The organism is Mycobacterium sp. 852002-51971_SCH5477799-a (genome assembly GCF_001667145.1).
In the GTDB taxonomy this organism is placed as follows: Bacteria; Actinomycetota; Actinomycetes; order Mycobacteriales; family Mycobacteriaceae; genus Mycobacterium.
On record NZ_LZIF01000096.1, the window covers coordinates 1 to 105,084 of the forward strand.

96 protein-coding genes, 2 tRNA genes and 3 pseudogenes are annotated in these 105,084 nt (G+C 67.4%); 44 read left to right on the forward strand and 57 right to left on the reverse strand.

Annotation, left to right across the window (positions count from 1 at the left end; all coding sequences use genetic code 11):
* Positions 1-795, forward strand: a 795-nt coding sequence (locus A5753_RS13680; protein ID WP_156656099.1) for a hypothetical protein, incomplete at its 5' end; no start/stop codon positions are given.
* 22 nt (positions 796-817) lie between these two features.
* Here the strand turns inward: A5753_RS13680 and A5753_RS13685 are convergent.
* The 5 genes from A5753_RS13685 to glyA form a co-directional block, all read right to left on the reverse strand.
* A complete protein-coding gene (locus tag A5753_RS13685) occupies positions 818-2,251 on the reverse strand; it encodes an adenylate/guanylate cyclase domain-containing protein (RefSeq protein ID WP_067128874.1) in 1,434 nt (477 codons plus the stop codon).
* Between the two features lie 153 nt (positions 2,252-2,404).
* On the reverse strand, positions 2,405-3,280 hold the full coding sequence (locus A5753_RS13690) for a polysaccharide deacetylase family protein (protein WP_067128628.1): 876 nt from the start codon (positions 3,278-3,280) through the stop codon (positions 2,405-2,407).
* Positions 3,281-3,336: 56 nt separating this feature from the next.
* Positions 3,337-4,638: a PhoH family protein gene (locus A5753_RS13695; RefSeq protein ID WP_067128631.1), complete on the reverse strand. Its 1,302-nt coding sequence runs from the start codon at positions 4,636-4,638 to the stop codon at positions 3,337-3,339.
* A gap of 252 nt (positions 4,639-4,890) precedes the next feature.
* The gene (locus tag A5753_RS13700; protein WP_067128876.1) at positions 4,891-5,718 is read right to left on the reverse strand and encodes an acyl-ACP desaturase; all 828 of its coding nucleotides are present in this window, start codon (positions 5,716-5,718) and stop codon (positions 4,891-4,893) included.
* 97 nt (positions 5,719-5,815) lie between these two features.
* Positions 5,816-7,096, reverse strand: a complete 1,281-nt coding sequence (gene glyA / locus A5753_RS13705; protein ID WP_067128634.1) for a serine hydroxymethyltransferase — start codon at positions 7,094-7,096, stop codon at positions 5,816-5,818.
* Between the two features lie 116 nt (positions 7,097-7,212).
* Between glyA and coaA the strand changes: the two genes are divergently transcribed.
* Positions 7,213-8,151 (forward strand): type I pantothenate kinase, encoded by a 939-nt coding sequence (gene coaA / locus A5753_RS13710; protein ID WP_067128637.1) that lies wholly within the window; start codon positions 7,213-7,215, stop codon positions 8,149-8,151.
* Between the two features lie 25 nt (positions 8,152-8,176).
* Here coaA and A5753_RS13715 read toward each other — a convergent pair whose 3' ends face one another.
* The 3 genes from A5753_RS13715 to A5753_RS13725 form a co-directional block, all read right to left on the reverse strand.
* Positions 8,177-8,599, reverse strand: coding sequence for a hypothetical protein (locus A5753_RS13715; protein ID WP_067128640.1), 423 nt, complete (start codon positions 8,597-8,599; stop codon positions 8,177-8,179).
* A gap of 222 nt (positions 8,600-8,821) precedes the next feature.
* Positions 8,822-10,201, reverse strand: coding sequence for a hypothetical protein (locus A5753_RS13720; RefSeq protein WP_067128643.1), 1,380 nt, complete (start codon positions 10,199-10,201; stop codon positions 8,822-8,824).
* Between the two features lie 48 nt (positions 10,202-10,249).
* A complete protein-coding gene (locus A5753_RS13725; RefSeq protein ID WP_067128646.1) occupies positions 10,250-11,038 on the reverse strand; it encodes a (2Z,6E)-farnesyl diphosphate synthase in 789 nt (262 codons plus the stop codon).
* A gap of 170 nt (positions 11,039-11,208) precedes the next feature.
* Between A5753_RS13725 and A5753_RS13730 the strand changes: the two genes are divergently transcribed.
* Positions 11,209-11,982: a hemolysin III family protein gene (locus A5753_RS13730; protein WP_067128649.1), complete on the forward strand. Its 774-nt coding sequence runs from the start codon at positions 11,209-11,211 to the stop codon at positions 11,980-11,982.
* A 19-nt stretch (positions 11,983-12,001) separates the two neighbouring features.
* Here the strand turns inward: A5753_RS13730 and A5753_RS13735 are convergent, their stop codons facing one another.
* The 4 genes from A5753_RS13735 to mca form a co-directional block, all read right to left on the reverse strand.
* Positions 12,002-12,385, reverse strand: coding sequence for a nuclear transport factor 2 family protein (locus tag A5753_RS13735; RefSeq protein ID WP_067128652.1), 384 nt, complete (start codon positions 12,383-12,385; stop codon positions 12,002-12,004).
* A gap of 77 nt (positions 12,386-12,462) precedes the next feature.
* A complete protein-coding gene (locus A5753_RS13740) occupies positions 12,463-14,502 on the reverse strand; it encodes a thioredoxin domain-containing protein (protein WP_067128655.1) in 2,040 nt (679 codons plus the stop codon).
* A complete protein-coding gene (locus A5753_RS13745) occupies positions 14,489-14,791 on the reverse strand; it encodes a hypothetical protein (RefSeq protein WP_067128658.1) in 303 nt (100 codons plus the stop codon). Before A5753_RS13745 ends, A5753_RS13740 begins: the two co-directional genes overlap by 14 nt.
* Positions 14,788-15,660, reverse strand: a complete 873-nt coding sequence (gene mca, locus A5753_RS13750) for a mycothiol conjugate amidase Mca (protein WP_067128661.1) — start codon at positions 15,658-15,660, stop codon at positions 14,788-14,790. The genes A5753_RS13745 and mca overlap by 4 nt, the downstream gene beginning before the upstream one ends.
* Positions 15,661-15,772: 112 nt before the next feature.
* Between mca and A5753_RS13755 the strand changes: the two genes are divergently transcribed.
* Complete coding sequence (locus A5753_RS13755; RefSeq protein WP_067128663.1) at positions 15,773-16,207, forward strand: DUF4307 domain-containing protein; 435 nt, start codon at positions 15,773-15,775, stop codon at positions 16,205-16,207.
* A gap of 221 nt (positions 16,208-16,428) precedes the next feature.
* Positions 16,429-16,923 (forward strand): transcription elongation factor GreA, encoded by a 495-nt coding sequence (greA, locus tag A5753_RS13760; RefSeq protein ID WP_067128665.1) that lies wholly within the window; start codon positions 16,429-16,431, stop codon positions 16,921-16,923.
* 109 nt (positions 16,924-17,032) lie between these two features.
* On the opposite strand, the gene A5753_RS13765 is transcribed toward greA, so the two are convergent.
* The 4 genes from A5753_RS13765 to A5753_RS13780 form a co-directional block, all read right to left on the reverse strand.
* Complete coding sequence (locus A5753_RS13765; protein ID WP_067128668.1) at positions 17,033-18,199, reverse strand: cystathionine gamma-synthase; 1,167 nt, start codon at positions 18,197-18,199, stop codon at positions 17,033-17,035.
* Between the two features lie 11 nt (positions 18,200-18,210).
* Positions 18,211-18,945, reverse strand: a complete 735-nt coding sequence (locus tag A5753_RS13770; protein WP_067128671.1) for an RDD family protein — start codon at positions 18,943-18,945, stop codon at positions 18,211-18,213.
* 87 nt (positions 18,946-19,032) lie between these two features.
* Positions 19,033-20,439 (reverse strand): cystathionine beta-synthase, encoded by a 1,407-nt coding sequence (locus tag A5753_RS13775; RefSeq protein WP_067128674.1) that lies wholly within the window; start codon positions 20,437-20,439, stop codon positions 19,033-19,035.
* A gap of 64 nt (positions 20,440-20,503) precedes the next feature.
* The gene (locus A5753_RS13780; RefSeq protein WP_067128677.1) at positions 20,504-21,571 is read right to left on the reverse strand and encodes an alpha/beta hydrolase; all 1,068 of its coding nucleotides are present in this window, start codon (positions 21,569-21,571) and stop codon (positions 20,504-20,506) included.
* A 243-nt stretch (positions 21,572-21,814) separates the two neighbouring features.
* Here A5753_RS13780 and A5753_RS13785 point away from each other — a divergent pair, with 243 nt between their 5' ends.
* Positions 21,815-22,777, forward strand: a complete 963-nt coding sequence (locus A5753_RS13785) for an SGNH/GDSL hydrolase family protein (RefSeq protein ID WP_156656101.1) — start codon at positions 21,815-21,817, stop codon at positions 22,775-22,777.
* A 93-nt stretch (positions 22,778-22,870) separates the two neighbouring features.
* A complete protein-coding gene (locus A5753_RS13790) occupies positions 22,871-24,088 on the forward strand; it encodes an acetyl-CoA C-acetyltransferase (RefSeq protein ID WP_067128683.1) in 1,218 nt (405 codons plus the stop codon).
* 137 nt (positions 24,089-24,225) lie between these two features.
* Here A5753_RS13790 and A5753_RS13795 read toward each other — a convergent pair whose 3' ends face one another.
* On the reverse strand, positions 24,226-25,083 hold the full coding sequence (locus A5753_RS13795; RefSeq protein ID WP_067128686.1) for a Bax inhibitor-1/YccA family protein: 858 nt from the start codon (positions 25,081-25,083) through the stop codon (positions 24,226-24,228).
* A 226-nt stretch (positions 25,084-25,309) separates the two neighbouring features.
* On the opposite strand from A5753_RS13795, the gene A5753_RS13800 reads away from it, so the two are divergent.
* The 3 genes from A5753_RS13800 to A5753_RS13810 are packed head-to-tail and all read left to right on the forward strand — an operon-like array spanning position 25,310 to position 28,935.
* On the forward strand, positions 25,310-26,347 hold the full coding sequence (locus A5753_RS13800; protein ID WP_067128689.1) for an enoyl-CoA hydratase/isomerase family protein: 1,038 nt from the start codon (positions 25,310-25,312) through the stop codon (positions 26,345-26,347).
* A 14-nt stretch (positions 26,348-26,361) separates the two neighbouring features.
* Positions 26,362-27,144, forward strand: a complete 783-nt coding sequence (locus tag A5753_RS13805; RefSeq protein WP_067128692.1) for an enoyl-CoA hydratase — start codon at positions 26,362-26,364, stop codon at positions 27,142-27,144.
* Between the two features lie 9 nt (positions 27,145-27,153).
* The gene (locus A5753_RS13810) at positions 27,154-28,935 is read left to right on the forward strand and encodes an alpha/beta-hydrolase family protein (RefSeq protein WP_067128695.1); all 1,782 of its coding nucleotides are present in this window, start codon (positions 27,154-27,156) and stop codon (positions 28,933-28,935) included.
* Here the strand turns inward: A5753_RS13810 and A5753_RS13815 are convergent.
* Both A5753_RS13815 and A5753_RS13820 read right to left on the reverse strand, forming a co-directional pair.
* Entirely contained in the window at positions 28,932-29,369 is a 438-nt protein-coding gene (locus A5753_RS13815; protein WP_067128698.1) for a rhodanese-like domain-containing protein, read from the reverse strand. The two genes, A5753_RS13810 and A5753_RS13815, sit on opposite strands and share 4 nt — an antisense overlap.
* A complete protein-coding gene (locus A5753_RS13820; protein ID WP_369829318.1) occupies positions 29,366-29,932 on the reverse strand; it encodes a cysteine dioxygenase family protein in 567 nt (188 codons plus the stop codon). The genes A5753_RS13815 and A5753_RS13820 overlap by 4 nt, the downstream gene beginning before the upstream one ends.
* 178 nt (positions 29,933-30,110) lie before the next feature.
* Between A5753_RS13820 and A5753_RS13825 the strand changes: the two genes are divergently transcribed.
* Both A5753_RS13825 and A5753_RS13830 read left to right on the forward strand, forming a co-directional pair.
* The gene (locus A5753_RS13825) at positions 30,111-30,554 is read left to right on the forward strand and encodes a lipoprotein LpqV (RefSeq protein WP_369829316.1); all 444 of its coding nucleotides are present in this window, start codon (positions 30,111-30,113) and stop codon (positions 30,552-30,554) included.
* Between the two features lie 102 nt (positions 30,555-30,656).
* Positions 30,657-31,727 carry a patatin-like phospholipase family protein gene (locus tag A5753_RS13830; protein WP_197694689.1) on the forward strand — a complete coding sequence of 357 codons (1,071 nt, stop codon included), beginning with the start codon at positions 30,657-30,659 and terminating at the stop codon, positions 31,725-31,727.
* A gap of 33 nt (positions 31,728-31,760) precedes the next feature.
* Here A5753_RS13830 and A5753_RS13835 read toward each other — a convergent pair whose 3' ends face one another.
* From A5753_RS13835 to A5753_RS13880, 11 genes and pseudogenes are all read right to left on the reverse strand, one after another.
* Entirely contained in the window at positions 31,761-32,630 is an 870-nt protein-coding gene (locus A5753_RS13835; RefSeq protein WP_067128883.1) for a patatin-like phospholipase family protein, read from the reverse strand.
* 24 nt (positions 32,631-32,654) lie between these two features.
* Positions 32,655-33,545, reverse strand: coding sequence for a class II glutamine amidotransferase (locus A5753_RS13840; protein WP_067128707.1), 891 nt, complete (start codon positions 33,543-33,545; stop codon positions 32,655-32,657).
* 25 nt (positions 33,546-33,570) lie between these two features.
* Positions 33,571-34,044, reverse strand: coding sequence for an SRPBCC family protein (locus A5753_RS13845; protein WP_067128710.1), 474 nt, complete (start codon positions 34,042-34,044; stop codon positions 33,571-33,573).
* 19 nt (positions 34,045-34,063) lie between these two features.
* The gene (locus A5753_RS13850) at positions 34,064-35,689 is read right to left on the reverse strand and encodes a long-chain fatty acid--CoA ligase (RefSeq protein WP_067128713.1); all 1,626 of its coding nucleotides are present in this window, start codon (positions 35,687-35,689) and stop codon (positions 34,064-34,066) included.
* Between the two features lie 156 nt (positions 35,690-35,845).
* Positions 35,846-36,964, reverse strand: coding sequence for a YncE family protein (locus tag A5753_RS13855; protein WP_067128717.1), 1,119 nt, complete (start codon positions 36,962-36,964; stop codon positions 35,846-35,848).
* A 391-nt stretch (positions 36,965-37,355) separates the two neighbouring features.
* The gene (locus A5753_RS13860; protein WP_067128720.1) at positions 37,356-38,138 is read right to left on the reverse strand and encodes a DUF427 domain-containing protein; all 783 of its coding nucleotides are present in this window, start codon (positions 38,136-38,138) and stop codon (positions 37,356-37,358) included.
* An 8-nt stretch (positions 38,139-38,146) separates the two neighbouring features.
* A complete protein-coding gene (locus A5753_RS13865) occupies positions 38,147-38,419 on the reverse strand; it encodes a DUF6295 family protein (RefSeq protein ID WP_067128723.1) in 273 nt (90 codons plus the stop codon).
* A 10-nt stretch (positions 38,420-38,429) separates the two neighbouring features.
* Entirely contained in the window at positions 38,430-38,693 is a 264-nt protein-coding gene (locus tag A5753_RS25075) for a dienelactone hydrolase family protein (protein ID WP_255361363.1), read from the reverse strand.
* A 46-nt stretch (positions 38,694-38,739) separates the two neighbouring features.
* Positions 38,740-39,228 (reverse strand): annotated as a pseudogene (locus A5753_RS25200) (dienelactone hydrolase family protein); the annotation flags it as partial.
* Between the two features lie 72 nt (positions 39,229-39,300).
* Positions 39,301-40,107 (reverse strand): hypothetical protein, encoded by an 807-nt coding sequence (locus A5753_RS13875; protein WP_067128725.1) that lies wholly within the window; start codon positions 40,105-40,107, stop codon positions 39,301-39,303.
* 140 nt (positions 40,108-40,247) lie between these two features.
* Positions 40,248-41,465, reverse strand: coding sequence for a class I SAM-dependent methyltransferase (locus A5753_RS13880; RefSeq protein WP_369829317.1), 1,218 nt, complete (start codon positions 41,463-41,465; stop codon positions 40,248-40,250).
* Positions 41,466-41,630: 165 nt separating this feature from the next.
* On the opposite strand from A5753_RS13880, the gene A5753_RS13885 reads away from it, so the two are divergent.
* On the forward strand, positions 41,631-41,960 hold the full coding sequence (locus tag A5753_RS13885; protein WP_067128732.1) for a DUF732 domain-containing protein: 330 nt from the start codon (positions 41,631-41,633) through the stop codon (positions 41,958-41,960).
* Positions 41,961-42,229: 269 nt separating this feature from the next.
* On the forward strand, positions 42,230-43,411 hold the full coding sequence (locus A5753_RS13890) for a serine/threonine-protein kinase (RefSeq protein WP_067128735.1): 1,182 nt from the start codon (positions 42,230-42,232) through the stop codon (positions 43,409-43,411).
* Between the two features lie 426 nt (positions 43,412-43,837).
* Here the strand turns inward: A5753_RS13890 and A5753_RS13895 are convergent, their stop codons facing one another.
* From A5753_RS13895 to A5753_RS13900, 3 genes are all read right to left on the reverse strand, one after another.
* Positions 43,838-44,272 (reverse strand): FHA domain-containing protein, encoded by a 435-nt coding sequence (locus A5753_RS13895; RefSeq protein ID WP_067128738.1) that lies wholly within the window; start codon positions 44,270-44,272, stop codon positions 43,838-43,840.
* Between the two features lie 146 nt (positions 44,273-44,418).
* The gene (locus A5753_RS23860; protein WP_082971307.1) at positions 44,419-44,571 is read right to left on the reverse strand and encodes a YegP family protein; all 153 of its coding nucleotides are present in this window, start codon (positions 44,569-44,571) and stop codon (positions 44,419-44,421) included.
* A 16-nt stretch (positions 44,572-44,587) separates the two neighbouring features.
* Positions 44,588-44,661 (reverse strand) — tRNA-Leu (locus A5753_RS13900).
* A gap of 355 nt (positions 44,662-45,016) precedes the next feature.
* Here A5753_RS13900 and A5753_RS13905 point away from each other — a divergent pair.
* From A5753_RS13905 to A5753_RS13965, 13 genes are all read left to right on the forward strand, one after another.
* The gene (locus tag A5753_RS13905; RefSeq protein WP_067128741.1) at positions 45,017-45,919 is read left to right on the forward strand and encodes a PE domain-containing protein; all 903 of its coding nucleotides are present in this window, start codon (positions 45,017-45,019) and stop codon (positions 45,917-45,919) included.
* Between the two features lie 68 nt (positions 45,920-45,987).
* Positions 45,988-47,175: a PPE family protein gene (locus A5753_RS13910; RefSeq protein ID WP_067128744.1), complete on the forward strand. Its 1,188-nt coding sequence runs from the start codon at positions 45,988-45,990 to the stop codon at positions 47,173-47,175.
* A 159-nt stretch (positions 47,176-47,334) separates the two neighbouring features.
* Positions 47,335-47,631: a WXG100 family type VII secretion target gene (locus A5753_RS13915; RefSeq protein WP_007771418.1), complete on the forward strand. Its 297-nt coding sequence runs from the start codon at positions 47,335-47,337 to the stop codon at positions 47,629-47,631.
* Positions 47,632-47,675: 44 nt separating this feature from the next.
* Positions 47,676-47,960, forward strand: coding sequence for a WXG100 family type VII secretion target (locus A5753_RS13920; RefSeq protein ID WP_067128747.1), 285 nt, complete (start codon positions 47,676-47,678; stop codon positions 47,958-47,960).
* A 214-nt stretch (positions 47,961-48,174) separates the two neighbouring features.
* The gene (locus A5753_RS13925) at positions 48,175-48,948 is read left to right on the forward strand and encodes a response regulator transcription factor (protein ID WP_067128750.1); all 774 of its coding nucleotides are present in this window, start codon (positions 48,175-48,177) and stop codon (positions 48,946-48,948) included.
* Positions 48,945-50,480: a cell wall metabolism sensor histidine kinase WalK gene (locus tag A5753_RS13930; RefSeq protein ID WP_067128753.1), complete on the forward strand. Its 1,536-nt coding sequence runs from the start codon at positions 48,945-48,947 to the stop codon at positions 50,478-50,480. The genes A5753_RS13925 and A5753_RS13930 overlap by 4 nt, the downstream gene beginning before the upstream one ends.
* Positions 50,481-50,772: 292 nt before the next feature.
* On the forward strand, positions 50,773-50,856 hold the full coding sequence (locus A5753_RS24860) for a potassium ABC transporter ATPase (RefSeq protein ID WP_067128756.1): 84 nt from the start codon (positions 50,773-50,775) through the stop codon (positions 50,854-50,856).
* Complete coding sequence (locus A5753_RS24865) at positions 50,853-50,942, forward strand: K+-transporting ATPase subunit F (protein WP_067128760.1); 90 nt, start codon at positions 50,853-50,855, stop codon at positions 50,940-50,942. The genes A5753_RS24860 and A5753_RS24865 overlap by 4 nt, the downstream gene beginning before the upstream one ends.
* A complete protein-coding gene (kdpA, locus tag A5753_RS13945) occupies positions 50,943-52,613 on the forward strand; it encodes a potassium-transporting ATPase subunit KdpA (protein ID WP_067128763.1) in 1,671 nt (556 codons plus the stop codon). It abuts the gene before it with no gap.
* Positions 52,613-54,763: a potassium-transporting ATPase subunit KdpB gene (gene kdpB, locus A5753_RS13950; RefSeq protein ID WP_067128766.1), complete on the forward strand. Its 2,151-nt coding sequence runs from the start codon at positions 52,613-52,615 to the stop codon at positions 54,761-54,763. The genes kdpA and kdpB overlap by 1 nt, the downstream gene beginning before the upstream one ends.
* 1 nt (position 54,764) lies before the next feature.
* Positions 54,765-55,688, forward strand: coding sequence for a potassium-transporting ATPase subunit C (locus A5753_RS13955; protein WP_067128769.1), 924 nt, complete (start codon positions 54,765-54,767; stop codon positions 55,686-55,688).
* Positions 55,689-55,700: 12 nt separating this feature from the next.
* A complete protein-coding gene (locus A5753_RS13960) occupies positions 55,701-58,277 on the forward strand; it encodes a sensor histidine kinase KdpD (protein WP_067128772.1) in 2,577 nt (858 codons plus the stop codon).
* Positions 58,274-58,954 (forward strand): response regulator, encoded by a 681-nt coding sequence (locus A5753_RS13965; RefSeq protein WP_067128775.1) that lies wholly within the window; start codon positions 58,274-58,276, stop codon positions 58,952-58,954. Before A5753_RS13960 ends, A5753_RS13965 begins: the two co-directional genes overlap by 4 nt.
* 139 nt (positions 58,955-59,093) lie before the next feature.
* Here A5753_RS13965 and A5753_RS13970 read toward each other — a convergent pair whose 3' ends face one another.
* The 8 genes from A5753_RS13970 to A5753_RS14005 all read right to left on the reverse strand — a co-directional run bounded on the left by A5753_RS13970 (position 59,094) and on the right by A5753_RS14005 (position 69,077).
* Positions 59,094-60,050: a Ppx/GppA phosphatase family protein gene (locus A5753_RS13970; protein WP_067128778.1), complete on the reverse strand. Its 957-nt coding sequence runs from the start codon at positions 60,048-60,050 to the stop codon at positions 59,094-59,096.
* On the reverse strand, positions 60,044-60,532 hold the full coding sequence (locus tag A5753_RS13975; RefSeq protein WP_067128781.1) for a DUF501 domain-containing protein: 489 nt from the start codon (positions 60,530-60,532) through the stop codon (positions 60,044-60,046). The genes A5753_RS13970 and A5753_RS13975 overlap by 7 nt, the downstream gene beginning before the upstream one ends.
* Positions 60,525-61,232 (reverse strand): septum formation initiator family protein, encoded by a 708-nt coding sequence (locus A5753_RS13980; protein WP_067128784.1) that lies wholly within the window; start codon positions 61,230-61,232, stop codon positions 60,525-60,527. The genes A5753_RS13975 and A5753_RS13980 overlap by 8 nt, the downstream gene beginning before the upstream one ends.
* Positions 61,233-61,252: 20 nt before the next feature.
* Positions 61,253-62,542, reverse strand: coding sequence for a phosphopyruvate hydratase (gene eno, locus A5753_RS13985; protein ID WP_067128786.1), 1,290 nt, complete (start codon positions 62,540-62,542; stop codon positions 61,253-61,255).
* 57 nt (positions 62,543-62,599) lie between these two features.
* Positions 62,600-63,328 carry a lytic transglycosylase domain-containing protein gene (locus tag A5753_RS13990; RefSeq protein WP_156656102.1) on the reverse strand — a complete coding sequence of 243 codons (729 nt, stop codon included), beginning with the start codon at positions 63,326-63,328 and terminating at the stop codon, positions 62,600-62,602.
* 319 nt (positions 63,329-63,647) lie between these two features.
* Complete coding sequence (locus A5753_RS13995; protein ID WP_067128793.1) at positions 63,648-64,685, reverse strand: nucleoside triphosphate pyrophosphohydrolase; 1,038 nt, start codon at positions 64,683-64,685, stop codon at positions 63,648-63,650.
* Entirely contained in the window at positions 64,682-68,338 is a 3,657-nt protein-coding gene (gene mfd / locus A5753_RS14000; RefSeq protein WP_197694690.1) for a transcription-repair coupling factor, read from the reverse strand. The genes A5753_RS13995 and mfd overlap by 4 nt, the downstream gene beginning before the upstream one ends.
* A gap of 145 nt (positions 68,339-68,483) precedes the next feature.
* Complete coding sequence (locus A5753_RS14005) at positions 68,484-69,077, reverse strand: TetR/AcrR family transcriptional regulator (RefSeq protein ID WP_156656103.1); 594 nt, start codon at positions 69,075-69,077, stop codon at positions 68,484-68,486.
* Positions 69,078-69,238: 161 nt separating this feature from the next.
* On the opposite strand from A5753_RS14005, the gene A5753_RS14010 reads away from it, so the two are divergent.
* The 8 genes from A5753_RS14010 (at position 69,239) to pth (ending at position 75,423) form a co-directional block, all read left to right on the forward strand.
* Positions 69,239-69,310: transfer RNA gene (locus tag A5753_RS14010), tRNA-Gln, on the forward strand.
* Between the two features lie 123 nt (positions 69,311-69,433).
* Positions 69,434-70,939, forward strand: a complete 1,506-nt coding sequence (gene glmU, locus A5753_RS14015; RefSeq protein WP_067128799.1) for a bifunctional UDP-N-acetylglucosamine diphosphorylase/glucosamine-1-phosphate N-acetyltransferase GlmU — start codon at positions 69,434-69,436, stop codon at positions 70,937-70,939.
* A gap of 94 nt (positions 70,940-71,033) precedes the next feature.
* Positions 71,034-72,014 carry a ribose-phosphate diphosphokinase gene (locus tag A5753_RS14020; protein WP_064878996.1) on the forward strand — a complete coding sequence of 327 codons (981 nt, stop codon included), beginning with the start codon at positions 71,034-71,036 and terminating at the stop codon, positions 72,012-72,014.
* A complete protein-coding gene (gene arsC / locus A5753_RS14025; RefSeq protein WP_067128802.1) occupies positions 72,015-72,359 on the forward strand; it encodes an arsenate reductase (glutaredoxin) in 345 nt (114 codons plus the stop codon). It abuts the gene before it with no gap.
* Between the two features lie 17 nt (positions 72,360-72,376).
* Entirely contained in the window at positions 72,377-73,015 is a 639-nt protein-coding gene (locus A5753_RS14030) for an LpqN/LpqT family lipoprotein (RefSeq protein ID WP_067128890.1), read from the forward strand.
* A gap of 51 nt (positions 73,016-73,066) precedes the next feature.
* The gene (locus tag A5753_RS14035; protein ID WP_067128805.1) at positions 73,067-73,936 is read left to right on the forward strand and encodes an oxidoreductase; all 870 of its coding nucleotides are present in this window, start codon (positions 73,067-73,069) and stop codon (positions 73,934-73,936) included.
* A gap of 233 nt (positions 73,937-74,169) precedes the next feature.
* Entirely contained in the window at positions 74,170-74,835 is a 666-nt protein-coding gene (locus A5753_RS14040) for a 50S ribosomal protein L25/general stress protein Ctc (protein WP_067128808.1), read from the forward strand.
* 12 nt (positions 74,836-74,847) lie between these two features.
* Positions 74,848-75,423, forward strand: coding sequence for an aminoacyl-tRNA hydrolase (gene pth / locus A5753_RS14045; protein ID WP_067128811.1), 576 nt, complete (start codon positions 74,848-74,850; stop codon positions 75,421-75,423).
* 16 nt (positions 75,424-75,439) lie between these two features.
* Here the strand turns inward: pth and A5753_RS14050 are convergent, their stop codons facing one another.
* The 5 genes from A5753_RS14050 to A5753_RS14070 form a co-directional block, all read right to left on the reverse strand.
* Positions 75,440-77,074 (reverse strand): fatty acyl-AMP ligase, encoded by a 1,635-nt coding sequence (locus tag A5753_RS14050; RefSeq protein ID WP_067128814.1) that lies wholly within the window; start codon positions 77,072-77,074, stop codon positions 75,440-75,442.
* A gap of 337 nt (positions 77,075-77,411) precedes the next feature.
* Positions 77,412-78,368, reverse strand: coding sequence for a 4-(cytidine 5'-diphospho)-2-C-methyl-D-erythritol kinase (locus A5753_RS14055; RefSeq protein ID WP_067128817.1), 957 nt, complete (start codon positions 78,366-78,368; stop codon positions 77,412-77,414).
* A 60-nt stretch (positions 78,369-78,428) separates the two neighbouring features.
* Positions 78,429-79,379 carry a 16S rRNA (adenine(1518)-N(6)/adenine(1519)-N(6))-dimethyltransferase RsmA gene (gene rsmA, locus A5753_RS14060; RefSeq protein WP_067128892.1) on the reverse strand — a complete coding sequence of 317 codons (951 nt, stop codon included), beginning with the start codon at positions 79,377-79,379 and terminating at the stop codon, positions 78,429-78,431.
* Complete coding sequence (locus A5753_RS14065; protein ID WP_197694691.1) at positions 79,343-80,470, reverse strand: resuscitation-promoting factor; 1,128 nt, start codon at positions 80,468-80,470, stop codon at positions 79,343-79,345. The genes rsmA and A5753_RS14065 overlap by 37 nt, the downstream gene beginning before the upstream one ends.
* A gap of 158 nt (positions 80,471-80,628) precedes the next feature.
* The gene (locus A5753_RS14070; protein WP_067128823.1) at positions 80,629-81,471 is read right to left on the reverse strand and encodes a TatD family hydrolase; all 843 of its coding nucleotides are present in this window, start codon (positions 81,469-81,471) and stop codon (positions 80,629-80,631) included.
* 33 nt (positions 81,472-81,504) lie between these two features.
* On the opposite strand from A5753_RS14070, the gene metG reads away from it, so the two are divergent.
* The gene (metG, locus tag A5753_RS14075) at positions 81,505-83,061 is read left to right on the forward strand and encodes a methionine--tRNA ligase (RefSeq protein WP_067128826.1); all 1,557 of its coding nucleotides are present in this window, start codon (positions 81,505-81,507) and stop codon (positions 83,059-83,061) included.
* Positions 83,062-83,176: 115 nt separating this feature from the next.
* Here the strand turns inward: metG and A5753_RS14080 are convergent, their stop codons facing one another.
* Positions 83,177-84,844, reverse strand: a complete 1,668-nt coding sequence (locus tag A5753_RS14080) for a hypothetical protein (RefSeq protein WP_067128895.1) — start codon at positions 84,842-84,844, stop codon at positions 83,177-83,179.
* A 393-nt stretch (positions 84,845-85,237) separates the two neighbouring features.
* On the opposite strand from A5753_RS14080, the gene A5753_RS14085 reads away from it, so the two are divergent.
* Genes A5753_RS14085 through A5753_RS14095 form a run of 3 tightly spaced genes read left to right on the forward strand, consistent with a single transcriptional unit; the run spans position 85,238 to position 88,629 of the window.
* Complete coding sequence (locus A5753_RS14085) at positions 85,238-86,425, forward strand: NAD(P)/FAD-dependent oxidoreductase (protein ID WP_067128829.1); 1,188 nt, start codon at positions 85,238-85,240, stop codon at positions 86,423-86,425.
* Positions 86,422-87,333, forward strand: a complete 912-nt coding sequence (locus tag A5753_RS14090; protein WP_067128832.1) for an RNA polymerase sigma-70 factor — start codon at positions 86,422-86,424, stop codon at positions 87,331-87,333. Before A5753_RS14085 ends, A5753_RS14090 begins: the two co-directional genes overlap by 4 nt.
* Positions 87,334-87,384: 51 nt before the next feature.
* On the forward strand, positions 87,385-88,629 hold the full coding sequence (locus A5753_RS14095) for an aminodeoxychorismate synthase component I (protein ID WP_067128835.1): 1,245 nt from the start codon (positions 87,385-87,387) through the stop codon (positions 88,627-88,629).
* On the opposite strand, the gene rsmI is transcribed toward A5753_RS14095, so the two are convergent.
* Positions 88,626-89,462, reverse strand: a complete 837-nt coding sequence (gene rsmI, locus A5753_RS14100) for a 16S rRNA (cytidine(1402)-2'-O)-methyltransferase (protein WP_067128838.1) — start codon at positions 89,460-89,462, stop codon at positions 88,626-88,628. The genes A5753_RS14095 and rsmI overlap by 4 nt on opposite strands.
* A gap of 24 nt (positions 89,463-89,486) precedes the next feature.
* Here rsmI and A5753_RS14105 point away from each other — a divergent pair, with 24 nt between their 5' ends.
* Positions 89,487-91,082: a dolichyl-phosphate-mannose--protein mannosyltransferase gene (locus tag A5753_RS14105; RefSeq protein WP_067128841.1), complete on the forward strand. Its 1,596-nt coding sequence runs from the start codon at positions 89,487-89,489 to the stop codon at positions 91,080-91,082.
* 4 nt (positions 91,083-91,086) lie between these two features.
* Here A5753_RS14105 and arcA read toward each other — a convergent pair whose 3' ends face one another.
* Positions 91,087-92,301, reverse strand: a complete 1,215-nt coding sequence (gene arcA / locus A5753_RS14110) for an arginine deiminase (RefSeq protein WP_067128844.1) — start codon at positions 92,299-92,301, stop codon at positions 91,087-91,089.
* Between the two features lie 93 nt (positions 92,302-92,394).
* Here arcA and A5753_RS14115 point away from each other — a divergent pair, with 93 nt between their 5' ends.
* Positions 92,395-92,991: an alpha-ketoglutarate-dependent dioxygenase AlkB gene (locus tag A5753_RS14115; protein WP_197694692.1), complete on the forward strand. Its 597-nt coding sequence runs from the start codon at positions 92,395-92,397 to the stop codon at positions 92,989-92,991.
* On the opposite strand, the gene A5753_RS14120 is transcribed toward A5753_RS14115, so the two are convergent.
* The 5 genes from A5753_RS14120 to A5753_RS14140 all read right to left on the reverse strand — a co-directional run bounded on the left by A5753_RS14120 (position 92,988) and on the right by A5753_RS14140 (position 98,073).
* Positions 92,988-93,644 (reverse strand): DUF5642 family protein, encoded by a 657-nt coding sequence (locus tag A5753_RS14120; protein WP_067128850.1) that lies wholly within the window; start codon positions 93,642-93,644, stop codon positions 92,988-92,990. The genes A5753_RS14115 and A5753_RS14120 overlap by 4 nt on opposite strands.
* 27 nt (positions 93,645-93,671) lie before the next feature.
* Positions 93,672-94,361 (reverse strand): DUF5642 family protein, encoded by a 690-nt coding sequence (locus tag A5753_RS14125; protein WP_067128852.1) that lies wholly within the window; start codon positions 94,359-94,361, stop codon positions 93,672-93,674.
* A gap of 107 nt (positions 94,362-94,468) precedes the next feature.
* The gene (locus A5753_RS14130) at positions 94,469-95,413 is read right to left on the reverse strand and encodes a GNAT family N-acetyltransferase (RefSeq protein WP_156656105.1); all 945 of its coding nucleotides are present in this window, start codon (positions 95,411-95,413) and stop codon (positions 94,469-94,471) included.
* A 280-nt stretch (positions 95,414-95,693) separates the two neighbouring features.
* Positions 95,694-96,827, reverse strand: a complete 1,134-nt coding sequence (locus tag A5753_RS14135; protein ID WP_067128858.1) for a M42 family metallopeptidase — start codon at positions 96,825-96,827, stop codon at positions 95,694-95,696.
* A 76-nt stretch (positions 96,828-96,903) separates the two neighbouring features.
* Entirely contained in the window at positions 96,904-98,073 is a 1,170-nt protein-coding gene (locus A5753_RS14140; RefSeq protein WP_067128861.1) for an aromatic ring-hydroxylating dioxygenase subunit alpha, read from the reverse strand.
* A 90-nt stretch (positions 98,074-98,163) separates the two neighbouring features.
* Here A5753_RS14140 and A5753_RS14145 point away from each other — a divergent pair, with 90 nt between their 5' ends.
* Positions 98,164-98,772, forward strand: coding sequence for a TetR/AcrR family transcriptional regulator (locus A5753_RS14145; RefSeq protein WP_067128865.1), 609 nt, complete (start codon positions 98,164-98,166; stop codon positions 98,770-98,772).
* Between the two features lie 113 nt (positions 98,773-98,885).
* Here the strand turns inward: A5753_RS14145 and A5753_RS14150 are convergent, their stop codons facing one another.
* The gene (locus tag A5753_RS14150; protein WP_067128898.1) at positions 98,886-100,679 is read right to left on the reverse strand and encodes a CocE/NonD family hydrolase; all 1,794 of its coding nucleotides are present in this window, start codon (positions 100,677-100,679) and stop codon (positions 98,886-98,888) included.
* A 1,093-nt stretch (positions 100,680-101,772) separates the two neighbouring features.
* Here A5753_RS14150 and A5753_RS14155 point away from each other — a divergent pair.
* Positions 101,773-103,146, forward strand: a complete 1,374-nt coding sequence (locus A5753_RS14155; RefSeq protein WP_067128868.1) for a PPE family protein — start codon at positions 101,773-101,775, stop codon at positions 103,144-103,146.
* 514 nt (positions 103,147-103,660) lie between these two features.
* Here the strand turns inward: A5753_RS14155 and A5753_RS24575 are convergent.
* A pseudogene (locus A5753_RS24575) lies at positions 103,661-103,918 on the reverse strand (sigma factor); the annotation flags it as partial.
* Positions 103,919-103,940: 22 nt separating this feature from the next.
* Here A5753_RS24575 and A5753_RS23880 point away from each other — a divergent pair.
* Positions 103,941-104,036: pseudogene (locus tag A5753_RS23880) on the forward strand (cell surface protein); the annotation flags it as partial.
* A 67-nt stretch (positions 104,037-104,103) separates the two neighbouring features.
* On the opposite strand, the gene A5753_RS14165 reads toward A5753_RS23880, so the two are convergent.
* A complete protein-coding gene (locus tag A5753_RS14165; protein ID WP_067128901.1) occupies positions 104,104-105,039 on the reverse strand; it encodes an anti-sigma factor RsbA family regulatory protein in 936 nt (311 codons plus the stop codon).
* Between the last annotated feature and the right edge of the window lie 45 nt (positions 105,040-105,084).

A 105,084-nucleotide genomic window follows, 5' to 3' on the forward strand; every position in this document is an offset into this window, starting at 1 on the left:
CCCTACCAGCAGTATCCCCAACCCGGACAACAGTTTCCGCCGGCCGGCCCTGGCGGGCCCTACCCCCCGGGACCGCCACCGGGTGGTCGCGGCTCGAAGCTGCCGTGGCTGATCGTCGCCGGTCTGGTCGTGCTGGCGGTCATCGCGCTGGTGGCAACACTGCTGGTGATGCGAGGCGGCCATGACAACAAGCCCGCCACCGCGCCCTCGACAACGAGCACCTCGGTCTCACAGCCGAAGAACTCCGCACAGAACGCGACCGATTGCACCCCGAACGTGTCCGGCGGTGAGATGCCCCGGACCGACTCGCTTGCCGCGGGCAAGCTTTCGTTCCCCGCCAGCGCGGCGCCGGGCGGGTGGACGGTGTTCTCCGACGACCAGGGCCCGAACCTGATCGGCGGACTGGGTGTCGCCCAGGACGTGCCCGGGGCCAATCAGTGGATGATGACGGCCGAGGTCGCCGTCACCAATTTCGTTCCCAGCATGGACCTTTCGGCCCAGGCCACGAAATTGATGCAATGCATCGTCGCAGGGCCCGGTTACGCGAACGCGCAGCCCACGCTCGGACCGACGAAGTCTTCGTCGATCACCGTCGACGGCACGAAGGCCGCCCGGGTCGACGCCGACGTGACGATCGCCGACCCCACCCGCAACGTCAAGGGTGACTCCGTCACCATCATCGCCGTCGACACCAAGCCGGTGACCGTCTTCATCGGCAGCACACCCATCGGCGACGCCGCTTCGGCGGACCTCGTCGGCAAAATCATTGCCGCGCTGAAGGTTTCCAAGTCCTGACGCGGAGCGGCCCGCTAGCCGCTTAGCCCGTCGGCGCCGAGACGTGGGTGGCCTCGGATCGCCCGCGCAGTACCGTGGAATAGCATTCGGCCCACTGCGCGCGCTCGTCCTCGCCCGCGGCATCGATGGCCCCCGCCGAACACAGGATCCGCCGGTCGGAGGTTTTGGCGAGGTCGGCCAGCCGCGCGGCTTCATTGACGGCGTCTCCGATCACGGTGTACTCATACCGGTTTTCGGCGCCGACGTTGCCGGCGAAGACCCGCCCCGCTGAGACGCCGATCCCGAAATCGACCGGCAGGCTTCGCAGTTGGGAACCGAGCACACGAGCGGTCGCCAACGCCGACGATGCCGGTTCGCTCGTCGGCAACGGCACCCCGAAGACGGCCAGTGCGGCATCGCCGGCGAATTTGTTGATCAGCCCGTGGTGTTCGTCGACGGCGTGCACGACGATGCGGAAGAAGTCGTTGAGCACCTCGGCGACCTGTTGCGGGGGCCGACTTTCGGCGAGCTGGGTGGATCCCACCAGGTCGATGAAAAGCACTGCCGCTTCGACCACGTCGCCCGACAGGGATGCCCCCTCGTCGAGCGCGCGCTGTGCGACGTCGGCCCCGACATGGCGTCCGAACAAATCACGCAGCCGATCTCGCTCGGCGAGTCCGCTTACCATCCGGTTGAATCCTGTTTGCAGACGGCCGATTTGGGAGCGCTCGTAGGCCCCGACGTATGTCTCCATGCGGCCGTGCTCGACCTCTGCCATCGCATCGACGACCTCGCCGATCGGATCCGAGATGGACCGCGAGGTCAACATCATCGTCGGCAATCCCAGCACCAACGCTGCCAGCGACACCACCAGAATCGGCACATCCAATGACGCCGACTTCTCGATCAACCACCCGTACGAACGGAGGACCACCAGCGTCGCGATCACGGCGATCGGGAATGCACTGCACAGGAACCACAACAGAACCAGTCGCGCGTACACGCTGGGTACCGTCAGTCGTGGCTCGGCGCCCAGGGTGGCGGCGCGCATGATGGGCCGCAGGGTGCGTTGCGCGAGCAGCATCCCGGTGGCAGCAGCGGCCGATCCGCCGAGCAGCACACCGAGCACAATGGGCAGCAGGAGTCGGGCGCCGCCAGCCAGGTTCAACAGGATGAAGATTCCGCCACTGAACGCCCAGGCCGTCACCAGGATCGCCGACTGGCGGCCGGCCAGCTTCATCACGGCTTCGCATTGTTCCGGGGTGGGATCATCACCCGCGACATACCAGCGCAGGATGGGAGCCAGGCTCACCGCGCCGGCCACCGTGACGCCGATGATGCTCAGCACGACGAGCAGCACCACCGGTGCCGTGTTCTGCCGCGCGAAGTCCGAGCTGTCACCGACGGAAGTGTGTCCCCGCAGGGGAATCAGGATGGCGGCCGCTTCGACGACGGCCAGGACGTAGGACAGGCTCAGGTCGAACCCGTACTGGATCAACCACCGCCGAACAGACTTTCGTTGTCCCGTGGCGCGCTGCCGCGCCTGGCCACGCCATGACGGCGGGAGCCGATCCCGAAGCCGGCCCACGGTGATCATGAAGAGGTAGTCGCGTGTAGTCCGAAATCAGCTCTACGCACCATTATTCGGCCCGCCGGAGTTCTGCCCTGGGATGTCGGTGATCGGGAAGTTGGGCATCGGTTTCGGCGAGGGCGTGTTGGGCAGCGTGGGGATGTCGCCGGGCGGGATGTCGCGCAGCCCGTTGACGGGCGGACCGTTCTCCCGGCTGCCGTAACTGCTGCCGGGTGCCCGTGGTCCAAGCAGATCGCTGACCGTCACAAGCCGGTAGCCGTTGGCCTTGAGCACCGGGATGAACTGATACACCAGATCCACCGTGCTCGAGTAGGTGTTATGGAACAACACCACCGAGCCCGGCTTGATGTAGGTCATCAGCATGTAGCGCGTCGCCGCCGTATTAGAGTCGTTCGCCCAATCGAAAGGGATGACATCCCAAAGTATTTCAGCCAGCCCGAATTGGCCGGCGGTCTGGCGCACCACCGGGTCGGACAATCCACCCGCGGGTCGATACAGGTTCGGGGTGCGTCCGGTCGCGGCGGTGATCGCGTCGTTGGCCTTCGAGAACTGGGCGGCGATGTCTTCGCGCGGGATCGTGGTCATGTTGGGGTGTTCCCAGGTGTGGCTGCCGATTTCCATCCCCGCGTCGGCGATGCGCTTGGCCCCTGCCGGGTTGGCGGCCACCTTGTTGCCGATCAGGAAGAAGGTGGCCTTGGCGTCGTTCTCCTTCAGGATGTGCAGCAGCCGCTCGTCGAAAGGGCCCGGCCCGTCGTCGAAGGTCAGCGCCACGCACTTGATGACCGAGCAGCTCAGGTCGTCGGCACGTGTCACATGACCCGTGAGCCCGCCGATTACCAGCACCGCGACGGCCGCCGCCACGCCGACAACCGTGCGCCAGTAGCGCCAGGCTTGGGTGTCGGGTCGTTTCGCCACCGTCGAAGTTTATCGAAGAGGGCTTTACCCGGGATCGAGCGCGCTGGTCAGGCGCCTCACTGCGGGCCTGCGATCTCCTCGAGCATCTCGGTGACCAGGGCGGCGATCGGCGATCGCTCGCTGCGCAACAGGGTGATGTGGGCGAACAGCGGGTGGCCCTTGAGCTTCTCGATCACGGCCGCGACCCCGTCGTGGCGGCCCACCCGCAGGTTGTCGCGCTGCGCGATGTCGTGCGTGAGCACCACCCGCGATCCGGTGCCCAACCTGGACAGCACGGTCAGCAGGACGTTGCGCTCCAGCGACTGCGCCTCGTCGACGATGACGAAAGAGTCGTGCAGCGACCGGCCGCGGATGTGGGTCAGCGGAAGCACTTCGAGCATGCCGCGGGACAGCACTTCCTCCAGCACCGCCGGGCTGGCCAGACCCTCGAGGGTGTCGAAGACGGCCTGGGCCCACGGGCCCATCTTTTCGCTTTCGCTGCCGGGCAGATACCCCAGCTCCTGGCCGCCGACGGCGTAGAGCGGGCGGAAGACGACCACCTTGCGTTGGGTGCGTCGCTCCAGCACCGCCTCCAGACCGGCGCACAACGCGAGCGCCGACTTGCCGGTGCCCGCCTTGCCGCCCAGCGACACGATGCCCACCGACTCGTCGAGCAGCAGGTCGAGCGCAACCCGCTGTTCGGCCGAGCGTCCGCGTAGCCCGAACGCCTCGCGGTCGCCGCGCACCAGCTGGACGCGTTTGTCCGCGTTGACCCGGCCTAGCGCATGAGAGCTACCGCCGAGCAGCCGAACACCGGTGTGGCAGGGCAGGTCTCGCGCTTCCACCAGATCAATCTCGCCATCGGTGAACAGGGCGTCGATGTCTTCGGTGGCGGTCTCGATCTCGCGCATTCCCGACCACCCGGAGGCGACCACGTCCTGCGCGTGGTATTCGTCGGCGGCCAGCCCTACCGCGGCGGCCTTGACCCGAAGCGGAATGTCCTTGCTGACCAACGTAACTCGCTTGCCTTCGGCCGCGAGGTTGGCGGCGCAACTCAGGATCCGGGAGTCGTTGCTGTCGCTGCGGAAACCGGCCGGCAGCACCGAAGGGTCTGTGTGGTTGAGCTCGACGTGCAGCGAACCACCCTGCGCCCCAACGGGAATGGGCTGATCCAGCCGTCCGTGCAGGAGCCGAAGGTCATCGAACAGCCGCAACGCCTGGCGGGCGAACCATCCCAGCTCGTGGTGGTGGCGTTTGGCCTCCAGCTCGCTGATCACCACCAACGGAACAACCACCTCGTGTTCGGCGAACCGGCTGCACGCCCAAGGGTCGGACAGCAGCACGGAAGTGTCGATCACGTAGGTCCGGATATCGGTCACGTAGCGCTCCTCGAGCGGGATGAGCCCGCGCGGACCCGCACAGGCATGTCGACGGGAACCGCAGCACCAGGACCGGGGCCGGTCCTTCCCTTGTGATGACGGGAGGTGCCGCCCTGGCAGCAGAGCATGACGCTGACCATCGGGAACGACGCTACTCCCGTGGCCGCGTGCCCGCTGTGCAGGCGCGCCGACGTGGCGTGCCGCGACCACCTTCATCCGGTGGCCGGTGTCAAGAGATGCGTGCGGGCCGACTCAGCCGACGACGAGTTGGCGCAGTTGGGGCTCGTCCGCGAGCCCCCATGCGGTGATGCGGTCCGAGATCGCTTGGCGCAGTTGCTCGGGGCCGAAAATGCCTGCCTTTTCGACGTTCTGCACCTTGTCCAGGTACGCGTCGATGTCGGCGCCGGGCACCTGCAGATCGGCCGCCCGGGCCGCGATCGCTGCGATGGTCTCGTCGCGGGTGTACTCGAGGCAGTGCGCGACGAGGTTCGAGAAGAAGAGTTCGTGGCGCCGCTCATCGCGGGCGATCCGATCGATGAGACCGGCCAGGATGGGCTCCTCGAGCTTTGCGGCCAGGTTTTCGCAGAACACCGCGTGGGTGCGTTCGACGAGGGCCATGTGCACCAGCGTTTCCACCTGCGAGTAGGTGTCGGCGCGGTAGCCCTTCATGACGTACTGGACGCGGGCCTCTTCGTTGGCGGTGGGGTCGACCTCGCGGGTCACCACCAGGTACTCACGCAGCGCGATCGCGTGCAGGTGCTCCTCGGCGGTCCACCGGCCCAGCCAGCGGCCCCAGTAGTCCTCCAGGATGAAGTGCTCGACCAGCTCGCGGTGGTGCGCGGCGAGATTGTCCTTGAGCAGCAGCATGATTTCGCAGGCGTCGGTCAACGGCCTCGGCAGCGTCATCGATGACGGGTCCCAGTCGCGTCCACCCAGGAAGGCGAAGTTCTCGCCCCGGTCGAACGGCACGTAGTCGTGCGCGAACCAGATTTCTTCGGTGGACAGGTGGCGGTCGATGTTCGCTTCGACGACCGGCTCGAGTTCCAGGGTCAGCGCATTAGCGACAGGTCTTTCGGCCATGAGATAACCGTAACCTGCGTACACAGGTTCATGAAATCGGCCGGGCCGTGTCGCGGCAACTGGTGACTTTTCGTCCCGAAACGCGCCGCCGGCCGGGTCAGCGGCCGACCAGCGCCCAGTCTTCGAGGCCGTCGTACAGGGGAAACTCCTGCGCCAGCCGGGTCACACGCTGCCGTAGCCCCGCGACGTCGGCCGAACTGCCGGCCGCCAACGCGGCGGCGATGACGTCGGCAACCTCACTGAACTCGCTGTCGCCGAAGCCGCGGGTGGCCAGCGCGGGCGTTCCGATCCGCAGCCCGGAGGTGACCATCGGCGGGCGCGGGTCGTTGGGCACGGCGTTGCGGTTGACGGTGATGCCGACCTCGTGCAGCAGGTCCTCGGCGGCCTGCCCGTCGAGCGGGGAGTTGCGCAGGTCCACCAGGACCAGGTGCACGTCGGTGCCGCCGCTGACCACCGACACGCCGGCCTTCGCGACATCGGCGGCCAACAGCCGCTCGGCGAGGATGCGCGCACCGGAGAGCGTGCGCTGCTGCCGCTCGACGAATTCGGGGGTGCTCGCGATCTTCAGCGCCACGGCCTTGCCGGCGATGACGTGCATGAGGGGGCCGCCCTGCTGGCCCGGGAACACCGCCGAATTGACGGCCTTGGCGTACTCCTGCCTGCCCAGGATCATGCCCGAGCGGCCGCCGCCGAGCGTCTTGTGCACCGTGGTCGAGACGATGTCGGCGTGCGGCACCGGAGAGGGGTGCAGTCCGGCCGCGACGAGGCCGGCGAAGTGCGCCATGTCCACCCAGAGCTTGGCGCCGACTTCGTCGGCGACCGACCGGAACGCCGCGAAGTCCAAAATCCGCGGGTAGGCCGACCAGCCCGCGATGATCACCTTGGGGCGGAATTCCAGCGCACGGGCGCGTACCGCGTCCATGTCGACCAGATGCGTCGTCGGGTCGACGCCGTAGAAACCGTTCTCGTACAGCTTGCCCGAGAAGTTCAGCTTCATGCCGTGCGTCAGGTGACCACCGTTGGCCAGGTCCAGACCCAGCAGCCGCTCCCCCGGCGACATCAGCGCGTGCAGTACGGCGGCGTTGGCCTGGGCACCCGAATGCGGCTGCACGTTGGCGAAGTCGGCTCCGAAGAGCGCCTTGGCCCGGTCACGGGCGATGTTCTCCACCACGTCGACGTACTCGCAGCCGCCGTAGTAGCGGCGACCCGGCAACCCCTCGGCGTACTTGTTGGTCAGCACGCTGCCCTGCGCCTGCAGCACCGCACGCGGCACGAAGTTCTCCGACGCGATCATCTCGAGCGTGTCGCGTTGCCGGGCGAGCTCTTTGCCGAGCAGCTCGGCGATATCCGGGTCGACGTCGGCCAGCGGGGCGGACATCACGGACGTCGAGGGGCGGGCGTCAGGTGCAGCAGTCACGGCCGCCAGTCTATCCAGCGCCGACTTTTCGCCAGCCCAGCCGTTCGGCATTTCGACGCTGCTGTAACACTTGCACTATGCCGCGGCTTAGCGAGCCGAGCCCTTATGTGGAGTTCGACCGAAAGCAATGGCGTGCGCTTCGTATGTCGACGCCGCTGGCCCTCACCGAGGAAGAACTCGTCGGCCTGCGGGGCCTGGGCGAACAAATCGACTTGCTCGAAGTCGAAGAGGTCTATTTGCCGCTGGCGCGGCTCATACACCTGCAGGTCGCCGCGCGCCAGCGGCTGTTCGCCGCCACCGCGGAATTCCTTGGCGAACCTCAGCAGAACCCGAACCGGCCGGTGCCGTTCATCATCGGGGTGGCCGGCAGCGTGGCCGTCGGAAAGTCGACGACCGCGCGTGTGCTGCAGGCGCTCCTGGCGCGCTGGGACCATCACCCCCGGGTGGACCTGGTCACCACCGACGGCTTCCTGTACCCGAATGCCGAGCTGGACCGGCGGAACCTGATGCACCGCAAGGGGTTTCCGGAAAGCTATAACCGCCGGGCTCTGATGCGGTTCGTGACCTCGGTCAAATCCGGTTCGGACTACGCGTGCGCGCCCGTCTATTCGCACCTCAAATACGACATCATCCCCGGGGCCAAGCACGTGGTCCGCCACCCCGACATCCTGATCCTGGAGGGCCTCAACGTTTTGCAGACCGGTCCGACCCTGATGGTGTCGGACCTGTTCGACTTCGGCGTCTACGTCGACGCCCGAATCGAAGACATCGAACAGTGGTACATATCGCGGTTCTTGGCCATGCGCGGCACCGCCTTTGCGGATCCCGAATCGCACTTCCACCACTACTCGGCGTTGAACGACACGAAGGCGGTCGCCGCCGCCCGCGAGATCTGGCGCTCCATCAACCGACCCAATCTGGTCGAGAACATCCTTCCGACCCGGCCGCGCGCCACCCTGGTGCTGCGCAAAGACGCCGACCACTCCATCAACCGGCTGCGGTTGCGCAAGCTTTAACGCCGCACGCTGAACGCACTGCAGGTCATGCCTCGAGGCGGCGCACACCCAGGTATTGCAACCCCGCGAACGCCGCGGTGTACGCGCCGCTGGCCAGCGTCAACGCGACGCCGGTCAGCGTCAGCGGCAGCGCCTCCGCGCCGACGATCGCGGCCAGCGTGAACGCGACGTTGACTACCATGACGCTGTTGCCGACACGCCGCAGATCCGGCAGCGCACCGAGGCTGAACACCAGCAGCCCGGCGAGCACGAAAACGACGCCCACGCCGTATTCCTGGAACGACGTCAGGCCGGTCAGCGACGAAATCGGGTCGGCGAGGAAGGCGACGGCCAAACCGAACATGCCGGTCAGGGTCGCGTCGGCACGTACGGCAAAACGCAACAGCGAATCCGTTGAGTCGTAGAGGGGCCGGGTCGGGATGGTTGATACGCCGGTAATAGAGCTCATCTGCTTACTCCTCGCGATGGCGGGTTGGGTCGAACAGCTTTGAGGGTGCCGCCAGTGCACTGCCATATCGACTCGTGGCGCTGCCAACTAATGCCACGGGTACAACGACGAGGTGGTTCACCCGACTATTCCCGTCGGCGGGTAAATATTTGACACGCGCCAGTCGTAACGCCTCATCGGCCCCAGAAGTCACAGGGGTGCGGGCATCGCCGCGGTGACTCGCTACCCGTTCGAGTCGCTGGGAACCGGGATCCGGCCACGAAGATCGGCGGCGATCAGGCGGGCCGCGGCGTTCTGCCAGTTGTGCAACGAACGCTGGGGCACCTCGGTGACGAACCACTGCCAGGCCTGGCGCGCGGTCGGATCCAGGCCCGAGGCGGTGGCGTTCTGCGCGTAGGCGCGCACCCCGACAACGTAGGGAAAGTACAGCGAGTTGTAGTACCGCCACTCTTCGCTGGTCCCGAAGTCGCCGCCGTCGCGGGGTTTGAGCCGCGCTATGCCGTCGGCCAGCACGGCCTTGAGTTCGTTGGCCCGCTCGATCGGTTGATCGGGGGCTCCCCGGGCCGCCAGCCGCTCGTCGATCACCGGTAACGCGGTCAGCGGACTCGCGACCAGCTTGGTCAGGTCGCCGTAGTGGCCCAGTGCCCGCCGGGTGAGTCTGGCGAAGGTGACGTCGTCGAGGTCGGCGAGCGGGTGCTCCTGCCGCAGCGGCAGTGCCGCACCGGTGTGCCGCAGCGCGGCCCGATCCGCCCGCAGCGCAGGCGATTTCGAGAATGCCAGCCGGTCGAGCACGCCGGCCAGCGGATCCGCGAGCACCTGCACGGTGATCGCGATCGCCAGGCTGGTGAACAAGAGCACGGAAAGCGCGGTCTGGGCGCCGGGATCGTCGCGGGTCACCGCCAACCCCATCAGCGCCTGGCCGCCGAACAGCACCGCCACCGCCACCGAACCGGCGAACGAGCGGAGCATGTCGGCGCGCAGCGCGTGACCCTCGTCGAACGCGTCCCACAGGGCGACGGCGACTCCGAGCCCCAAGACGTCGCAACTCGTCGACGCCAGCGCGACCCAGCTGGGCACCAGGCCCAGCGGAATGATCAGGATCGCGTTGCTCAGCGCGAAGAACAGCGTGGCGGTAATGGCGAGGCCCACCGCCGGCTTCGGCCGTCGCGGCCGGCGCAACACGACGGCCATCGCGGCGAGCGTCGACACCGAGATCACCGCGAACATCAGCCAGTGCCCCGGCCGCAGCGGCCCGTCGACGCTGCCGGCCAACGTCGCCCCGCACAAGGTCAGCGCGGCAACCCCGGCCACGAGCAACAACTCGCGGGTGCGCCCCCGGGAGACGTCGCTGGGCCGGGACAACTCGACGAGCACCGCGAACCACGCCAGTCCGGGAATGGTCGCCAGATAGATCTCCACACTGCTCAACGCCTGGGCGTACACGGGACTGGCGGTCCGGACCGCGTCCAGCCCCACGACGAGCGCGAACCCACAGAGTCCGATCGCCGCCAAAGCGAGAACGGGTTTGCGCGGATCGCGAGCCGCCAGATAGAGACCCAGCCAGGCGCTCAGCGTGAACACCACCGCCGACAGCGCAGCCATGCACTCAGTGTGGCACGCAGGCAAGCGGGCCCTTAAGGGCTTCGAGAGTTACTTTCCGTGCCGGCGATCCCGCCGGCTGTAGTCGCGCAGCGCGCGCAAGAAGTCGACGCGGCGGAAGGCAGGCCAATGCGTCTCGCAGAACCACATCTCCGAATAGGCGCTCTGCCACAGCAGAAATCCGGACAGCCGTTGCTCACCCGACGTGCGGATCACCAGGTCGGGGTCGGGCTGCCCGGACGTGTAGAGGTTCTCGGAGATGGCGTCGACCGTTACCGCGTCGACGAGTTCCTCGGCGGTGGCGCCGTTAGCGAGTTCCTTGTTGAGCAACGCACGCACCGCGCCGACGATCTCCTGCCGGCCTCCGTAGCCGACCGCCACGTTGACGTGGAACGGCGCGACGCTCGGTGTGGACTCGACGGCCCCGCGCAACCGGCGGGCCGGCTCGTCGCCGAGCAGTTCCAAGTCCCCCACCGTGCGCACGCTCCAGCGATTGGCCGGTGCGCAGATCTCCTCGACGACGTCGGTGATGACTTCGATCAGCCCCGCCAACTCGTCGGGATCGCGTTGCAGATTTTCCGTGGACAGCAGGTACACCGTCGTCATTTCGACGCCTGCTTCCTGGCACCAGCGGAGCATCTCGGCGATCTTGGACGCGCCCATTCGGTAGCCGTAGCTGACGTCCTCGTATCCCGCGTCGCGCGCCCACCGCCGGTTACCGTCGCACAGCACGGCGATGTGCCGCGGCAGCTGGGACTTCGAGGCGGCCAGGCCCTGCCGCAGCCGCAACTCGTAGACGCGATACAGCGGCTCTTTGAGCCGCGGCGGAATAATTTCCACGAACAATCACCCTACTGCCAGCGGTGATTTATTCACCGGTCTCGTTTCGGCCCGGTCGGCGCCAAAGTCGAGACTGCGCCGTAACCATCCCTGGCTACTGTGGGTCTTGAACAGCCTTGGCCGACCTTCCCACTGGTATCCCTAGTTGCGAGAACATGACACAGAAGACAATGAGCAGTCAGACCAGTACCGCCCCCAACCCGGAGCCCGAACCCGACGCGATCGTTCCGGGCAACACCGTCGAACAGTTCGTCGAGGGCGCCGCCCAGATCCTGGGCAAGCCCCGGATGCGCGGCTGGATCCACTTCGTCTCCGCGTGGCTGGCCATCATCACCGGCGCCACGCTGGTGTCGGTGTCGTGGGCGGTCTCCTCGCCCCGCGCCGGCCATTCGACGCTGGTCTACGCCGCCGCGACGGTGGCGATGTTCGCGGTCAGCGCCACCTATCACCGCGTGCAGTGGAAGTCAGACGTCGCGCGCAGCCGAATGAAGCGGCTCGACCATTCGATGATCTTCGTCTTCATCGCCGGTAGCTACACGCCGTTCGCGCGGCTGGTCATGCCGCAGGACACCGGGGTGTTGGTGCAGTGCATCGTGTGGGGCGGCGCGGCCGCGGGCATCGCGTTGAAGATGTGCTGGCCGACGGCGCCGCGCTGGGTCGGCGTGCCGCTCTATCTGCTGCTGGGATGGGTGGCCGTCTGGTTCGCCCCCACGATCGTGCACCAGGCCGGCGTGGCCGCGATGGTGCTGCTGGCGGTGGGCGGCGTGTTCTACAGCGTGGGGGGCATCTTCTACGGGCTGCGCTGGCCCGACCCGTGGCCCAAGACGTTCGGCTATCACGAGTTCTTCCACGCCTTCACCGCGATCGCGGCGATCCTGCACTACATCGCCATGTGGTTCGCCGTCTTCTACACAAGCGACCACGCCTGGCTGGCGGGCGGATAGGGCTGCCTCGTCACCCCGCTCAGGCCGGGGTGACGTCGTCCTCCGGGGACCAGTAGGCCTTCATCGAGGCGATCTTGCCTCGGCTGTCGAACACCATGACGTCGATCGGCTCGATCACCATGCGGTGCTCGCCCGCGGTCACGGTCAGCCGGAACTGGAACGCCGCCTCGTTGCCTGCGACGCGCAGCGTCACCAGTTCGCATTCGCGCTGCACTTCGTTGACCGCGGAATAGAAGCCGTGGATCGCCTGCCGGCCGATGTGCACCTCGCCGCCGACCGGATCTTCGACGGTGGCATCGTCGGCGTACAACTCGACCAAGTCATCGGCGCTGCCCTTGGCGACCAGTTCGATGTAGCGGTTGACCGTATTCCTGATCGCTTCGGTCCTCGCGGCATTCGGCATGGGACGCAGGGTAACCCCGCGCTAGTGGTGATCGCCAGCGCGGCGCAGCCGGGCGCTGCGGGTCGCCACCATCGGCTTCAGTGACCCGCAACACCCAGGGCGGCGGCCAGTTCGGTTGCGCCGGTCACCGGCAGGTCGCAGACCTGGCCGCGGCACACGTAGGCGGCGTCGGCGCCGCCCACCCGGGGCCGGCCGGCCAGCAGCGCCGACGAATCCGCCTCCCCGCCCACCACGATCGCCCCGCCGGGTGCCAGCCGTCGCGCGTCGGCCAACAGCGTCGAGGCCGACGGGTCGCACGCGACCGCGATCTGCAGCGGTCCGCGCACCGCCGCTTCCGCGACGGCCAGCCAATGCCCGGCCGACCGCGGCGCGCGTTCCAGCAGCACCGAGTGCGCGCCAAGCGATTCGGTGACCGCCCGCAGATACCGCTGGGCACGGTCACCGTCGACCAGGTGCGCGGCGGTCAGCAGCGCCTCGGTGATCGACGAGGCTCCCGACGGAGTCGCGCCGTCCAGCGGGTCGGCCGGCCGAAGCATTAACCGCTCGGCGTCGTCGGCGGTGTCGAACCAGCGGCCGGGTTGCGCCCGATCGGCGAAGCGCGCCAACGCGGTGTCCAGCAGATCGGTTGCCGCCGTCAGCCAGATCGCCTCGGCGGTCAGCTGATACAGCGCGAGCAGACCGGTGGCCAGCATCGCGTGGTCCTCGAGGATGGCAACGCTGTCGCCGACCACGCCGTCCAGGCTGGCGCGTCGCAACCGGCCATCGACCACATGCAGATCCAGCAGCGCCCGCGCGCAGCGCCGCGCGGCTTCAACCAGTTCGGGCTCGTCCAGCGCCACGCTGGCCTCAGCCAACGCGGTGATCGCCAGGCCATTCCACGAGGTGACGACCTTGTCGTCACGCCCGGGCTGGACCCGGGCGCGGCGGGCCGTCAGCAGCGCGGCACGCACGCGTTCCAGCCGCTGCGGATCCTCCGCGTCGACGGGTTGGGGGCCCCTCCCGCTCGCGGGGGCCTGCAGCACCGAGGTGCCGTGCTCGAACGTACCGCTCTCGGTGACCGCGAAAACGCTTGCCGCCCAGGGGCCGTCGTCGGGTCCGAGCACCTCGGTCAGTTGCGCCGGCGTCCACACATAGGTCGAACCCTCGCGGCCGTCGGCGTCGGCGTCCAGCGACGAGGTGAACATGGCACCGTCGGCCAACTCGACGAGCAGGAACCGGGCGGTCGCCGCGGTGACCCGGCGCGCCAGCGGGTCCGCGGTGCGCCGGGCCCAGTGCGCGTAGGCGCGCAGCAACAGTGCGTTGTCGTACAGCATCTTCTCGAAATGCGGTACCACCCAGGCGTTGTCGACGCTGTAGCGGGCGAAGCCGCCGCCCAGCTGGTCGTAGATGCCGCCGCGGGCCATCGCGTTGCCGGTGTGTGCCACCGCCGTAAGCGCATCCGGAGAGCCGGTGCGCTCGAAGTGGCGCAGCAGCGCCTCGAGCAACGCCGACGGCGGGAACTTGGGCGCACCGCCGAACCCGCCGTGCACCGCGTCGCGGTCCTCGAGCAGCGTGGCGACGGCGTGGTCGCACAGCTCCGGCGCTATCGGAGGACCACCGCCCGGCAGACCGGACGAGAGCCTGCGCAACTCGCCGGCGATATGGTCGGAGGCCTCCTCGACCTCGCCACGACGCTCCCGCCAGGTCGCGGATACAGCCGAAAGAAGTTGCAGGAAACCTTCTTTCGGATAGTAGGTGCCACAGAAGAAGGGACGCCCGTCCGGAGTGAGGAAACACGTCATCGGCCAGCCGCCGTGCCCGGTGAGGGCGACTGTGGCGTTCATGTAGACCGCGTCGATGTCCGGGCGTTCCTCACGGTCGACCTTGATGCAGACGAATCCGGCGTTCATCGCGGCGGCCACTTCGCCGTCGTCAAATGATTCGTGGGCCATGACGTGACACCAGTGGCACGCGGCGTAGCCGACGGACAGCAGAATGGGCACGTCGCGTTCGGCGGCAACGGCCAGCGCCTCGGGGGTCCACTGCTGCCAATGCACCGGATTGTCGGCGTGCTGGCGCAGATACGGGCTGGTCGCCAGCCCAAGGGTATTCGTGGAAGCGGGGTCAGCCGGGCTCATCGTCGGACCCCGGGGCTCGCGGCGAGCCGTCCGCCTCATCGCCGTTGTCCCGGTCGACCGCGTCAGTGCCTTCGTCGGCGGCCTGGTCCGGTTCGGGGTGCTTGGGATCAAACGTTTCCGGCACCTTCTTCAACTGCCGGTTCATCGAACGCAACAGAAACAGCGTGCTGATCAACAGCAGCACGATGATCAGCAGACCGATCGGGCTGGCCTTGCCGAAATCGGGGCCGGTGTGGCGCGGCGGGCCGTCGGCTTGCCAGCCGGCGGCGACGAGAAACAGGTGATTCACTCGTCGCTCTCGATTCCGGCGAACAGGTCGTCCTCGGGTAGCCGGACCGGAACCCGCGACCGCGCCAACTCGAATTCTTCAGTGGGCCAGAGCCGTTGCTGCCATTCGATGGGAGCGGCAAAGAAGTCGTGGTCGGGGTCGATCTGCGTGGTGTGCGCCCGCAGCGCGTCGTCGCGCTGGCTGAAGTACGCCGAGCACTCGACGCGCGTGGTCACCCGGGACTCGAACGGATCGTGCTTGGCGTCCCAGTGCTCGAGCCACTTCTTGAACGGGGGTTCTTGGCCGTGCTTGACGGCTTCGTCGTGCAACAACTGCATTCGCGCGCGCAGGAAGCCGTGGTTGTAGTACAGCTTGGACACCGTCCACGGCTCGCCGGCGTCGGCGAAGCGCCGATAATCGCCGGCCGCCTCGAACGCGCCGACCGAAACCTGATGACAGCGAATGTGATCGGGGTGGGGATAACCGCCGTTTTCGTCGTAGGTGGTCATCACGTGCGGGCGGAATTCACGGACCACGCGCACCAGCGCCTCGACCGACTCCTCCAGCGGCACCAGCGCGAAACAGCCCTCGGGCAACGGCGGCAGCGGGTCGCCCTGGGGTAATCCGGAGTCGACGAAACCCAGCCAGGTGTGTTCCACGCCGAGTATCTCGGCGGCCTTGGCCATCTCGTCGCGGCGGATTTCGGCGATGTGTCCGTGCACCTCGGGCAGGTCCATCGCCGGGTTGAGGATGTCGCCGCGCTCACCGCCGGTCAACGTCACCACCAGCACCCGATGACCCTCGTCGGCGTAACGGGCCAGCGTGGCCGCGCCCTTGCTGGACTCGTCGTCGGGGTGGGCGTGCACCGCCATCAACCGCAATTCGCTCACGTGCCCCCTTGTCAGTCTGGTGGTCGCCCGGTCTGACCCTATAATTCCAGTTTCGAGTTCGTTGCATGCTGTCGGCCGGTGCCGGGCAGCCGACAACCAGGCACAACCAGCTATGACCGACACCCCGATCGCGCGTCCCGAGGCCCGCTATGGGCGCTCCCGGCTGTCTCGTATCCCCCGGCGGTGGGTGATCGTCACGCTGGGCGTGCTGGTAGTCATGGCCGGGCTCGTCGTCGCTCTCATCGGTTATCACCGGTTCGGCACCAGTGACGTCAAAGGGACGATGGCCGGCTACCGGGTGATCGACGACCAGACGGCGTCGATAACGATCAGCGTGACGCGATCGGATCCGTCGCGGCCGGTGGACTGCATCGTGCGGGTCCGCTCGCAGGACGGCAGCGAGACGGGCCGACGAGAGCTGCTGGTACCGCCGTCGGACGCGCCCACCGTGCAGGTGACGACGACGGTGAAATCTTTCGAACCGCCGGTGGTGGCCGACATCTATGGCTGCGGCACCGATGTGCCCGCGTACCTGCGCCCTGCGTGACCCCTTAATCCGCGATCGAACTGCGAATATGGGGTCATCAATTGTTTGCACGGTGGTAACATGGATTAATACACGGTTCCGGCTGGGACCGTGTTGCTGCATTAGCGGCCTGAGCAAAACGGAGCGGCAGCACACGGGGCGGGACGCGCATACGTCGGGAGCGGCGGAGCCGACAGGACTCAACGCGAACTCGCGCAACAACATACGAGGAGCACGACGAGATGACGGACACCTCCGTTACCTGGCTTACCCAGGAGTCACACGACCGACTCAAGGCCGAGCTCGATCACTTGATTGCGAATCGTCCGGTCATCGCCGCGGAGATCAACGACCGCCGCGAGGAAGGCGACCTGCGCGAGAACGGTGGCTACCACGCCGCCCGCGAAGAGCAGGGTCAGCAGGAAGCGCGCATCCGCCAGCTGCAGGACCTGTTGAACAACGCGAAGGTCGGCGAGGCGCCTAAGCAGTCCGGCGTCGCGCTGCCGGGCTCGGTGGTGAAGGTCTGCTACAACGACGACGAGTCCGACACGGAAACCTTCCTGATCGCCACCCGCCAGGAGGGCGTCAACGACGGCAAGCTCGAGGTGTACTCGCCGAACTCACCGCTGGGCGGCGCCCTGATCGACGCCAAGGTGGGCGAGACCCGCAGCTACACCGTGCCCAACGGCAACACGGTGAAGGTGAAGCTGCTCAGCGCGGAGCCCTACCACTCGTAACCGACCTCGTTTCGGCGAGCGCCCGGCTGGCCGGGCGCGTCAGCACGTGTGCCCCGCTAACCGGGCATCCGCGTCGCGAGGCGACTAGCCCCCGAGGGTGGCGGCCCGCTTAGCCCAGCGCCCGATCGAGATCAGCCAGTAGGTCGGCGATGTCCTCGATGCCGACCGACAGGCGCACCAGATCGTCGGGGACTTCCAATTGCGACCCGGCAGTCGAGGCATGCGTCATGGCGCTGGGATGCTCGATCAGCGACTCGACCCCGCCCAGCGATTCCGCCAGGATGAACACCTTGGTCTTGGCGCACAGATCGCGGGCGGCGTCGCGGCCGCCGCGCATGCGCACCGACACCATCCCGCCGAAGCCGCGCATCTGCCGCGCGGCGATTTCATGTCCGGGGTGTGATCGCAGTCCGGGGTATAGCACCGTGCTCACCGCGCGATGGCCGGCGAGGAAATCGGCTACGGCCGAGGCGTTTTCGCTGTGCCGCTGCATGCGCAGCACCAACGTCTTCAGGCCGCGCATGGTCAGGTAGGCGTCGAACGGGCCCGGCACCGCGCCGGTCCCGTTCTGCAGGAAGGCGAACGCCTCGTCCAGCTCCTGGTCGTCGGTGACCAACGCACCGCCCACGACATCGGAGTGCCCGCCGATGTATTTGGTGGTGGAGTGCAGCACGATGTCGGCGCCCAGTGTCAACGGCTGCTGCAGCGCGGGCGAGGCAAAAGTATTGTCCACCAACACTTTCGCCGAATTCTGCTTGCCCAGTTCGGCCAGGGCGGCGATGTCGGCGATGGACAGCAGCGGATTGGTCGGGGTTTCCGCCCAGATCAACCGGGTCCGCGGCGTGATCGCGGCGGCGACGGCGTCCAACTCATGCAGCGCCACCGGTGTGTATTCGACGTTCCACTGGGTGAAGACCTTGTCGATCAATCGAAAGGTGCCACCATAGGCATCGTTCGGGATCACCACGTGGTCGCCGGGCCGCAGCACCGCCCGCAACGCGCAGTCGGTGGCGGCCATGCCCGAACCGAAGGCTCGCGCATAGGCGCCGTCTTCGACGGCGGCCAGCGCCGCTTCCAGTGCGGCCCGGGTCGGGTTGCCGGTGCGCGCGTATTCGTACCCGCCGCGCAGCGAGCCCACGCCGTCCTGGGCGAAGGTGCTGCTGGCGTAGATCGGGGCGTTCACCGCGCCGGTCGCCGGGTCCGGCCGATAGCCGGCGTGAATCGCTTTGGTGGCCAGTCCGGTGAACTCGGGATGTCTGCTGGGGTCGTCGCTCATCGACGATCAGCCTAGGTGACGGCGGGCCTCTCGGCCCCGTCGATCGGCAAGCACACCGTCGTCATGATCTTGTCCGCCAGCGTTTGACGCTTCGAATCCCACAGCGGGAAAAGGAAACCGATGAAGCAGATGATCGCGTCGACGAAGTGCGCCAGCGAGCGCAGCACCGACATTCCGAAGCCGATGGGCCGGCCGGTGACCTCGCTGAGCACCTGAAACTTGAGCACCGATTTGCCGATGCTCGAGCCGGTCGTGCCCTGGCGGTAGCCGAAATTCCAGATCAGATAGAACAGCCCGATTATCGAAGCCAGCCACTGCGCCACCATGCCGGTGGTCGAGTTCTGCGTCGCGCAGTACTGGTTGACGGAGTATTGCGTGACGTCGGTGATGCAGGCGGTTTGTTGGGTGGCGACCAGGATCGCGGTGCCGATGCCGTGCACGACGACGTACGGGAGGATGTCGATGACGAAGGCCAGCGCGCGGGTGAGCCAAGGCGTGTAGTCCTGGGTCGGCAGGGTGCGGATCGCCGGTCCCGGTGGCGGCGGCGCGTATCCCCCGGCCGACGGTGGGGGCGGCGGGTAAGACCCGCAGGGCGGTGGCGGAGGCGGCGGCGGATAGGACCCGCCGGTGACCGTCTGCGGAGGCGGGGTCTCCTGCCCGCCCGAGGGCGGCTGCTGACCACCCGAGGGCCCGGGCGCCGCGGGAGGTGACGGCTCAGCGCCGCCGGGCGGCGGTTGATCGGTCATGGGCAACCTTCCACTCACGTCCAGCCGAACTAGGCCGAAACAGTACCCGAGCGCGTCGCGGCCGGGCGAGATGCGCGGCGCCGCGGACTACCGGCGCCCGGACAGCCCCCGAGGGCCGTCGGAGAGGAAACCCAGCAAGTCATAGCGGGTGATCACCCCGACCGGTTTGCCTTCCTCGACCACCATCAATGCGTCCCAATCGCGCAGCGCCTTGCCGGCCGCGCTGACGGACTCTCCTGCACCGATCATCGGCAACGGCGGGCTCATGTGCTGAGCGACGGCGTCGGCCAATTTCGCTCGGCCCTCGAAGACTGCGGACAGCAGTTCGCGTTCGGAGACGCTGCCGGCGACCTCCCCCGCCATCACCGGGGGCTCGGCGCCAACCACCGGCATCTGGGACACGCCGTACTCGCGCAGGATGCCGATCGCGTCGCGCACCGTTTCGGACGGGTGGGTGTGCACCAGGTCGGGCAGCTCGCCGGACTTGCGGCGCAGCACGTCGCCGACCCTGGACTGGTCGGTCGAGCCGTCGAGGCGGCTGCGCAGGAACCCGTACGACGACATCCAGGCGTCGTTGAAGATCTTGGACATGTAGCCGCGCCCGCCGTCGGGCAGCAGCACCACCACGATCGAGTCGGGCCCGGCCTGCTCGGCGACCTTGAGCGCGGCGACCACCGCCATCCCGCACGACCCGCCGACCAGCATCGCCTCCTCGCGGGCCAGCCGCCGGGTCATGTCGAAGGAGTCGGAATCGGAAACGGCGATGACCTCGTCGGGCACTCCTGCGTCGTATGCCCGCGGCCAGAAGTCCTCGCCGACGCCCTCCACGAGGTAGGGCCGGCCGGTGCCGCCGGAATACACCGATCCCTCGGGGTCTGCGCCGATGATGCGCACCGCGCCGCCGGATACCTCTTTGAGGTAGCGGCCCGCGCCGGTGATCGTTCCGCCGGTGCCGATGCCGGCGACGAAGTGGGTGACCTTGCCGTCGGTGTCGGCCCAGATCTCCGGGCCGGTGGTGGCGTAGTGGCTGGCCGGGCCTTCCGGGTTGGCGTACTGGTCGGGCTTCCACGCGCCGTCGATCTCGGTGACCAGCCGGTCGGAGACGCTGTAATAGCTGTCCGGATGGTCGGGCGGCACGGCGGTCGGGCAGACGACGACCTCGGCGCCGTAGGCGATCAGCACGTTGCGCTTGTCCTCGCTGACCTTGTCGGGGCAGACGAACACGCACTTGTAGCCGCGGTGCTGGGCGACGAGGGCCAGCCCGACGCCGGTGTTGCCCGACGTGGGTTCGACGATGGTGCCGCCGGGCCGCAGCTGCCCGCCGGCTTCGGCGGCGTCGATCATCTTCACCGCGATCCGGTCCTTCGAGCTGCCGCCGGGATTGAGGTATTCGACCTTGGCCGCCACGATGCCGGCGCCGTCGGGGACGACGGAGTTCAGACGCACCAGCGGTGTACCGCCGATGAGGTCACTGATGTGCTGCGCGATCCGCATGCGTTCATCGTCTCAGGCGGTTTCGCGCGGCGCACGGCCACTCTCCGCGGAGCTTTGCGCGCGCCTACTCCGCGGCCTCGCGGATGTAGTCGCCGATCTGGCGCAACGAGCGCATGGCCTCGGGCACCATCGGCGCGGCCAGTTGGAAGTGGTGGACCTGTCCGGGCCATACCCGTACCTCGGCCGGCACGCCCACCGCGGCCAGCTTGCTCGCCGCCAGCCGTGCGTCGTGCAACAGGACCTCGGAGCCCGACACATGGATCAGCGTGCGCGGCAGGCCCGGCTTGATGTGCTCCAGCGGCTCGTAGATCTCTTCGGGCTTCCCGTCGACGATGTTCTTCGCGGCCGCGGCGGCCACCAGCTCGCCGAGCGCATCGAACGCCCCGGCCGTGAACATCGCATCCGTCTCGATGTTGGGGTGGGCCTGCTTGGGTTCCTTGGCAAGCTGCAGCAGCGGCGAGATCGCGACCAGCGCGGCGGGATCCTCGCCCTCCTGCTGCAGCCGCTGGGCCAGCGTGAGCGCCAGGTAGCCGCCCGCGGAGTCGCCGGCCAGCACGATCTGGTCCGGTTCGTATCCGCGCCGCCGCACCCACCGGTATGCGTCATGGCAGTCGTCGATCGCCATCCCCACCGAATTCTTCGGCAGCAGACGGTAATTGACCACCAGGATGGGCGAGTCGGCGAACTTGGAGAGGGCTTCGACCAGCCGGCCATGCGAATTCGCCCCGCAGGTCAGGAACGCACCGCCGTGCAGATAGACGATCACGCGGCGGCTACCGTCGGCGGGCAGCACCCCGGGCGCGCGCACCAGCTGCGCCGACGCGTGGGGCAGCTTCACCGTCTCGCGGACGGTGGCCGACGCCGGGATCAGCACCCGGGCCGTGAGATCGATGAGACCCCAGGGCCATGGCAGGTTGGGAACGTGGCTGCCGACGGACAGGATCGGCCGGATGGTCAGCCGCGAGGTGAGGTTCGCCAGTCGCGCGGCCACGCTGGGTCCCGACTCCAGGACCTCGACCGGGGCGCCGTCGCTGATGGCGAATTTGCGCGCCTGGGCTCGACGCGCTCTGAGGACGTCATGGGGCCAAACGGTATTTGCCGATAACCCCGATTCCTTACTAGGTGCGGTCATGCTCAACACTTCCTACGCCGTTGTAGTGCGATACAGCATGTGACGAGGAGCCCAAGCGTCTGGTTCAGCCGTTTGCCAGAGCGCTCAGCCAATCCCTTGTCCTCAGCTTGGCAGGCGTTGCTTAGTACAACGTATGAAATAGCTGATTTGATACCAGTTTTCCTTCGCACCGTGATCAGTTCGTTTTCCAGCGGGGCACGCAAACCTCGAAATCGCACTAAACTTGGGCGCGTGACCATGCGTGTGCCACGTCGTTCGGCAATCGCTCTGGCCACAGCAGGCGCGCTGGCCTCAACAGGAACCGCCTACCTGGGGGCACGGAGTTTGTTGGTCGGCCAGGCCACCCACGCGCGCACGATCATTCCGAAGTCATGGGACATCCCGCCCCGCGCCGACGGCGTGTACGTGCGCGGCGGCGGCCCGGTCCAGCGGTGGCACCGCGGCATGGCGGTCGACCAACACCTGATGATCTTCGGTGATTCGACCGCCGCCGGATACGGCTGCATGAGCGCCGACGAAGTCCCCGGCGTGCGGATCGCCCGGGGCCTGGCCGAGCAGACCGGGAAACGAATCCGGTTGAGCACCAAGGCGATCGTGGGCGCCACCTCCAAGGGCGTGTGCGGTCAGGTCGACGCGATGTTCGTCGCCGGCCCGCCGCCGGACATCGCGGTGATCATGGTCGGTGCCAACGACGTGACCGCGCTGAACGGCATCAGCCAGTCGGCTCAGCGGCTGGGGTTGACGGTCCGCAAGTTGCGCGCCCGCGGCGCCGTGGTGATCGGCGGCACCTGCCCGGACCTCGGGTTCATCAGCGCCATTCCGCAGCCGCTGCGGTCGCTGGCGCACGAGCGCTGCCTGCAGCTTGCCCGTGCCCAGACCGCGACGGTCCGGTCGGCCGGCGGTGTGCCGGTGCCGTTGGCGCAGCTGATGGCACCGCAATTCCGTGCCACCCCCGATGCGATGTTCTCCGCCGACGGCTTTCACCCCGCGGCACCCGCCTATGCGCTCGCGGCCGACGCGCTGCTGTTCGCCCTCTGCGATGCCCTGGGCGAGGAGGTGGAGCCACCGCCGCTGAGTTCGGCGGTGCTGCCAGCGGCGCCGGTACTCGGTCAGGGACACACCCGCACCAGCGTGATGTCGCGGCTGTGGCGGCGTCCGGCGCCCGGACCTGCCCCGTCTTCGTGCCCCGAGGTCGGCAGCGACTAGATTTGTTCTCGCACCTCGGCGTGGACCTCCCGCCCGGCGGTGAAGCGAGCCAGCCCCATCTGTGGGATCTGCAGGGATCTGAAGGGAACCACCATGCCTGAAGCCGTCATCGTCTCAACTGCTCGCTCGCCGATCGGCCGCGCGATGAAGGGGTCGCTGGTCAACATGCGCCCCGATGACCTGACCGTCCAGATCGTGCGCGCCGCCCTCGACAAGGTCCCCGCGCTGAACCCGCACCAGATCGACGACCTGATCCTGGGCTGCGGCCAGCCCGGCGGGGAATCCGGATTCAACCTGGCGCGGGTCGTCGCCGTCGAGCTCGGCTTCGACTTCCTGCCCGGCACCACCGTCAACCGGTATTGCTCGTCGTCGCTGCAGACCTCCCGGATGGCGTTCCACGCGATCAAGGCCGGTGAGGGCGACGCCTTCATTTCCGCGGGGGTGGAAACCGTGTCCCGCTTCGCCAAGGGCAGCGCCGACTCGTGGCCGGACACCAAGAACTCGCTATTCGATGAGGCCCAGGAGCGGTCGACCGCCGCGGCCCAGGGCGCCGAAGAGTGGCACGATCCCCGCGCCGACGACAACCTCCCCGACGTCTACATCGCCATGGGGCAGACGGCCGAAAACGTTGCGCTGCTGACCGGGATCAGCCGCGAAGACCAGGACCACTGGGGAGTGCGCAGCCAGAACCGCGCCGAGGAGGCGATCAAGAGCGGGTTCTTCGACCGCGAGATCACCCCGGTGACCCTGCCCGACGGCACCACCGTGAGCACCGACGACGGCCCGCGTCCCGGCACCACCTACGAGAAGATCAGCCAACTCAAGCCGGTGTTCCGCCCCAACGGCACGGTGACCGCGGGCAACGCGTGCCCGCTCAACGACGGCGCCGCCGCGGTGGTGATCACCAGCGACACGAAGGCCAAGGAACTGGGCCTGACTCCGCTGGCGCGCATCGTGTCCACCGGGGTCAGCGGCCTGTCCCCCGAGATCATGGGCCTGGGCCCGATCGAGGCGACCAAGAAGGCGCTGGCGCGCGCCAAGCTGTCGGTCAGCGACATCGACCTGTTCGAGATCAACGAGGCGTTCGCCGTCCAGGTGCTGGGTTCGGCGCGCGAGTTGGGCATCGACGAGGACAAGCTGAACGTGTCCGGTGGGGCGATCGCGCTCGGGCACCCGTTCGGCATGACTGGTGCACGCATCGCCACCACGCTGCTCAACAACCTGCAGACCCACGACAAGACGTTCGGTCTGGAGACCATGTGCGTCGGCGGCGGCCAGGGCATGGCGATGGTGATCGAGCGGCTGAGCTGACGTTTCGTTGCGTCGAGTGTCAAGCTGTGGCGGCGACACGCCGCATGTGCGCGCCGTAGCTTCACACTCGACGCAGGCTCACGACACGAAAAAACCGGCACGCCGAGGGGGCGTGCCGGTTTTTCTCTGTGGCAGAGCTAGTCGTTCTGCAGATAACTCAGCAGACGCAGGATCTCGATGTACAGCCAGACCAGCGTGACGGTCAGGCCCAGCGCGATGCCCCAGGCCGCCTTCTCCGGCGCGCCGGCGCGGACCATCTGGTCGGCCGCATCGAAGTCGATCAGGAAGCTGAACGCCGCGATCGCGATGCATACCAACGAGAAGATGATCGCCACCGTGCCGCCGCTGCGCAGGCCCAGGCCGGTGCCGCCGTTGACGTGGAACATCGCCAACACGAAGTTGCCGAGCATCAGGGCCAGCACGCCGAACATCGCGGCGACCAGCATGCGGGTGAACTTGGGCGTCACCCGGATGGCCCCGGTCTTGTAGACGACGAGCATGCCGAAGAACACCCCGAAGGTGCCCAGCACCGCCTCGCCGATCAGCGCGCCGGCGTTGGCGTTCGCCACCGAGAAGTGCGCGAAGACGAACGAGATGGCGCCCAGGACCAGGCCCTCGAGCACGGCGTAGCCCAGCACGATGCCGGGGTTGTCCTGCTTGCGGCCAAAGGTGGCCACCAGCACCAGGACCAGGCCGCCCAACCCGCCGACCAGGGCCAGCGGCATGGCCAGCGCCACATCGCGGGCGACCAGGAAGTAGGAGACCACGGCGGACATCGCCAGCACGGCCAGCGTGATGCCGGTCTTGGTGACGACGTCGTCGATGGTCAGCGGACGCGAAGCTTTGGCCTCCTGATACGGAGCCTGATACGGAGCCGCGTATGGGTCGGCCCCATAGCCATAGCCCTGCATCGGGGGCGCGCCAGTGCCGAATTGCGCGTATCCGCCCCTCTGCTTAGGCAGCGAACGAAATACCGGGTTGCTTGTCTCCCGCACCGTCGGATCCTCTCTAATCGGCTTCGAGCTGTGCGAACACAATCTCAACGATCGGCGTTGCACCCTGGTTCCCAGGGGGACCTGGGCGTTTTGCGGGCGTACACAGCCTTCGCCGTTGTCGTCGCGTTAAAGATAACCCTTACCCGCGGGTACGGCGCCGGTCGTGACGATCTAGATTTCTTCCTCGGGGCTGGACCAGCCTGGACCGCTTGAGGGAGGCGAGGGCGTGACCGACGAATCCGATGAGGTTCTGACCGAAGTCGAGGGAAGCGTCGGCTTGATCACGCTCAACCGGCCCAAGGCCATCAATTCGCTGAATCAGCAGATGGTGGACGCGCTGACCGCCATCCTCACCGGCTGGGCGGACGACGACGCGGTGCGCGCGGTCGTGCTCTCCGGCGCCGGCGAACGCGGACTGTGCGCCGGCGGTGACGTGGTCTCGATCTACCACAGCGCGCGCAAGGACGGGGCCCAGGCGCGACGCTTCTGGCGCGACGAATATCTGCTCAACGCGCAGATCGCCGAGTTTCCCAAGCCGTACGTGGCCCTGATGGACGGCATCGTGATGGGTGGTGGCGTCGGCGTCAGCGCCCACGCGAACACCCGCGTGGTCACCGATACCTCCAAGATCGCGATGCCCGAGGTCGGCATCGGCTTCATCCCCGACGTCGGCGGCGTCTACCTGCTGTCACGGGCTCCCGGCGGTCTGGGTCTGCATGCCGCGTTGACCGGGGCGCCGTTCTCCGGAGCCGACGCCATCGCCATGGGTTTCGCCGACCACTACGTCCCGCACGCCGACGTCGAGGCGTTCCGCCGCGCGGTGGTCACCGACGGCGTCGACAAGGCGCTCCATAAGTACGCCGTCGAACCGCCACCCAGTGAGCTTGCCGCGCAACGAAACTGGATAGACGAATGCTTCGCCGGCGACACCGTCGAGGACATCGTCGCCGCGCTGCGCGGCCACGACGGCGGGCCGGCCAACGATGCCGCCGACCTGATCGCCACCCGCTCGCCGATCGCGCTGTCGGTAACCCTGGAGGCGGTGCGCCGTGCCGCAAAACTCGAGACACTGAAAGACGTTCTGACCCAAGACTATCGGGTGTCCTCGGCGTCGCTGCGCTCACACGATCTGGTGGAGGGCATCCGCGCACAGCTCATCGACAAAGATCGCAATCCCAAGTGGTCACCGGCGCAGCTGCACGCGGTCACCGCGGCCGACGTCGACGCGTATTTCGCTCCGGTCGACGACGACTTGAATTTCTAGAAAGGCGGTTGTAGATGACGGAAGCAGACTACGAGACCATCCTCGTCGAACGCGAAGAGCGTGTCGGCATCATCACCCTGAACCGGCCAAAGGCCCTCAACGCGCTCAACACTCAGGTGATGAACGAAGTCACCCGCGCGGCAGCGGATTTCGACGACGATCCGGGCATCGGGGCGATCATCATCACCGGCTCGGCCAAGGCGTTCGCCGCCGGCGCCGACATCAAGGAGATGGCGGGGCTGACGTTCGCCGACGCCTTCGATGCCGACTTCTTCGCCCCGTGGAGCAAGCTCGCCGCGGTCCGTACCCCGACGATCGCCGCGGTGGCCGGGCACGCGCTGGGTGGCGGCTGCGAACTCGCCATGATGTGCGATGTGCTGATCGCCGCCGACACGGCGAAATTCGGCCAGCCCGAGATCAAACTCGGTGTGCTACCCGGCATGGGCGGCTCACAGCGGCTGACCCGCGCCATCGGCAAGGCCAAGGCCATGGACCTCATCCTGACCGGACGGACCATCGGCGCCGAGGAAGCCGAACGAAGCGGTCTGGTCTCGCGGGTGGTTCCGGCCGATGACCTGCTGACCGAGGCCAAGGCCGTCGCGACCACCATTTCGCAGATGTCGCGCTCGGCGTCCAGGATGGCCAAAGAGGCCGTCAACCGCGCTTTCGAGTCCACCCTGGCCGAGGGACTTCTGTACGAGCGCAGGTTGTTTCACTCGACTTTCGCGACCGAGGATCAGTCCGAAGGGATGGCGGCATTCGTCGAGAAGCGCCCGCCGAACTTCACCCACCGCTAGGACGCTTGGATGAGCGAACCGATTTCGGCGACACCCACCGAGGAAGATCGGCCCCAGGCGGACGGCGTCGAGGAGCCCGAGCCGGGCGTCGCACCGCAACCGGCTCCCGCACCACGAGCCGGGCGCGCGGCGCCCACCCTGCCCTGGACTGAAAAACCTTGGTGGGTAAGGCATTACACTTTCACCGGCACCGCGGTCGGCCTGATTTTCATCTGGCTTTCGCTGACCCCCTCGCTGCTACCGCGCGGCCCGTTGTTCCAGGGGCTGGTCAGCGGCCTCTCCGGCGCCATCGGCTATGGGCTGGGCGTCTTTTCGGTCTGGCTGGTGCGGTTCATGCGCGAAAAGGATCACAGCCCCCCACCGCCATCCTGGGCATGGAAGGTGCTGATCCCGATCGGCGTGGTGGGCCAGGTGCTCATGGCGATCTGGTTCCACGTGTGGCAGGACGACGTGCGCGACCTGATGGGCGTGGCGCATCTGGAGTGGTACGACTACCCGCTGGCGGGAGTCCTATCGCTGGTGGTGCTGTTCACCGTGGTCGAACTGGGCCAATTCACCCGCTGGCTGGTCCGCTTTCTGGTCGGCCAGGTGGACCGGTTCGTTCCGTTCCGGCTTTCGGCCACCATCGTGGTCGTCACCCTCGCGGTCTTGACCGTCGCCGTGCTCAACGGTGTCGTGCTCAAGTTCGCCATGCGCACCATGAACGACACCTTCGCCTCGGCCAACGACGAGATGAGCCCCGATAGCGCCGCGCCGAAGACCCCGCTGCGCTCCGGTGGTCCCCAGTCCCTGGTGTCGTGGGAATCCCTTGGCCACCAAGGGCGCATCTTCATCGAGGGCGGTCCGAAGGTCGCCGACCTGACCGCGTTCAACGGGACCCCGGCCGTCGAGCCGATCCGGGCCTACGCCGGGTTGGACTCGTCCAAGGGCATCATCGCGGCCGCGGAGCTGGCGGCCCGGGAACTGCAGCGCGCCGGCGGGCTGCAGCGCGCCGTCGTCGCGGTGGGCACCTCCACCGGCACCGGCTGGATCAACGAGGCGGAAGCCTCGGCGCTGGAGTACATGTACAACGGCAACACCGCGATCGTGAGCATGCAGTATTCGTTCCTGCCGAGCTGGCTGTCGTTCCTGGTGGACAAGGAAAACGCCCGGCACGCCGGGCAGGCGCTCTTCGAGGCCGTCGACAAGCTGATCCGCCAGATGCCCGAGGCGCAGCGGCCCAAACTCGTCGTGTTCGGCGAGAGCCTGGGATCGTTCGGGGGCGAAGCGCCGTTTTTGAGTCTGAACAATGTGCTGGCGCGCACAGACGGAGCGTTATTCAGCGGACCGACCTTCAAAAACACCATCTGGACCGATCTGACGTCGACGCGCGACAGCGGATCGCCGGAGTGGTTACCGATCTACCAGGACGGGCGGTTTGTCCGATTCGTCGCTCGCGCAAAGAATTTGACGCGTCCCAACGCGCCGTGGGATCACCCCCGGGTGGTGTATCTGCAGCACGCGTCGGATCCGATCGCCTGGTGGACGCCGGACCTGTTGTTCAGCAAGCCCGACTGGCTGAGCGAACCGCGCGGCTATGACGTGCTGTCGCAGACGCGCTGGATTCCGGTGGTGACCTTCCTGCAGGTGTCGGCCGACATGGCCGTGGCGGTGGACGTGCCCGACGGGCATGGCCACCGCTACGTCGCCGACGTCGCCGACGGTTGGGCGGCCGTGCTGCCACCGCCCGGCTGGACGCCGGACAAGACGGCGAAACTACGTCCGCTGCTGCACTCCGGCGACACGTCTTAAAGCCAGCGACGGGCGGCGGCGCCGCTGTCCGCGAACACCGGATTGACCGGGCCCCCGGCCAGCTCGCTCAGCACGCCGGCTCCGTCCAACGCGTGATAGCCGCCGATGACGTCGGTGGCGCGGTGCAGGCCGATGTCGAGCAGCGCGGCCGCCGCCAGGCTGGACGTGTAACCCTCCGAACACAGGATCACCCATTCGACGTCGTCGCCGACGGCCTCGGGCAGCCTGGCCTCGCTGGTGGGATCGCAGCGCCACTCCAGCACGTTGCGTTCGATCACCAGCGCCCCGGGCACCTCGCCCTCGCGAAAGCGCTGAGCCTGCGGCCGGATGTCGATCAGCACCGCGCCGCGCCGCAGCGCGTCGGGCACCTCGACGGCGGGCAGGCGGCGAAACCGGCGCCTGGCGGATCTCAAGACGACGTCGATGCGGCTCATAGCGATCCTTCCGGCTGGTCGGTCAGTTCGGTGCGTTCGCGCCGCAACGTCTTGCGAGCGGTGACCTCGTAGTACGACATCGCCGTCAGGGGCGGCGAGTAGGCATGCACGCTCAGGGTCGGCTGCACCGGCGCGGCGCCGAGGTTGGCCGCCCCCGCGGCGGGCCGGGAAACGGGCACCGTGACCGGCCGCGGCGCCCAGACCACGTCGTGCACCCAGCCCAACGGGAATCCGGCCTGATCGCCGGCGTCGAGCCGCCGGCGTCGCAAAGCTTTACCATCCCAACGGTATTCGTTCAGCGATCCGGAAAGGACGGTCAACGCGCCCAGCGACCCGCCGTGGTCGTGCAACTCGGTGGGCTGGCCGGGCACCCAGCTGATCAGCCAGACGTCGAGTTCCTCGTCGCCGTGGATGCGGGTGAACCAGCGCCGCGACACGGGTATGCCACCCTCGGGTAACAGGTGGTCGCAGCGCCCGCTGAGCACATCGTCGGCCGCCTGGTCGGTGGCGTAGAGCAGATCGGGCACCCGCAGCCGGGTCGGACCGGAGGACGGGGCGGAGATGGGGCGCGGCCGCGGGGCAACCGCGGTGGCGACGGGCGCAGGCCCGGCAAGGGGCAAAGTCACGGTGGGAACTTTCACGCGAAAACGGACAGGGCAAGCGGCGGCGTATTACGGCCGACAACACTCGCAAAATCCGAAGCGCTCCATCACGGCCGCCAGTGTTGCATAGATTGAGAGCGTGCGCTTCAGCGGCGACCGGTCCCGGCGGTGGTGCGCGGTGGTCGCCGCGGCCGGGATGCTGGCCGTCGCGGGGTGCGCGCACGGTTCCCACAGCGGTGCCCCCTCGGGACCGCCGGCGCGGCAATCCGGCAATCCCAACGGCCCGAAGTCGCCGCCGCCGGGCTCAGTCGGGCTGTCCCCCGCCGGCGTGACGACCAGGGTCGATGTCCCCGCCGACTCGACCGAGGAGGAGTACTACCAGGCCTGTCACGCCGCGCACGAGTGGATGGACGCGCAGCCGAAGACCGGCGCGTCGCTCTTCGAGCCGTATCTGTCGATGGTTCAGGCGACCCCGTCGGGCACCGCGGGCAGCTGGAATGCGCCGTGGTCGACGTTGACGCCGGCCCGGCAGGCCGCCGTGATCGTCGCGGCGCGGGCGGCCGCGAACGACGAATGCGGGTAGCGGCGCGCCCCGCCAATTTTTCACCGCCGCGTAATTGCGATCACGGGTGAAAAAAGTGCCCGCGCCGCCCGGCGAGGAACCTCCTCCGCGCAAAATGGAGGGGTGCCTGACGAAATTCCGCATCGCTCGGAATCGACCCGGGTGGCACTCGCGCTCGGCAGCGGTGGCGCCCGCGGTTACGCCCACATCGGGGTGATCGAAGCCCTCGCGGCGCGCGGCTACGACATCGTCGGCGTCTCCGGTTCGTCGATGGGTGCGCTGGTCGGCGGGCTGCAAGCGGCCGGACGGCTCGACGAGTTCGCGGATTGGGCGAAGTCGCTGACCCAGCGCACCATCCTGCGGCTGCTGGACCCGTCCATCAGCGCGGCCGGTGTGATGCGGGCGGGCAAGATCTTGGACGCGGTGCGCGACATCCTGGGGCCGGTCGCCATCGAAGAACTGCCCATCCCCTACACCGCGGTGGCGACCGACCTGCTGGCGGGCAAGTCGGTGTGGTTTCAGCGGGGCCCGCTCGACGAGGCGATCCGGGCGTCCATCGCGATCCCCGGCGTGATCGCGCCGCACGCGGTCGACGGGCGGCTGCTCGCCGACGGGGGCATCTTGGATCCGCTGCCGATGGCCCCGCTCGCCGCGGTCAACGCCGACCTGACCATCGCGGTGAGCCTGTCCGGCAGCGAGGCGATCACCAACCGCGAACCGGAGCCGGGCGCGACCGTCGAGTGGTTGACCCGCATGGTGCGCAGCACCTCTGCGCTGCTCGACACGGCAGCCGCCCGTTCGCTGCTCGATCGGCCGACCGCGCGGGCGGTGCTGAGCAGATTGGGCGGGCCGGCCGGCGAACCGGACGGGTGGTCGGACACCCCGGACGACGAGCCGGCCGCGGCCGATGACGACGCCGCCGAATTGCCCGGTGTGGGAACCGACGTGCCGAAACTGGGCAGCTTCGAAGTGATGAACCGGACCATCGACATCGCCCAGGCCGCGCTGGCGCGCCACACGCTGGCCGTCTATCCGCCCGACCTGCACATCGAAGTGCCGCGGTCGACCTGCCGGGCCCTGGAGTTCCACCGGGCGGTGGAGGTGATTGCGGTCGGCCGCGCGCTGGCGGACGAGGCGCTGGACGCACTGGAAGTCGACGACGACCAGGACGTCCCACCCGCGATCGAGCGCTGAGCGGCGCTCAAATCGGTTGTGCGCCAAGCATTGTCACAGCCCCAGGAAGTGTGCGATGGGCGCGGCTTCGCGTCGGCCCTGCTCGCGTCCGGCCAAGGCCGACGGTATGCGACAGCCGGGATCCAGCGGGTTGGTCCCGAAGGCGGCCAGCGAATCGGTGTCGGCGAAGACGGCGAACGCCGCACCCGGAAACGCCGAGACCTCAGCGGCGGGCCCGGGGCCGAACGGCGATGGTGCATCGACCCCCGAGGGCACCAACAGCACCGCTGTCGCGCAGTCGGCGGCCACCACGAGGTTGACCGAGCTGGCGACCCCGCCATCCATGTAGTGGCGGCCCGCGATCGTCACCGGCGGCCACGCCCCGGGCACCGCGCAGCTGGCAGCGACGGCATCGACCAGGTCGACGCCGGAGTCGCGGTCGAACACGGTTAACCTGCCGGTTTCGACGTCGATCGCGGTGAGCCGCAATTCCCGATCCGGCCAGCGGTGCGACGGCAAGCGTCGCGCGATGACGTCGCGGCGCACCGGCGCGGGAACCGTTTTGGTGGCCAGCGCAACGGCGCCGATGCGCTGCATCTGTTGCCGGGTTTTGTCCAGCGTCTCCTTGTACGGCTCACCCAGGGCACTCAGGAACAGTTCGGTAATGGTCTCGACGTCCACCCCGGAATCGATCTCGGCCGATGACGTGGCGACTTGCCGGTCGAACAGCTCGTCCAGGGTGTGGCCGCTGCTCAGCTGCGCGGCGACGGCCGAGCCCGCCGACGTCCCGACCAGCACGTCCGACTCGGCCAACAGGCGGGCCACCGTCGGCGACTCGTCAGCGATGCCACGCAGAACACCTGTCTCCCAGGCGATTCCCGCTATCCCGCCGCCGGCCAGCACCAGGGCGCGTTTGGTTGTCACGCTCACTCACTCTGCCAAACGGCGTCAGGCCGACCGTCGGGTGCTCGGCAGCGCGTGCTGCGAGTCCTCCACCGGCACACTCAGGTCCTCGCGTCGCAGCAGATGCTTGGGCGGGTCGGGCAGTATCAGTTCGCGGGTGACCTGCAGGCCGGCGTCGACGTGAATCAGCTCCCCCGGTTCGAGCAGGCGCCACCGGGTGTCGCCGTCCATGCGTTCGGTGGCGAAAACCACCGACGGCCGGGTGCACAGATGCTCGGAGCGGGCGTGGATCCGCAACGTGTGCAAGTCGAATTCGGGGTCCCCCGAGGGCGCACCGTGGGATCGGTCCAGCACGTAGAGCTCATGGGTTTGCGGGTAACGCAGCGCCCACATGTCGGTGGCCGTGCTCAGCAGCACATTCACCGCATAGATCGCAGCGTGCTCGGCGAGCCAGCGCATGGCGTCGATGAGGCCGGCCGTGATGTCACCGTCGCGCGCCCGGATCGAGGCGGTGATCAGCGCGAACACCCGCTCGGAGTCGGTGTCACCCAGCACCAGATCGTCGGTGCCGACCTCACGCAGCCGCGCGTCGATGACGTCCAATCCCTCGAGGACGCCGTTGTGGGCAAAGATCCTCCCGTCCTGCATGAACGGGTGGGTGTTGCGGATGTCGAGCGATCCGGTGGTCGCGTAGCGGACGTGGGCGATGACGGTCGTGCCGGTCATGCGGTGCGCCTCGGTCGCGAATTTTGCGTCCTGCCAGGCGGCTATCGGCTCCTTGTACAGGTGCGGTTGGCCGTGCTCGTCGAAGATACCCAGCCCGGTGCCGTCCGGATTTCTCCTACTTTGGTTGGCCAGGCTGTCCGGCGCATCGAGCAGCCAGAAGGTCGCGGTGCACGCGTGTGTCCCGGCGTGTAGGCCAAAGAGTCGGCACATGGCTTTTTACGCTAGCGGTCGAAACTCAGCGCGTCAGCAAGGCCGACAGGTCGCGCAGCGCCCCGCGCGCGTAGCCCTTCCACATCCTGCCCAGCACCGGCAGGGTCCAGGCCGACACCGCCGAGCGTGGGCGGATGTCCCAGCGCCAGGTGATTTCGGTGCCTTCCCCGGCCGGGGCGAAGATCCATTCGCCGATGATGTAGTCGACCAGCAACGCCATCGGCCCGGTGACCTCGGAGAGCCGATAGCCGAACGACCTTGGCGGGTCGACGCTGGTGAGTTCCTCGCGCATGCTGGCACCCCCGGCCAGGTGCACGACCCGGGTTTGACCTACCGCGTCCCAGGCACCGGTCTGCTCGCGCACTTCACTGATCGGCGGGAACGGCCCGTACCAGCGATGAAACAGCGTCGGGAGCGGGATCGGCAGCGTCCGATGGAACGCGTCCTGCACCGCGACCGGCGCAACGACGGATTGATCGACGACGAGCGAATGTGCCACTGGTGTCTAGCCTTTCGGTTCAGCGCGCCTCGATCACCTGGTAATCGTCTTCGGCGTATCGCGACCGAATGCTTTTCTTGTCGTACTTACCGACACTGGTGCGCGGAATCTCGTCGATGAAGGTCCACCGTTCGGGTAGCCACCATCGAACAACCTTGTCGGCCAAGAAATTTCGCAGCTCGTCGGCGCTCACCGACGCGCCCTCTTTGGCCACGATGACCGCGAGCGGCCGTTCCTCCCAGCGTTCGTCGGGAACGCCGACGACGGCGGCCTCGAGCACGTCCGGGTGGCCGATCAAGAGGTTCTCCAGCTCGACCGAGGAGATCCATTCCCCGCCGGATTTGATGACGTCCTTGGCGCGGTCTGTCAGGGTGACGAATCCTCGCTCGTCGATGCGGCCCACGTCGCCGGTGCGTAGCCAGCCGGAGTCGAACTTCGACTCGTCGCGGCCCAGGTAGTACGAGCCGGCGATCCACGGCCCGCGGACCTCGACCTCACCGACCGCATTGCCGTCGTTGGGCAGCACCTGTCCCTCGTCGTCGACGATGCGCATCTCCACCCCGCAGACCGGCTGACCCTGCGTCCCGCGATAGGACCAGTGCTGGTCCGCGCTGGTGCCCGGCGGGGGCCACGCCATGGTGGCCAGCGGCGACGTCTCCGTCATGCCCCACAACTGGCGGATCTGGACGTCGTGCTTTTCCTCGAAGGTGCGCATCAGCGATATCGGGACGGCCGAGCCGCCGCAGACCACCAACCGCAGCGAGGACATGTCGTGGTCGGGGTCGTCCTCGAGGTGGTGCAGCACGCCGTTCCAGATGGTCGGCACCGCGCCTGTCACGGTGGGCTTCAAGTCCTCAATCATCCGGACCAGCGACGGAGGATCGAGGTGGCGGTCCGGCAACACCAGGTCGGCGCCGGCCATCAGCGCCGCATACGGCAGCCCCCAGGCGTTGGCGTGGAACATGGGCACGACGGGCAGCACGCTGTCGGTGGACCCGACACCGATACCGTTGGTGGTACACGCGCCCATGGTGTGCAGATAGCTCGAACGATGGGTATAGACAACGCCTTTCGGGTTGCCGGTGGTGCCGCTGGTGTAACACATCGCGGCCGCGGAGTTCTCGTCGATGTGTGGCCAGTCGAAGTCCGTGGACTCGGCGTCGAGGACGTCGGCATAACGCAGCACGGTCTTGCCGGACCCCTGCAGCGCCTCGGTGTCGTCGCCGACCACGATCACGGTGTGCACGGTCTTCAAATCGGGCAGCACGGGCGCGATCAGTTTGACCAGTGAAGCGTCGACCAGCACCACCTGGTCTTCGGCCTCGTTGGCGACGAAGGCGATCTGCTCGGGGAACAGCCGGATGTTGAGCGTATGCAGTACGGCACCCATCGACGGCAATGTCAGGTATGCGGTGAGGTGCTCGGCGTTGTTCCACATGAACGTGCCTACCCGCTGATCACCCGTGATGCCGAGCCGGCGCAGGCCGTTCGCCAGCTGCGCGGCCTGCCGGCCCAGCTCCCGGTAAGTGGTGCTCCGGTAGCCCTCCCCCGTGGCTGTCGTGACGGTCCGCTCCCCGTGCACCGTGCAGCCGTGACGCATGATCGCGGTGATCGTCAACGGAAAGTCCTGCATCGTGCCATCCACTGATCTACCGCCTTAGTCTCGGCGCAGCACCGCCTGTGCCGCCGGCCGCCTCTACCCTAAGCCTGAAATCGGCGCGCGTGACGGCACCTGAGGAGACTGATGGTCGAACGCGTGGATCCCGTTCGGCCGGGGCCGCTTTGGGCGAACCGCGGGTGGCTAGGCCAGGACGGGCTCCCACTCCGGGAGCTCGGGCAGCCAACCCGCGACCGACAGGTCCTGAAGGTTCGCGCCGCGATGGGTCCGCGTTGGTGCCGCCGAGGCGATCCGCGCCGCGGTGACCACGCCGGAGTAGTCGGCGACATAGAGATGGCTGCCGTCGGGGCTTTCCACCACGCAGGACGGGTGCTTGGACACCGTGACCTCGCCGACGACCTCCTGCTGGTGGGTGCTCACCACCGTGATGCGGTCGTCGCTGACCAGGTAAGCCCGCGCGCCGTCGCGACTGAGGGTCATCCGCGTGAGCGGGCCGGTGATCTCCGGGACCTTGTGAGTGCCGACGAGTTTGTTGGCCCGGGTGTCGACCACATCGAGCACCGCGCCCGCGACCGGATCACAGCTCGCCACGTACGCTGTGCCGCCGTCGTTGCTCAACGCCACATCGCGGACGGGCAGACCGAGGTCGACGACGCCGACGATGTGCGACCGGCCGCCCACCCGGCGATTGTCGGACCGGGTCCGGGTCTCGATGATGGCGAGACTGCCGCCGTCCGGGGCGTTCATGCCGACATACAGCCGGCGCCCGTCGACGCTGATCCGCACGCACGCGGTGGTGGTATCCGGCGCGGTCGCCAGGTTGATGACCTCGAGCTCTCCGGTGGTGGTGTCCAGTACCGTCACATCGGCGCCGTGCACCGCATTCCGGCTGGCGTAGAGGTATTTTCCGTCGGAGCTCACGGCCAGGTCACTCACGCTGTTCGCGAGCTGATGTGTGGCGATGCGCCAGTTCGTGACGACGTCGATGACTTCGATGGCGTCAAAGCCGGGGGTGGCGGTGCTGACGTAGGCATAGCTGGAGTCCGCACTGCTCATCACGACCGCGAACGGTTCGGGCAATTCATTGACGGTGCTCGAGACACGGCACGTGTGGGTGTCGACGACCGAGACCATGTCGCGGCCGTAATTGGTGACGACCAGCCGGCGCCCGTCGGGACTGATGTCGATATCGCTGATCGGACCGTTGTGCAACGGGACTCGCACCACGGACGTGGTGTCGAGCTCGAAGACTCGCCCGTCTGGATCGCCGTGCGCGGCCGTAGGGCCGGTCACATCGTTCACGCTGGCACCGCCTTTGCTGTGTTTGTCGGTGCGGAGGCGAAGCCGCCGTTACGTGTGCGACGGATCGGCCTCCGGATTCACCGGCTTGCAGCACCGAAAGGCGCTGACGAGACTCGTTTTCGGTAGTCTACTGGCCGACAATCGCCACACCGCAGTTTGAAGTGCTCGACGTTAGCTACGTCACTCCGCACACTCAGGTTCTGCTCAGACTACCAATAACGCTGTACCGCAGTCGCTTACCCGTAGCGAAAGTCAGGCAAACGCGCTTCCGGCGGATTTCGCCCGGCTCGCTAACGTCCCACGTGAGGGCGCTATCGACTCAGAAGTAAGGAACTCTCAGGTTTCGCTCCCGACGAGGGATAGATCACACCGCCCTGTTATCGCGCCGGCGCTAGCTGAACTGCGTCCGCGGCCTCGCCAACCTCGTCCCGTCGACGGTGATGTCGAGTTTCTCGTTGTAAAACGCGATGAGACCGGCAATCGGTCCGACCGCCGGAAGCGGATAGTGGTAGGTCCAGGCCACGTCCCGGTGCAAGACCTGCTCGTCTGGGGGCCCCACCGGCACCGACCAGTACCCCGACGTCACTCCCTTGTAGGGACACAACGTCTGCGTCGCGCTGGGTTGCAGATGCTCGAATGCGACATCCGTCTGGTCGATGTAATACCTTGTCGGTAAACCTGTTTCGAACAGCAAAACGGGAGAATTAGTGTCGGCCAAGGTGATTCCGTCGAGTTCGATTCGGACGTGCCGGTGCGAACGCAGGGCGTCGACGCGCGAATAGGGGTTGCGCGGGTGACCGTAAATCGGCTCGTCTTCTTCGAACCAGCGCAACGGATTCCACTCGAACCGCACGGTGCCGGCCAGCGGGCCGGCGGCGTCTGCGTCGAATACCCGCGCCGCGGCTTCGTGCGTCTGGCCGGCGCCCACCAGGGAGTACAGCCTCGACGGGCCGAATTGCACTTTCTGGGCATGGTTTTCGTCGCGCAGGAACTCCGGCCGGACGTCGTCGAGCGGGATGTAGTACTGCGGGTAATACCTGACTTCCCACACATACCGGGCGGCGGTCGTGTCGAAGACCAAAGCATTGCCGAGATAACCACGGACCCGCCGCGGGGCGGGCTCGATCCTGCCCCACTCGGCGGCCATCTGCGGGTAGTCGGTTTCGGAGGTCATCGCGTGACCTACTGGTCCTTGGAGGCCAGGCCGACCGGTGCGTGGCCGATGGCCTTCCGGATGGCGTCGGCCAGCGCGAGCGCGCTCTCCTCGGTCAACTCCAGGGCCACCCGCGCCGACGGGCCGAGCTGCGGATTGATCACGTCGATGTTGACGGTGTGGCCGTAGGGCGCATGGACCGGATGATCGACATAGACCGTTGCGCGGTTTGCGACGAACCATCCCGTCGCGCCCTTGCCGCTGCCGTCGATTTCGACATGTTCGGTGAGATAGGTGCACATGGCCGGGTGCCTAGCCTTTCAGGTAGGTGGCGAAGAACTCGTCGATGCGCCGCCAGCCGTCCACAGCGGCCTCCGGCCGGTACGCCGGCCGGTCGACGGAGAAGAACGAATGACCCGCGCCCTCGTAGGAGTGGAACTCGTGCGGCTTGTTCAGCTTGTTCAGCTCGGCGTCCAGCGTGGCCACCGCGGCGGGGGCCGGGAACCGGTCGTCGAGTCCGAACAGGCCCAGCAGCGGACAGCTGAGATTCGCGGCCAGGTCGAGGATCGGCTTCATGGCCTTGGGCATTGCCCTCGGGCGGGTCTTCGACGATGAACGCCCCGTAGCAGTCCACCCCGGCGTCGAAGGGCAGGGAGCAGGCCGCCAAGTAGGCGTGGCGTCCACCCGAACAGTGCCCGATGACACCGAACTTTCCGTTGGCGCCGGCCAACGCGCGCAGGTGCTCCACCGCGCCCGCGACGTCGCCGACCAGTCGTTCGTCGGGCACTCCGCCCGCGGCCCGCACCGCGGCGGCCGCGTCATCGGGCGCGGCACCCGGCGCTTCCCGCGAGTAGAGGTTGGGCGCCACGGCGTTGTAGCCGCCGACGGCGAGCCGGCGGACGAACTCCTTGGTCTCCCGGTCGTATCCGGGCATGTGGTGGATCCACACGACGCCGCCCCGCGAGCCCTGTGCGAGCGGCACGGCTCGGTACGCCTCGATCTCGTCGCCGCCATGGCCGGTGATGGTGATGGTTTCTGCGCGGATGGCGTCTGCGCTGGGTGCGTTCAAAACGACTCCTCGTCTCCGCGTCGGTGGGCACTGCCGAGCCACCGGGATGCGGGGCGCCGCGGCAGGTCCGGGGGCGCTCCGCCGGAACCAACGTAGCCCAACCGTGGTGGGGGTTCAGCGCCGCTTGTCGCGCACCTTGTAGGTCGAGGGCCACGACTTTCGGGACTCGTCTCCGGTCAGCGGAGTGCCCATCCCGCCGACCTTGACGGCGTAGGCCTCCTTGCCGGGCCCGACCTCACGGTTGGCGTGTTCCTGGGCCAGGAAGTAGAGCTCGTCGATGGTGGCTTCGTCGTAGGCGACGAACGAGGTCTCGCGCGCGACATCGTCGATCCCGGCCAACAACCGGTCGGGCAGCAGTCGCGACGCCACCGCCGCGAGCCCCATCAGCCCAAAGGGAATGATCCAGTAGCAGAGAAACGACAACGGGGTCTTCGTGTCGAGCATCAAGGCGTCGGTGGTCCCGGAGGGCCCGACGGGGCTTTCCACGATCGACGGGATCACCGACGACACCGTCATCCCGGCAAAAGTCGCGACCCACAGCCAACTGAGGATCTTGACGACCCGGCGGAACAGCTCGGTTTTGACGACGTCGGGAGCTTGTTCCGCCCCGGCGAACTCGGCCACGAAGGGCTTACCGGCCAGCACCCCGACCAGCGTCACCAGGAAGATCCCGGCGTTGCTCAGGGGCAGGATCCACCGCTGCAGGAACGACTCGCTGAGGGTGAAGGCCAGTGCGGCGAGAATCAAAAGCACTGCGACGGAAGCGAAATCAAAGAACTGCCACTTCCTGCCCACCGCGCCCCCCACGCCCAGGCTGGCGGCGGCGATCGCCAGCGCGACCAGCACGGCCGCGACGAACGGAACGTTACCGACGAGTACCCAATACACGATCCACGGCGCGAGGCCGAACAGCATGCCCATGCTGGGTCAGTGTATGAGTCGCGCTGTGCGGCGCCGTCGGCGGCTAACCCAAAGTATTGGTCCGCGCCCCGACCCGGCGGCAGACGACGGAAAGCATGCCTATCAAAGGCCTTGCACCGCAACATATATGGTCCGCCGGGCTACCCGGATGGGTTCAGCGCCATCGCCAGGAAGTCAAGGCGCCACAGCGAGCGGAACAGCGTCAGCCCCAATTGCTGCACGCGCTCACCCTCTTGCGGTCCGACGTCGCCGCGCTGCGCCACGCAGTCGATGATTTCTTTGATCGTGCGACGGCCATCGACGTGCGCAACGAAGGGCAACTGGGCCGGGTTGAGCTTCAGCGTCGCACCGGGCAGGTGGATCGTCTCGCCCGACAGCAGGCAGGCGGTGCGCAGCAGCGGGACGTAGTCGAGGCAGGCCGTCGCCGAGAAGTCGATCGCATATCGCTCCTTCGGGCGTTCGGGGCGGCAGGCGAGGAAGAAGTGGGTGGCATTCGCCGGCTGCAGCCGCTCCATCACCGACCACAGTTTGGTGTCGGGCAGCTGGTCGACGAGCGACTGGAACTGGCTCGCCGGTGTGACGAAGTCGTGGGGGTAATACGGCGCGTTGCGCAGCCAACCCTGGAAAGCCAGCCCGGCCGCGGCGACCAGGCCCAGGCATTCGTCGACGGTGTAGCTGCGTTGGCGGGCATGCAAGAAGGTGTCCACGAGCGCACCCTCGGACGTCAGGTCACGGGCAGCCTGCAGGTAGGAGCGGACCGGGTGGTCGGCCGGTAGCGCCGCGATCGCCTGGCCGACCAGTTGCACCGACGCGGCGTCCTGCGACAGCCCGAGGTCGCGGAACGCCGATTCCAGCATGTCGACGCCGATCCGGCCGTATTTCGCATAGAGCATGACGCCCAGCGCCCCGTCCCGGCGCAGACACCGGCCGAGTGCCGTCAACCCGGCCAGCGGATCGGCCATGTGGTGCAGGACGCCGCTGGAGACGATCAGGTCGAAGTCGCGCGAGAGCGCCGACACCTCTTCGATCGGAAGCAGATGCAGTTCCAGGTTGTCCAGGCCGTGCTTGTCTTTGAGCTGTCGATGGTGGTTCAGCGCAGACTGGCTGACGTCGATCGCGACGATGTTGGCGCCGCGGTTCATATAGGCGAGTACGGCCGCCTGGAAGGTGCCGCATCCCGCAACGAGGATGTCCAAGTCCGCTTTGTAATCCCGGTCGGGCCACAGGATCCGATGGGCCCAGTACGGGTCGAACCAATCCCAGTGGTTCGTCGTCCACCCCGCGAGATCGCTTATCGGAGGCGGATATTCCCACCGATCGTATTGACGGGAGACGCCGTCGCCACGCGGATCTTTCATCACTTCGGCGCTTGCTCCTTCGCGGTGGCAGATCGCGCAACGGTACGACGAACTTACTGCGCCTGCACATTCGTCCGCCGGGAAGCCGGCTCGGTTCGTTCCGATCTGCCGATTTCGAAAGACAGGATTAGGATTCGATTCCTGCACCATTCGAGGAGTGAACGAATGACGAAGACAGCACGGTTGAGCGGCCCGATCGCTGTCGGCGTGGCCGCGTTCGTCGTCCTCGCCACCGCGCCGGTCGCCAGCGCCGATCCTGCCGACGACAACTTTCTGCGCGCACTGACCCAGCGCGGGCTCAGCTGGCCCAGCGGCAACGACCAAACGATGATCAACGTCGGGCATGCGGTGTGTGCCGACTGGGCGGGCGGGGACACCATGGCCCAGACCGTCGACGACGTGCAAAAGTCACTCGGCCTGAGCACCAACGGCGCCGGCACCGTGATCGGGGCGGCGACGGCGTCGTATTGCCCCGAATTTCGCAGCAAAATGTAGGGCGCGGCTCCGCTAGCGGCGCCGAATATTCGGCGATCGGCTACTGGTTGCCAGCTTCTTCTTGGGCGTAGTGGATCATTCGCTCGCTTAAGCGGACCACGGGTCTTCGTGCCCACCAGGCATGCCGATTGCAACCGCATCGCCGGGTGCGGATGTGGCGCCTGTGCGCTTGCTCTGCCCAGGCTCGGGGGGTGAGCGTTTTGAGCCGTCGCTGTTCGGGTAAACGTCGGCACAATTGTGACCGCAGTGGCACGGAGTTAGCAGGGCGAATGGACACCCGGGTGTTGCTCGCCGGCCGTTATGAAGTGCGCGGCAGGCTGGGTCGTGGTGGCATGGCCGAGGTTTGCGACGGCTGGGATACCCGGCTGCGCCGACCGGTCGCCATCAAGCTGCTCCATCCGGACGTGAGCGCTCAGAGCGGCATGCGGAACCGATTTGACGCGGAGGCCTACGCGGCCGCGGCACTCAACCATCCGAATATCGTCGCGATCTACGACAGCGGCGAGCATGACGGTAGGCCGTTCATCGTGATGGAGCGGTTGCCCGGCGGAACCCTGGCCGACGAGGTGGCCCATGGCCCACTGTCGCAGCAGCGGGTACAAGCCATGCTCGACAACGTCCTGGCCGCGCTGACTGAGGCACATCGCGCGGCCATCCTGCATCGCGACATCAAGCCCGGAAACATCCTGCTTGCCGCGGACGGCGAAACGATGAAGGTTGCAGACTTCGGGATCGCCAAGACTCCGGAAGCCACCAAGACCCTGACCGGCCACATCCTCGGCACAATTGCTTATCTGAGCCCCGAGCGACTCGCGGGTGCACCCGCATGTGTCGCCGATGATCTTTATGCGGTCGGCGTGGTGGGCTATGAAGCACTCGCCGGGTATCGCCCGTTCCCGCAGGAGAATATGGCGGCGCTCGCCGGGGCCATTCTCCACGGACGGCCGCCACAGCTGGCAGGGCTGCGACCCGACGTCGATCCCGGCCTGATCATGCTGATCGAACGCGCGATGGCACACGACCCACGCCAGCGGTTCGTTAGTGCAGAGGAGATACGCGCGGGGTTGCACCACCGTCGTACCGCGGCCACAGCCATGCCGGTCGCCGCGCCGCCCTATCCGGCCACCAAGTTGCTGGAAATGCCGGTTCCCGGCTCGCCCACGAACACTTTCTTCCCGGCGTTGGTCTCTTCGACGACGAGCCGCAGGAGAAAGGTGCTGAGTGTCCTGGCGGTCTTGGCGGTACTGATCCTTGTGCCGCTGGCCCTCGCGCTTGATGCTTCGTCCTCGCACGCCCCCGGGCAACCCACGACCACCAGCACGCCGGCGCCGGTCCCTGTCAATAGCGCCGCGCCACCTCCTTTCCCGGCCCCGCAACAGCCTCCGGTCCCCGCCTTGCACGGCCCCGGCAAAGGACACGGCAAGGGAAACGGCGGCGACCGGGGAGATTAGATGACCACCCGGAGCAGTGCGGCGCGAGCGGTTCCAGACCCGCGCGCATGCTGTCTGGGGTCGCCTGAGCCCTGCCGTCTAAATCTTTTGTTTTGCAACCGATTTCATCAACCGGCCGTGCCGGGAAGTTCCTGTCATTTGGCGGGCCTTCGTGGTTGTCGCATGGGCCGCAGGCGCGTTCCGATATCGATTGCTTGCCCACGACAACGACGGCAATGGCGCGGAAATCGCTGTGGGACACGAAATTTAGGGACGGGTAGCTGCCCGTGCTGCACCAGCGCAAGTCGCCGAATTCCTTTGGCGCAACAGTCAGATGACTGAACAGGGTAGGGCTGCGTTCGTCGAGATTTCGATCCGCGACCTTTGCCCCGATGTCGTGCCTGGTGGCAGCGGGGCAAATACGTGGTCAATGCCAGCTCGAAAGGATTATCGGGTCAGGAAGACCAGCCGGAACTTACCGATCTGCACCTGATCGTTATTGGCCAGCACTGTTGAGTCCACCGGATGACGGTTGACATAGGTGCCGTTGAGGCTGCCGACGTCGGTGACGGCCCAGCTGCCGTCCTCTTTGAGGCGAAACTCGGCATGGCGGCGGCTCACGGTCACGTCGTCGAGCAGAATGTCGCTGTCGGGATGGCGCCCCGCCGAGGTGACTGGCTGATCGAGTAAGAATCGAGAACCGGCGTTCGGGCCACGCTTGACAACCAGCAGCGCCGATCCACTCGGCAACCCTTCGACGGTTTCCGCCGCGGTAGTAGCCGTCGAACCGTTCTCCTGCTCGCCGAGAAAGTCGGCGCCATAATCCGCGGTGGTCTCCCCCGCCGCTTCTGTGAGGTTTTGGTCGTCGTCGCCGCGGTTCACGTGTTTTCACTCCCCGCCGCTCTGGCCGGTTTTGCATGGTGCCAGCCCACTGGACGGCTCTCCCTTTACCTGAACCTCGGGCACGATCAGAAACCCGCTAGCAAGAAGAAGTACCCGGGTGCCGGCGGACTTATTCCGGAAGGCAGCTAACCGAGTTGGGTTACCCCGTCTTGTCCACCACAGTGGGTTCCGGCAGCGTTGGTCTGAACAGACTTGCCGCCGTTCTCGCTCGCCTTGGTGCAGTAACCCTCGCTGGTGGCGATCAACTCTCCGTTGGCTGCTTGAGATGGAATCGGCACTCGCCACTTTTCCCGGTGCCCCCAGTCGGACTCGAACCGACACTGTGCGGATTTTAAGTCCGCTGCCTCTGCCAATTGGGCTATGGGGGCCCGGCGGCGAATCTAGCGCGTCGCGGCCGCACGCATGGCATCGCATCGCCTTGCTAATTAGCCAGCTGTCCAACATGCCGGCCGGAGCGAGACCGGCTAGGATCCGCGCGCCGCGCGCGATTTCCTCCTGTCGGCACCTTTGCTCAGATGACATCACGATGTCATCCGACAGGGGTGTGTTAAAACTGCCGCCCTTGTCGTTAAGAAGCCGTAAACGACTGTCACCCCTGCCCTTTGGATGGGGAACGTGGGGTTGTGGGTCATTAGCCTTACCGCCAACGCATTAGGGCCGTTGACGTGCACACAAAGGCCGATCTACGCCGAAGTCGACTCGTTCCAACACTAGGAGCACCGGATGTCGTTTCTGACAACGCAAACTGAAGAAATGTTAGCCGCGGAGCAACTGCTCAGCGGCATCAACACCAATTTGGCGGCGCAGAACGCGGGCGCCGCATCGGCGACGACCTTTGTCGCCCCGGCGGCCGCCGACCCGGTTTCGATCCAGCAGGCGGCCATCTTCTCCGCTTACGGCACCACGTACCAGTCCACCGCGGCCGAAGCCCAGACGTTGCTGGAGCAGTACGCGGCCACCCTGGGTATCAGCTCCAACAGCTACGGGGACACGGAGGCGGTCAACGCAGCCCAGGCCGTGCTGTCGAATTCGAGCATGTTGGCAAGTCCCCTGGCCGCCCCGAGCGCCAGTGGCAACCCTCTCGACGTTCTGCAGTGGCTCCTCGGCGGCACCGGCAACTACAGCTCGGGCCTGGGCGGCCCGTTCGGCCTGTCCAGCAACCTGGGCAACATCCTCAACATCGGTGGTGGCAACTGGGCGTCGGCGGGCTCCGACCTGCTCGGCATGGCCGGTGGCGGTCTGCTTCCCGCGGCCGCTTCGGACACCGGTGACGCCGCCGCTGCGGCCGGGGCAGCCGATCTTGCCGCGTCGACCGCGCCGGCCACCCCCGGCATGACTGGCATGGCAGGCGTGGGAGCGATGCCGGCGGCGGCCATGGGCCAGGCGACCATGGTCAGCAAGCTGTCGGTGCCGCCGGCTTGGGCCGGATCGGTCACCCCCGTGGCGGGGACCGCCGCCGCGCCGCTGCAGACGGTCGGCTGGACCGCCGCGGCGCCCCAGGCCGGCGCCGGAACGGTCGTGCCGGGCATGCCGGGGATGGGTGCGGTGGCGCGCAACAGCGCGGGCTTCGGCGCGCCGCGCTACGGCGTCAAGCCGATCGTCATGCCGAAGGCGTCGACCCTCTAGGCGCGACAGAGACGCGATCACCGGCCAGCGAAGCATAAAAGTTCACACCGATAGGACGGGATACAGAAATGGTTCTTGAATTTGCGGGTGTACCACCAGAAGTCACTTCCGCGCTCATGTACGCGGGCGCGGGCTCCGGGCCGCTCATGGCCGCGGCCACGGCGTACGCCAACCTGTCCGCCGAGATAAGCACGACCGCCACCCAGTGGGAGTCGATCATCTCGTTGCTGACCACCGAGCAGTGGACGGGCGGCGGGTCGGCAGCGGCTGCGACGGCGGCCCAGCCCATCGTGTCCTACCTCACCGAGACGGCGGCCACGCTCGAGCAGGCGAGCGTTCAGGCCACCGCGTCGGCGGCCGCGTATGAGGCCGCGTTCGTCGCGACGGTGCCCCCGCCGGTGATCGCGGCCAACAGGTCGTTACTGGCGACGCTGGTCGCGACGAACTTTCTGGGGATCAACGCCCCCGCGATCGCCGCAACCGAGGCGCAGTACGCCGAGATGTGGGTGCAAGACGCCACCATGATGGCCACCTACCAGGCGGCCTCGGCGGCCGCGGGCACCCTGCAGCCGCCCACGCCGCTGACGTCGAGCACCAACCCGGCGGCCGCGGCGGCCATCGACAACAGCGCGCTCGTCGGTAACGCGACGAACGGCACCGCCCAGGCGTTGGTGGCGCCCGTGCAATCCGCGGCGGATCTGATTCCCGGCTACACCACGCCACCGATTCCGGCCAGCGCGAACCTGTTGCAGTCGATCGACGGTTTCCTTGGCACGCCGTCGGTCTTCAACGCGATCAACGGCGCGGTCAACACCGGCGCCTGGTTCACCATGAACGCCATTCCCACCGGCGTATCGCTGGGGCACACCCTGGCCGCCGCGGCTCCCGCGGCCGCGGTGGGCGACGTGGCGCCGGCCGGCGCGCTGGGCATCACCGAGGGCGCCATGGTCAGCTCCGTGGCACCGGCGGGTGGCCTGGGTGCCGCGGCGTCGGCGAGCGTCGGCGAGGCGTCCGCGGTCGGCGGCCTCTCGGTGCCGGCCAGCTGGTCTGCGGCCGCTCCGGCGGCGTCGGTGGCTTCGGCCGCCGCCCCGCTCGAGGGCTCGGGCTGGACGGTCGCCTCCGAGGCCGCCCAGCCGGTCAGCGCGATGCCCGGCATGCCCGGAATGGCGGCTGCGGCAAAGGGCGCCGGCGCCTACGGCAGCGGACCGCGGTACGGCTTCAAGCCGATCGTCATGCCCAAACAGGTTGTCGTCTGAGAGGGGACCGCTGATATGGCAAGAAGGGGGTCGATGTCACCCGTTTGAGGCGAGCAATTAATCCGGCCGCCGTAATCTATTTACAACGCGGCCACCACGGCATTAGGTACAACTGTTAAGACTCCGGCGAAGCGAACTTCACGATAGGAGACAGCCGACATGGCAACACGTTTTATGACCGACCCGCACGAGATGCGGGCGATGGCGGGCCGCTTCGAGGTGCACGCCCAGACCGTTGAGGACGAGGCCCGCAAGATGTGGGCGTCGTCGATGAACATCGCCGGCTCCGGCTGGAGCGGTCAGGCCCAGGCCACCTCGTACGACACCATGGGTCAGGTCAACCAGGCCTTCCGCAACATCGTCAACATGCTCCACGGAGTGCGCGATGGACTGATTCGCGACGCGAACAACTACGAGCAGCAAGAGCAGGCCTCGCAGCAAATCCTCGGCAGCTAGCAGTCGAACCGGCAGCTGCCCAACACTTTTAAGGAGCTACGCAAATGAGCATTAACTACCAGTTCGGCGATGTAGACGCCCACGGCGCCTTGATCCGCGCCCAGGCCGCGTCCTTGGAGGCTGAGCACCAGGCCATCGTTCGCGATGTGCTTGCTGCCGGCGACTTCTGGGGCGGTGCGGGTTCGGTGGCATGCCAGGAGTTCATCACCCAGTTGGGTCGCAACTTCCAGGTCATTTACGAGCAGGCCAACGCGCACGGACAGAAGGTTCAGTCCGCGGGCAGCAACATGGCCAGCACCGACAGCGCCGTCGGGTCCTCCTGGGCCTGACACCTCGTCTCGACAACGGGGCCGCACACCATGTGGTGTGCGGCCCCGTTCTTCGATTGACGAATAAGCTTGTGCCGCAACGGTTACAAAGCCATACTTCTTGCGGGCAGCCGGCGCGACCGCAGTCGCTTTCGACATGATTTATCTCGGCCTACATTTGAGGTTTCTATGAACTCCGTGACAGTCGTGTGTGTGCTTGCCAGAATGTAGGAACATGACCGCAATGGCCGGATACTCAGGCGCGCAGCGACCACGCCAAGCCATCCTGGGACAGCTGCCCAGGATCTACCGCGCCGACGGGTCACCCATCAGGGTTTTGCTGGTCGACGACGAGCCGGCGTTGACCAATCTGGTGAAAATGGCGCTGCATTACGAGGGCTGGGTCGTCGACATCGCGCACAACGGACGCGAAGCCATGGCCAAGTTCGACCGGGTCAGCCCCGACGTGCTCGTCCTCGACATCATGCTTCCCGACGTGGACGGCTTGCGGATCCTGGAACGCGTGCGGCAGTCCGACGCCTACACCCCGACGCTTTTCCTCACCGCGCGCGACTCGGTGATGGACCGGGTGACCGGTCTGACCGCGGGGGCCGACGACTACATGACCAAGCCGTTCAGCCTCGAGGAACTGGTTGCCCGGCTGCGCGGCCTGTTGCGTCGCTCCGGCCAGCAGCCCACGCCAACCGCCGAAACGCTCAAAGTCGGCGACCTCCGGATCGACAGCGCCAGCCGGGACGTCACCCGCGACGGCGACCCGATATCGCTGTCCTCCACCGAATTCGAGTTGCTGCGTTTCCTGATGCGCAACCCCCGCCGCGCGCTGAGCCGCACCGAGATCCTGGACCGTGTCTGGAATTACGATTTCGCAGGCCGCACCAGCATCGTCGATCTCTACATCTCGTACTTGCGGAAGAAGGTCGACTCCGGGCGGGGACCGATGATTCATACCGTCCGCGGTGTGGGGTACATGCTGCGGCCGGCGGAATGAGCCGAGACCCGGACGGCGCATCCGGGGACTTTCCCCGGTGGTTCCCCCGTTCGCTGCGGCGCCAACTGCTGTTGGGGGTGCTGGCGGTGGTCAGCGTGGTGCTGGTGACGGTCGGAATCGTCTCGGTGCTGAGCCTGCGCGGCTACGTCAACATCATGAGCGATGCCGATGTGGCCGAGTCCCTGGACGCGTTCAGCCACCAGTACACCAAATACCAGAACGGCGAGCATGTTTCGTCGAAGCCCGGCACCCCGCCGATCGCGCAGGCGATGCTGGAGTTCACCGGGCAGACGCCGGGAAACCTGATCGCCGTGCTGCACAACGGCACCGTCATCGGATCGGCAGTCTTCTCCGAAGACGAACCGAAACCCGCGCCGGCCGATGTCATCCGCGACCTTCAATCGCAATCGTGGAGTAACGGACCGCCGCGGACCGAAATACTCGGCAGGCTGGGGCCTTACCGCATCGACAGCACTGTCAACGGGTCCGATGTCCTCGTGGTCGGGGTGTCGCAGAACCTCGCCGACCGCATCATCGCCCGCAAACAGCTCACCACCATCGTGCTCACCGCGTCGGCATTGCTGCTCACCGCCGGGCTCACCGTGTGGGTGGTCGGCTACACGCTTCGTCCGCTGCGCCGGCTCGTGGCAGTCGCCGCCCGTGTCGCCGCCATGCCGCTCACCGGCGACGACCACCGGATCAGCGTCCGCGTGCCACCGCAGGACACCAACCCGCAGAACGAGGTGGGGATCGTCGGCCACACGTTGAACCGCTTGCTGGACAACGTCGATAGCGCGCTGGCGCATCGGGTCGACTCGGATCTGCGGATGCGCCAATTCATCACCGACGCAAGTCATGAGTTGCGCACACCGCTGGCCGCCATTCAGGGCTACGCCGAACTCACCCGCCAGGACAGTTCGGCACTGCCGCCCACCACCGAATACGCATTGGCCAGAATCGAATCCGAGGCTCGGCGGATGGCATTGCTCGTCGACGAGTTACTCCTGCTTTCGCGCCTGGGCGAAGGTCAGGACCTGCAGTCCGAGGACGTCGACCTGGCCGAGTTGGTCAGCAATGCGGTGAATGATGCGACTGTGGCAGCCTCGACGCACCACTGGGTCAAAGACCTGCCCGACGAGCCGGTCTGGGTGCTCGGCGATCACGCCCGGTTGCATCAGCTAGTCAGCAACCTGCTCAACAATGCCCACGTGCACACCCCACCGGGGGTGACGGTAACGACCGGAATCACTTGCCGCCGTGTCGGTCCCGGGGCGCCTTACGCGGAATTGACCGTCACCGACGACGGCCCGGGCATCGACGCGGAGCTGCTGCCCCGGTTGTTCGAGCGGTTCGTTCGGGCCGACAAGTCGAGGTCCAACGGCTCAGGCAATGGACTGGGTTTGGCCATCGTCAACTCCATCGTCAAAGCCCATCACGGTTCGGTCACCGCCGAATCCGACGAGAGCCGCACCGTTTTCCGGGTGCGGCTGCCGTTGATCACCAGGTCGATCGCCGACAAGACAGCGCATTAGGGCGCCGGTGGTGCCGGGCATGTATGTCGTTGCCACAGCAGCTGGTTGACGAACGCCCCGATCCTTTGCGGACCGGCAAGGCGCCGCGTTAAGGGGCTGCGGCCGCTGGCCCTCGGGGGCGTTAAGAAACCGTAAATGTGCACCCGGCGCCCGTTAGGAAACCGTCAACCGGAGGCTCCGGCCGATGACACCGCAGCTAATTTCGAGCTGATCTTGGCTGGCGAGACTGCGGCGTGGCTGGCTCGTCGAGTCCCTTTTCGTATGCACGCGATCGGCGCGGGACGGAGAAGTGATGGGCGTGGTGGTGTATCTCGTGTTGACCGTGGCGGTGTTCGCCGCACTCGGCCTGGCCCAAAAGTTGGTCGAACGGCTGTGAACTACCAGAATGCGGTCGGCCTGGTGCTTTCCATCCTCATTGCTCTCTATCTCGCAGGCGCCCTGCTGTTCCCGGAGAGGTTCTAAGTGAACACGACAACAGCCGGGATCCTTTTCCTCGTGGTTCTCGTCGCGGCGGTGGTGATCGTGCACGTTCCCTTCGGCGACTACATGTTTCGGGTGTACACGTCGGAAAAGGACCTGCAAGCCGAGCGGGTGATCTATCGATTGATCGGGGTCGATGCCCGCGCGGAGCAGACCTGGGGCGCCTACGCCCGCAGCGTGTTGGCGTTCTCGTCGGTCAGCATCCTGTTCCTGTTCGCGTTTCAACTCGTACAGGGCAAGTTGCCCTTGCATCTGCATGACCCGGCCACCAAGATGACGCCGTCACTGGCCTGGAACACCGCGGTCAGCTTCGTCACCAACACCAACTGGCAGGCGTATTCCGGCGAAACGACCCAGGGCCACCTCGTGCAGATGGCCGGACTGGCGGTGCAGAACTTCGTTTCGGCCGCCGTCGGTATGGCGGTGGCGGTGGCGCTGGTGCGCGGGTTCGCCCGCAGACGCACCGGCGAACTGGGCAACTTCTGGGTAGACCTGGTGCGCGGAACGCTGCGCATCCTGCTGCCCGTCGCCATCGTCAGCGCAATCCTGTTGGTGGCCGGTGGGGCGATCCAGAACTTCCACCTGCACGATCAGATCGTCACCACGGTCAACGGCACTCAGCAGACGATCACCGGCGGCCCCGTGGCCAGCCAGGAGGTGATCAAGGAGCTCGGCACCAACGGTGGCGGTTTCTATAACGCGAATTCCACGCACCCGTTTGAAAATCCGACCGCGTGGACGAACTGGCTGGAAATCTTTTTGATCCTGGTGATCGGCTTCTCGCTGCCACGCACTTTTGGGCGGATGGTGGGAAACACTAAGCAGGGCTTCGCGATTGCGGCCGTGATGGCGACGCTCTACACGACGAGCACGACGTTCATGCTGTGGTTTCAGGTGCAGCACCATGGCACGGTGCCGACGTCGATCGGCGCGGCGATGGAGGGAGTGGAGCAGCGATTCGGCGTCGCCGATTCCGGGGTGTTCGCCGCCGCGACGACGCTCACCTCGACCGGCGCCGTCGACTCCACCCATGACTCCCTCACCAGCCTGGGCGGCATGATCGCGATGTTCAATATGCAGCTGGGCGAGGTCGCGCCCGGTGGGACCGGCTCCGGGCTGTACGGCATGCTCGTGCTGGCGGTGATCACCGTCTTCGTCGCGGGGCTGATGGTCGGACGCACCCCCGAGTACCTCGGCAAGAAGATCACTCCGCGCGAAATCAAGCTTGCTGCAAGCTATTTCCTGGTCAGCCCGTTGATCGTGCTGACCGGCACCGCCATCGCGATGGCACTGCCCGGTGAGCGGACCGGCATGCTCAACGGCGGACCGCACGGGCTCTCCGAGGTGCTTTACGCGTTCACCTCCGCGGCGAACAACAACGGGTCTGCCTTCGCGGGGCTCAGCGCCAACACAGAGTGGTGGAACACGGCCCTGGGGCTGGCGATGGCCTTCGGCAGATTCCTGCCAATCGTGCTCGTGCTGGCGCTGGCCGGCTCACTGGCCAAGCAGGGCCGCACACCGGAGTCGACGGGCACCCTGCCCACCCATCGGCCGCAGTTCGTCGGGATGGTGGCCGGAGTCACGTTGATCGTCGTTGCCCTCACGTTCTTGCCCATGCTCGCGCTCGGGCCTCTCGCCGAAGGAATTCACTGATGACCGCGACCGCGATCGACCCGGCCGAACAGACGCAACCGTCAAGTCCCCCAGGCAGAAAACGGGTGCAGGGCGGTCTGCTCGACCCGAATATGCTGTGGAAATCGACACCGGATGCGTTGCGAAAACTGGATCCGCGCACCCTGTGGCGCAACCCGGTGATGTTCATTGTCGAAATCGGCGCCGCCTGGAGCACGGTGCTGGCGTTCATGGATCCGACGTGGTTCGCCTGGTTGACGGTGATCTGGCTATGGCTGACGGTGCTGTTCGCCAACCTCGCCGAGGCGGTGGCCGAAGGCCGCGGCAAGGCCCAGGCCGAAACGCTGCGTCGGGCCAAGACCCAGACCATGGCCCGGCGGCTCAAGGACTGGGCGCCCGGCGCCATCGCGGTCGAGGAAGCGGTCGCCGCGCCGCGGGTGCAGCAGGGCGATTTCGTCGTGGTGGAGGCCGGCCAGGTGATCCCGGGTGACGGCGATGTCGTGGAAGGCATTGCCTCGGTAGATGAATCGGCGATCACCGGTGAATCGGCACCGGTGATCCGCGAGTCCGGCGGTGACCGCTCGGCGGTCACCGGCGGGACCACCGTGCTGAGCGACCGCATCGTCGTGAAAGTCACCCAAAAGCCGGGCGAAAGCTTTATCGACCGGATGATCGCGCTGGTCGAGGGCGCCAACCGGCAGAAGACACCCAACGAGATCGCGCTGAACATCCTGCTGGCCGCGTTGACCATCATCTTCGTGTTCGCCGTCGCGACCCTGCAGCCACTGGCCATCTACTCGAAGGTCAACAATCCGGGTGTCCCGGATGGCCAGGCGCTCAACGCAACCGGTGTCACCGGAATCGTGATGGTCTCACTTCTGGTCTGTCTGATTCCGACGACGATCGGTGCGCTGCTGTCGGCCATCGGCATCGCCGGCATGGACCGGCTGGTGCAGCGCAACGTGCTCGCCATGTCCGGGCGGGCGGTGGAAGCCGCCGGTGACGTGAATACCCTGCTGCTGGACAAGACCGGCACCATCACCCTGGGCAACCGGCAGGCCGCGGCCTTCCTCCCGCTCGATGGGGTCTCCGCCGAACAGCTGGCCGACGCCGCGCAGTTGTCCAGCCTCGCCGACGAAACACCCGAGGGCCGTTCGGTTGTCGTGTTCGCCAAGCGACGCTTCGGGTTGCGGGCACGCACACCCGGTGAACTCGCCCACGCCCAGTGGGTGACGTTCTCGGCCACCACCCGGATGTCCGGTGTCGACCTCGACGGTCACCTGTTGCGCAAGGGCGCTGCGAGCTCGGTGGCGGAATGGGTACGCGCGCAGGGCGGTCAGGTGCCCGAGCAGCTCGGCGAGGTCGTCGACGGCATCTCGGCCGGGGGCGGTACTCCGCTGGTCGTCGGGGAGAGTCGGGGCGGCGGGGCAAGAGTGCTCGGTGTCATCCATCTCAAGGACGTCGTCAAGCAGGGCATGCGTGAGCGGTTCGACGAGATGCGGCGGATGGGCATCCGGACGGTGATGATCACCGGCGATAATCCGTTGACGGCCAAAGCGATTGCCGACGAGGCCGGCGTCGACGACTTCTTGGCCGAGGCCACCCCCGAGGACAAGCTCGACCTGATCAAGCGCGAACAGGAAGGCGGCAAGCTGGTCGCGATGACGGGCGACGGGACCAACGACGCGCCGGCCCTGGCTCAAGCCGACGTGGGTGTGGCGATGAACACCGGCACGTCGGCCGCCAAGGAGGCCGGCAATATGGTCGACCTGGACTCCGATCCCACCAAACTCATTGAGATCGTGGAGATCGGCAAGCAGTTGCTGATCACCCGGGGCGCCCTGACCACCTTCTCGATCGCCAATGACATTGCCAAGTATTTCGCGATCATCCCGGCGATGTTCGTAGCGCTGTTCCCCGGGCTGGACCTGATCAACGTGATGCGGCTGCACAGTCCGCAGTCGGCGATCCTGTCCGCGGTCATCTTCAACGCGATCATCATCGTCATGCTGATCCCGCTGTCACTGCGCGGTGTGCGATACACACCCAACAGCGCGTCAAAATTGCTGAGCCGCAACCTATATGTCTACGGCCTCGGCGGCGTCGTTGCCCCGTTCATCGGAATCAAGTTGATCGATCTGATCGTCCAATTCATCCCGGGGATGTCCTGACATGTCTTTCTCGAATTTCGTTCGCCTGCACTGGGCGGCACTGCGCACGCTGCTGGTGCTGACCGTCGTCACCGGTCTCGCCTACCCGGCGTTCATCTGGTTGGTCGCACAGTTCCCCGGGTTGCGTGACCAGGCCGAGGGGTCGATTCTGACCGCCAACGGCAACCCGGTGGGCAGCAGACTGATCGGCCAGCCTTTCACCGACAAAGACGGCAACGCGCTGCCGCAGTACTTCCAGAGCCGGCCCTCGGCGGCCGGCAACGGGTATGACCCCACGTCGTCGGGCGGCAGCAACCTCGGTCCGGAAAGCATCGTCGACACGCCCGCCGATCCGTCGCAACTAGCGGGCGGCAAGTCGGCGCCGGACGCCGGCCTCAAGCCAAGCCTGCTAACGACCGTGTGCTCGCGCAGCGCAGCGGTGGGCAAGCTCGAGGGGGTCGACGGGTCACGACCGTTCTGCACCGGCGGTGGCGTGGGTGCGGTGTTGTCGGTGATCGGACCGCGAGACTCGCGCGGCAACATCATTCGCCCGACGCGGGTGGTCAGCGTCAACGAGCCGTGCACATCGACGACCACACCGTTTCTCACCCTCTACGAGGGCGTGCGGGTCGAATGCGCCAAGTACGGCGAGGACTACTCGATCGGGCAGACCGTGCCCATCCGCGGCGCCGCACCCGCCGACCCGGCGGTGCCGGCCGACGCGGTGACCGCCGGCGGCAGCGGCCTGGATCCGAACATCTCACCCGCCTACGCCGACATCCAGGTGGCGCGGGTGGCCACGGTGCGCCACGTCAGTCCAGATCAGATACGTGAGGCGGTCGCGCAGAACAGCAGCGGCCGCGGACTCGGGTTTTTCGGTGAGCCGTGCGTCAATGTGCTGCAACTAAATCTGCAACTCGACCAGGTTTACCCGGTCACCAGTTAGGTCCGAGGGGGGATGATGGTTGACGTGAGCGACGTCAGCCTCCGCGACCACCATCCCAAACGTGGGGAGCTGCGCATCTATCTTGGTGCGGCCCCCGGTGTGGGTAAGACGTACTCGATGCTGGGCGAGGCACATCGGCGACTGGAACGCGGCACCGATCTGGTGGCCGGCGTGGTGGAAACCCACGGGCGGTCGAAAACCGCTGAGCTGCTTGAGGGCATCGAGCTCATCCCGCCCCGTCACGTTGACTATCGCGGCGGCAGCTTCGCCGAACTGGACGTGCCGGCAGTCCTGCAGCGCCGGCCCCAGGTCGTCCTCGTCGACGAACTCGCACATACCAATACACCGGGCAGCAAAAATGCCAAGCGGTGGCAAGACGTCGAGGAACTGCTCGACGCCGGGATCACGGTAATCTCAACGGTCAACGTGCAACACCTGGAAAGCCTGAACGACGTCGTCGCCCAGATCACCGGCATCGAACAGAAGGAGACGGTACCGGACTCGGTTGTCCGACAGGCGTCTCAGGTCGAACTCATCGATATCACGCCAGAAGCGTTACGCCGCAGGCTATCTCACGGCAACGTCTACGCGCCGGATCGTATTGATGCGGCGCTGTCCAACTACTTCCGACGGGGAAACCTGACCGCGCTACGGGAACTGGCGCTGTTGTGGCTTGCCGACCAGGTCGACACGGCGCTGGCCAAATACCGTGCCGAGAACAAGATCACCGACATGTGGGAGGCTCGCGAGCGGGTCGTCGTGGCCGTCACCGGTGGTCCCGAGTCCGAGACGCTGGTGCGACGGGCATCGCGGATCGCATCGAAGTCGACCGCCGAGCTCATGGTGGTGCACGTCGTGCGCGGCGACGGGCTGGCCGGCCTGTCGGAGTCGCGGATCGCCAAGATCCGTGAGTTGGCGAGCAGCCTGGACGCGTCGATGCACACCGTCGTCGGTGACGAGGTGCCCACGGCGCTGTTGGAGTTCGCCCGTGAGATGAACGCCACGCAGCTGGTGATCGGCACCTCGCGGCGATCGCGCTGGGCACGCCTCTTCGAGGAGGGCATCGGTCCCAGGGTCCTCGAGCTGTCGGGAAAGATCGACGTGCACCTGGTCACCCACGAGGAATCCAAACGCGGCTTCCGGGTGTCTTCGCTCGGACCCCGTGAGCGGCGAGTGGCATCGTGGCTGGCGGCCTTCATTGTGCCGTCGGTGATCTGCGCAATCACGGTCACGACGCTGGACCCATATCTGGACACCGGCGGCGAGAGCGCATTGTTCTTCATCGGCGTGCTGCTGGTCGGCCTGCTGGGAGGCGTTGCACCGGCGGCACTTTCGGCTGTGCTGTCCGGCCTGCTGCTGAACTACTACCTGATCGCGCCGCGGCACAGCTTCACCATCGCCGAACCCAACAGCGCCATCACCGAATTGGTGCTGCTGCTGATCGCGGTCGCCGTCGCGGTGCTGGTCGACTTCGCGGCCAAACGCGCCCGGGAGGCCCGCCGCGCTTCGCAGGAAGCCGAGTTGCTCACCCTGTTCGCGGGCTCGGTGCTGCGCGGCGCCGACCTGGAAACGCTGCTCGAACGGGTCCGGGAGACCTACGGCCAGCGTGCGGTCAGCATGCTGCGGGAAACCGGCGAGGAAGCACGAGCGGGCACCAAGAAGAGCGAAATCGTCGCCTGTGTCGGCAGGGAGCCGTGCGCCACCATCGATTCCGCCGACACCGCGATCGAAGTCGGTGACGACGAGTTCTGGATGCTGCTGGCGGGCCGAAAGCTCTCCGCGCGCGACCGGCGGGTGCTCGGCGCGGTTGCCAGGCAGGCAGCGGGTTTGATCAGACAGCGTGAGCTCGCCGAAGAGGCGAGCCGCGCTGAGGCGATCGTGCGGGCCGACGAACTTCGGCGCTCCCTGCTGTCGGCGGTCAGCCACGACCTGCGCACACCGCTGGCCGCGGCCAAGGTCGCCGTCTCCAGCCTGCGCGCCGAGGACGTCGCCTTCTCCCCCGCCGACACCGCGGAATTGCTGGCCACCATTGAGGAATCGATCGACCAGCTGACCGCGCTGGTCGGAAACCTGCTCGACTCATCGCGTCTGGCCGCCGGGGTGATCCATCCGGAGCTGAGCCGGGTGTATTTGGAGGAGACCGTGCAACGGGCTCTGGTCAGTATCGGCAAGGGCGCAACCGGGTTCTTCCGGTCCGCCATCGATCGGGTCAAGGTCGACGTGGCCGACGCCATGGTGATGGCCGACGCCGGACTGCTGGAACGGGTGCTGGCCAACCTGATCGACAACGCACTGCGCTACGCGCCCAACTGTGTGGTCCGGGTGAACGCCGGCCGGGTGGGTGATCGCGTGCTGATCAACGTCATCGACGAAGGCCCCGGGATTCCGCATGGGACCGAAGAACAGATCTTCGAAGCTTTTCAGCGCCTCGGCGATAACGACAACACCATCGGTGTCGGCCTGGGGATGTCGGTGGCGCGGGGCTTCGTCGAAGCGATGGGCGGGACAATTACGGCTACCGACACCCCGGGAGGCGGGCTGACCGTGATCGTGGATATGGCTGCGCCGCCAGCGATGGGCGCACCGTGACTCGCGTTTTGGTGATCGATGACGAACCGCAGATCCTGCGCGCGCTGCGCATCAACCTGTCCGTGCGGGGCTATGAGGTGATCACCGCGTCCAGCGGCGCAGGCGCATTGCGCGCGGCCGCCGAGCACAAACCTGACGTGGTGGTTCTCGACCTCGGCCTGCCCGACATCTCCGGCATCGACGTGCTGGCCGGTCTGCGCGGCTGGCTCACCGCACCCGTGATCGTGTTGTCGGCGCGCACCGATTCGTCGGACAAGGTCGAGGCGCTTGACGCCGGCGCCGACGACTACGTGACGAAACCCTTTGGCATGGACGAATTCCTGGCACGGCTGCGGGCGGCCGTGCGGCGCAACACCGCCGCCTCCGAGCTGGAGCAACCGGTGATCGAGACCGAGGCGTTCACCGTCGACCTGGCCGCCAAGAAGGTCACCAAGAACGGCAACGAAGTCCACCTCACCCCGACCGAATGGGGGATGCTCGAGGTCCTCGTCCGCAACCGCGGCAAGCTGGTCGGCCGTGAGGAGCTGCTCAAGGAGGTGTGGGGTCCGGCGTACGCCACCGAAACCCATTACCTGCGTGTGTATCTCGCGCAGCTGCGCCGCAAACTCGAGGACGACCCGTCGCATCCCAAGCACTTGCTGACCGAGTCGGGCATGGGATATCGCTTCGAGGAGTGAGATCTTACGGATGGGTCCGCGCGCTGTGTCCCGCCCGCCGTCCACCGCCCGCTGTGTCTCCACCGCCACTTTGGCCTCCCGCACAGGCGGCGGGCAAAAGGTGTGCCCACTTTCCACAGGCCAGTGTGGCGTATCTGGTCTATTCGGCGATGGAGAACACAATGCCGTCCAGGATGTCGTGCTCGCTGACCGTCAGTTGGTCGATGCCCGCGCGGGCACGCAGCTCGCGTGCCAACTCCTCGACCACGATCGCACCCCCGCCGATCACGTCGGCGCGGCCCTCGTGCATGGGTGGCAGTGCCGCGCGCTCGGCCCGCGTCATGCCGATCAGCCGTTCGCATACCGAGAGCAGGTCGTCGTCGGGTACACGCGAAAGATGAATGGCCGCAGAATCGTACGCCGTCAAGTTATGGGCCAGCGCGGACAGCGTCGTCATGGTCCCGGCCAGTCCCACCCACGTCTTCGCGCCCTCCACGGGCACCGCCTCCAGCGCGACCCCAAGTCGTTCGCGCACCACCCGGCGCGCCGCCGCGACCTCCTCGGGCGTCGGCGGGTCCGAATGCAGGCAGCGTTCGGTCAGCCGGACGCAGCCGATGTCGGCCGAGTAGCTGGCCGCCACGCCGCCTTCAGCATCGGCGCCGACGACGATTTCGGTGGAGCCGCCGCCCAGGTCGACGACAACGAAAGGGCCTGTGGCACTGTCCAATTCGCCGACCGCGCCGCGGAACGAGAGCTCTGCCTCTTCGGCGCCGGTAATCACCTCCGCCACCGCTCCGGGCAGCACCGCACCCAACACGTCGGCCGTCATCGCAAAGAAGGCCTCGCGGTTGGCGACATCGCGGGCGGCGGATGTCACCACCATCCGCACCCGCCGCGCGCCGTGCTCGTCGATCAAGGCCGCGTAATCGGTGAGCGCGGCGCGGGTGCGCGCAATCGCGTCCGGCGCGAACTCGCCGGTCGCGTCCACACCCTGGCCCAGCCGCACGATCCGCGTCTCCCGGTGCACATCGCTCAGCCGGCCACCGTCGAAGTCGGCGATCAGCAAGCGAATTGAGTTGGTACCGCAGTCGATTCCCGCGAGCCTGCCGTTCACCATTGGCCTGCCACCAATATGCCCGCCATCGCGGGCTCGTCAACCAGGATCGCCAGCGCCTCGTCGCCGAACGGGTTGACGCCGGGGCCCTTGGCCAGCGAATGCGCGATCAGGACGTGCAGACACTTGACCCGGTCGGGCATTCCGCCGCCGGAGAACGTGGTACCCAGTGATTCGATCGCGTCTCGTTCGGCCAGATACGACTCATGCGCACGCCGGTATGCGGCCGCCAACTCCGTGTCCTGAGCCAGCCGCTCGGTCATCTCGCGCATCAACCCGGTGGTCTCCAGCCGGCTGGCCGCGGCCGTCAGGGCGGGATGGGTCAGGTAGTACAGCGTCGGAAACGGAGTGCCGTCAGGCAGTTTCGGCGCTGTCTTCACCACACCGGGTTCACCATTGGGACACCGGTAGGCGATCTCGAGTACCCCGCGCGGCTCGCGCCCGAGCTGGCGCGCCACCGCTTCCAGGTCCGCATGATCAACCACCGGGACCCGTGGGATTCGGGGCGGGCGCCTGCTCGGTCGATCCCGGTTCGGCCGGAAGGGCAGGGGGCGCAGGCGCTTTGGCCGGCGGCAGGTGCGGGGCGTCAGCGATGGTGTGCCACAGCGACGTGTACCAGGGATCACCGTTGGCCGGCTTCGCCGACGGGGATCCCGGCTGCAAGGGTTCGGCCGCCGACGGCGGCAGCTGAACCTGGAACGGGATGTCTCCGGGCTTGACGAAGCCGAGCCGCTCGCGAGCCTGCGCCGCAATGTAGGCCGGGTCGGCGAGTTTGGCCTTCCGCGCCTCTAATTCCGCGACCTGGCTGCGCAGGGCCGCCTCGGTGGCGGCGAGCTGATTCATCTCGGTGCGCTGAGCAAAATAGGTGCGCACCGGTCCGGCGATGGTCAACGTCAGCACGCACACCACCGCGGCCAGCACCGCCGCGCGGCGGGCGGTGAAGCCCAGCCGTTGCTCGGCGCGCTGCTCGAGAGATTCGGCGGCTTGGCGCGTGATGGGTTCGACGACATGCTCTTGTTGCGTCCGCGTCGGGGTCCGGCCGGCCGGGTTCGCCGTGGGCGACGTCCGCGCAGTCGGCTTGGAGGACGGCTTGGCGGTGCGGCGGCCCCGACCCGAAGCGCCGGCCTTCCCCGGGCGGGGTGCCGGGGAGCGCCGCTTCGAGTCGGGCCGTTTCGCGTCAGCCATGTCAGCCGTTGCACATCAGGCTATTTCGCCTCCAGGGCGTACCGAGGAAAGGCCAAGTCGCCCGCGTAGCGGGCGGCGTCGCCGAGCGCCTCCTCGATCCGCAGCAGCTGGTTGTACTTGGCGACGCGCTCGCTGCGGGCCGGCGCACCGGTCTTGATCTGTCCGCTGCCGACGGCCACCGCGAGGTCGGCGATCGTGGTGTCCTCGGTCTCGCCGCTGCGGTGGCTCATCATCGTGCGGTAGCCGCTGTGGTGGGCCAGCGCGACGGCGTCCAGCGTCTCGGTCAGAGTGCCGATCTGATTCACCTTGACCAGCAACGCGTTTGCGACGCCCTTGTCGATGCCCTCTTCCAGCCGCTCGGGATTGGTGACGAAGATGTCGTCGCCGACGAGCTGCACCCGCTCGCCGATCGACGCGGTCAACGTCGCCCATCCGTCCCAATCGTCTTCTGACAGCGGGTCTTCGATGGACACCAGCGGGTACGAGCCGAGCAGACCGGCGTAGAACTCGGCCATCTGCTCGGCGGTGCGGGTGGCGCCCTCGAACTTGTAGCCGGTCCCGTCGGTGAAAAACTCGGTGGCGGCCGCGTCGAGGGCCAGCGCCACGTCGGCACCGGGCTTGAAACCGACCGACTCGATGGCGCGGCTGATCAGATCCAGGGCGGCGGTGGTGCCCGCGACGTCGGGGGCGAAACCGCCCTCGTCGCCCAGACCCGTGCTCAGACCCTCCTTCTTGAGCACCGCCTTCAATGCGTGATACACCTCGGCGCCCCAGCGCAACGCTTCGGCGAAGCTGGGCGCACCGATCGGTGCGACCATGAACTCCTGGATGTCGACGGCGGTGTCGGCGTGCGCGCCGCCGTTGAGGATATTCATCATCGGCACCGGCAGGATGTGCGCGTTCGGGCCGCCGAGGTAACGGAACAGCGGCAGCTCGGCGGAGTCGGCGGCGGCCTTGGCCACGGCCAGCGACACGCCCAGAATGGCGTTGCCGCCCAGCCTCGACTTGTCGGGCGTGCCATCGAGATCCAACAGCGCCTGGTCCACCAGCCGTTGATCATCCGCGTTCAGGCCGATCACGGCCGGGCCGATCTCGTCCAGCACGGCCTGCACCGCTTTGCGCACGCCCTTGCCGCCGTAACGCTCGCCGCCGTCGCGCAACTCGACGGCCTCGTGCTCACCCGTCGACGCGCCGGACGGCACCGCCGCACGGGCAAAGGTTCCGTCGATCAGGGCTATCTCGACCTCGACTGTCGGGTTACCGCGGGAGTCGAGGATCTCGCGGGCCCCGACCTGCTCGATAATCGGCACTGAGTTCTCCTTGCGTCGTCGCCGGTGCGTGCTTTCGCCGGTCAGCGATACATCCTGCTACAGCGGGTGACCTTTCGCGTAGGCGGTCGCCCAATCGCGGACCGCCCTGGCGTAGACACCGGAATTGTTGTAGGCGCGCAGCGCGGTGATCCAGCCGCGGGGAGTCGCGAGATCCTTTCCGCGCCAACACAGGTAACCGGCCGCCGCGAGCGCGGCGTCGTCGATGTTGTCCGGGCTGACCCGGCCGTCGTTGTGAGCGTCGACACCATAGAGCCGCCACGTCTCCGGGATGAACTGCATCGGCCCCATGGCGCGCGTCACGCCGTCTTCGTCAGTGACGGCTTCCTCGGCGTCGACGATGCGCAGCGTGCCGCCGCTGCCGTCGAGGCGCACACCCCGAATCGGGGGGCTCACATCGCCGTTGGGGGCCAGCCGAGCGCCGCGGTAGGTGCCGTGGTGGCTCTCGACTTGGCCGATGCCCGCCAGGGTGGTCCAGGCGATGTGGCATTTCGGGTTTTCGACCTCGGCAACCCGCGCGGCGTAGGCGTAGGCCTCGAGCGCGATCACCGGAATCTCCAGCCCCACCGACCGCTGTTGCGCCCACTCCCGCAACTGATCCGCGGGCCGGCCGCTGGCATGAGTGTCCACCGCCGGCACCGCATCCCCGGCCGGCGGCGGGACACCGTCGGGAATGAACAGGCTGAGCTGCCAGGTGCAGCTGGAGGCCAGCACGATCGAGGTCGCGCCGATCACGGCGGCCGCGCGCAGCCAACGCCTCGGCGACACCATGCTTTCCTGAGCTCCCCACACTCGCTTGCACCAACTTCCGCCACACCATCGTCCCATGCGTTCGGCAACTACCCGGTTGCCTCGGGCCTCGGCGCACCGACCTATCGCCGGTTTCAGCTAAGCATCGGTTAGCTGCTGGTCGCCTTGGCTAGCGCGGCCAGACCGACGCCGACCACGGGGATTCGCAACCTCATCCGCAATATTACCGAGCGTCCGATGACAAGTCGGGCAAACATTCCGGTGATCGCTCGCACCGACGGGCGAAAGTGTGAAATCAAGGCGCGGCGTCGCCACGGTAACGCGGTTGCCCGTCGCCTCAGGCATCGCCGGCCGCGGCGTCGGCACTGGATTCGACCTCGACCAAGTCGGAGTCGGCATCGCCGTCCTTCTCGGTCTGCGACTTTCGATCGTCGAATGCCGCGGGGTCGGCCGGCCAGTGCTCACGCCACTCCTCCCCGGAGATCTCGCCGAGCGGAGCCACGTCGAACTCCTCGGGAACATCAGTGCCTCGGCGTGCGGCCGAGATCGTCCGCTCGACTTCGCGGACCGTCTCGACGAAATCGAGAACGGCGCCGCGCAGGGCACTTTCGGCGTCGACGTCGGCCGATACTGAAATCGAGCTGATCGCCTCAGGAATAAGGTCGGCGGGCAGGCCCGCTTTGCCGGCACGCGCAATGACCTTCTGGGCCAGCGCCAATGCCGGCTGCCCGGTGTGCACATCGTCCATCACCGATTTTCGCGGCTTCTCGGCGGCCTTACGCTCTTCCCACTGGGCCAGTTGTTCTTCGAGCGAAATAGATTGCCCGGCAAGCACTCCCGGTACCCGATTGCCCAGTTTGCGAATCAGGGTGGCGGCGACGTCGTCGATGGTAAAGGGGAACTGCGACGCGTCCTCGGCGATGCGGGCGTGGAACAGCACCTGCAGTAGCACGTCGCCGAGCTCTTCGCGCAACGCCTCGGCGTTGCCGCTGCCGACCGCGTCCAGCAATTCGTAGGTCTCCTCCAGCAGGAATCGGCGCAGGGAGTCGTGCGTTTGCTCGCTTTCCCACGGCCCGGCGGTGCGCAGCTTGTCCATCATCGCCACGGCATCGACCAGCCGCTCACCGCGCGGCGTCTCCGGCGCGGCGATCAGCCGCGCACCGGCCGCCAGCCGGGCGACGACGGCGGGGTGGTCGCGATCCGACGACAGCAGCACCGGAGCGTCTTCGCCGGAATGCACCGGGCGCGCCGCGGACAGCGACCAGGGAACCGCGACGGGCATCTCCTCGGTGTATTGCACCTCGCCGGACAGGTGCTCGATGGCTTCGATGGGCACCAGCGAGGGACGGCGTGGGTCGAACAAGACGACGATCATCGCGCCTGTCGCTCCTCACTTGCCATTAACGCGGGCAGTTCACTCGTTATACCAATGTCTGCCTGCGGTTTGCCCTGCAGTGCCGTCACCAGGTTGGCCACCATCTGCACCAGCTCGACATCGCGCAGCCGCGGCGCGCCCACCCCGCCGGCGCGCGGAATCGGAACCGACACCGTGGACGTCGTGGCACGGTAGTTCGCGGCCGGATACATCCGCTTGAGCCGCACCTGAGCGGAATCAGGCAGGGTCATCGGCGATAGCCGCACGGTGGACGCCGACGGCGCGGACACCTCGGTGATGCCGGCGCCGCGGCACAGCAGCCGCAGCCGCGCCACCGCCACCAGCCGAAGGGCTGGCTCGGGCAGCGCGCCATACCGGTCGATGAGTTCCTCGACAACCGCGTCGATCTCGCCGTCGGAGGCCGCCGCGGCCAGCCGCCGGTACCCCTCCAGGCGCAGCCGGTCGCTGGCGATGTAGTCCGGCGGCAGGTGCGCATCGACCGGCAGGTCGATCCGCACGTCCTTCGGTTCCTCGCTGGTCGTGACGGTCTGGCCGTCGGCGGCCGCCCGGTAGGCCTCCACCGCCTCGCCCACCAACCGGACGTACAGGTCGAAGCCGACCCCGGCGACGTGCCCGGACTGCTCGACGCCCAACACGTTGCCGGCGCCGCGAATTTCGAGATCCTTCATCGCGACGGCCATGCCCGCGCCCAGCTCGTTGTTCTGCGCGATGGTGGCCAGCCGGTCGTAGGCCGTCTCGGTCAGCGGCGAGTGCGGCGGATACAGGAAGTAGGCGTAGCCGCGCTCTCGGCTGCGGCCGACCCGGCCACGCAGCTGGTGCAGCTGCGAGAGACCGAAGGTGTCGGCGCGCTCGACGATCAGCGTGTTGGCGTTGGAGATGTCGAGCCCGGTCTCCACGATCGTGGTGCAGACCAGGATGTCGTATTCGCGGTTCCAGAACCCCTGCACCGTGCGCTCCAACCGTTCCTCGGGCATCTGCCCGTGTGCGACGACCACCCGTGCCTCGGGCACCAGCTCCCTGATGCGGGCCGCCGTGCGATCGATCGAGCTGACCCGGTTGTGCACGTAGAAGACTTGCCCGTCGCGCAGCAGCTCGCGCCGCAGGGCGGCCGCGACCTGCTTGTCGTCCTGCGGGCCGACGTAAGTCAGCACGGGATAGCGCTCTTCGGGCGGCGTCAGGATCGTCGACATCTCGCGGATCCCGGCCAGGCTCATCTCCAGCGTCCGCGGAATGGGGGTGGCGCTCATCGTCAGCACGTCGACGTGGGTGCGCAGCGACTTGATGTGCTCCTTGTGCTCGACGCCGAACCGCTGCTCCTCATCGACCACAACCAGGCCGAGGTCCTTCCAGCGCACCCCGGTCTGCAACAGCCGGTGCGTGCCGATCACCACGTCCACCGAACCGTCGGCCAGGCCCTCGATGACGGCCTTGGATTCGGTCGCGTCGGTGAACCGGGAGAGGCCCTTGACGGTCACCGGGAATCCCGTCATCCGGTCGCTGAAGGTCTGCAGGTGCTGGTCGGCCAGCAGCGTGGTGGGCACCAGCACGGCCACCTGCTTGCCGTCCTGGACCGCCTTGAACGCCGCCCGCACCGCGATCTCGGTCTTGCCGTAGCCGACGTCGCCGCAGATCACCCGGTCCATTGGGACCGGCTTCTCCATGTCGGACTTGACCTCGGTGATCGCGGTCAGCTGGTCAACCGTCTCGGTGTAGCCGAACGCGTCCTCCATCTCGGCCTGCCACGGGGTATCCGGCCCGAACGCGTGCCCGGGGCTGGCCTGCCGCTTGGCGTACAGCGACACCAGCTCGCCGGCGATCTCGCGCACCGCGCGGCGGGCCTTGGTCTTGGTGTTGGTCCAGTCGCTGCCGCCCAGCCGGCTCAGCGCCGGTGCCTGCCCGCCGACGTAGCGCGACAGCTGGTCCAGCGAATCCATCGGCACATAAAGCTTGTCGGATCCGCCGCCGCGCTTGCTCGAGGCGTATTCGAGCACCAGATACTCGCGCCGGGCGCCGCCGACGGTGCGCTCCACCATCTCCACGAACCGGCCGATGCCGTGCTGGTCGTGCACCACCAGATCGCCGGCAGTCAGCGCCAACGGATCAACGGTGTTGCGCCGCTTGGCCGCCAGGCGCTTGCCCTCGACGGCCGCCACCCGGCTGCCGGTCAGGTCGGTCTCGGTGATCACCACCAACGTGGCACCGGGGATGATGACGCCGTCGTGCAGTGGTCCCTTGAGCACACCGACCACGCCGGCCTTGGGCGCGGCACCCGATTCGAGCATGGCGGCGGGGGTGTCACATTCGGCCAGCCGTTCCACCACTCGATGCGCGGTGCCGGTGCCGGGTGCGACGACGACGGCGTAGCCGCCGGTGCTGACGTGCGCGCGCAGCATCGCGAAGATGCCGTCGATGTCGTGCTGGTGCCCGCGGGCCGACGGCGCCGACCGGATCTCCAGCTCTACGGCGGACTCGTCGGACAGCTGGCTCAGCGTCCACCACGGATGCCCGCCGCGGGCCGCCGCGGCTCGCACGTCATCGAGTTCGGCGAAACCCGATCCGCCGAACTGCGTCACGTCGACCGGGGCGTCGGTACCCAGCGCGGCGACCGACCACGACGCTTCGAGGAATTCGCTGCCGGTCTTGATCAGGTCGGCGGCCCGCGTGCGGACCTTTTCCGGATCACACAGCAAGACCGGTGTGCGCTGGGCCAATTGGTCGGTCAGCAGCACATGCTCACCGGGCCGAAGCACCGGCAGCAGCGCCTCCATGCCGTCGACGGCGATGCCCTCTGCGATCTTGGCCAGCATGTCGGTGACGCTGCCAGTGATGGCGGGCTCGTTGGTGCGGTGTCGCGCGGCCAGTTCGGCGGCGCGCTCCCGCACCTCATCGGTCAGCAGCAGTTCACGGCAGGCCACCGCGATGAGGGTGTCGACCTCGAGCTCCGGGATGGAGCGCTGATCGGCGACCGAGAACATCCGCATCTCGCTGACCTCGTCACCCCAGAACTCGATGCGCACCGGGTGCTCGGCGGTCGGCGGGAAGACGTCGAGAATGCCTCCGCGCACGGCGAATTCGCCGCGCCGCCCGACCATGTCCACGCGGGTGTAGGCCAGCTCGGCGAGCCGGCTGATCACGCCCTCGAATTCGATTTCCGCGCCGACGCTCAACGTGACCGGCTCCACCAGCCCCAGCTGCGGCGTCATCGGCTGCAGCAGCGAGCGCACCGCGGTCACCACGACCCGCAGAGGCGGACCCAACCGCGCGTCGTCGGGATGGGCCAGGCGGCGCAACACCGTCAAACGGGCGCCGACGGTGTCAACGCCGGGCGAAAGTCGTTCGTGGGGCAAGGTTTCCCACGACGGAAAGACCGCGACGGCGTCGCCGAAGACGCCGCGCAGTTCAGCGGTCAGGTCATCGGCTTCGCGCCCGGTCGCGGTGACTACCAGCAGAGGACCCAACCGCGCCAGCGCACTGGCCACGAATAGCCGTGCGCTGGCTGGACCCACCAAGCTCAATTCGGCCGGCGATGTGGCCGCGCCGTCGATCAACTGCTGGAAGGTCGGCGCGGTGAGCGCCAATTCAACGAGCCCCGCGATCGGGGTTTCTGGGCGAGCAGCCCCCGGTGCGGTCATGATGAATTCCATTCTAGGGGCCCTCAGTCACAGGGCCGGACACGCCGAACCCCCCGGCGACCTGCTGGCCCGGGACTGCGGTTCGTGGCGATCGCAAGCGCGGCGTAGCCGGGCGCTGCGGGTCGCCACCATCGGGTTAGCGCGGCTACTCGTCCTGCAGCCGCGGGTCGGCCTCCAGGTGGGTCAGCCCGTTCCACATCAGATTGACCAGATGGGCGGCTACCACTTCCTTCTTGGGCTCCCGCGTATCGAGCCACCACTGCGCCGTCATCGACACCGAGCCGACGAGCGCCTGGGCGTACAGCGGCGCCAGCCCGGGATCCAGGCCACGACGGGAGAAGTCGCCGGCCAGGATGGAGCTGACCTGATTGACGGCGTCATTGAGCAGGCTGGAGTAGGTGCCCGAGCTGATCGCCGCCGGCGAGTCGCGGATCATGATCCGGAAGCCGTCGGTGCGCTGTTCGACGTAGGTGAGCAGCGCCAGCGCGACCCGCTCGACGCGCACCCGGGACCGGTTGTTGGTCAGCGACGAGGTGATGCCGTCCAGCAGCGCGGACATCTCGCGGTCGACGACGACCGCGTACAGGCCTTCCTTGCCGCCGAAGTGCTCGTAGACGACCGGTTTGGACACGTTGGCGCGCAGCGCGATCTCCTCGATCGAGGTGCCTTCGTATCCGCGTTCGGCGAACAGCGTGCGCGCGATGCCGACCAGCTGCTGGCGACGCTCGGTGCCGGTCATCCGCGCGCGGGGGGCCCGCGCCTCTTTGTCCGGTTCCTTGTCCAGCACGGCCACGTCAATCAGCGTATCGGTCAACGGCCGACAAGCGGCCCGCATCGCCGTCGGACTAAAGTCTTCTTGGCGCGGTGGGTATCAACCCGCCGCTCGCCATGGGTCAGCGATCCGTCGTGGTGTAATCGGCAGCACCTCTGATTTTGGTTCAGATAGTTCAGGTTCGAGTCCTGGCGACGGAGCTTCAATCGCGAGTTGCGGAATCCCGTCGTTTTTTGCCTTCACCGCAGATGAAGTGACACGCTTGACGGCGTGTCGGCGCTTCCGCGCGCAGCCCGCGCGGGACGAACCCAAGAGGAGGGTTGATGTCGTCTCCTGGTGATACCGCGGTCCTGGTGCTGGCGGCCGGGCCCGGCACCCGGATGCGGTCGGACACCCCGAAAGTCCTGCACACCATCGGTGGCCGCAGCATGCTGGCGCATCTCCTGCACACGATCACCAAGGTGGCTCCCCAGCACCTGGCCGTCGTCTTGGGCCATGACCACGAGCGCATCGCCCCGCTCGTGGCCGACTGGGCCGACGCCCTGGGACGCCCCGTCGATGTGGCGCTGCAAGACCGCCCCCGCGGCACGGGCGACGCCGTGCTGTGCGGCCTGTCCGCGCTGCCCCCCGACTATGCCGGGGTCGTGGTCGTCACTTCGGGCGACACCCCGCTGCTGGACGCCGACACCCTGGCCGACCTGATCGCCACCCACAGCGCGGCGCCGGCCGCGGTCACCGTGCTGACCACCACGCTGAGCGACCCCACCGGGTACGGCCGCATCCTGCGCACCCAGGACAACGAGGTGACGGCGATCGTCGAACACGCCGACGCGACGCCCTCGCAACGCGAGATCCGTGAGGTCAACGCCGGCGTCTACGCCTTCGACACCGCGGCGTTGCGCTCCGCGCTGAACCGGTTGAGTTCCAACAACGCCCAGCACGAGCTCTACCTGACCGACGTCATCGCCATCCTGCGCGGCGACGGCCTGGCCATCCACGCCCGCCACGTCGACGACAGCGCGCTGGTGGCCGGCGTCAACAACCGCGTCCAACTCGCGCAGCTGGGCGCCGAACTGAACCGCCGCATCATCGCGGGTCATCAGATGGCCGGCGTCACCATCGTCGACCCCGCCACCACCTGGATCGACGTCGAAGTCAACATCGGGCGTGACACCGTCATCCAGCCGGGTACGCAGTTGCTCGGCCGCACTCAGGTCGGGAGCCACTGCGTCGTCGGCCCGGACACCACCCTGACCGACGTCAGCGTCGGCGACGGCGCCTCGGTGGTGCGCACCCACGGCACCGCGTCGTCGATCGGTGCCGGTGCGACCGTCGGGCCGTTCACCTACCTGCGGCCCGGCACGGCGCTGGGCGACGACGGCAAGCTCGGCGCATTCGTCGAGACCAAGAACGCCACCATCGGCACCGGCTCCAAAGTGCCGCACCTGACCTACGTCGGGGACGCGGACATCGGCGATCACAGCAACATCGGCGCATCGAGTGTGTTCGTCAACTATGACGGCGAATCCAAGCGGCGGACGACCATCGGCTCGCACGTGCGCACCGGCTCGGACACCATGTTCGTGGCGCCGGTGACCGTCGGCGACGGCGCCTATACCGGGGCGGGCACGGTGGTGCGCAACGACGTCCCGCCCGGAACGCTGGCGGTATCCGCGGGTCCGCAGCGCAACATCGAAGGCTGGGTGCGCCGCAAGCGCCCGGGCAGTGCGGCCGCGCAGGCGGCCGAGGCCGCCGAGAAGGCCGCCGGTCAGAGCACCCCGCAGATCTCCACGGCCGGCCAGGCGCCAGAAGCAGAATCGACACCGTGAATTTGCTAGCTGGCAACCCGGCCACAGTTCCGTACCATTCGCTTCGTACGATGGGGCCTTCCATTCCCCACCCCGATATGGCGAGGGCAGCGCGTTGAGCCACGACTGGACCGATAACCGCAAAAATTTGATGCTCTTCTCCGGCCGCGCGCATCCGGAGCTGGCCGAGCAGGTGGCCAAGGAGCTCGACGTCCACGTCACCGCTCAGACCGCGCGGGAGTTCGCCAACGGCGAGATCTTCGTGCGGTTCCACGAGTCGGTGCGTGGCTGCGACGCGTTCGTCCTGCAGTCGGCCCCGGACCCGGTCAACAACTGGCTGATGGAACAGCTGATCATGATCGACGCCCTGAAGCGGGGCAGCGCCAAGCGGATCACGGCGGTCATGCCGTTCTATCCGTACGCCCGGCAGGACAAGAAGCACCGTGGCCGCGAGCCGATCTCGGCTCGGCTGGTCGCGGACCTGCTCAAGACGGCCGGCGCGGACCGGATCGTCACGGTCGACCTGCACACCGACCAGATCCAGGGCTTCTTCGACGGGCCCGTCGACCACATGCGCGGGCAGAACCTGCTGACCGGCTACATCCGCGACAACTATCCCGACGGCAACATGGTCGTCGTCTCGCCCGACTCCGGCCGGGTGCGCATCGCCGAGAAATGGGCCGACGCGCTGGGCGGCGTCCCGCTGGCCTTCATTCACAAGACCCGCGACCCGCGGGTGCCCAACCAGGTGGTGTCCAACCGCGTCGTCGGCGAGGTGGCCGGGCGGACCTGTGTCCTGATCGACGACATGATCGACACCGGTGGCACCATCGCCGGCGCGGTCAAGTTGCTGCGCGACGAGGGCGCCGGTGACGTGATCATCGCGGCCACCCACGGGGTGCTCTCCGATCCGGCCGCCGAGCGGCTGGCCGCCTGCGGCGCCCGGGAAGTGATCGTGACGAACACCCTGCCGATCGGCGAGGAGAAGCGTTTCCCCCAGCTGACCGTCCTGTCCATCGCGCCGCTGCTGGCCAGCACCATCCGCGCCGTGTTCGAAAACGGTTCCGTCACCGGGCTATTCGACGGAGACGCCTAGATGGCCGACTCCGTCATCTACCACAACCCGAAATGCAGCACCTCCCGCAAGACGCTGGATTTGTTGCGCGACAACGGCATTGAGCCCACCGTCGTCCAATATCTGAAGATGCCGCCGTCGCGCGGCGAGCTGGTGAAGATGATCCGCGACGCCGGCATCGATGTGCGCACCGCCGTGCGCAAGCGCGAATCGCTGTACGACGAGCTGAATCTCGCGGATGCGACTGACGACCAATTGCTCGACGCCATGGTCGAACACCCCATCCTCATCGAACGACCCTTCGTCGTCACGCCGAAGGGCACTCGGCTGGCCCGCCCGATCGACGCGGTCCGCGAGATTCTGTGAATCGGCTCGGCCGCTTCATGGCCGCTGCCGCGATGGTTGCGGCGGCATTCTTCGCCGACGCCTGTGCACCGAAACCGCCTGACTACCAATCGATCTTGTCGACGACCCCGACGACCACGACCACCAAGCCGGCGGAGAAGCCGGTCCCCCTGTCGCAGTATCTGCAAAGCATCGGGGTGACCGGAGAGCCGGTGGCACCCGGGTCGCTGCCCGACCTGACGGTGTCGATCCCGACTCCCCCGGGCTGGTCGCCGTTCACCAGCCCGAACATCAGCCCGCAGACGTTCATCATCTCCCAAGGCGGCAAGTTCCCGACGGCGCGACTGGTGGTGTTCAAGCTCAACGGCGACTTCGACCCGGCCCAGGTCATCAAGCACGGCAACGACGATGCGCAACTGTTCGAGAACTTCAAGCAGCTGGACGCCTCGGGCGCGCCCTACAACGGCTTCCCGTCGTCGATGATCCAGGGCAGCTACGACCTCGAGGGTGGCATGCGGCTACACAGCTGGAACCGGATCGTCATTGCGACCGGATCGCCGCCCGCGCACCAGCGCTACCTGGTGCAGCTGACCATCACCGGCTTCGCCAATCAGGCGGCCGCGCAGTCGCCCGACATCGACAAGATCATTCACGGATTCGTCGTCGCGGCGAAGTAGGCAATCGGCCGCTCTGCGGCCGAGTGCGCTGCGCGATTAGTGTTGTCTGCCATGACTGGCTGGACCGCCGCAGATCTACCGTCGTTCGCCGAACGAACCGTCATCATCACCGGTGCCAACAGCGGGCTGGGCGCCGTGACCGCCCGCGAGCTGGCGCGACGGGGGGCCACGATCATCATGGCCGTCCGCGACATCCGTAAGGGCGAGACCGCGGCCCGCCGGATGGCGGGTCAGGTCGAGGTGCGCGAGCTCGACCTGCAAGACCTGTCGTCGGTGCGCCGGTTCGCCGACGGGGTGAGCCAGGCCGACGTGCTGATCAACAACGCCGGCATCATGGCCGCCCCCTTCGGGCTGACAGTCGACGGCTTCGAGACCCAAATCGGCACCAATCATCTCGGCCATTTCGCGCTGACGAACCTGTTGCTGCCCAAGCTGACCGATCGGGTGGTGACGGTGTCGTCGATGGCGCACTGGCCCGGGACCATCAACCTCGACGACCTGAACTGGCAGAACCGGCGCTACTCGCCGTGGCTGGCCTACAGCCAGTCCAAGCTCGCCAACCTGCTGTTCACCAGCGAGCTTCAGCGCCGCCTCACCGCGGCCGGTTCCCCGTTGCGCGCGCTCGCCGCCCACCCCGGCTACTCGCACACCAACCTGCAGGGCGCCTCCGGCCGCAAGCTGGGTGACACGTTGATGTCGACCGTCACCCGGGTGGTCGCCACCGACGCCGATTTCGGCGCCCGGCAAACCCTGTACGCGGCGTCCCAGGATCTGCCCGGCGACACCTTCGTCGGCCCGCGATTCGGTCAGATCGGCCGTACGCAAGCCGTTGCGCGCAGCCGGCGTGCCCGGGACACGGCCACCGCGTCGGCCCTGTGGTCGCTGTCCGAGCAGCTCACGAAGACTTATTTTCCCCTCTGAGCTCATCAGTCACAGCTGCGACACACGTCCCGCGGCAGACCTCAGCCGAGTGACAGAAGTGACGCCGGGCCCTGCGACGCAGGAATTTCCCCTCTGAGGTGCAGATGCGCTAACCTGGCCGGGCGTCACGGCGAGGGTGGCTGGCTGGCCAGCACCGTTATCGACGGAGACCGACGAATCGTCGCGACCCCGGCCGTGCCCCGAAACACAGGCGAGCACACAGGAGCGACGAGATGGCCAAGCAAGCAGTCAACCAGTTGAAGGTCGCGGTCCGCGGCGAGACCGGAAAGGGTGCGTCCCGGCGAGCCCGTCGTGACGGCAAGATCCCGGCCGTCCTCTACGGCCACGGCGCCGCCCCCCAGCACCTGGAGTTGCCCGGCCATGACTTCGCCGCGGTGCTCCGGCACGCCGGCACCAACGCGGTGCTGACCCTCGACATAGAGGGCAAGGAGCAGCTGGCGCTGACCAAGTCGCTCGACATCCATCCCATTCGCCGCACCATTCAGCACGCCGACCTGCTGGTCGTGCGTCGCGGGGAGAAGGTCGTCGTCGAGGTCCGCGTCGTCATCGAGGGCGACCCCGTGCCCGGCACCCTGGTGACCCAGGATGCCAGCGCCATCGAGATCGAGGCCGACGCCCTGTCGATTCCCGAGCAGTTGACAGTGTCTATCGAGGGCGCCGAGCCCGGCACCCAGTTCTCCGCCGGACAGATCGCCCTGCCCAAGGGCGTCAACCTGGTCTCTGACCCGGAGACGCTGGTGGTCAACGTCGTCACCGCGCCGACCGAGGAGGACCTCGCCGAAGAGGGCGCCGGCGAGGTCACCGAGGAAGCCGCGGCCGAAGGCGAAGAAGAGGCCGAGGCCGGCGAAGAAGAGGCCGCCGAAGCCGAGTCCGAGTAGGCGGATCACAACGTGGCCGAGGCGTTGCTGGTCGTCGGCCTGGGCAATCCCGGAGACAACTACGCCCGGACCCGGCACAACGTCGGGTTCATGGTCGCCGACCTGCTCGCGGCGCGGATGGGCTCGAAGTTCAAGGCGCACAAGCGTTCCGGCGCCGAGATTGTCAGCGGCCGCCTCGCCGGGCACCCGGTGATCGTCGCCAAGCCGCGCTGCTACATGAACGAATCCGGCCGTCAGGTCGGCCCTTTGGCGAAGTTCTACTCGGTCTCACCGGGCGACGTCATCGTCATACATGACGATCTCGACTTGGACTTCGGCCGTATCCGGCTCAAGATCGGCGGCGGCGAAGGGGGCCACAACGGTCTGCGTTCGGTCGGAAATGCTTTGGGCAGCAAGGAATTTCAGCGGGTTCGCATCGGGATCGGGCGTCCGCCCGGACGCAAGGATCCGGCGGTGTTCGTGCTGGAAAACTTCAGCGCCGCCGAGCGCGCCGAGGTTCCCACCATCTGCGAGCAGGCCGCGGATGCCACCGAACTGCTGATCGAACTCGGCCTAGAGCCCGCGCAGAACCGCGTCCACGCCTGGTAGCCGGCGCGATGCCGGACTAGGTGACCAGGTCGAGAGATGTGGATCGGCGCAGCTTGCCCGACGGCGTCTTCGGGATGGTGCCCGGACCGAGCACCACCACGTTGCGCGGCCGGACGTCGACCTCGGCGACCACCTCACGGGCGACCCGGTGCTCGATGCGGCGCACCTCGGCCTGGTCCTGGAAGGCGTTGGACTCCACGGCCACGGCGAACGTCTCGCGGGAATGGCCGGCGTCCAGACGCACGGCGACCGCGCAGCCCGGCCGCACGCCCTCGACGCGGCAGGCGGCGCGCTCGATGTCGGTGGGATAGATGTTGCGGCCCGCCATGATGATGACGTCCTTGACGCGGCCGCACACCACCACGTGGCCTTCCTCGGTCAGGTAGCCGAGGTCACCGGTGTCATACCAGCCGTGCTCATCCTGGGCCGAGATGAAGCCGCCCATGGTCAGGTAGCCGGGCGTCAGCGACTCACCGCGCAGCTCGATGACGCCGACGCCGCGCGGCGGCATCACCTGGCCGTTCTCGTCGATGACGCGCGCCTCGAGGTCCTTGAGCAGCGGACCGAGCGTGGCCAGCCGGCGGGTGTTGCCCTTGGTCGCCGGTACGGCCCGGCGCAGGGCGGCCAGCAGGTCGGCGTCGACCTCGTCGACCACCAGACCGGCGTTGCACTCCGCGAACGACACGGCCAGCGTGGTCTCGGCCATGCCGTAGGCCGGCAGGATCGCCGACGGCTGCAGGCCGAACGGCTTGCCCGCGTCGAGCAGGTCCTCGACGTCGGCGGGTTCGACGGGCTCGGCGCCGGACAGCGCGAACCGCAGGGTCGACAGGTCGAAGTCGCCGGGCTTGGCCTGCCGGCGCAGCCGCTTGGCGAGCAGCGCGTAGGCGAAGTTGGGCGCCGCGGTCATGGTGCCCTTGTACTTGTCGATGAGCTTGGCCCACAGCAAGGTGTCCCGCAGGAAGTCCATCGGGGTGACCTTGACCAGCTCGGCACCGAAGTACATGGGGATGGTGAGGAATCCGACCATGCCCATGTCGTGGAAGCAGGGCAGCCAGCTGACCATCACGTCCTTGTCGACGTCGTACTGGGCGCCGATGAACATGGCCTCGGCATTGGAGTAGATGTTGCGGTGGGTGATCTGCACCGCCTTGGGCGATCCGGTGGATCCCGAGGTCAGCTGCATCAGTGCGAGCGCGTCCTCGCCGACCTCGACGGGGTCGATCGGTTCCGCCGCAAGCAGGTCGGCGACGGTGACGACGTGGATGCCCTTCTCCTCAAGGACCGGGATGGCCACCAGGAAGGGCTCCGAGACGACGACGGCCTTCGCCTCGATCATGCCGATGACATTCATGGTGTCCTCGGCCCACACGGCCAAATCCGTGCGTGGCGTGGGCTGGTGCAGCATGGTGAGGCTCGCCCCGCGCATCCACAGGCCCTGCGCCGTCGGCGCGATCTCCACCGGGTAACCGGCGAGCACGCCGACCGCGTCGCCGGGGCCTATGCCCGCGGCGGCCAGGCCACCCGCGATGCGGCGCGCGCGTTCGTGGACCTCGCCCCACGTGTGACGGACGGGTTCGTGGGGTTCACCGGTGACCATGCCCGTCGTGGCGGACCGGGCATTGCGGTACATCTTCTCGGTAAACCTGCTCACCAAATCCTCCTCGGTTTCAGCCCTCGTACCAACGCCCCGGATTTCATGGTCCGCCCGCTGGCTAGCGCTGTGCCGCAAGCACGCCAACACAGTTGGGCGGCGGTTAGGTCTCGGATCGATGATGCGTCCGCATCCGCCGCAATCCGGCGGCGTTCGGCCGCTTCATGAGCGCGAAACGGGCCAGAGAAAACTCGGCGGGCCCGATCCGGTGATCGTCCGCCGGAACGCCCGGCCGACGATGGAACTATGTGATCCTGCTCAACGCTTCCCGCCACCGCGGATCATCTTAAACTCCTCTTAGGGACGCGCCAAACCAGCGCACAGATTGGGAAGAAATTCACACTTCGGTGGGTGTCGGGACTACCCGCGCGCCCACCACCGGCCCACTCGCGACCCGCACCGTGCGGCAGACACCAGCCCCGGACACCTCCGTCCCGACGTCGACCGCGGCGGCCGCCGACGAGCACAGGAAGGCGCACGTCGGGCCCGAACCGGACACGATGCCCGCGAGCGCCCCGGCCTGGACACCGGCGCGCAACGTCCGCCGCAGGGCGGGGTGCAGGCTCACCGCGGCCGCCTGCATCTCATTGCCCAACAGCGGCGCCAACTGCTCGGCGTCGCCGGCGGCCAGGGCGGCCAGGACCGGCCCGGGAGCGGGCAGCCGGGGTGGGTCACCAACCTCCCGCAGCCGGTCCAGTTCGGCGAACACGGCCGGCGTCAGCAGCTCGCTGTCGGCGAACGCCAGCACCCAGTAGAAGGTGTTGCGGGAGAGCACCGTCGCCAACTCCTCGCCGCGCCCGGTGCCCAGCGCGGTGCCGCCGTGCAGCGCGAACGGCACGTCACTGCCGAGCCGCGCGGCGAGCATGCGCAGGTCGCGGCGGGGCACGTTGAGTTCCCACAGCGCGTTCATGGCGACCAGCACGGCCGCCGCGTCGGCGCTGCCGCCCCCCATGCCCCCGGCCACCGGTATCGACTTGTCGATCATGATCGACACGTCCGGCGCCCGGCCGACGTGTTCGGCCATCAGTTCGGCGGCCTGCCAGGCGAGGTTGCGTCCGTCGGTGGGCAGCTTGTCGGCGCCCTCGCCGACGATCTCGAGGGAGAGCACATCGGCGTTGCGGACCGTCACCTCGTCGAGCAGCGAGACGGCCTGGAAGATCGTCGTCAGCTCGTGATAGCCGTCCTCGCGGCGGTCACCGACCGCCAGGTAGAGGTTGACTTTTCCGGGCACCCGAACGGTGACCGACCCGGTGGGCACCCACTGCGCGGCGGTATTGCCCTCAGACGCTGACACCGCAGCAGACTATCGCTGCTGCAGGCCGATCACACGCAACGGCGCCCTGGCGGCCTGCCGTCAGCCCGCGGACGCCTGCTCGGCCGTTCGCGCCGACGTCGCTGCTGTGCCAGGGGAGCGTTCGGCGGACCGCTGCCACAACCGCACGAAGTCGTCGATGGAGAGGGTCTCACCGCGGCGGGCGGGGTCGATGCTGGCGGCCAGCAGCCGGTCCGCCGACTCGTTGCCCGAGCCGGCCCAGCCCACGAGCGCGTTGCGACATGTCTTGCGCCGCTGCCCGAACGCGATGTCGACCAGTTCGAACACCCGGCGGCGAAAGGCTTCGTCGGTGGGCCACGGCGGGGTCGCGTACCGGTCTATGCGAACCAGCCCGGAGTAGACGCGGGGAATGGGCCAGAAGACGGTCGGCGGCACCATGCCGCAACGGCGAACCCGACCGAAAAAGCGCACTTTGACGCTGGGCACGCCGTATTCCTTGCCACCGGGCTCGGCGGCCAGACGCTCGGCGACCTCGGCCTGCACCATGACGGTCACGGTGCGAATGGACTCAAACTCGGCGAGCAGGTGCAGCAGCGCCGGAACGGCGACGTTGTAGGGCAGGTTCGCGACCATCGCGGTGGGCTGGACGGCCAGCTCGTCGCGGCGAAGGGTCAAGACGTCGCGATTGACCACCGTCAGGCGCTGGCTTTCGCTGTTAGAGTGCTCGGTTACGGTCTGGGGCAGCCGTTCGGCCAGTACCGGATCGATTTCGACGGCCGTGACGGCCGAGCCGCGATCAAGCAATGCCAGGGTCAGCGAACCCAGACCGGGGCCGACTTCTAAGACGTGGTCAGACCGGCTCACCCCGGAGGTCGACACTATCCGGCGCACCGTATTCGCGTCGTGAACGAAGTTTTGGCCGAGGGATTTCCGTGGCCGAAATTCAAGTTCTTTGGCCAGCCGCCTGATCTCGGTACGCCCGAGTAGCCGGACGGTCAGCGTGCACCAGCTCTTCCGCTGCACACTGGCCACGCGCCCCACCCCTGGCGCTCTCGGGTCACCTCGGCAACGGTGATTTGCTCCTCGCGGGTGGCGAGGTCAGCGCGGGCGGCGAACCGCAGACCGCCGTTCCGCTCCCACGTGCCCTGGTCGAACTGCACACCACCGTAATACCCGTTCCCGGTGTTGATCGCCCAGTTTCCGCCGGCCTCACAGCCCGCGATCGCATCCCAGATCGAGCCGTCGCTGACCGGAGGCACCTCGGTGCCGGGTTTGGTGCCGATGCGGACCACCGAGTCGCGGGCGGGTGTGATCACCGTGTTGGCGATCGGCAGTCGACCGGTCTCGACGCCGTTGACGGTGGCCACCGAGAAGGTCACGTCTTGGGTCCCCGGGCTGCCCGGATCCTCGACGACCTGGCGGCTCATGTTCATGCCCGGATCTTCGATGCGATGGGCGTTGGGGGGCAGCGGGATCCGCTCGGTGACCTGCTGGATCCGGTTGCGGGTGACCTGGACTTCCATCCCGTCGGTGATCGGCGCCGTCGCGGCGGGGACCACCTGGTCGCTCTCGAGCAGCGGTGCGCCTGCGGCGCTCAACAGGCCGGCGACGTTGGGTGCCGCGAGGTGCACGTTGCGGATCGCGCCGGCGTCGTTGATGCGGACGGTCTTGGCGCTGACAACGGGCAGCGCCATTCCGGCCAGCGGAACGCGGCTGCCGCGGTTGGCCGCGGCCGGCGCGGTGTCGGTCATCGCCAGCTGAGCCAGCGCCTCGTCGACGGTGGACGCGGTGGTCCACATCTGCTTGGTGTCATGGCCGTCCAGCGAGATCTGCAGCGGGCGGCTGCGCCGCAATACGATCTTGCCGGCGTCGTGGACGGTGATATCACCGGCGGGATACAGGTCGTCGCGTTCGTCGATGGCGAAACCGTTCTCCTCGACGACGTCGATCACCCGTGACTTCATGGTGGTCACCTGCATGGCGACCCCGTCGACGGTCAATGTCACCGTTTTGCACACCGAGACCGCGTATCCGCCCGCGAATGCCAGGACTACCAGCAGCCCTCCGACTACGAGCCGCAACATCGGCGAAGGATTCTGATGCAGTTTTGTCAATACACTCAACGCGCGCTACCCAACCCTCAACGACCAACTCATTCAGCAGCAAGTCACAAATTAAGGGCCCGTAGGCCCTACCGTTCGATCACAAGACGGTAACGAACCGGTCAACGTTGGGCAACTCCAACGCGGCGACTTTAAACCAAATCGCCTGGTCGTTTACCTCACACTGTGACCAATCCGTACACCCGTGCAGCATTGCCGGTTGTTATCTCGGCCAGCTCTTCCGGGCGACGACGCACCAGTTCGGCGATCGCCCGAACAGTATAGGGAAGGCAATAGGGCTCATTCGCGGTCCCCCGATAGGGGTGCGGCGTCAAGAATGGCGCGTCAGTCTCCACCAGCAGCTGCTCCGGCGGGATCAACGGGATGGCTTCGCGCAGGGCGTGCGCGTTGCGGAAGCTCGCGGTACCGGACAGGCTCAGCAGCCACCCGGCGTCCACGCAGCGGCGCGCCATGGCGGCGTCCGAGGAAAAGCAGTGAAAGATCACGGCGTCCGGGGCGCCCTCGGCCGCCAGCACATCGAGGACATCGGCGTCGGCGTCGCGGTTGTGGATCATCAGCGGCTTGCCGCACCGCTTCGCCAGGTCGATGTGCCAGGCGAACGCCTCGCGCTGCACGGCCGGCTCGGCGCAGCCGTCCAGGCGGCCGGGCCAATACAGGTCCAGGCCGGTTTCGCCGACGGCCACCACCTTGGGATGGGCGACCAGTCGCTCGATCTCGGCGCGGGCGGCGTCGTCGAGCGCGTCGGCGCGGGTCGGGTGCAAGGCCACCGCGGCGTAGACCCGCGCGTCCCACTCGGCGGCGCGCGTGACCCAGCGCGCCGAATCGAGGTCGTCGGCGATGGTGACGACGGCCCGCACCCCTACGGCCGCCGCGCGGTCCACGATGGCCCGCACGCCCCCGGCGTCGGCGGCGCCGCACGCATCCAGGTGGGTGTGCGCATCGACGAGTGGGCTCAACGGCTCGGGGGCCGGGGGCGACTGGCGTTTGGAGCTCACGCGCACACAATAAGGTGCCCCCAAATAAGGTTGAGGGCGATGAGGCCCTATTACGTCACCACCGCGATCACCTATCCGAACGGCGATCCACACATCGGCCACGCGTACGAGTACATCGCGACCGACGCGATCGCCCGGTTCAAGCGGCTCGACGGGTTCGATGTGCGGTTTCTGACCGGCACCGACGAACACGGCCTCAAGATGGTCGAAACGGCGGCGGCCGAGGGCATCCCGACGGCCGAGCTGGCCCGACGCAACTCCGATGTGTTCCAGCGGCTCCAGCAGCGGTTGGACATCTCCTTCGACCGGTTCATTCGCACCACCGATCCCGACCACCACGAGGCGTCCAAGGAAATCTGGCGTCGGATGTCGGCGGCCGGTGACATCTATCTCGACACGTACTCGGGCTGGTACTCGGTGCGCGACGAACGGTTCTTCGTCGAATCGGAGACCAAACTCCGCGATGACGGCACCCGGCTTGCCGTGGAAACCGGTGCCCCGGTGACGTGGACCCAGGAGCAGACCTACTTCTTCCGGCTCTCGGCGTACACCGACAAACTGCTGGCCCACTACGAGGCCCACCCAGACTTCATCGCGCCCGACGTGCGGCGCAACGAAGTGGTCAGCTTCGTCTCGGGCGGCCTGCGCGATCTGTCCATCTCGCGCACTTCGTTCGACTGGGGCGTGCAGGTGCCCGAACATCCCGACCACGTGATGTACGTGTGGGTCGACGCGCTGACCAACTATCTGACCGGGGTCGGCTACCCCGACACCGACTCCGAGCGGTTCCGGCGCTATTGGCCGGCCGACCTACACATGATCGGTAAGGACATCATCCGGTTCCACACCGTCTACTGGCCGGCGTTTTTGATGTCGGCCGGAATCGAGCTGCCGCGAAGGGTTTTCGCGCACGGCTTCCTGCTCAACCGCGGCGAGAAGATGAGCAAGTCGGTGGGCAACGTCGTCGATCCGGTAGCTCTGGTCGACACGTTCGGAGTGGACCAGGTGCGCTATTTCCTGTTGCGCGAAGTGCCGTTCGGCCAGGACGGCAGCTTCAGCGAAGACGCCATCGTCACCCGGATCAACTCCGATCTGGCCAACGAGTTGGGCAACCTGGCCCAGCGGTCGTTGTCGATGATCGCCAAGAACCTCGACGGGGTCGTTCCCGAACCCAGTGAGCTGGTGGGCGCCGACTCCGAGTTGCTCGCGACGGCCGACGGTTTGATGGACAGGGTGCGGGCCAGCTTCGATTCTCAGGCGATGCATCTTGCCCTGGAGGCGATCTGGTTGATGCTCGGCGAGGCCAACAAGTACTTCTCGGCGCAGCAGCCGTGGGTCCTGCGCAAGAGCGAATCCGAGGCCGACCAGGAACGGTTTCGCACCGTCTTGTACGTCACCTGTGAGGCGGTCCGCATCGCCGCGTTGCTGGTCCAGCCCGTCATGCCCGAATCGGCCGGCAAGCTGCTCGATCTGCTCGGGCAAACAGCAGACCAACGAGCGTTCGCCGACGTGGGCGCCCGCCTGGCGCCGGGCACGGCGCTGCCCGCTCCCACCGGCGTGTTCCCGCGCTACCAGCCGGTTTCCGAAGCCGGGTGATCCCCCAACGACGGATCAATTAGCGTGCGCCACAACCAGTTTGGGATCGCAGAGGTCCAGGTGATTCCGGACGATAGCGGCCGGGGCGGGCTTGGCGAGCTCGAGCCCTGCGCAATCACTGTCCGTCAGCCGAGTCACTCGGGATGTCAAGCGTGGCAATCGGATACATCCCGGAGCCGTCGCGGCCGTCTCGCGCCAGCGCCATCGGTGCATAGTTCACGACGTGCGAGGCGCCCGGTATGTGCTGTTGCCATTCGACGGAGGCACGCAGCGTGTAGTGACCGGGCGCCAGGCCCGTCACGTCGACGTGCACCGACTCGCTGGCAGACTCCGCGACCGGTTCCTCGCGGGACTGGCTGGATTCGTCGTGGACGAGTGTCTTGAGATTGACCGTCGCGGGCAGGCTGCGAACCACCGCGCCCGAGAAATCGACCAGCTTATAGCCGGGCACCCAGCGCTCGGTGGCCGCCGCCGAGCCGTAGTTGGTCCAGTCGACCGAGATCGTCGCCACCTTGCCCTGCAGCGATTGCGATCCCGGCCTGGCCTCGACCGAATATCGGTAGCCGGCGGAGGTATTGGCCTGGCTCCACAGCTGAAACAGCTTGGGATCCATCGCCGACGTCGCATCGCGGTCCGGGAAATCGGCGCTCGAGGTCATCGACACGTGATAACGGATGACGTCGTGCAGCCCCTTCTCGTAGTACGACCGGGTATCGGCTCCCTTGGGCAATCGGCACCACTGGCTGATCACCAGCGCCGTCACCAGCCGCTGCCTGATCGCGTTGACGACCGCGTCGTTGGACCGGACGTACTGCGAGTCGTTGGCCTCGGCCCATTCCGGCAGCGGGGCCCGCACCCCGAGGCAGTCGGCACGGACACCGACCGGCGCGGCTACTTTCTTGGTGACCTCGTCGGCGAACAGCTGCCGGACGATCTCCGGATTCTGGGCAGCGACGACCAATTGAGTGTGTGGGAAGGCGTTGACGTTGGCCGCCACCAGCTGGGCGATGGCGGCTTTGGTGATGCTTTGGTCGCGAAACTGGCTGTAGTAGCCCAGTTTTGCGGCGCTCTCGTCGGGGGCGGGACCCGGTGCGCTCAGCGAATCGCGCAGATGTCCGAGTTGGTTCTCCCCGAAGTCCCCGTACCCGGAGAATTCGAACACGGACAGACGCTCGTCGCCATCGTAGCGACGGCCGAGCGCGGCCAGCAGCTGGCCGACTCCATTGAGGTAGTCGGGGCCGTTGAAGTTCGGCACCACATGGGTGATGCCCGGGGCCGAACCGTTCGGCGGCGCCGGATAACTGGCGGCCAAGGGCCGCAGCCAGTCCGGAATCGCGATGTTGGTGTTGTCGGCGTAGGAGTCGTTGCAACAGGACTTGTAGACGTACACACCCAGGGTCAGGCGCATGTTTCGGCTACCGAGCTTGGCCAGCGCGTCATCGATGGCGCTGAAATCGAACTTGCGGTCGTCGGGCGCGTCGGGGGGCAACGTGCGCGGATCGACGGGCTGCAACTGCCGCCATGAGACCCGGAGGCTGGCGTCATATGATGCGGGCCAGGCGGAGTATCGCTGTTGAGCCGAATTGCCTTGCGGGAATAGTGGATTGAGCATTTGCTCGTACTGGCCGCGCAACGGGTTGGGGATCTCCTGCGCGGTGGGCGGGATGGCCGGGCTGACCATCACCGACAGCGGTCCGGGGTCGCTCTTGTCACCGCAACCGCCGAGCACCACCGCCGCGCACGCGACAGCGGCCAGCGCGCGTTTCCTCCATGAACTCACGATGGCCACCGGCGTCAGATCGCGCCCGACGACAACGGCCCGCGGGGGCTGCGCGACTGCGCCGATGCCGGCGCGGCGCCGGGCCCAGCCGCAGCGAAGGTCATCGTCAAGGTTGCTTCTCCCAATACACGCCGATGCGCAGGTAAGTGGCCCCGTAATTCGCGCATTCCAGTGGTGGTGCAGCCGACTCGGGGCAGGCCACGAATTGGCGTAGCGCAGCGTATCATGCGCGTTTCGGCATAGCATCGCTGCAGCTCAGCGGGGGTGGCACGCGCGGAACCGCCCACGCCGCCCGCTGGCGCGCAGTGAGACGGGTCACAGTTGCGGAGATGGCGTCACGCTCGGGGGCCCCGCGGTGTCTCAAGGGCACAGGTCCTCACGAAAAAGGAGACAGCCATGACCGAAGTGGCACACAGGAGAACCCATGTCGTCGTTGTCGGCGCCGGATACGCCGGGACGCTGGCGGCCAACCATCTGCGCCAGCGCCCGGACATCGACATCACCGTGGTGAACCCGCGGCCGATTTTTGTCGAGCGAATCCGCTTGCACCAGTTGGTCGCCGACACCGGCACGGCGACGGCCGATTACGCGACGCTGCTCGGCGACGGGATCCAGTTGATCGTCGACAGCGTCGAGGTCATCGAGGCCGCGGGCCGGCGGGTCTTACTGACCTCGGGCGCCGAGCTGGACTATGACTACCTGATCTACGCCGTGGGGAGCACCGGCGCGGCCGCATCGACGGTGCCCGGCTACACCGAATATGCGCATTCGGTCGCCGACCTGGAAAGCGCAAAGCGGCTGCACTATGCACTCACCGATCTGCCGCTGCCCGCGCCGATCACCGTGGTCGGTGGCGGGTTGACCGGCATCGAGACCGCCTCCGAGCTGGCCGAAGGTGGGCGCCCGGTGACGCTGGTGTGCGGCCCCGTCCTCGGTCCGTCGCTGAGCAAGCGGGGCCGGCGGTCGGTGGCCAAGCGGCTGCGGCGCCTGGGGGTCAACGTGCTGGAATCGGTGGCGGTGGAAGAGGTGCGCTGGGACGCCGTGGTGCTCACCGACGGCGTGCTGCTGCCCAGCGCGGCGACCATCTGGACGGCCGGATTCGCCGTGCCGGACCTGGCTAGGCGCAGCGGACTGCACACCGACCCGATCGGCCGGTTGCTCACCGACGAGACGCTTACCAGCATCGACGACGAGCGCATCGTCGCCGCGGGGGATGCCGCCGCGCCGTCGGGTCAGCCGCTGCGGATGAGCTGCCAGGCCGCCGGCCCGCTGGGCGCCCAGGCCGCCAACACGGTGCTCAGCCGCATCGCCGGCGACATCCCCGCGGCGCTGAGCCAGGCGTTCGTCGGGCAGTGCATCAGCCTGGGCCGCACGCACGCCACGTTCCAGATGGCGCGCACCGATGACACCCCGGTGAACATGTACCTCGGTGGCCGGGCGGCGGCGTCGCTCAAGGAGGCGATCTGCAAGGGCACGCTGTGGTCGATCCGGCGCGAGGCCGCCAAACCCGGTTCGTATCGCTGGATCAAGGGTGGCAAGCGGCCCACGCCGTCACCGGTCGGCGAGGAGGCCGCCGCGCGATGACCCAAGCACCGACCGGCAGCGAGCACGCCGAACGGTTCACCTTGCTGCGGCCACTGCTGTTCACCATCGCCTACGAGATGCTCGGCTCGGCGACCGAGGCCGACGACGTCTTGCAGGACAGTTATCTGCGGTGGGCGGCGGTCGACTTGGCGAAAGTGCGCGACACCAAGTCGTATCTGGCCCAGCTGGTCACCCGCCAGGCGCTGAACTCGCTGCGGGCCGGTGCTCGCCGGCGCGAGGACTATGTGGGGCCGTGGCTGCCCGAACCGCTGCTGCTCGACGAGCAGGACCCCTCGGCCGATGTTGTTCTGGCGGAGTCGATTTCGATGGCGATGCTGGTGTTGTTGGAGACGTTGAGTCCCGACGAGCGAGCCGTATTCGTGCTGCGCGAGGTGTTCGGTTTCGGCTACGGCGAGATCGCCGAGGCGGTGGGCAGGCCGGCGCCCACCATCCGGCAGGTCGCCCATCGGGCACGCGAGCACGTGCGCGCCCGGCGGAAGCGATTCGACGCGGTGGATCCGGAACGCAACGCCGAGATCACCGCGCAGTTCCTGGCAGCGGCGGCCGGCGGCGACGTGGACGCCCTGATGACCATGCTCGCCCCGGACGCCACCTGGACCGCCGACAGCGGCGGTGTGGTGAGCGCCGCACGCCGGCCGGTGGTCGGCGCCGAGAAGGTGGCTCGCGCCATCGCCGGCCTGATCCGGCGGGCCGCGACCATGGGCGCGCTGCGGGTGGAGATGGTGACGTGCAACAGCGCCCCGGCGGTGCTGCTATATCTCGGCGACCAGCTCGAAGGCGTGATCACGCTGGAGATCGCCGGGGACCAGATCACCAACTTCTATGTGATGCGCAACCCGCAGAAGTTGGCGGCGCTGGCCACCGCGCGCGACATCAGCCGCGGCTGAGCGTGGCGGCGCCGGGGGTGCGAAACACCGCGGCTCTGACAAGCTAGGGCTGTGCGCATCGACCGGCTCGGCGATCTTGGCGCCGCACCCCAGGTGCTGCGCGCGGTGGGCGACGCCGCCGGCCGGCTCGGTCTGCCCCCGCCCGCCGCGCTGACCGGGGAGTGGTTCGGCGCCCTGGCGGTGATCGCGCCCAGCCTGTCGGTGCGCCCGGTGCCCATCGACGACGTGTTCGCGGTCGAGGCGTCGCGAACACTGGAGCCGCACGCGGTGGGCGGCGGCTGGGTCGGTTTCCTGTCATATCCCGACGCCGGCTCCGACGCCAACCGGATCCCTGAGGCCGCCGGCGGTTGGACCGACTGCGTGCTGCGCCGCGACCGCGACGGCCATTGGTGGTACGAGAGCCTCTCCGGTGCGCCCATGCCGGATTGGCTCGCCGCGGCGCTAGCCGCGCCGACGGGCGCCCCACGCGAATGCCACATCGAGTGGGGCATCGCCGACCGGGCCGCACATCGCGACGGAGTGCTGGCCTGCCTGGAAGCCATCCGCGCCGGCGAGGTGTATCAGGCGTGCGTGTGCACGCAGTTCACCGGCATCGTCACCGGCGCCCCGCTCGACTTCTTCATCGACGGCGTCACCCGCACCTCCCCGGCGCGAGCGGCCTATGTCGCCGGCGCCTGGGGTGCGGTCGCCTCGCTGTCCCCGGAGCTGTTCCTGCGGCGGCGTGGGACCGTCGTGACGTCCAGCCCGATCAAGGGCACGCTCCCGCTGGATGCGTGGCCGGCGGCGCTGCGCGCGTCGGCCAAAGAGGTCGCCGAGAACATCATGATCGTCGACCTGGTGCGCAACGACCTTGGCCGAGTGGCGATCGTCGGCACGGTGACCGTGCCCGAGTTGTTGGTCGTGCGGCGCGCCCCGGGCGTGTGGCATTTGGTGTCGACGGTGTCAGCACAGGTCCCCCCCGACCTGCCGACGTCGACGCTGCTGGACGCCACGTTCCCGCCGGCCTCGGTCACCGGGACGCCCAAACACCGTGCCCGTCAGCTACTCTCGCAGTGGGAGCCGAATCGCCGTGGAATATATTGCGGCACAATCGGATTGGCGTCGCCCGTGGCCGGTTACGAATTGAACGTCGCAATCCGCACCGTCGAATTCGATGCCGCGGGCGGCGCGGTGCTGGGTGTCGGCGGCGGGATCACCGCCGACTCCGACCCGGACGCCGAGTGGGCTGAGTGCCTGCACAAGGCGTCCCCGATCGTCGGGCTGCCGTCCATCGCCGTCGCGAGCCCGGCCGGCTAGTCGCGGCGGGACTGCAACACCGCATCGTAGAGCTGGCGCGAACGCGCCCCCGGGTGAGCGGCGGCCACCTGACCGCAGGCCTCCTTGATGCGGGTGCCGCCCGCGACCAGCTCCTCGACCTCGGCGACCAGCGACGGCAGGTCGGCGCTCAAAGTGGCGCCGGCCAGCACCACGGTGATCTCACCGAGCACACCGTCGGCCGCCCACGCCGACAGTTCGTCGAGCGATCCGCGGACCACCTCCTCGTGCACCTTGGTCAGCTCCCGGCAGACCGCCGCACGACGTTCGCCGCCGAGCCGCTCGACAGCGTCACGCAGGCAGGCGGACAACCGGCGCGGCGATTCGAAGAACACACAGGTGCGCCGCTCGTCGGCCAGCGAATCCAGCCAGGTCCGCCGCGCCGCCTTCTTGCGCGGCGCGAATCCCTCGAAGCAGAACTTCTCGGCGGGCAGACCCGACAGGGCCAGCGCGGTCGTCACCGCCGACGGCCCCGGCAGGCACGCCACCGGCAGGCCGGCCTCGACACAGGCCGTCACCAGTCGGTAGCCGGGATCGCTGATCAGCGGCATCCCGGCGTCGCTGACCACCAGCACGGTGGCGCCCGCGCGGATCGCCTCGATCACGGACTGCGCCCGGGCATTCTCGACCTGATCGAACATGCTGATCACCCGACCGGTGATCCGCACATCGAGGGCCTTGGCCAGCGTCCGCACCCGGCGGGTGTCCTCGGCGGCCACCACATCGGCTCGGGCCAGGGCGTCCAGCAGGCGGGGGGAGGCGTCCGACGGCTGGCCCAGAGGGGTCGCGCCCAGCAACAGGCGGCCGGTGGTCATGACCGACAGCCTACGATCGACGTGATGACCGCCCCGCCCCGCGAATCCCCCTTGCAGATGGAGGGTGCCGACACGGAGCGCGCGGTGCCCGTCGTCAGCCCCGGGCCGCTGGTGCCGGTGGCCGATTTCGGGCCTCCCGACCAGGTCCGCGGCTGGGTGGTGACCGGCGTGATCACGCTGGTGGCGGCGGTGACCCGGTTCCTGAACCTGGGCTCGCCCACCGATGGCGGCACCCCGGTGTTCGACGAAAAGCATTACGCGCCTCAGGCCTGGCAGGTCCTGCACAACCACGGCGTGGAAGACAACCCCGGGTTCGGACTGGTCGTCCACCCGCCGGTCGGCAAGCAACTGATCGCGCTCGGCGAGGCGATCTTCGGCTACAGCGGGATCGGCTGGCGGTTCACCGGCGCATTGCTCGGCGTGGTCATGGTGGCGCTGGTGATGCGGATCGTCCGGCGGATCAGCCGCTCGACGCTGATCGGTGCGATCGCCGGCGCGCTGCTGATCTGCGACGGCGTCAGCTTTGTCGCCGCGCGGACGGCCTTGCTCGACGGCATCCTCACGTTTTTCGTCGTCGCGGCGTTCGGCGCGCTGATCGTCGACCGGGACCAGGTTCGGCAGCGGATGCACATCGCGCTGCAGGAGGGCCGCAACACCGAGACGGTGTGGGGTCCGCGGCTGGGTGTGCGGTGGTGGCGCTTCGGCGCCGGGATCCTCCTCGGATTGGCTTGCGGCACAAAGTGGTCCGGGCTGTACTTTGTGCTGTTCTTCGGTGCCATGTCGCTGGCGTTCGACGTGGCCGCGCGGCGCCAGTACCAGGTGACCCGGCCTTGGCTGGGGACCTTGCGGCGCGACCTGATCCCGACCGCGTACGCGCTGGCCTTCATGCCGGTGTTGGTGTATCTGGCCAGCTACGCGCCGTGGTTCGCCTCCGAAACCGCCATCGACCGGCACGAGGTGGGGCAGACGATCGGCCCGCACTCGCTGGTGCCCCTGCCCGACGCCATCCGATCGCTGTGGCATTACACCGCCAAGGCGTTCCAATTCCATGCCGGCCTAACGAATTCCGCGGGCAACCATCACCCGTGGGAATCGAAACCGTGGAGTTGGCCGATGTCTCTGCGGCCGGTGCTCTATGCCATCGACGAGCAGAACGTCGCCGGGTGCGGCGCGCAATCGTGCGTCAAGGCCGAGATGCTGGTGGGCACCCCGGCGATGTGGTGGCTGGCGGTTCCCGTCCTCGTTTTCGCGTTGTGGCGCATGCTGGTACGCCGTGACTGGCGTTACGCCGCGGTGCTGGTCGGTTACTGCGCCGGATGGTTGCCGTGGTTCGCCGACATCGACCGGCAGATGTACTTCTTCTACGCCGCGACCATGGCGCCGTTCTTGGTGATGGCGATCGCGCTTATTTGCGGCGACATTCTCTACACCCCGGGCGCTCCGCCCCGACGGCTGCGACTGCGGCCGAATTCGGAGCGACGCACCCTGGGGCTGATGGCCGTGTGCTGTTACGTGGCCTTGGTGGTGACCAACTTCGCGTGGCTGTTCCCGGTGCTCACCGGTCTGCCGATTTCGCAGCAGACGTGGAACATGGAGATCTGGCTGCCCAGCTGGCGTTAGTTGTCTAGGGCAGCGGGTCGCGGGCGACCGGGCAGGACATGCACCGGGGCCCGCCGCGGCCGGTACCCAGTTCGGATCCCGCGATGGTCAGCACCTCGATGCCCGCGTCCTGCAGACGAATATTGGTCTGCACGTTGCGTTCGTAGGCGACTACCACACCGGGCGCTAGTGCCAGCGTGTTGTTGCCGTCGTCCCACTGCTCGCGTTCGGCGACAACGGGATCCAGACCCGTGTCGATGACCCGCAGCTTGTCGATCTCCATCGCCTTGGCCGCTGCCTCCAAGAACGGGGCCTCGTCGCCGATGGCGACCCCGTCTGGCGTGCGCTCAATGGTGAAGGCGGACAACGAGTCGACGATGTTGGCGTACATCACCACCGTGTCGGTGTCGACCATCGTGCACACCGTGTCCAGATGCATCTGAGCGCGCCGCTGAGCGATCGGCACCGCGAGCACCGTGTTCGCGAGGTCGTCGTCAAACAGGCTGCGCGCCAACGCTTCCGCACCGGCGGGAGTCGTCCGCTCCCCTACCCCGACCGCAACCACTCCGGGCGCCAGCAGCAGCACGTCACCGCCCTCGACCGGGGCGGTGCGCGACTCGTAGGCACGCCGCACACCGGTGAACCGGGGGTGGTGGGCATAAATCAGATCGGTCAGCGACGCCTCGCGGATCCGGGCTCGCAGCGCCAGCGTCGGAATGACCACCCGCTGGCCGATCCAGATCGACGAGTCACGGGTGAACACCAGGTTGGGCAGTGGGTCGATGACGAAGTCCCCGCCGTGATGCATGCGCAGCACCAACGACACGTCGGTCCGTGTGCCCGAGGGCAACTCGTTGAATGTCATGCCGGCCATCAGCACCTGGGCCAGCCGGGCGGGCTCGAGTCCCCGCAGGTATGTCGAAAGTTCCTGCGCCAAGGGCACTCCGAGCCGTCGCGCGTCGACGGCGGCTGCGACCCCCTGCATCCGGGCGGCTCCGCTGTGCGTCAGCGCCTCGGTGAGCAGATCCGACAGCAGCAGCACCTCGATGCCGCGGGACCGCAGCAGCGAAGCGAACTGGTCATGCTCGCCTTGCGCGCGGGCGACCCACGGCAGGCCGTCGAACAGCAGCTGGTCGACGTTGCGCGGATGCAGGCGGAGCAGTTCGGCGCCGGGGCGGTGCAGGATGACCACGCGCAACGCGCCGACCTCGGAATTGGTGCCCAGCTCGACAACACCCACAGCTCAACCGTAGCGGCGCCGCGGCGCGCCGTCCTGCCACACACGCCCGTCGCGCGCCCCGTCATCGAACGGATGTGCGATAAACTCGCGTCCGTGGAGATCGCGGTCCAAGGCTCCCTGTTCCAGCACACCGAGCGCAGACAACTCGGCGACGGCGCGTTCATCGAGATCCGTGCCGGCTGGCTCACCGACGCCGATGACCTACTGGACGCCCTGCTGTCGACGGTGCCCTGGCGCGAGGAGCGCCGCCAGATGTACGACCGCGTCGTCGACGTGCCGCGGCTGGTGAGCTTTCATGACCTCGCCGTCGATGAGCCGCCGCATCCGGAGCTGGCCCGGCTGCGGCGCCGGCTCAACGACATCTACGCCGGCGAGCTCGGTGAGCCGTTCACCACTGTCGGCTTGTGTTGCTATCGCGACGGTTCGGACAGCGTGGCCTGGCACGGCGACACCATCGGCCGCAGCAGTTCCGAGGACACCATGGTGGCGATCGTCAGCCTGGGCGCCACCCGCTCTTTCGCGATGCGCCGCCGCGGCGGCGGCCCGTCCCTGCGGCTGCCGCAGGCGCACGGCGATCTGCTGGTGATGGGCGGATCGTGCCAACGCACCTGGGAGCACGCCGTGCCCAAGACGACGGCATCCGTCGGCCCCCGGGTGAGCATTCAGTTCCGCCCCCGCGGCGTGCGCTAGTGGGACGTACGCACGGCCGTCACCGCTTTGACGAGCAGGTCGCGTGCCCGCTGGGTATCCACCGCAGCGACCGGCTGGTCGGGGACCACCAGCGGGTTGGCGATGACGATCACCTGATAGTCGCCGAAGGCGGCCGAATAGTCATACAGCTCGCCGGTGCGCGGACCATTTGGCATCAGCGCCTGCATGACGCGATGCACGCCCAGCGTGCGGGTGCTCTCGATCTGCGGCACCTCCACCACCTGGACACCGCCCCGCATCTGCGGCCCGGTGAAGGTCACCTTGTTGCAGTCCTTCCCGGGGTCGTTGAGCGGCAACGCTTTTGAGGTCTCGAGCGCGATCACCACGAACCGGTTGCCGCGACCCTCGGCGGTGACCGCGGACATGTTGCCCTGCAGGTCCGCCGGCATGTCCGGTCCGGACGCGACTTTCGCGCAGTTCGCGGGGTCGAACGTCAACCCGTCCGGCAGTTTGCGGCCGGCCAACAGCTTGGGATCGATTCCCCGTTCGCTGATGTCGCTGACCTTGTACCCGGGTCCGAAGCTGGACTTCACGTCGACGACCTTGTTGATGTCGACCTTCGCCGGGTGAGTGGCCGACGAGCACCCGGCCAGGACGCAGACAGCCAGGACCGCGGACAAGATCTTCGACATCGGGGCCAATCTACCCAAGCGGAGAGCTCAACTGCGCAACGTGGACACCGTTTTGGCGAGCAGATCCGCGGCGAACTGCGGCGGCAGCACCGGAAGCGCCGAGCCCGGGTCAGTGGTCAGGGTGGTGAACGCGTAGTAGTTGCCCAGGTAGGCCGTGAAAGTGTAGATGCGCGAATCTATTTCGGTGCCCGACTCGACCGATGACTTGATATCGGCCACCATGCCGAGGGTGTGGACGCCTTCGACGCGCGGCGCGTCGGTGAGGTGGACCTGTACCACGGTGTTCCCGGCGGTCTCCGACCATTGGGCGCATGCGGTAACCAGGTCGGCGGGGAGATCGACCGGTCCGGGCAAAGCCACCACCACCGCGTTGACGATGCCGCCGCTGCCTGAGCCCGACACCCCCTGCGCCGACTGATCGCGCCCGTCTCCGGGGTCGGCCAGCGTCGCGCACTTGGCCGGCTTGGCCTGCAGGTCGTCGCCCAGGCTCCACATCACCCGCGGTGAGGCGGCAATGGGGATTGCGGTGGTCACCTCGTAGCCGGGCGGCAGGTCGCGAATGACCCGTTTGATGTTGGCTGGATTGACGGCGGCGGTATTGCTCGGCGGCGATTTTGCCGGAACGGCCGACGGAGCGCGTGCGGGTGGATGAGCGCACCCGGCGACGGCCAACGTGAGCGCCGTGGTCACCGCCGGGCCAATCCCGAACGGCCGCATGAGGAGTTGATAGCATAGGACAGCGCCATACCGTCTGCCCCACGCCAGCGCCGGGGCGGGTCGGATGACCTCCTGACCGCGATCGCAGCGCTATGCCGACGCCGGTGTCAACCGACCGCCGCGATGACCTGCCGGGCCACGCGCTTGATCTGCTCGGCTTCGTCACGCCTCAGGTGGCGGGGGCGCGGCACGTCGATCACGGTGGTGATGACGCCGACGTCTTCGCGCTGCCAGACGGCTCCGTAGCGGTCCATGATCGCGCGCATCGGTACGTTGTCGGAAAGCATTCGCGCGGTGAACTTTTCGACGCCGTCGACCTCGGCGGCGATGGACAGCGCACTGATCAAGAAGGTGCCGATACCGCGGCCCTGATAGGCATCGGCGACGGTGAAGGCGATCTCTGCGACGGTCGGGTCGCTCTCGTCGCGCACGAAGCGCGCGTCGGCCACCGGGTCACTGCCGTCGGTGACCACCCACACGAAGTGATCGACGTAGTCGACCTCCGATAGGTAGTGCATCAATGCGGGAGTAGGAAGTCGCGGGGTCATGAACCGCCGATAGAGCGTGTCGCTGGAGAAGTAAATGTGTCCGTGCACGGTGCGCTCGCTGTCGCCGGGGAGCACCGGCCGCAGCAGCAGGAGCGCGCCGTCACGTACGCGAATCGGGATAGGGGCGATGAACGCGGCGAGACGCTGACGCACGGTGCGCAGCAGCCGCGGTGTGATGCCGGGGATGTGCACCATGCTGGCGAAGGCCGTGGTGTCACCGATCCAGCCGGTCAGCGGTTCGGCGGTGGTCACCGTCGCGGTCCGGGGGATGTCACGCAGCAGGGCGATCTCACCGACGATCATGCCCGGGGAGGCGTGCTCGACGATCACCACGCCGTCGTCACCCACGTGTTTGATCTCGGCGGTGCCCGAGGAGATCAGCAGAAACGAAACCGCCTGCTCCCCCTGCCGCATCAGCACCTGGCCGGCCGGGGCGCGCAATGGCTGCAGGCGCCCCGCCAACGGGGCGAGGTCTTCGGCGGGACATCCCTCGAAGATGTCCATCGTCGCCAGCTCGTCCACCCGCGCGCCGATCAGCCCGGCCACCGCTATAGACCGCCGCCCGCGGCATCGCGACACCGCTCTGCGTGTCGCGGTGATGCCATGACCTGCCCGCCTGCTTGCCGTCGTCTACCGCGCCGGGCCGAACCCGGGATGCGGTCGGATGTTGCCAGGTTATGAGCCCGGTTGCGGCTCGGGCAAGGATGCGCGGTCACTTGTGCAATCGGACGGCCCACCGCAAAGCCGATGCGCGGGCCGTTGCCAGGCGGGCCGTTCGGCAGTGTCAGGCGATCTTTTGGCTCGGTTGCAGCACGAAATCCACCACGATGGCCGCCATGTCGTCGATTGCGTGGCGAGCGATCACCTCATACCCGTGGGTGCTCAGCGTGGGCAGGCACAGCAGGCCGGCGCGCGCGGTCAGCCCGTTCGCCTTGGAGTGCGACGCATCGGATTCGAACGCGCCCAGCGCGGCGGCCTGGGGAGACAGCTCGCGGTCGGTGGCGATTTTCAGCAGCCGGTCGGCAACCTCCTTGTCGTAGACACAGAGGGCGTCGCTGTAACCGATGATCGGGCCGCCGGCGACGCTGGTGTTGTATTCGCGTTCGGTGGGGCCGACTTCCAGGGCCAGGGTGAGGTCGCCGGGCAGGGTCGCGCTGGCGTACGTGCCGCCCACCCCGCCGACCTCCTCGTTGGTGGTGAACACCAGGTACACGTCGTCGGCGGGGCGTTGCCCCCGCTTGCGCAGTTGGCGCGCGGCGTGCAGCAACGCGGTCACCGCGGCGCGGTCGTCGAGGAAGTAGGCGCCGACGTAGTCGCCGATCTCGACAACGGTTCTCTTGCTGCGGTCGACGCACACCCGGGTTCCGGCGTGCACGCCCGCGGCGGTCAGCTCGTCGCTGCTGCGGCCGGTGAAAACGTAGACGTGGTCCCAATCCAGCGAACGGTCGCCCTGATCGGGCTTGGTCTCCCAGATTCGCGAGCTCTCCTTGGTGGTGTGCTCGGAGCCGAGAGTCAGGACGGCGGTGAGGGTTTCGTTGTCGCCCAGCACCGCAACCGGACCCAGTCCGAAGTTGCCCGGGTACATGGTGCCCAGCTGCGTCAGATGCAGTGTGCCGTCGGATTCCACACGCTTGACGATCATGGACAGTTCGTCCATGTGCGCCATCACCCGTGTCGCCGTGCCGGGGATGGATTTTGTGCGGTGGCGGTGGCTGGGCGCCCCGGTATCGCCGGCGGAAGGGTTGGCGGCGACGTAGCCGATCAGGTTGCCGGCGTCGTCGGTCCACATGTCGTCGACGACGGATTGCAGTTCGCGGGCGATCACGGCGCGTACCTCGTCCTCCTGCCCGCACGGCCCGTAGGTCAACAACAATTCTTGCAGCAGTTCGTCGGTGTATTCGCGATCGCGGTGCGCCATCGGATCCTTTCCGTCACTGGGTTCAGAGCATCAGTACCCGCGCCGGCCTGCGCCTACGCAACCGAAGGCGACGTCCCTAGGCGAGCGCGACGCCCAGTTCTTGGGCGAACACCTTGATCATGTGCTGGACCGCGATTTCATTGCGTCCGATGATCATGTGGTCGTGCTGGCCGTGCCGGACGCCCTCGCCGCATTGGGGCAACATCGCAAAATCCTCGTCGCGCACGGCCGCGTGCACGCCTTCGTAGACCGCGTCGTAAGCCGCTCTCATCTCGTCGTTGGTGGCCGGGATTCGGCCCATCCAGCTGTGGCGGACCGTGCAGCGGGTCGGCTCACCGGCGGGCAATATGTCGATGATCTCCACCCCCACCGGGCTGTTCGCCAGGATGAGATTCGGATACACCCAATAGATCACGCCCATGTTCGCCGACGGGTCGAGCGAAGCCGTGGGATCTGCATTGACGTTGGTGATCCAGGTGAACGGAAACCCGATGCGGTGGTGCTTGCCGAACTCGTCGTAGACCATCGTGTTGGCCAGGGTGTTCTGCCCGATGAGGCTCTCGCCGTGCACGTAGGGGAAGTGATACCCCTCGGCGAAGGCCTCCAGTGCACCCTTCCACGACACCTCGGACGTGAATTCGCGCTGCGTGTGGTAGCCGTAGGATTCGTAGTTCCACAGCGCCAATTCGGTCCCAAAATCTCCGAGGTGCGCGTCGAGGTCGATGGCCGCATCGGCGGTCAACACCGCCCAGACAAAGCCGTGCCGCTCCTCGGAGGGCAGCTCGACCAGGCCGTAGTCCTTGACGTCCATCGAACCGAAGCCGGCCTTGCCGGGAACGGAGAACAGTTCACCGGTATTGCGATACGTCCAGGCGTGATACGGGCAGACGAACCGCGAGGCGTTGCCCGAACCGCAGGCCGGCATCGCGCCGCGGTGCCGGCAGTAGTTGAGCAAGACGTGGCTGGCTCCGGACCGGTCGCGGGTGACCAGCAGCGAATCGCCCAGCACCGAACGCACCACGTAGTCGTTCTTGTTCGGCACCTGCGCCGACGGGACGATGGCCAGCGGCACCCTGCGCAGAATCTGCGATTCCTCGATCTCGGTGATCTTGGGGTCACGGTAGTAGTGCAACGGCACCCGCAGTTCGCGCTCGGCCAGGTCGGTCGTCTTGTTCAGGGCATGGCGCAGCCCCCGCCGCGTCAATGTCTCGTCGGTCCCGCTCACCGGCTTGTCGATCGTCGTCACCCTGGTCCCCTTCCCGGCATGCTTCGGACCATACAATCACTACTAGTTGTATTGTCAAGAACGGCGCCCCGTGTGTGCGACGATCACGCAATGCGCCGGCACGGCTGGTCGGGTGACATCCCGGCCGATGACAATGAGGCGGTCGCGCGCATCCTGCGCGCGACGCGCAGCGCCATCGACGCGCGTGGGACCGTGAGCGTCTCCGAGGTCGCTTCGACTCTCGGCGTGACGCGCCAGACGATTTACCGCTACTTCCCCACCCACGAGGCGCTGTTGGGTGCGACGGCACTGTCCTGTGTGGACGGGTTCTTGGATCGGCTTGCGGCGCACCTGGATTCGATCACCGACCCGACCGAGGCCGTGGTGGAGGGTATTGCCTACACGTTTGAGCAACTCGCGCATGACAGGTACCTCGGCCTGGTGTTCCAGCCCGGCAAGGCCAGCGCGTTTACCGCAGGCGTCACGTCGGACGTGGCCATTTCGTTCGGTCGGTCGATCCTGCAGCGATTCGAAGTCGACTGGGCCGCAGCGGGATTCGCCGACAACAGGCTTGACGAACTGGTCGAGTTCATGCTGCGCACCGTGCAGTCACTGATCGTGGACCCGGGCCGTCCACCACGCACCGGACACGAGCTGCGACGGTTCCTGCAGGATTGGATCGCACCGTCGGTGCGCGCCCACGCCGCGGTCGAGCGCTGAGGCACCACGGTTTGGCGGCGAAGGCGGCCAGCCCTCGTTGGCGTCCTCGAGGCGAACCCCCGCGACGACGAATCGCCGCTCGATCGGCCCGCCACATCGACTCTTGACCAGTGTCAGCTCACGGCGTCCGGGTCTGCCAACGAGATCAGGATGTGCGACGGCGTCGGCCCACCCTGGTGCAATTGGTAGCGCCCCCCGGCCAAGGCTCTGCGGGCGGGCTTGCTGGGCACCAGATGCGGAAAGTCATAGGTGGTGATCGTCAGGCGCAGTCGGTGGCCCGCGGCGATCAACGCGGCCGTCGGAAAGATCTCCACGTCGTAGCGGGTCAGCTCCCCCGGCACGACGGGCTGGGCGGCCGATCGGGTGCTGAGGTGCTGCGGCCGCAACACGGTGCCATCGGGCAGGTACCAAGTGCGGTCGGCGTCCAGCTTTCGGTGCGAGCCCAGCAGCGCGCCCTGGGTCAGCGGGCGGCTCGCCCCGTCGGGGGCGACGGCGTCGAGGTGGGCGACCCATACTGTCTCGGTGGTGGTGGCCGTCGCGTGGATGGTCAGCGCGATCGGCCCGGCCACCAGCTTTGCCTCGCCGAACGGCTCGGTGGTGTAGGTCAGCGCGCCGCGCTGCAGGCGGCGGTTGTCCTGGTCATAGCGGATGCTGCGGCCCCGTTGGGAGAACATGAAGCTGTTCAAACCCAGCGACCACTGCTCCAGGCTGCGACCGGACAGAGGTCCGCGCGCCACGTAGGTGAGTGGCGCCACGGTGTTCTCCGGCGAGGCGTCCGGGCTCAGACGGCCAGCGTCGGACAGGTAGAAGCGCGTGGGCGTTGCCTCGGCGAGCGGATAGTTGTCGGCGCGATACCACTGTGAGCTTCCAATTGCTTGGAAGGCCAACGGCTTGCCGCAAATGGCCGCATCGGCGTCTTCCTTGAGCCAGCGGTCGAACCAGCGCAACTGCAGCGCGTTGAGGTGCAATCCGCCATGGTTCGACACGTGATACCAGGGGCCCATCATCAGTCGGATCCGATCCGATACCGGCTGACCCGGTTCCATCGGTGCGTCGTCAGGCCGGCCGGCGGCCGCATTCTGCAGGGCGGCGTAGTTCAGCGGCGCACCGCGTTGGAACGCGTCGTGCCATCCGCCGACGAGGAAGGTCGCGACCCCGTTGTCGGCGACCTTGGACAGGACCAACCCCGGACTCATCGCGTCCCAGAATGGACCGTCATAGGCGGTTTCGCCGCCGGCGACGACCTCGGCGATCAAGGGTCGGAAATAGCGCCGCTGGTCGCGTCCGCGCTGCCGAACCGCGGCGAGGCCGCCGGACCGCGGTCGCGCGTGACCGCCGCGGGCGAGCCACTCCAGCGTCGGGTTGACCACGTTGAGCAGCGTGTAGACGGACCCATATCCGCGGACCGCGTGCAAGTGCGGCACACCGCCCATCGTGGCGGCGTCGCGATAGAAATCGCGTGCCGCCATCACCGGGAAGATCGCCTTCAGCGGCGAGTCCGGGCCGACCGCGGCCGCCGTGAACAGCTGGTTGATCGCGAGGTAGGACAGCCCGACCATGCCGACTCGGCCATTCGCGTTTGGCAACGTGGACGCCCACTGGACCAATTCCACGCCGTCCTGCGTCTGCCGCTCGCCGCACATTTCGAACGAACCACCCGAGGACCCGGTCCCGCGAACGTCGACCATCACCTCGATGTAGCCGCGCTTGATCAGGTAGGGAGCCGCACCGCCGCCAATCTGGGCGGCCGGCGGTGGCGCCTTTTTGCCGTAGGGCGTGATCGACAGCAGCACGGGAAACGGGCCCGCGGCGGGCTGTCCGGTCTCCGGCACCGTGGGGTAATGAATATCCGCCCGCAGGTCGACACCGTCGGTCATGGGCACGGCGACGTTGTGACGAACGCCCACGCCGTACGCCGCCGGGGGCGGCGTCCATTCCGGCGCGAACGGCGACGGGCTGGTCTTGCGAGCGCGGGGCGTACGCCTCAATCGCCGACTGGCCATCAGAACGTTTTGACCACGGTCGGAAGTCGATCGTGATCCCGTCCATCTCACCATCAGCAGCTCCCCCTGAGGCTCGCGGCGGCATCGCCCGAATTACACCAAGAACTTAGAGCAATGCGTTCTGTCGGGCTGAGGGGCATCGAGGATCGCAGGGACACTTGCCGCATAGAAGATAGTGCTCTTGACGTGGCGCGGCTCGGCGGCGGGCGACGCAGAACTGGTAGCCTGTGTGGCACTGTGAGTTTCGGACTGAGAATGCCGTCACGGTGGTTACCACGGCGATCTGTGTTGGCCATCGTTGCTGCGCTTGCTCTTGTCGCCACTGTCCTTGGTTGCGGTGCGGTGCACGCCCAGATGGCGGCCCTCGCATCGCAGTCGTCGTCGACGGCCCCGTCGGCCGGTCCGGATTCGGGGCCAACGCAGCTACACAGCGCAGCGGCGCCTGTTCGTAGGCTTGGCGTCGGATCCACCGTGAACGATGACAAAGCGTTCAGAAGCGCTGGGTTAAAGCGTGATCGGGCAACCACTTTGGCGCTTTCTACACCGCGAGGGTCCGACTCTGCGACACCACCATCGGTTGGCACCGTTCGTTCTGAGCAGCGGGCCGACACGCCCGCACGGGCGCCGATACACAGATCCGTCGTACACGATCTTCTGATTCAATTCTGCGTCGCCCGTTGCTGATTGAGCCTGGCCGCTCGTCTGCGCACAGTGCCATTGCGGCAGGTCGACGCTAGCCGGTACTAGCTGCAGGTCCTTCGCGTCCGCGGCCGAATCATCGTTGCCGCCTACCCGGCAATGCCGCAGGGTTTCACCGTGAAGCGACGGCCCGTCGATGTCGTGCTTCACATTGTCGCCGTCGCGCGTTGCGAAAACACGCACTTGTTTCATCACTTGCTTTGCTGACCAACCGTTGTGCCCCACGTCGCCAGCGTGAATTCGATGCCATACATCGCCAGGTCGGTTAGCGGACTCAACCAAGAAATCAGGGATAGACATGGATTTTGGCGCACTACCACCAGAGATCAACTCCGGGCGGATGTACATGGGACCCGGTCCCGGGACCTTACTGGCCGCCGCCACCGGCTGGGAGTCGCTGGCCGCAGAGCTGGCTGAGGCCGCCAGCAGCTATCAGAGGGTGATCGCCAGCCTCACCGACGAGCCCTGGCTGGGGCCGGCGTCGATGTCGATGTCGGCTGCCGTGATGCCCTACATAGCGTGGATGGCGGGAACCGCCGAACAATGTGGGCAGGCGGCCACCCAGGCCACGGCCGCTGCAGCAGCCTTCGAAACCGCCTACGCGATGACGGTGCCGCCTCCTTTGGTCGCGGCCAATCGCGCTCGCCTTCTGCTGTTGATTCAGACCAACATCTTCGGGCAGAACACCCCGGCCATCATGGCGACTGAGGCCGAATACAGCGAGATGTGGGCCCAAGACGCCGCCGCGATGTACAGCTACGCCGCGAACTCCGCCTCGGCATCACGATTTTCGCCGGTATTGGCGCCGCCGCAGTCGACCAATCCGGCCGGCCTCACCGGCCACATCGGCGCCGTCACTCATGCGGCAGCCCAGTCCGGTAGTGCCGCACAGTCAACGGCGTCGCAATGGGTTTCGGCAGTGCCCCAGACGTTGCAAGGCCTCTCGACGCCAGGCTCCTCCTCGAGCGTCGGTTTGCCGCAGGCGGCGATGGGCACCGGAGCGTCACTGGGGGCGTCGGGAGCCTCCGCCCCATTCAGTTCACTGTCGAGTTTGACCGGCGCCTCGGGCAAGGGTGCGGCGAAGAGCGCGAGCACCGGAGCGGGCGCCGCCTCGGGACTGGCCTCGGCGCTCGCCGCCGCACCCGCAGCGGACGGAGCCGCGGCCGGACTGGCATCCGAGGCGGCCGGGTACGGAGCCGACGGCGCCGGCCTGATCGCCGACGGCGGTGGAATCGGCATAGACCTCTACGGACTCGATTTGGATTACCAGGGATTGGCTCTGGATGAAGCGGGCGCCGGTTCCATTTTGGGGGCCGAGGGCAGCGCCGGAATAGCGGGCATGGGCGGCCTGGGCGCTCCGACTGGTTTGGGAAACCTCGAGCCGCTGGCGGGACTGGGTCAGGGCGCCTCGGCGAGCGTGGGCCAAGCCAGCTCACTCAGCACCTTATCCGTACCGCCGAGTTGGGCGGCGACGGTTTCGTCGGTCACTCCGTTGCATGCCCTCAACGGCGGCGCCATGCCGGGAGGATGGGCCGCCGCAGCCGCCCCCTCGCCCGGTGCCACTGTGTCCAAAATGCCTCTGGGCGGCATGGTCGGCCGCGAATCGGAGGGCGCGGTTCAACGCGTCGGCCTGCGCGTCTCGCTCATTCCGCACTCTCCGGTGGCCGGGTAAAGCACCGAATCAGCCATCACATCGTCAAAGTACGTACAAGTTCTCGACTGAAAAGGAATCCACGATGGCCACGCCACCCGGGCCGCACGAACTTCGAAACCCGATCGTGCAGCCCCCGCACGTTCGAAAACCGTTGCCTTTCATCACAAAAGCGCTGACATGCACCGGCCTGGCCGTAGCGTACTTGACCTCAGCGCTGACGCCTGCCGGCGCCGATCCAGGTCCGAGTGGCGGCGACCCCGACACATTCGGCGGGCTGAGCTGCAGCTGCACCGAGGCCGCCCCGGCAGACAGCCCGGCGCTAAAACGACAGATCCGCCGGGGAATACAGCAAGGGTTAGCGATCGGGCAGCGCGACTAGGATCTCCACCAACTCTCGGCCCGCTGTTCAAGTCAACGGAAGCGTAAGCAATGGCGAGGCGGTTGGTTGGCTCGATCCTCGACCGGGTTCGTTGGTCAGCGCCAATGCCGTGCTGTGTCCGAGGTCCCCGATCACCGCGGTGGTGGATGGCTTCACGGTCTCGGTGTCCGCCACGATGTCGCGGGGGCGCTCGACATTGCTGGCACCGTAACGCGATTCGCGCTCCGTAGCGGCCTGCTCGGATCGGACCCGATCGATGGCGCGCCGGTGGGTCAGCATGAGAATCCACGCCAGCGCGCTTCCAGCGGCCGGGTCATAATCGCCGGCGTTGCGCCAGATTTGCAGATACAGCTCTTGGGTCGTTTCCTCGCTGTAGTTCGCATCACGAAGGATCTTGAAGACCAATCCGAACCGTCAACGGCCAGGGCAACACCTTAACGTCAATAACGCCGGTGTGGTGTGCGGCGGGGTGCCCACCGCGAACGCGACGGTCTACATGATCGACACCGTCTTGATGCCGCCGGCCTAACGCCCTCGCGCCCGGCCAAGCCACGTTGGCAGCGCCCAGGCGCCGGTTCGTGATGCGGCTGACGAGGCTAAGCGGCCAGGGCCAGATATGCCTGGATCGTGGTGCCGATCGCGGTGGTGTGCGTCCGTACCAGGTCGGCGACCGCATTGACCAGCAACAGGCCTCGGCCGCCATCGGCGGTCGGTGGACGGTGACCGCCAAGGGGATCGTCGAACCGGCCGGTATCGCTAGCCTCGCAGACGAGGTGGCGGCCATGCTGCCACAGCGCCAGGCGGCAGGCGCTGCTGGTGTGTTGCAGGCTGTTGGTGGCCAGTTCGGTGGTGATCAGTAGCAAGTCGCTGAGCCGTCCGGTGGGCAAGCCGAGCCAGGTGGCGTAGCCGGCGGCAAACGATCGCGCGGGGTTCAGATCGGCGACGTGTTCGACCGTGTAGGTGCGTGCCGCCGGGTTGGTCGGCAGCGGCCGATTGCAGCGAGCCAACGCCTCCCCGGGCGCGTAGTCGTCGCTGTCGACTGACGCCCCGTCTTGCAGCAGCAGGGGGTGAGTGGTGCGGGCGTCGGCAAGCGTTCGGGCATCGAGTTGGGCGGCGTTGTATGGGCATAGGCCCGTCACCTCGTGACCGTCAAACGCGAGGTTGCACAGGGCCTCAAGCCGCAGACAGGCGGGATATTCCAGCTGGCTGCGCCCAGCCCAGACGCATTCGCCGACCAGGCGCACCCGTCGACCCGGATATTTTGCGACGAAATTGCCGAACAGCGCGATCATGCGCCCTGGGTTGCGGCCCACCTCGGTTATATCGACCAGCGTTACCTCGGCAGCGTCGGTGCCCAGTGCGTCGTGCAACATATCCAGGTTGTATTTCGGTACAGCGACCAACACCGGCTCATCGTTCGCTAAGCCGTCGACGATGTAGGGTGCGGTCGAATCGATGTAGTGCTGCTCAGAGCGATAGAACAACGCTTGATGACGTACACCGCGTGCGGCGGCAAATGGATCGTCGACTATCAAATCCGTTGTACCCCGCCCCCGCCCGCGCCGCCCCCCCCCCCC

Excerpts from the sequence above, each read along its gene's own strand:
- A5753_RS13960 (WP_067128772.1), top strand. The coding sequence starts at position 55,701 with ATGATGGTTGACGTGAGCGACGTCAGCCTCCGCGACCACCATCCCAAA.
- A5753_RS13905 (WP_067128741.1), top strand. The coding sequence starts at position 45,017 with ATGTCGTTTCTGACAACGCAAACTGAAGAAATGTTAGCCGCGGAGCAA.
- A5753_RS13920 (WP_067128747.1), top strand. The coding sequence starts at position 47,676 with ATGAGCATTAACTACCAGTTCGGCGATGTAGACGCCCACGGCGCCTTG.
- A5753_RS13880 (WP_369829317.1), bottom strand. The coding sequence starts at position 41,465 with ATGAAAGATCCGCGTGGCGACGGCGTCTCCCGTCAATACGATCGGTGG.
- A5753_RS13790 (WP_067128683.1), top strand. The coding sequence starts at position 22,871 with ATGCCTGAAGCCGTCATCGTCTCAACTGCTCGCTCGCCGATCGGCCGC.
- A5753_RS13700 (WP_067128876.1), bottom strand. The coding sequence starts at position 5,718 with ATGGCCGAAAGACCTGTCGCTAATGCGCTGACCCTGGAACTCGAGCCG.
- mfd (WP_197694690.1), bottom strand. The coding sequence starts at position 68,338 with ATGACCGCACCGGGGGCTGCTCGCCCAGAAACCCCGATCGCGGGGCTC.
- arsC (WP_067128802.1), top strand. The coding sequence starts at position 72,015 with ATGGCCGACTCCGTCATCTACCACAACCCGAAATGCAGCACCTCCCGC.
- A5753_RS14090 (WP_067128832.1), top strand. The coding sequence starts at position 86,422 with ATGACCCAAGCACCGACCGGCAGCGAGCACGCCGAACGGTTCACCTTG.
- A5753_RS13925 (WP_067128750.1), top strand. The coding sequence starts at position 48,175 with ATGACCGCAATGGCCGGATACTCAGGCGCGCAGCGACCACGCCAAGCC.
- rsmI (WP_067128838.1), bottom strand. The coding sequence starts at position 89,462 with ATGACCACCGGCCGCCTGTTGCTGGGCGCGACCCCTCTGGGCCAGCCG.
- A5753_RS13890 (WP_067128735.1), top strand. The coding sequence starts at position 42,230 with ATGGACACCCGGGTGTTGCTCGCCGGCCGTTATGAAGTGCGCGGCAGG.
- A5753_RS14030 (WP_067128890.1), top strand. The coding sequence starts at position 72,377 with ATGGCCGCTGCCGCGATGGTTGCGGCGGCATTCTTCGCCGACGCCTGT.
- A5753_RS13805 (WP_067128692.1), top strand. The coding sequence starts at position 26,362 with ATGACGGAAGCAGACTACGAGACCATCCTCGTCGAACGCGAAGAGCGT.
- glmU (WP_067128799.1), top strand. The coding sequence starts at position 69,434 with ATGTCGTCTCCTGGTGATACCGCGGTCCTGGTGCTGGCGGCCGGGCCC.
- A5753_RS13815 (WP_067128698.1), bottom strand. The coding sequence starts at position 29,369 with ATGAGCCGCATCGACGTCGTCTTGAGATCCGCCAGGCGCCGGTTTCGC.
- A5753_RS13995 (WP_067128793.1), bottom strand. The coding sequence starts at position 64,685 with ATGATCGTCGTCTTGTTCGACCCACGCCGTCCCTCGCTGGTGCCCATC.
- kdpB (WP_067128766.1), top strand. The coding sequence starts at position 52,613 with ATGACCGCGACCGCGATCGACCCGGCCGAACAGACGCAACCGTCAAGT.
- A5753_RS14105 (WP_067128841.1), top strand. The coding sequence starts at position 89,487 with ATGACCGCCCCGCCCCGCGAATCCCCCTTGCAGATGGAGGGTGCCGAC.
- A5753_RS13885 (WP_067128732.1), top strand. The coding sequence starts at position 41,631 with ATGACGAAGACAGCACGGTTGAGCGGCCCGATCGCTGTCGGCGTGGCC.
- glyA (WP_067128634.1), bottom strand. The coding sequence starts at position 7,096 with ATGTCCGCCCCGCTGGCCGACGTCGACCCGGATATCGCCGAGCTGCTC.
- A5753_RS13955 (WP_067128769.1), top strand. The coding sequence starts at position 54,765 with ATGTCTTTCTCGAATTTCGTTCGCCTGCACTGGGCGGCACTGCGCACG.
- A5753_RS13970 (WP_067128778.1), bottom strand. The coding sequence starts at position 60,050 with ATGGTGAACGGCAGGCTCGCGGGAATCGACTGCGGTACCAACTCAATT.
- A5753_RS13780 (WP_067128677.1), bottom strand. The coding sequence starts at position 21,571 with ATGACCGCACCTAGTAAGGAATCGGGGTTATCGGCAAATACCGTTTGG.
- A5753_RS14040 (WP_067128808.1), top strand. The coding sequence starts at position 74,170 with ATGGCCAAGCAAGCAGTCAACCAGTTGAAGGTCGCGGTCCGCGGCGAG.
- A5753_RS13875 (WP_067128725.1), bottom strand. The coding sequence starts at position 40,107 with ATGGGCATGCTGTTCGGCCTCGCGCCGTGGATCGTGTATTGGGTACTC.
- A5753_RS13765 (WP_067128668.1), bottom strand. The coding sequence starts at position 18,199 with ATGAGCGACGACCCCAGCAGACATCCCGAGTTCACCGGACTGGCCACC.
- A5753_RS13840 (WP_067128707.1), bottom strand. The coding sequence starts at position 33,545 with ATGTGCCGACTCTTTGGCCTACACGCCGGGACACACGCGTGCACCGCG.
- metG (WP_067128826.1), top strand. The coding sequence starts at position 81,505 with ATGAGGCCCTATTACGTCACCACCGCGATCACCTATCCGAACGGCGAT.
- A5753_RS14145 (WP_067128865.1), top strand. The coding sequence starts at position 98,164 with ATGCGCCGGCACGGCTGGTCGGGTGACATCCCGGCCGATGACAATGAG.
- A5753_RS13980 (WP_067128784.1), bottom strand. The coding sequence starts at position 61,232 with ATGGCTGACGCGAAACGGCCCGACTCGAAGCGGCGCTCCCCGGCACCC.
- A5753_RS14120 (WP_067128850.1), bottom strand. The coding sequence starts at position 93,644 with ATGTCGAAGATCTTGTCCGCGGTCCTGGCTGTCTGCGTCCTGGCCGGG.
- greA (WP_067128665.1), top strand. The coding sequence starts at position 16,429 with ATGACGGACACCTCCGTTACCTGGCTTACCCAGGAGTCACACGACCGA.
- A5753_RS14135 (WP_067128858.1), bottom strand. The coding sequence starts at position 96,827 with ATGGCGCACCGCGATCGCGAATACACCGACGAACTGCTGCAAGAATTG.
- A5753_RS13930 (WP_067128753.1), top strand. The coding sequence starts at position 48,945 with ATGAGCCGAGACCCGGACGGCGCATCCGGGGACTTTCCCCGGTGGTTC.
- A5753_RS13720 (WP_067128643.1), bottom strand. The coding sequence starts at position 10,201 with ATGGCTGCGCTGTCGGCGGTGGTGTTCACGCTGAGCGCCTGGCTGGGT.
- A5753_RS13715 (WP_067128640.1), bottom strand. The coding sequence starts at position 8,599 with ATGAGCTCTATTACCGGCGTATCAACCATCCCGACCCGGCCCCTCTAC.
- A5753_RS14005 (WP_156656103.1), bottom strand. The coding sequence starts at position 69,077 with ATGACCGGCACCGAGCGTCGCCAGCAGCTGGTCGGCATCGCGCGCACG.
- A5753_RS13810 (WP_067128695.1), top strand. The coding sequence starts at position 27,154 with ATGAGCGAACCGATTTCGGCGACACCCACCGAGGAAGATCGGCCCCAG.
- A5753_RS13915 (WP_007771418.1), top strand. The coding sequence starts at position 47,335 with ATGGCAACACGTTTTATGACCGACCCGCACGAGATGCGGGCGATGGCG.
- A5753_RS13740 (WP_067128655.1), bottom strand. The coding sequence starts at position 14,502 with ATGAGCCCGGCTGACCCCGCTTCCACGAATACCCTTGGGCTGGCGACC.
- A5753_RS14130 (WP_156656105.1), bottom strand. The coding sequence starts at position 95,413 with ATGGACATCTTCGAGGGATGTCCCGCCGAAGACCTCGCCCCGTTGGCG.
- A5753_RS14155 (WP_067128868.1), top strand. The coding sequence starts at position 101,773 with ATGGATTTTGGCGCACTACCACCAGAGATCAACTCCGGGCGGATGTAC.
- A5753_RS13775 (WP_067128674.1), bottom strand. The coding sequence starts at position 20,439 with ATGCGGATCGCGCAGCACATCAGTGACCTCATCGGCGGTACACCGCTG.
- A5753_RS13860 (WP_067128720.1), bottom strand. The coding sequence starts at position 38,138 with ATGACCTCCGAAACCGACTACCCGCAGATGGCCGCCGAGTGGGGCAGG.
- A5753_RS13770 (WP_067128671.1), bottom strand. The coding sequence starts at position 18,945 with ATGACCGATCAACCGCCGCCCGGCGGCGCTGAGCCGTCACCTCCCGCG.
- A5753_RS14035 (WP_067128805.1), top strand. The coding sequence starts at position 73,067 with ATGACTGGCTGGACCGCCGCAGATCTACCGTCGTTCGCCGAACGAACC.
- A5753_RS13730 (WP_067128649.1), top strand. The coding sequence starts at position 11,209 with ATGAGCAGTCAGACCAGTACCGCCCCCAACCCGGAGCCCGAACCCGAC.
- A5753_RS14085 (WP_067128829.1), top strand. The coding sequence starts at position 85,238 with ATGACCGAAGTGGCACACAGGAGAACCCATGTCGTCGTTGTCGGCGCC.
- A5753_RS24860 (WP_067128756.1), top strand. The coding sequence starts at position 50,773 with ATGGGCGTGGTGGTGTATCTCGTGTTGACCGTGGCGGTGTTCGCCGCA.
- A5753_RS25075 (WP_255361363.1), bottom strand. The coding sequence starts at position 38,693 with ATGAAGCCGATCCTCGACCTGGCCGCGAATCTCAGCTGTCCGCTGCTG.
- coaA (WP_067128637.1), top strand. The coding sequence starts at position 7,213 with ATGCCGCGGCTTAGCGAGCCGAGCCCTTATGTGGAGTTCGACCGAAAG.
- A5753_RS13865 (WP_067128723.1), bottom strand. The coding sequence starts at position 38,419 with ATGTGCACCTATCTCACCGAACATGTCGAAATCGACGGCAGCGGCAAG.
- A5753_RS14125 (WP_067128852.1), bottom strand. The coding sequence starts at position 94,361 with ATGCGGCCGTTCGGGATTGGCCCGGCGGTGACCACGGCGCTCACGTTG.
- A5753_RS13910 (WP_067128744.1), top strand. The coding sequence starts at position 45,988 with ATGGTTCTTGAATTTGCGGGTGTACCACCAGAAGTCACTTCCGCGCTC.
- A5753_RS13735 (WP_067128652.1), bottom strand. The coding sequence starts at position 12,385 with ATGCCGAATGCCGCGAGGACCGAAGCGATCAGGAATACGGTCAACCGC.
- A5753_RS13755 (WP_067128663.1), top strand. The coding sequence starts at position 15,773 with ATGACCGACACCCCGATCGCGCGTCCCGAGGCCCGCTATGGGCGCTCC.